This window comes from Terriglobales bacterium, assembly GCA_035561515.1.
Taxonomy (GTDB): domain Bacteria; phylum Acidobacteriota; class Terriglobia; order Terriglobales; family Acidobacteriaceae; genus DATMXP01.
The window spans coordinates 1-115,343 of the sequence record DATMXP010000022.1; the positions used below are offsets into that span (position 1 = coordinate 1).

Below are 115,343 nucleotides of genomic sequence, written 5' to 3' on the forward strand. Positions count from 1 at the left end.
TATATGGAGAATCTGTATATGAAAGCAAGGGAGTTAGACAGCGCATATATGAAAATAAAGGGCTTACCAGTTCATCAGTTCCTCAGTTCGTCGGTTTTTCGGTAAAGCAAGTCGTTAGTCCTTAGTCGTTGGTCGTCGGCAAAGACGAAAGGTGGTGAGACGGAAAATTCGTCTTCACCACCTACATTTTGAGGATAGCAATTGGGGTGGGGGCATCATGCCAAGGTTTGGAAATTTATTTTGCGAGTGTTTTCAAGATGTTGCGGGGAAAAGGACGCGGTGACCCCCTTGACAGGCTCCGGAGCGGGTAGTGCCGAGACGGGAAATGGCCACTGTTTCGGAAGAAACCCAAAGAAGACGTTCATCGAGGCCTGCGGTGAGTTGCTCGAGCAGAGTCCGTCTGACCACCGGTTTAACGTTGACGTTTGGCCGGGCCACCCGTCGCTTTGACGACTGTGGGTGGTTTCTCTGCAACAAGACACGGAAGGTCTTTCAATCGGGGAATGGAGTCGGTTTGGCCTGGTTGTGTTCGCTGGAAGTCTGTCATGCGGCCTCCAGCAGCAACGCCCAGGCACGGTTTGGGCCCCTCTGCTTCCTGTGGTGCACGGAGGTGAAAGCGCAACTTCGATTGATTGACTTCTCGATTGCTGACAGCTCTTTCATACAGCATGTAGTTAACAAGGAAGTATTTTCCTTCCGCCCTGCCGCTCATCCAGCGGTCTATACGCACTATCCAAAGGTCTGCGCGTGTGGCGAACTCCGACATCTCGCGACTCTTGGAATTCCAGACGGGATGGCGCCACTGCTTATGAAACGCGACGATTGCTCCTTCGCCGGTCAGTTGTTCCGGTTGAGATTGGGCCGCCGCGGCTACCGAAACAACCGGCACCAGGACGGCCACAAGAGCAAGAGTCAGTAATTGTCCTTTCATCATGCCCCCTATTTCCTTTTGCCAGTTGTGCTGACGACGATATTGGCTGGTGGGCTGGTGGCCCATGTTTCACCTAACTACGGCGTTTCCGTGCCCCACCTTCACGTCCCGCTGTTTGGGACGTTAAGGTGGGAGTCCACTGCTCTCCGCTCCCGGAGCGGTTGTTGTTGATCCTTCGTCTCAGACGAGTTAATCGGGGGGACAGAGAAATATCCGTTCCCGACTGCCAGTGATTTTGCTCTCACGCTCGCGTGGTGTCCATTCCGATTCGATCTCGACCGGCCCGATTCCCGAAACAGTAATGGTGGCAAGGAGGAGTCAACGTTCGAAGTCTCTCAGTGTGCACGTCGGTGGAATCCCGCATCTGCCGACTGCCGGCAGATATGGGGCACCAGGCGCGTAGGTTTGCGATCTGGTTGATGAGTTTCGCAAAGCGCAGCGGATACACTAATACGCAGGACTGACGCTCTTTGCAGAAGCTGGACAAGACGACGGTGGCGACGATGCTGGCGGGCGTGTGCACGTTCCTGAACGTGTATTCGACACAGCCGCTGCTGCCGCTGTTTCGGCAGATCTTCCACGCGTCGGAACTGGCGGTAAGCCTGACGGTAAGTGCGACGATTTTCGCGACGGCCGTGACGGCCCCGGTGATCGGAATGATTGCCGAACGGCGCGGGCGGAAGAAGGTGATTGTACCGTCGCTGTTTCTGCTGAGCGTGCCGACGGCGCTGGCGGCGACGTCGACGAGTCTGCACGCGCTGATCTTCTGGAGATTCGCGCAGGGGCTGTTCGTGCCGGGCGTGATCGCGGTAATCCTGGCTTACGTCAACGAAGAGTGGGCCGGCCGCGGCGTGGGCAAGGCGATGGCAGCATACGTGACAGGCACGGTGTTCGGCGGATTCCTGGGGCGGTTCCTCTCCGGGATGGTGGCAACACACTGGCACTGGCGCGCGACCTTCGTTGTGCTTGCCCTATTGAACTTTGCCGGCGCGCTGGCTGTACGAGCGTGGCTGCCGAAGGCGAAGAACTTCGTTCCAGCGGAAGGGCTCGGGCAGGTGCTGAACCATGCGAAGGAGCATCTGCGGAATCCGCGGCTGCTGGCAAATTTCGGCATGGGCGCGAGCGTTTTGATGGCGCTGGTGGGCTGCTTTACCTATGCGAACTTCTACCTGGCTGGCGAGCCGTTTCGTCTGAATTCGGCGCAACTGGGAAGCATCTTCTTCGTGTATCTGCTGGGATTGGTAATTACGCCGGCGTCGGGACGGTTCATGGACCACTTCGGCTTTCGCCGGACGAGCGTGCTGTATTGCGGGATGATGATCGCTGGACTGCTGCTAACGCTGGTGAGGATGCTGCCGGTGGTGGTCTTCGGGTTGGCAATTTTCTCTTCGGGCGTGTTCGTGGCACAGGCGGCGGCGACGGTGCAGACGGGCGCGATTGCGGGACGGGCGCGGTCGTCGGCCGCAGGACTGTACGTGACGTTCTACTACCTGGGAGGCACCGTTGGTGCCACAGTCACGGACTGGTTCTGGCAGTGGTGGGCGTGGCCGGGATGCGTGGCTCTGTTGGGAGCGATGGCGTTACTGAGCGTGTGGCTGGCATGGGTAAGCAGTTGGCCTCGTGAGCGGGTGGACGCGAGCGAGATTGAGTTGGTGGGCGACTGATGAGCAAGCGGGAAGTTTTGGGCGACGCAGGGGACTCGGCAGAAGTGGAAAGTGTGGTTCGTCGGAACGCCTGGCTGTCGAGTGGATATGAGGGCGTGCGATTGCCGGCTGCGGTCCTGCTCGATAACGTGCGGAGCATGTACAACGTCGGCGCATTCTTTCGCGCGGCGGACGGTGTGAACCTGGAGAAGTTGTACCTGTGCGGAATTACGGCGCATCCGCCGAAGAAGGCGATCACGAAGACAGCACTGGGCGCTGAGGAAACAGTCGCATGGGAACATGACTGGGACGCAGTGAAGACGGCAGGGCGTTTGCGCGACAGCGGATTTGAGCTCGTGGCGGTGGAAACCGGCTCGAACACGATTGATCTGTTTCAGTGGGAGCCGAGATTTCCCGTGTGCGTGATGTTCGGTCACGAAGTGGATGGACTGCGTCCTGAACTGCTGGAGATGGCCGACACGCATGTGCGCATCCCGATGTTGGGACAGAAGGGTTCCCTCAATGTGGCGACCGCAGGCGGGGTCGTGATGTACGAATTGCTGCGGAAGTACTGCGCGCTTCAGGAACGGGGTGGGTGACCAAGCCCGCAGCGAATTTCGTTTAGCCGGCCCCGGTGTCCGCAATAGGGCTGTGCGTAAGTGGCGAAGTCTTCGCGCGACAACTTTTCTGCGAGCTTTGGCACGCTGTCCCACATGGATTGTGCCTTTGCCAGATCGAGACACTCCTGCACCGGACATTCGGCGCAGCTGACAAACTCTTTGGAGAGGCAGCAGCGCCTTGCATTGCACCCCCGACTGGTGTGAAAGAGTTCGTCCTCGGGACCCAAGCAGCCACCGCATGAAATATTTGTGAAAGGTTCGTGGAGATCGAAGATCCGAGCCCAATCCCTCGCGACGCGTTTCTGGTGAGTAACTCCCCGGTTAGTGCCCTGATAGGCTGGGCAATCCGAACATACAACTCCGCAAGCTGACATCATGTAGGCCATGTCATCCTCCGGCGGTAAATCTGGTCGGAAGAATTGTATCGCTTCCGCGAGTTAACGGCGGAAGAGAAAAGCCCGCGTGGGAACTCCCAAGCGGGCCATGTAGATAGGATGCTGCTGCTACGACGAACTAAATGTCCAGGTTCTTCACGTCGAGGGCGTTCTCTTCGATGAACTTGCGACGTGCTTCGACGTCTTCGCCCATCAAGGTGGAGAAGATGCTTTCGCAAGCTTCGATATCTTCGGCCTTCACGGCGAGCAGCGTACGGCGCTCAGGGTCCATGGTGGTTTCCCAGAGCTGTCCGGAGCTCATTTCGCCCAGACCTTTGTAACGTTGGACGGTGAAGTCCTTCTTGCCTTCATTCAGAACGAAGTCGAAGAGTTCGCGCGCGGTCTGCTTCTCGACGATTTCGTCGTGCTTGCGGCGCGGCGCGGACTTCGGCGCTTTCTTCTCCGCCTTTTCGAGTGCCTCGGCCTCTTCGGCGGAAAGTTCTTCCTTGTCGGACTTCGTGTCTTCCTTGCCCTTCCACTCGATGACGAACGGCGGTTCCATGTACTGATCGATCTGCTTGAACTTCGACATCATCTGGCGGTATTCGGGCGATGAAGCCATCTCCCAGTTGATGACGTGCTCGGCGCCTTGGGAGTTGACGAAGGCCACTTCCCAGAGCTCGTGCTCTTCGTCGAAGCGCGCGTTGACGCCCTTGAACTGCTCGGGCTTCATGAGCTTGTTCAGTTCCTTCTCGAGCCGTTCAAGCTTCTTCGGCGTGGAGTTCTTGTCGCCTTCGAAGTCGGCGCGCTTGGAGAGATCGAGGCGCGGCAGCAGGTCGGCAACTCTTTCGTTGCGGACACGCTTGGAGACCTTGTCGTAGAAGCGCATGTACTCGTCGAGCGTGGTCATGAACTTCGAGAGCGTGGCGCCTTCGATTTTCGCGGCAGCATCTCCGTGTCGCACAACCATACCGTCGGCGGCGCGTTTCACCATGACGCGAACGAAGTCGCGATCGTCCTTGATGTACTGCTGCGACTTGCCTTTGCGGATCTGGTAGAGCGGCGGCTGCGCGATGTAGACGTTGTTGCGCTTGATCAACTCGCCCATATGGCGGAAGAAGAAGGTGAGCAACAGCGTGCGGATGTGGGAGCCGTCGACGTCGGCATCCGTCATGAGGATGATCTTGCCGTAACGCAGCTTGGAGGCGTCGAAGTCATCTTTACCGATTCCGGTGCCGAGCGCGGTGATCAAGGCACGAATTTCTTCGTGGCCGAGCATCTTGTCGTAACGCGCCTTCTCGACGTTCAGGATCTTTCCCTTGAGGGGAAGAATGGCCTGGAAGCGGCGATCACGGCCCTGCTTTGCGGTTCCACCTGCGGACTCACCCTCGACGAGGAAGAGTTCGCAACGGTTCGGATCGCGTTCGGAGCAGTCGGCAAGTTTGCCGGGAAGTCCGCCGCCATCAAGCGCGCCTTTGCGGCGTGTAAGATCGCGGGCCTTGCGGGCCGCTTCGCGAGCGCGGGAGGCTTCGATGGCCTTGTTGATGATCTTGCGGGCGGCCGTGGGATTCTGTTCGAAGTAGGCGCCGAGCTTTTCATTCACGAACGCCTGCACGATGCCGGCGATGTCGGAATTGAGCTTGCCCTTGGTCTGTCCTTCGAACTGAGGCTGCGGCAGTTTCACGCTGACCACGGCAACCAGGCCTTCACGGACGTCATCTCCACTGAGCGATTCGGTGTCGCTCTTGAATAGTCCAAGCTGCTTGCCGAAGTAGTTGATGGTGCGCGTGAGCGACGTGCGGAAGCCCTGCAGGTGCGTGCCGCCATCAACGGTATTGATGTTGTTGGCGAAACTGAAAACGTTCTCGGAGTAGCCGTCGTTGTACTGGAGCGCGATTTCCATGGCGACACCGTCGCGCTCGGCTTCCATGTAGATCGGCTTATCGTGCAGGACATTCTTGCCGCGGTTCAGGTGCTTGATGAATTCCGCGATGCCGCCCGTGTACTTGAATTCGTGACGCTTCGATTCGCCGGTCTTTGCGTCGGTATTGCGCTCGTCGGTGAGCGTGATGATCAGGCCCTTGTTGAGGAAGGCAAGTTCGCGCAGACGCTGCGCGAGCGTGTCGTAGTTGTATTCGGTGGCGGTGAAGATGGTTTTATCGGGCGTGAAGTGCACCTTGGTCCCGCGACGCTTGCCAGAGCTGCCGGTCTTCTTCAGCTTGGAAGTGGGCTCGCCACAAGAGTACGTCTGCTCGTAAGTGCTGCCGTCACGCCAGATTTCGAGTTCGAGTTCTTCGGAGAGCGCGTTGACGCAGCTCACGCCCACACCGTGCAGACCACCGGAGACTTTGTAGGTGGAGCTGTCGAACTTACCGCCAGCGTGAAGCACGGTCATGACGACCTGGGCGGCGGGGAGTTTCTCTCCATCGACGTCCATTTCGTCGACGGGAATGCCGCGGCCGTCGTCGATCACGGTGATGGAGTTGTCGATGTGGATGATGACGTCAATCTTCGAGGCGTAGCCGGCGAGGGCCTCGTCCACGGAGTTGTCCACGACTTCATACACGAGGTGGTGAAGACCCATTTCGCCGGTGGAGCCGATGTACATGGCGGGACGCTTGCGGACGGCTTCCATGCCGCCGAGCACTTTGATGGAGTCGGCGGTGTAATTGCCGTTGTCACCATTGTTGCCGTTCTTAGCGGCGCCGTTCTTGCCGTTAGCTTTTGCGCTCGTGTTTTCGATCTTGGTCTCTTTCGTTTCGGCGACTGCCGTCGTTCCGTTCCGGGTCTCTTTCGCGGCCATGCAACCTCAATGTCCCTTGTGCACCGAAGGGCACACAAACCTCGCGCTTGAGAACCCCTCGTAAGGCACGCTGGGGCGGCGAGGATTTCTACTTCGGATTGGGCACGCTACGGGCGTTTGAGCCGAGCTCCGGCTCCGCCTCTCGATTCACTTCAAGTGATTGAAATTACAGAGATTTAGGGTCGCCCAACCGAGTTCTATTTTAGCACAGAACAGCCCCGGAAAGCAGGGCGAAGCCGGGCAGTAAACGGCTTAGTTTCAGCGGGTTAGGAGGGCTGAAAATTGCCCTTGCAAGCGGGTCCGGGAACTGCCCTCCGGAGGCGATTGAGAGGCCTCCGGAAGGGCAGATCTTGAGCGGCGTCAGGCCTTCGCGCCGGCGGCCAACGGCGAGGTGCAATGGGCGCAACGGCGAGCGTCGATAGGAATCTCGCTGAGGCACTCCGGGCACTTCTTTGTCGTCGGATCGGCAGGCGCAGGTTCTTTCCGGGCGCGAGCAACAAGGGCGTTCACGGGCAGCACGACAAAGTAGTACACGGCTGCGGCCACGAGCAGAAACGCAATCAACGCGTTGAGGAACGATCCGTACATGAGTTTGCTGCCATTGATCTCGACGAACAGAGCTGAGAAGTCGGGCTGTTTCACGATGGCAGCGATGAACGGGGTGAGAATGTCTTTCACGAAAGAGGCGACAACTGTGCCAAACGCCGCACCGATGACGACACCAACCGCCAGGTCAACGACGTTGCCACGAAGCAGGAATTGTTTGAAGCCTTTCATGGGAACCCTCCACGGGTGCAGGGCAGAGTAACGCCGATGGCGAGGGGCGTCAATCGGGGCGGCCCATCGGGTGGCCCATTTTGGGAAAGCCCAAATCGGGACGGAACTACAAAACAGCAACTTTGGATTTCTGTCGGGTTAGAACTTTCGTGTTAATGTAACCGCCGGAGATCACCATGAAGGTCTTTTCATCGTTAATGTTACTGGTTGCTTTGGCGATGGCGCTGGGGTGTGGTACCCAAAATTGTCCGCCGCAGGTTTTGGCAGTTGAGCCTGCCACAGGGTCTGCTAATCACACCTCGATTGCGCCGGGAAACCAACTGCAGTTCACGGCGAAGTGGACCATCACAGGAAACGACCAGGGTTGCTACTATATGCAGGCGATGCCGAGCGTAACGTGGACGACCTCGGACGCTGTAAATACCACGATCAGCGCAACGGGTCTGGCGACCTGCGTCAATGCGACGAGCCAACCGGCGACCATTACGGCAACCGAGGTTAACGGTCAGAAGGCGACCGCAACGCTGACCTGCCAGTAAGGCGACCTCTTCAGCGAAGCGTGTGATCCGCGACATAACTTCCCGTCACGTAGCCGAGTGTCGCACCGATGATGATGTCGGACGGGAAGTGCTTCTTCGCCGGGTAACGCGACAGGCTCACGCCGGTCGCGAGCGCGTACGCTCCCCATTTCACCCAGGGATTATGTGGGTACCGGTGTGCGACCACGGAGGCGAAGGCGAAACTCATCGCGGAATGTCCAGAGGGAAATGAGCGGCCGCCATGCCAGAACCGGCCGGTGCTTCCTGGGTCGTATGGATACTCGCGATTAAATCCCAACTTCAGGACCTGATCCATCACACCGGCGGCAGCCATCGCTCCGAGGGCGGTGAATCCGGTTTCGGCGGCCCGCGAACGGTGACTTACGCATCCTCCGGTCCAGGTCAGCGCGCCGGCACCCAGCTCCATGGCGAGCCCGATGTTCGACCATCTTGAACTGACATCCTGAAGCGACTTCGATTGAATACGATTTGCCGCCGAAGAGTCTCCTTGGGCAATCAGGGCCCCCGTGACCGCCGCAATGGGGAGTTCCCACGCAAGATTATGTGGACGAATGGCGTTGCGAGGAATGCCGGTGAAGCCATGCCACAAGGTCTTCGTGTCGGTTGTAGCGACTTGCGTGGCGGAGCCAAAGCCGCAAGGAGCGGAGATGGGCGTTTGGGCAGACAGGTTCAGGGACGAGGTTCCGACGAGGAGGACAAAGAGATACACGCGAACAGACAGGGACATGATGGCACCCAATCGAACTGAGTCGAAGAGACGGGCTCAGAGTACAGCGGTTGGATTCAGGTGCTCGGGATGGGGCTGCCCGCCTCTGGCGTTGCTCCCCGGATGATGTGCTATTCTCCGGCACCGTGGGGATTCCATAAGTTTTCCAAAAAGAGGTCTGATGGCTCAATCTGCCGTAACTACGCCTGCTTTTCCGTCTACGACTGAATTGAACGCGGTTCCGGTGCGCCCGCGCCTGGATTCGGTGGATCTGTGGCGCGGAACGATCATGGCGTTCATGCTGCTGGACCACACGCGCGACTTCATCATGAACAACTCGATCGGCCCAACGGACATGGCGACGACCACGCCGGCGTTGTTCTTTACGCGGTGGATCACGCATTTCTGCGCGCCGGGATTCATGTTGCTGGCAGGACTGGGAGCGGCGCTGGCGATGGGCCGGGGCAAGACGCGGAGCGAGATGTCGTGGTTCCTCTTCACGCGCGGGCTGTGGATTATCGCGCTGGAATTCACGCTCGGGCGATGGGGCATCAGCTTCAACCTGACGTACTCGTTCGTATGGATGCTGGTGCTGTGGTCGCTCGGCTGCGCGATGGTGGCGATGTCGGCCATGATCTACCTGCCACGCAAAGTGCTGGCCGTGGTAACGGTGGTTGCGATCGCCGGGCACAATTTGTTCGATGGCATCAATGCTGCCGCGCTGGGAAGCTGGTCGTGGCTGTGGGTGCTGTTGCATCAACCGGGAGTTCTGAAGCCGGCAAATCCGACGATTTTCGATGGCTATCCGTGGATCCCGTGGATTTTCGTGATGTCCGCAGGCTTCCTGCTCGGTGAGTGGTACAAGGAAGCGGGTGAAACCAGGCGCCGGAAATTAATCTATGCGGGATCAGTGATGACCGCCGGGTTTGTGCTGCTGCGACTGGTGAATGGCTACGGTGATCCTTCGCATTGGCAACACCAGAGCTCGGCCATCATGACGCTGTGCTCGTTCCTGAACACGTCGAAACAGCCGCCGTCGCTGCTGTTCCTGCTGATGACGCTTGGGCCGACGCTGATCATGCTCGCGCTGCTGGAGCGTCCGCTGCCGAAGTGGACAAAGCCTCTGATCACTTTCGGTCGCGTGCCGCTGTTCTTCTACCTGCTGAACTTCCCGGTGCCACACGTGCTGTCGATCGGATTGTCGATCGTGACCGGGCAGGACTGGAAACACTTCGAAACGCCACTCGGTCCTTTCATGGAATCGCCTGCGGGATTCGGACATAGCCTGGGCATGACATACGCGGTGTGGATCACCGGATTGTTAATTCTGTATCCGCTGTGCGCGTGGTATGCGGGAGTGAAAGCGCGAAGCCGGTCGAAGTGGCTGAGTTATCTATGAACTAAATTACGAAAGCTCTTCAACCATTTCGGTGTTGCTGGACTCCTATGAAGAGGAGGATTCCAGCGGAATGTCATTCCTGCTTGAACAGGGTGCAGTCTTTCAGCGCACCATTATCGTCGTGCTCTCGTGCTCATTGGCAGTCCTGGGCGCACTTATTGTTCATCGTGTCGCGTACGGCATTGCACACCGCTTCAGCCGCCGTACTTCGAGCATTTTTGACGATTCGCTGCTGCGCCATTCCGAAAAACCTGCGCGCGCAATATTCCCACTGCTGACGCTGCTGAGCGTGTCTCCCGGATTGGGGTTATCAGATGTTGGGGCGGCGCACTTCCGGCACGCCGTGGGGTTGGGTCTGATTGCGTCCACAGGATGGCTGCTCGTTTCGTTGCTGCGGGTGTTCGAGGATGTGCTGGGTGTCCGATACCGCATAGACGTGGAGGACAACCTTCGGGCACGGCGCGTGCAGACACAGGTCTCGGTGCTGCAACGGATTGTGACGGTGGTGATCGTGATTATCACCTTGTCGGTGATGCTCATGACGTTTCCGTCGGTGCGGCAGGTGGGACAGAGCCTGTTTGCGTCGGCGGGAATTGCGGCTCTGGTGGCCGGATTGGCAGCACGCTCGACTTTTTCCAGTTTGATCGCCGGGCTGCAGATTGCGCTGACGGAGCCGATTCGCCTGGATGATGTGGTGATCGTCGAGGGTGAATGGGGCAGGGTGGAGAAGATCACGACGACGTACGTGGTGGTGAGGATTTGGGACGAGCGCAGGATGGTGGTGCCGCTGTCGAAGTTCATTGAAGAACCGTTCCAGAATTGGACGATGACGGGAGCGAACTTGCTCGGGACGGTATTTCTGTACGTGGATTACAGCGTGCCGGTGGATGCAGTGCGCGAGGAACTGCACCGGATTCTGGAGGGCAGTCCGCTGTGGGACAGAAGGGCGTGGGCGCTACAGGTCACGGATGCGACCGAACGCACACTTCAATTACGCGCGCTGATGAGCGCGGCAAACTCAGGAACCGCATTCGATTTGCGATGCCTGGTCCGCGAGAAGCTGATTGCATTTCTACAAGCGAACTATCCGGAGAGCCTGCCGCGGACGAGGGCGGAGATACAAGGCGTACTAACAGGAGCAGAAGAGGAGCGGGAGAGAAGGGCGTCGTAGGCTCAAGAAGTAAGAATGCACAAAATGCAAAAGGCCGGGTCTTCCCGGCCTTCGCTTCTTTCTTAAGCTGCCTCAGATCCTCATCGGCATCACGATGTAGCGGTACTTGAACTGGACGTCGCCGTTATCGTCGGGGCGGAGTTGGCCGGCGCTTTGGGAGTCCTTGAACTCGAACCGGACTTCTCCGCCGCTGGAAGCCTTCAGGAAGTCGAGCAAGTATTGCGAGTTGAAGCCGATGACGATCGGGTCAGCCTGGTAGGTAGTCTCGATCTGGTCTTCGGACTCGCCGGTCTCGGCCGAGGAGGACGAGATCGTCATGCTGCCTTTTTCGAGGCGAAGCTTGATGGCGCCGGAGCGTTCGTCGGCGAACTGGGCCACGCGCTGTATGGCGGAGGAGATGTCTTCGCAGCGGACGGTGACGTACTTGTTGTTGTCGCGCGGGAGGACGGCTTCGTAGTTCGGGAATTGGCCGGTCAACTGGCGCGAGGTGAGGATGCGTCCACCGACGCGGAAGAACAATGTGGACTCGTCTTTCGCAAATTCCACAAAGTCTTCTTCACTGGTGTTCAGCAGCGAGTTGAGTTCCGCCATCGCCTTCTTGGGGACAAGCGTTTTCATTTCCTGAACGTCGGGGAAAGATTCCTGAGCTTTCTCGATGTGGGCGAGACGGTGTCCGTCGGTGGCGACCATGACGATCGATTCCGGTTTCAGAACCATGAGCGCGCCATTCAGCGTGTAACGCGATTCTTCGCTGGAGATGGCGAAGATGGTCTTGGCTATCATGGTGCGAAGTACTTGGCCGGGAATCTTGATGGTGCCGCTGGTTGGGAACGTGGGCAGCGCCGGGAAGTTCGAGCGGGCCATGCCGACCATTTTGGTGTTGGAGCGTCCGCTGCGAATGTTCACCCAGTGGTTCTCGAGCAACTTGATGGTGATATCGCCATCGGGCAGCAAGCGAACGTAGTCGTAAAGTTTGCGAGCTGGGATAGTGCAGGAGCCTTCCTTCTTTACCTTTGCAGGACAGGAGGTGCGGAGACCGAGATCAAGATCGGTTGCGGTGATGGCGAGTTTGTCGCCTGCGGCTTCGAAGAGGAAGTGTGAAAGGATCGGGATGGTGGTCTTACGCTCTACAACGCCCTGTGTGGCGGTGAGTTCTTTTAGTAAGTCGAATTTAGAAACTGTGATTTCCATGACCTTCTCCCAACTCCCGGACCCTGAGATTCCCAGAAGCAGACGGCGTCCGGTGCTTATAGGAATGGCTTACTTATATATCAAATAGAAAATCAAAGAAATATAGTCCCTTATAGAAACAGTAGTAGATGGCAGAGGAAATGTGGAAAGCTGGCCCAAAATAGGCTCTGGAGCGGCTTTGAGCGTATACAGCCGACTTGGAAGACGGGGCCTCATCTGTGAGCCGGAGTGGGGGACTGGTCCGTATCGGGAAAACAGGTGCAAACCTTCCACGGCTTCCACAGCCGAATCACAATTTTCCCGGAATTGTTCACAAGCCCAATTGTGGAAAGGTGGAAAGAAATCAATAGCGATAGGGGTTGCAGGTACCTGACGGTTGTGGAAGGAGAGAAATAGGTTAGGTGTAAGCCTTAAGTCGACGCGTCTAAGTCGAACTCGGCCACTATAGGGAGATGGTCGGAGGCAAGGAGAGTGAGTTTGTTTCGGATTAACTGGGCGCGACGAAGCGTGAGCCGTTCGTCGAAATAGAAATGGTCCAGGTGAAGCAAGGGGAAGAAACCGGGATAGGTGCTGCGGCGTTGCAAGTGAAGCCGTGCGTCGACGCTGCGAAAGTGAGTGGACATGAGGCGGGTGGCGAGTCCGCGGGTCCATTCATTGAAGTCGCCGACAACGATGGCGGGATTTTTGAGCTCGGCGGATTTGAGCACGTCGGTCGAGATCAGTTGGCGTCCCTGGTGACGCCGCTCAAAGAACGACGTGCCCAGGTGGACGTTGAAGAGATGCAGCAGATGGCCTTGGCAGTCGACGTCGGCGCGAAGGCAGCCGCGGCGCTCGCGGCCGTGTCGGGTCAGGTCATAGGTTTGGCTGCGAACGACAGGTAAGCGGCTGAGGAATGCATTCCCATACGGCGCACCAAGATGCAGCCGAGCTTCGCCAAAGATGACTGAATATCCCGGAAGCAAGGATGCGAAGTATTGGGGATGGTTCAAAGTGGGATCGCCCGTCGAGCCGGCGATCACCTCTTGCAGGGCGATGATGTCGGCGTCGAGAGAGCGCAGGACATCGGCAACCCGCTCGGGGCGGAGTCTACCGTCCATTCCACGGCACTTATGGACGTTGTAACTGGCGATTCGTACGGTGCAGTTCACTGCTGACGTTCGATGACCCAACCGAAGAGTTCGGTTCCGCGTTGCCAGAACGGCCGGTGGGCCCACTCATCGTACGTGATTTGTCGGCTGTTGGAGAGATCGCGGGCGAAATCTTCCTCGAGCCGGTTCGCGAAATTGTGATCGTACACCGCCAGGTTGACTTCGTCGTTCAGTCCGAACGACCGGTTATCGAAGTTCGTGGAACCAACCACGCTCCAGACATCGTCCACGATCAGTATTTTGGCGTGGATCATGGCAGGCTGGTACTCGAATATCTGGATGCCGGCCTCGAGCAGTTTTCCGTAGGAGCGCTGGCTAGAGCTGCGGGTGACCATGTGGTCGCTGTGGTGTCCGGGGGCGATAATTTTGACCTGAACTCCACGATTTCGTGCCCGAATAAGTTCTTCCTTCATGCTCTCATCGGGGAGGAAGTAGGGCGTGGTGATGAGGATTGAGTTGTGCGCTGAAGCGATCAGCGATTGCATTAGCACGCGCGCGCGGGTGGAACCCCCGGCCGAGGGCATGGAGTTCACGATCATGGCCGTTTGGGCCTGATCGCGCTTGATGATGGGGAAGAAGGCGGGACCGGCTATCAGTTCGCCGCAGGACTCCAGCCAGTTCTCTGCGAAAGTAGCTTGCAGGTTCGGGACGACGTCGCCTTCCACACGAACCATGGTATCGCGCCAGCGGGGTTGATCCTTCTTTGTCTGCTTGTACCAGTGATCGGCGATGCCGGCGCCCCCAATGAAGCCGACCGTTCCGTCGATAACCATCAGTTCGCGGTGGGTGCGGTTGTTGTAGCGCGGCAGAGTGTTCCAACGCACCGGGTGATACCAGGCGAATTTACCGCCGGCTTTCTTTAGTTCGCCAAAGTAAGAGTCTGTGGTGCCAAGGCTTCCGAGTCCGTCGAGAACGAGCCGGACCTGCACGCCCGCACGGGCGCGTTCGGTGAGGGCGTCCACGAATCGCTTAGCGATCTCACCCTCCTGAAAGATGTAAGCCTCTATGTTGACGTTTTTCTTGGCTGATCGAATCGCAGCGAGTTCGGCTTCGTAGAACTGGTCGCCGTTCGTGAAGACATCGAGCTTATTGGAGTGGTTGAGCTTGGCGTCGGTAATAGCCTCCAGGTTCCATACGAACTGGTCGGAGGAAACCGATTCCTGTCCGGGCATGGTGATCTTGTATTTCGGACTGGGGCCGAACAAAGCGACCACGATGATGATGGCCTGTGCCAGCATGGCAAAGCAGGCTAACACCACGAAGGTGTTGGAAACGGTGAACTCGCCGAGAAGTGGCACGTTGTAGACCCGCTGCATGGTTCGTTCCCGCCTGTACCAGGCGGTGTAAGTAGATGTGATGCGAGCTTTGAAGCAAGGGTCGGATGAGCGAGTAACTCAGCAAAGAGGCAGTATCGAGCGGCAGCTTTGGATTTCGAGATCGCAAGTGCAACAGCAGTTCCATCCACCGACATCGCAGCTATCAAAGCACGTTCGTGAGGTGGGATTGAAAGTTCAAGGGGAACGTACATCTTTTGTTTATGCAGTCGCACTGCTGCTCGCATTATTTGGGTGCGGCGGGGGATCATCAAACAGCAGGAATAACCCGGGCGGGGGCACGCCTGGCAGCACTAACGCTGGTGGCACTCCGACCAGCGGCGCAAACACAGGCTCGGGTGGGAGCAATAGCGGTGGCACTGGCGGGGGAACCGGTGGCGGAACAACCAGCGCGCCGACGAACCTGGTTGCGGTGGGCAGTTGGACGGACGGGACTGTTTCGCTCATCAACACCAGTACTAACCAGGTGTCCTCGACCGTAACCGTGGGCCAGGAGATCAACGGACTTGCGTTCGCCCCAAACGGGAGTTTGCTTTACGTGAGCGACTACACCAGTCAGTCTGTGTACGTGGTCGACACGAGCACTTCCAAGGTAGTGGCAAAGATCGCAGTCCAGGATCCGGGACCGATCGCAATCACGCCAGACGGCCGGTTCGCGTATGTGACGGACACGATGCATCTGGATTCGAAAGTAACCGTCATTGATACGAGCACCAATACGGTGGCGGCGACGGTGAAAGACGTGGGGACCTCTCCGGGGGCAATCGCGATACCGAACGCAACGCGTGGCTATGCTCTCGATACCGAGTTGGGATCTGTCTACGTGCTGAACCTGACGAACAATACGGTCGCGCAAACGATCGACACGGGCTGGGGCTATTCGATCGCGACCTCGCCGGACGGAAAATTTGTGTACGTTCCGGATCAGGCCGCGCAGGCGGTGAAGATCATCGACACAAGTTCAAACACTGTCGTTGGGTCGGTCGCGACTCCAGACCCACATGGTCTCGCAGAGACCCCGGACGGAAGCCAGTTGTGGGTTACGAACACTTCGCAGGGGAGCGTAACGGTAATTTCCACGTCTTCGAATACTGTGTTGAAAACCTTCAACAGCCTGGGTTCGCAGCCATGGGATGTGGCGTTTTCGCCCGACGGCAAGTATGGCTACGTTACGAACTCTGGTTCTTCCAATGTGAGCGTAGTACGTGTCGCAGACTACACTCAGACTTCGCCGATTCAAGTGGGCGCTCAACCACATTGGATCGCGAGCGGACGATCAAAATAAAAAGGGACATCGACGGGCGAAGCAAAGGGCAGGCGCGAACGCCTGCCCTTCGCGTTCCAGGGGAGTTACTCTCCGCCGAACCGGAAGCGCATGCCGGCGCGGAAGTTCGCTTTCAGCGCCGGATACCCAGCGACTTCCTCATAACGGCGATTGAGGACGTTATCCACGTTCGCATAGAAGGTTACGAAACTATTCAGCGCGTACCAGGTCCCGACGTTCACAAGCGCGTATCCGGCCGTGTGGTCCACGGGAGGAACGGCACCAAAGAGAAAGTCGGAGTCCGGGCGGCGTCCGATGAAACTGCCGCCGATGTTGCCACCCCACCGCTTACCGAAATAGTTCAGCAGCAGCGAACCTGCATGCTTCGGGCGACGGAGCAACGGGCGCCCAGCGGCGTTGATGGGATCAAAGGCAAGTGGAGCGGAAAGAATCTGCGTGGAATTGTGAGTGTAAGAAGCGTCGAGGCGAATCGCATTGCGCCAGCGCGCGTGGAACCCGACTTCAGCGCCATGAGCCATGGTGCGGTTCAGGTTCACGTACTGGCTTTCCAGCGGAGAAAGCGAGCTTAGCGTAACCAGGTTGCGGAAACGGTTGTTGAAATAAGTGGCGCTCAGTGAATATTTTCCGGCATAGAACGACTGCTCGAAACCGGTTTCGAACGAGCGGTTCTCCTCCGGCCTGAGATTGGGGTTGGGAATGATTCCGAACGCGCCCACACCGAACGATTCTTCGAAGGTAGGTTCCTTGAAGGCTTCCGCATAGGTGAAGCGAAAGCGAGTCCCCGAGAAGATCTCGTTCCCGCGCAGTGCGAGTAAGGAAAGCGAAATGCGCGGTACCGCGCGGTTGCCGAAGCTCTCGTTATGGAGGACGCGAACCCCTGCCGTGGCAGTGAGTCGTTTCCAAACGGCTATCTGCTCGACGTATCCGGCATGGTTGCGGCGCAGGCCGTGAATCTTCGCGGCAAAACCACTGAAGTCTTCATCCACCGATCCGGTTTCGTTCTCGAAGTCATAACCGAACGTGGTGCGAAGTGAGCCGACAGGTGACCATTCTCCCTGGTAGCCGAATCCCGCGCGGTTCTGGTGGTCACGCTGGTAGAAGGGGCAGTCGAGAAAGTACGGGAAATCGCAACCGCGGTCGGCGGAGGGATCGTTGTTGTAGCGCTTCTGGTTGTGTTCGTATCCGGTGAAACGATGACGCCAGTTGGCGCTGGGGGTGATGGTTAAGTCGAGCGAGGAAAGAAAGTTGTTGTCGCGGGCGAAGCCGTCGAGGTCCGGTGGGAGAAGGGCTTGTCCGCCGTAAACCCAGGCGTTCGGAACGCCAACGCGGGCATTGTCGTGCCGAGCGCGTAGGCGGAGAGAAACTTTCGGATGAAGTGTGACGCCGATGTTTCCGCCCTGTGCAGAGAGAGAGTAGGCGTCGTTGGGGCCCTGGCCTGCGCTGTTGGTCTGCTCACCGAAGAGGTTGTAGTCGAAGCGATGGATCGCGCCTGCAAGCGAGGCGTAGCCGCGTGCGGAATCGAAGGTTCCGCCTTCGGCGCCGAAGCGAAGTTCGGGGGTGCGCGTGGTGCCTTGCGCGCTGAACACTTGTACGACGCTGGTCATGGCGTCGGAACCGTAGAGGGTACTCTGGGCTCCGCGCATGAATTCCACGCGATCGGCGCCAATCAACGAAGTGGTCCCGAAATTGAATTGTCCTCCGACTTCATTGACGGGAACACCATCGACGATCACCTTGTTAAAGCGAGATTCGCCGCCGCGCACAAAGAGTGCGGTGAGCCCGCCTCGGCGTCCGGAGGCGTTGAGCACGGCGCCGGGAAGAACCCGAAGTGAGTCGCTGAGCGCGATGGGCTGCTGGTTCTCCAGTTCGAGCGGCGTCAGAGTGCTTACATCGGCGCCGGAGACAGCGGTCTCGATCGGAACGCCGGTCGCTGTCACCTGGACCGTTTGCGATGGGCCGGCGATCTGAAGCTCAAAGGCAGCTTGGCTTGATTCGGGAACAGAGACGCTGCTGCTGGCACGCGCAAAACCGGGCGCGAGGGCTTCAATGTTGTACTTACCCTCTGGGAGATCGACGACAGTCTCTCCCTGAGTTCCGGTAACCGTCGAAATGGTCGCCGTGCGCGACGCGGCTGGAAAGATACGGACGCGGGCATTCCCCACAGGCTGGTGATCGGGACTGGCGACCTTAATGGTCACTTCATGGGCAAAGGAATGTGTCGAAAGCAGAAGTAAAAAGAAAATCAGGCGTGGACGCACGGGCGTTCCTCCTTTTCACGCGAAAGGGGTTTACGGAAGGTTCACGCCGGTCTCCTGGCTTGCGACGGCTACTCTCGAACGGCCTTCCCACGAAACGCAGTGGCCGAACGACAAAACGAAGTCGCTAACAGTTGCGCGGCAGCGCGGGTATTGCACCCGCTTCCCGAACACGCGAACCAAAGATTGGCAAAGAACAAGTTGCAGCTTTGACTGTAATCGGGCGCTGGTTTGAGTGTCAATCCAAAGAAGATGCTTTGCTTTGAACCGTTACGCGCGGGTGTTGGAGTGGGGAAGCTGCGCTTCGGCATACTCACGGACGCGGTCAAGCGCCGCCTGCATCTCTGCGTGTAGCTGCTGAGCCTGTTCGGAGCTGGTGTCCTTCGGCACATGGATGAGGCGGCCAATCCGAAGATGAGCACGCGAAAACGGCTTAGGGATAACGAAACGGTCCCACGACTTCAAGACCCAACCCTTTTCGATAGCCGTGTAAAAGGGCATGATCGGCGCCTTGGTGTTCCGGGCGAGCAGAACCGGTCCCGGCTTAGCGACATAACGGGGTCCACGGGGACCATCAATTGTGAATCCCACGCTACGGCCTTCTTCGATTTCCGTGTGCAACCCGAGGAGCGCACGGACGGCGTTGCGACTGCTGGATCCCCGAACGGCCTTATAGCCGAGCTTCTCGATGATTCGCGCGATGTATTCGCCGTCGAAACTACTGGAGGTGATCACCGAGATACCACGATTTCGATAAAACCACGTTGAGGAGAAGACAGCGCGGTGCCAAAAAACGTATATTGTTCTCTCGGGTGAGATGGTGGCCGGGCCTCCCTCTTCGATACTGGATTGCCAACGCAACGTAGGCCCAATCAAGCGCATGCTGAGATAGCCGACCCAGGTAACCAGCCAAATGGAAAAACGCTGCTTCAGGGTAAATCCCTGTGGGGCAGGCGGTTGCGGATCGACGGAGGCTGTCGTAGTGGCCACTGGGGAACATTTTACGTGAGCGGCGCGGCCCAGGTGACTTTCGGGTATGGAGTTACCTTGGTGCGTTGCGCGGTGTGGTAGGTGAAGGTTACTGTTTTGCTATGGCTGCAGAGATGAACACACTTCCAACCAGTCCATTTCCTCTGATGGACAGCAAGAACGAAGCGGATCGCCGGCGTGAGCCGCGGTTCGGAGCCGAAGGGGAGGTAGTCCTGCTTGCGAACGAAGGCGCGCATGAGAAAGAGATCCGGGCGCGGCTGATGGACTTCAGCCTGCACGGATTGCGCGTTCGCATCCCTCACGACTTACCGGAAGGTCAGCAAGTGCGTGTCTTCTTCTCGTGGGGAGAAGTTGACACACAGGTCGTTCGCACCTGTGCGGCAGGTAGCGGATACGACATCGGCCTCCAGTTGTTCTAGGTTCTCCTTTCCATCCTCCCCCGTTACACTTCTGTTGTGGCGCTGGTTTCCGTTCACAACCTGGTCAAGATCTTCGACGGGCGTACACGCGCGGTAGATGGCGTGTCACTCGACATCGAAGCCGGGGAGACACTCGGCCTTGTCGGCGAGTCGGGCTCAGGTAAGAGCACGCTCGGCAGATTGATCCTCCGGTTGATTGAGCCAACCTCCGGTTCAGTCTCGTTCGACGGAGTAGATGTGACTTCCGCCAATGCGAACGAGTTGAGAAAGCTCCGCCGCCAGATGCAGATCATTTTCCAGGACCCATTCGGTTCGCTCGATCCTCGTATGACCGTGGAACAGGTCGTATCGGAACCGTTCGTCGTTCACGAAAAGATGTCGCGTGAAGAGCGCAGGACCCGCGCGGGCGCGCTGATGAAAGCCGTGGGCCTGGACGCATCGGCGCTGCGGCGCTATCCCCATGAGTTCAGCGGAGGCCAGAGACAGCGCATCGGAATCGCTCGTGCGCTGGCATTGCGCCCGAAGTTCATCGTGGCGGACGAACCTGTATCGGCGCTGGATGTGAGCGTCGGAGCGCAGATCGTAAACCTGCTGAAGGATTTACAACGCGAGTTCGGACTGACGTATCTGTTTATTTCTCACTCGATGCCGGTAGTGAGATATCTAGCCACCCACATCGCCGTGATGTATCACGGCAAACTGGTGGAACTCGGCGATACTGAGCAGATCACGTCGGCCCCCCAGCACGACTACACCCGAACTTTGCTGAGAGCCACGCCCGAGATCGCCTGACCCCAAGCCAACAAGTCAGAGCCCTTCCATCATCACACCATCATGCGTTTCGCGGTGCTTACGGTGGTTCTGTGTTCGCTTTGGCTGATGCTGGGATGTACAGCGTGCAGCACACGCGACCGTTCGCCGGAAGAAATTCGCGAGAGAGCAGCCCAGGCTACAGAAACGGCGGCAGAAAACTCGAAGGCGATAGCACAGGGAATCAAAGAAGGCCTGCAGCGCTCAAGGATGGTGGACATCAACTCGGCCACGAAAGACGAGTTGAAGAAGCTGCCCGGTGTTACGGACGAGAAGGCGAACCGAATCATCGCCTCCCGCCCGTATGCAAACACTGATCAACTGGTGACGAAACGCGTCCTCACACAGGACGAATTCGACAAAGTCTCAGGACGCGTGACGGTAAAGAAATAGTTAGTGCTCGACGTTGAAGTAGATCTTCGTATTGGCGCGATACTGCAGCACTTTGTCGGCGTCGATTTCCATCTCGAATTCACTCACGCGCGCCCACTTGATGCCCTTCACGGTTTTAGCGGCTTCTTTTACGGCGTTTTCCGCAGCCTTGGCAAAGCTTTCCTTCGAGTAGCCGACGATTTCGATTACTTTCTGGACCATATGACTACCTCCTTGCAGCCGTTCAAGGTAGCACAGCCACTGGCAGCGCGAGAAATGACCTAAAACCCGTAGGCAGCTTTCGGAGTGACACGGGGCGGTTCCGAAGTACCCGCAAACGGAGCTACGGGCAGCGCCTGATCAAGCAGGAAGGCTTTAACCGCGGCGGAATATATCTTCGGCTGATCGTATCCGAACGCATGTCCGGCATCTGGCACGTACAGCAATATCGAATTCGGGAAAGTCGTTTTATATGAGTACGCCACGTCCCAGCGCACGTAATCGCAGCCGCCCCGCAGAATAAGCACCGGTGTGCGATTTCTCAAAAGCGCTGCGGAAATCGAATGCGGATGACGATCCATGTCAGCCGCGGTCATCGCGTTCACCCAAAATCCCATGCCCTTGATCGACTCGTCCGATGGCACGTGAGTCGGATCGCAAACCAAAAACGGCAGGCTTCGCTGCACGAACGCATCTAGCTGCGCATCCATCTCCTGGTCGGGCGCAATACGATTCGCAGCCATTGGATCGCTCTGGATCAACTTGCGTAGTCTGCGATACCGAGGATTGCCGTACAGATGCGAAAAGAACGCTTCGGCAGATTTGGTCATGGGAGCGTCGTCGTAGGTTGTTGAACGTATCTTGCCAGGCTCCAGCAGACCCGGGCCGGAGAAAATTGCCTTCGCGCAATGTTCCGGATGCAATGCCATGTAGTTTGCCGCTAGCGTCGCGCCCCATGAATCCCCGATGAGGATGAACTGCGGTGCGCCGATCTGCTGCCGTATGGCTTCGAGATCGCGAACGTGTCGATCTACCGAGTACTGGCGAGGATCGGCAAGCCTCGCCGAATGGCCGCTTCCGATTTGATCGTAAATGTACACGTCGAAACCAAGTTTCGCCAGATCGCGATAGAACCCGTCGGCTATGGCTGGATGATCCACCAGATACGCACCAGGGCCGCCATGCAGAAACACGAGTGGCGTCTGCTTTGCCGCTGATGCGGCCTTGAAATGTATGTATGCGATGCGCGACCCGGTGGGAAGATCCCAATATGCGATGCGCGACGGTGCATCGATAGCAGATGCCGCGATGCTCACAAGCAGCACAGCCGTAAGTACGCAAAGGCGCATGGCTTCTGCAGCAATATACGACCGCGAACTTGCTTCAGTTCGTTCCATTTCAGGAACAACAGCGACCGTCTTCTACCAGCCTTTGCGCTTCCGCAACTCCGTGATGTGTGCCACGTGATGCTTGCAGTGCCAGGCGTAGATGGCGAGGTTGAACTCGCAGCTGATTTCTCCGCGATCCGGATGCACCATCGTGCGCTGCCAGTCTTCCGGCTTGAACGCCTTCATCATGGCGACCCAGCGATGATGGAGAGCCTCCACCAGCTTCAACGAAACCTCCACCGGTTCCTTGCTGTCCGGCAGCTCGGCCCAGAGCTTCTCGTCGTATGGCTTGATGGTGGGCTTGTCTTCGGTGAGTGCGAGCCGGAAGCGGATGAAGCTGTTCATGTGGCTGTCGGCAAAATGATGGACCGTCTGACGCACAGTCCATCCGCCATCGCGATACGGTGTGTCGAGTTGTGTGTTGTTGAGTCTGGCCAACGCGGCACGAAGCTGCTGCGGCGCTTCGGCGATAACCTGGATCATGCCTGCGATCTGCGCTTGCGTGAAGGGGCCATCGTAATGAAACTTTCCAATCGGATAGCGCGGGTCGGAGGCGACAACGGGCGTGCTCATGCATCCATAAGAGCACAATCGCAGCTCTGTTGGAAAGATGAACCAAGGCGAGGAATTGTAGTTCTAAAGCACGTTCACTTACGCGATTCGTCGACGCTTATCGCAGTCGCCGCATTCGTTCTTGATGTGTTGCAGTTCGCGGCGAACACTTTCCTGGAACCCCCGGAAGGTCGGCCCAAGACTGGGAAACGCGTCTGAGCTGATCTGGGACCGTGCCCCTCGGTTGATCGATAACACGTTCTCTCGCGCCGGCTTCACCCGTGATTCGCGGCGTGCGTCGGCCACATCTTCCAGGGCCGAGTGCAACAGGCGCTCGTAGTCGTCCCAGTTATCGCTGTTGAGCATTGCCGGATTAAAGATCGGAAGCCGGTCGAGGTCAGAAGCGGCTAGATTGGAGCTGAAAGCGCGGTCGTGAGTCAGCGAGCGCGAGAGCCGATTGAGTGGAATCAGGACGTTCCTGTTGTGTCCAGAATCTGCGACGACGAATTGGATGGTTCCGCCCTCATGGTCAAGGACGACGTCATTAACACTTGCAATCTGCTTTCCGCTCTCACCGAAAAGACTAAAGCCCCTGATGTCCTCAGAGGAGTTGTGAAATCGATAATCGCGCAAAGTTGCAAGGTGCGACACAGTTTTGCGTATCCAGAAAGGCAGAAGCCCTCTTGTTCTGATGCCGCAGCATGAATTTCGGTTACATCAAGAGTTACGAACCGTAGATTTGCACTCAGATTGACCCTGTTTTCCCACGGCGCGTAATATCAAGGATTACCCTGCCGTACTCATTCGTCGTAATACAAAGGTCAGAATGGCTCACGAGTTACCGAAAGCGTATGAACCGGCGTCCATCGAAAAGCGCTGGGCCGATTACTGGGTCAAAGAAAACCTCTTTGCCGTGGACACACCGCCGCAAGGTGATGAGCGCAAAGTGTTTACGCTGCTCCTGCCCCCGCCCAACGTCACCGGCCGCCTCCACATGGGACACATGCTCAACCAGACGGAGATGGACATCATCATTCGCTGGCACCGCATGCTGGGCGATGTGACGTTATGGCTACCTGGCACCGATCACGCCGGTATTGCCACCCAGATGATGGTGGAACGCCAACTTGCGACAGAGGGCAAGAAACGCACCGACCTCGGCCGGGAGAAGTTCATCGAGCGGGTTTGGGAGTGGCGTGCCCATTACGGCGGCGCCATCCTCGACCAGATGAAACGGCTGGGCGCTTCGGTGGACTGGAAGCGCGAGTACTTCACCATGGACGAGAACCTTTCACGCGCCGTGCGTGAGGTGTTCGTTCGTCTCTATGAAGAAGGATTGATCTATCGCGGCAAGTACATCGTGAACTGGTGCCCGCGCTGCGTCACGGCCATCTCCGATCTTGAAGTGGTTCACGACGAAACCCCGGGAAAACTGTACGAGATCCGCTATCCGGTGAGCGGGATGGAAGACGAGTACATCACCGTCGCGACCACGCGTCCGGAGACGATGCTCGGCGATACCGCCATCGCGGTGAACCCGCGAGACGAGCGCTACAAGCATCTGCACGGCAAGATGGTCATGCTACCGCTGATGAACCGTGAGATCCCGATCATCCTCGACGAGTTGGCACAACCGGAGTTCGGAACTGGCGCGGTGAAGGTCACACCTGCGCACGATCCCAACGATTTTCAGGCTGGACTGCGTCACGACCTGCCGCAGATCAACATCATGGACGACCACGCGGTCCTGAACGAGAACGCAGGTCCGTACGCGGGCATCGACCGCCATGAAGCGCGTCATCGAGTGATTGCCGATCTCGAGAAGCAGGGCTACCTGGTCTCGATGAAGGACTACGTTGTCCCGCTCGGGAAATGCGATCGCTGCAAAACGATCGTAGAGCCTCGGCTTTCCACGCAGTGGTTCGTGGCAGTGAACAAGGAACCGGCGAACGGTGGCTTGAGCATGGCGAAGGCCGCCACCGATGTCGTGACCAGCGGCGCGATCAAGTTCACGCCGGAGAACTACAAGGCCATCTACCTGAACTGGATGGAGAACATCTACGACTGGTGCATCTCGCGCCAGTTGTGGTGGGGACATCGGATTCCGGCGTGGCACTGCGGCGAGTGTAAGGAAATTACGGTTGCCCGCGAGACGCCAACGGCCTGCCCGCACTGCAAGGGCACCAACCTTACGCAGGATCCCGATGTGCTCGACACGTGGTTCTCGTCGGCCCTGCTGCCGTTCACGACGTTGGGCTGGCCGGACAAGACGCCGGACCTGGAGAAGTTCTATCCGACGTCGCTGCTGATTACGGGCTTCGACATCCTCTTCTTCTGGGTCGCCCGCATGATCATGATGGGATGCCACTTCATGGCGCCGCCGCACCGGCCTATCGACGTCCCGAAAGGCGCAAGTGCGCTAGCGGAAGCTGCGCCGTATCGCGAGGTCTATATTCACGCGCTGGTGCGCGACGCCGAACGCCAGAAAATGTCGAAGACAAAGGGCAACGTGCTGGACCCGATCGAGGTCATCGAGAAGTACGGCACGGACGCGACGCGGTTCACTCTCGCGTCGATGGCATCGCCGGGAACGGACATTGCGTTTAATCCCGATCGCACGGAAGGCTACCGTGCGTTTGCCAACAAGATATGGAATGCCGCGCGCTTCATGTTCATGAATGTGGATCGGGCGCATCAGGCCGGCGTTTGGTCGCTAAGCGAGTTGGATCGCGATATTGCCGAGAACGGGGTTCCGGGATTTGAGGCACAATCGCTGGAAGACCGCTGGATTCTTTCGCGCTTCAACCAGGTTGCGAAGCAGGTAAATGAGTCGCTGGAGACCTACCGCTTCCACGAAGCGTCGAATGCCGTGTACTCGTTCTTCTGGGGCGAGTTCTGCGACTGGTATCTAGAGTTGATCAAGTCGCGGTTGCAGTTTGAAGGCGAGTTTGAAAAATCGGCGTCAAAGCGCGCAACTTCGAACCTCGTTGCGCTGTTTGAAGCATCGTTAAGATTGCTGTCACCCTTCATGCCGTTCATCACCGAGGAGATCTGGCACGCGGTGTACGACGGAAATCCGCCGCTGAAATCGATTGCCTTGGCGCGGTATCCACGCGTTAGCGACCGGCAGGTGGACACGCATGCCGAGACGGAGATGGCGATCCTGCAGGACCTCATCGTTGCCGTGCGAAATATCCGGGCAGAGCTGAAGATCGAGCCGCGTGCCAAGGCGCCCATTCAGATTCATGCCGATGCGGCGATGCAGAAGATTTTTGCCGAGAACGCGAATGCCATCGAGCGTCTGGCGAACGTCGAGACCTTCGAGTTCACCGAGCACTCACTGGCGAAAGAGGCCGGAGCGCGTTCGACGGCGCGCTTTGACGTGAAGGTTATCTTCGAGCGCAAGATCGATGTGGCGGTCGAACGTGAGCGGTTGGCGAAGGAACGCGAGAAGATTGAAAAAGAGATGGGCAACGCCGAGCGGCAGTTGGGGAACGAAGGTTTCCTGTCCAAGGCCCCGGCGAAGGTGGTTGAAGGACTGAAACGGCGCCTGGAAGAGTTAAAGCTGTTAAAGGAAAAGAACCAGGCAGGCTTGGACGAGTTGAACGGAAAGTAGCTGCGCCTTAAGACGCGGCCACATGGTTGACGATGGATTGGAATAGCAGACGGATCACCAGCATTCTTGAGAATGCGTTGCTGGAAGATAAGGCAACGAACGACGCGACGACGAAGGCCTGCATCGAGCCCAAACAGCTTGGGCTGGCGATCATCCGCACGAAGCAGGATTGCGTGCTGGCCGGACTGGGAGCCATCACGCGCATCTTCGAGGTGTTTGCAGCGCTGGATCGCAGCGTGGAAGGCCATCCGAATGTGATCAGCCATCCGGAAGTCTTCGACGGCGTGAAGTTGGCAAAGGGCGCGGTCGTGGCGACGATCCGGCACAATGCCCGAGTGATCCTGTCGTGCGAGCGGGTCATCCTGAACCTGCTGCAACGCCTGAGCGGAACGGCCACGACAACGAGAAGGTTCGTGGACGCGATCGCCGGAACAAAGGCGAAGATTCTTGATACGCGAAAGACAGTCGCCGGGTTGCGGGTGCTCGATAAGTATGCGGTGCGTTGCGGCGGGGGCCAGAACCACCGTTTGGATTTGTCCGACGGAATCCTGATTAAGAACAACCACATCGCGCTCGCCGGTGGAATTCGTCCCGCACTGGAGCGAGTGCTCAGGAACCGCGAGGGTCACCAGATCATCGAGATCGAAGTGCGCAGCCTGCGCGAACTCGATGAGGCGTTGGAGTTAGGTGCGGAAGCCATCCTGCTCGACAACATGGCGCCGGAGATGGTGAGGCAGGCGGTCGAACGTGTACAGGGACGCCCCAAGCGCATGCCAATGGAATGCTCCGGCGGTATTCGCCTGGAGAACGTGCGCGCGTACGCCGAGACCGGAGTGGACTTCATCTCCGTTGGCGCCCTGACGCATTCGCCCATTGCCGTGGATATGAACTTGAGGGTGGAGCCGGCCTAACCGGTTCCGTCTTTCCGCTAAGAAACGATGTCAAGGGGGTCAAGCGCTCCCTTTCCCTGTAAGTCTCTGATTCGGCGGCAAATATAAATTTCAGAATGTTGGCATGGTGCCCCTAACCAAATTGCTATTCTGAATTTGTAGATGGTTTTCGTTCTTTGTCATTCTGACCCTGAAGCTAAAACGTAACGTAGTGAAGCGGAAGGGGAAGAATCCCTGGGAGAGCTTTTGCCGACGGCCGACAACCGAAAAACGACAACCAGATACAACATCTTGTACCCACAGCTAAGTTCTTTGTTATCAAATCTGTACGATAACTGGCTGTAAAATCAGCAACTTATAAGTGCTTTTCATAGTCCGTCGTGCAAGTGCTTTGTTTTCTTAATGGGAGGGGGTAGGGGGTAGCCCCTGCGGTGAAACTCGCCAGATACGACAGCTTGTGGTCAGGGAGTGGTGGAATGGTTGTTTTTTACTTCACCGACTCGGCTTGCTCGTGCGCGTGATAGCTAGACCGGACTAGGGGTCCAGATTCCACGTGACGGAAGCCCATCTTCAACGCTTCTTCCTTCAGGAACGAGAATTCCTGCGGGGTGTAGTAGCGGATCATCGGTAACTGATTCTTTGACGGGCGCAGATACTGGCCGACGGTCAGGATGTCGACATTGCGCTCGGCCATTTGGCGGAAACAATCGAGCAACTCCGAAATCTCTTCACCCAGGCCGACCATCACGCCGGTCTTGGTGATCGTCTTCGGGTCGATCTCCTTGGCGTTTGAGAGCAGCTCCATGGAGCGCTTGAAGTTGGCGCCGGAACGCGCGGACCGGTAGAGGCGTGGCACGGTCTCGGTGTTGTGATTCAGGATGTCCGGCTTGGCTTCGAGAACGATCTCGAGGCAGTCGCGGCGTCCCTGGAAGTCTGGGATCAGAACCTCGACATGGCAACCGGGCACGCGGCGCTTGATCTCGCGAATGGTTTCCGCAAAGATTTTTGCTCCACCGATGTTGTCATCGTCGCGGTTCACACTGGTAACGACGGCATGCTTCAGTCCGAGGGTGGCGACTGCTTCTCCAACCCGGCGAGGTTCGTCCAAGTCGATGGCCTCGGGACGTCCTTTGGGAACGGCGCAGAAACCGCAACGACGGGTGCAGACGTCGCCCAGCAACATGAAGGTGGCGGTTTTGTGATTCCAGCATTCGCCGATGTTCGGACACTGGGCCGATTCACAGACGGTATGCAGGCCCAAGCCACGTGCGAGCTTCTTCAGGTCGTGGTAGTTGTCGCCCATGGGTGCGCGCACCTTCATCCACTCAGGCTTCGGGACGCGTGGTTTGGGGCCGACTTCGATCTGGATGAGATCCGTGGACATGGGTAAACGTCTATTTTACAGGATGCTCCGACCGGGGCCGGGGACTCCGTTTTTCGGAAACACTGAAACCTGAACGGAAATGCTGCGAGAGGCTGTTTTGGTGGTAACCTCGCTTTCCGCGAGGAGGTGAACCATGGCCGAACCTAACCCCTGCATTAATGTACTGGCTATCGATGGCGGTGGAATCCGGGGAATCATCCCGGCAACCATACTGGCGGAACTCGAGAAGCGCCTGGGCAAGCCCATCCACGAGATGTTCGACCTGATCGCCGGTACTTCGACGGGCGGCATTATCGCGGTCGCGATCGGCTCCGGCGCGAACACAGGCGAGCCGTATCACCCGGCCGACCTGGTGCGGTTGTACGTCGAGAACGGTCCGGAAATCTTTCGCAAAAGCTGGATCACGGACGCACGAAAATGGGTCCGGCCGAAGTACTCGCCGGACGCGCTGGAAAGAATTCTGCTGAAGTTTTTCGGCGACACTGAATTGGCGTCTGCCAGGGTGCCGCTGCTTATTGGCAGCTACGACATTGAGGGCCAGATCCCGTTCTTCTTCAAGAGCCAGCGCATTCCGAAGGATCCGAACTACAACTGGAAACTCAGGGAGGTAGCACGGGCGACGTCGGCGGCTCCAACGTTCTTCCCTCCGGTGAAACTAAGCAACGAGTACCACGAGTCGTACACGCTCGTGGATGGCGGAGTGTGCATCAACAACCCTGCGGTGGCGGCTTTCGCCGAGGCACATCACATTTATGGAGATGGCGATTATTTGATTGTGTCGATCGGGACCGGCGACCGGCAGGACAACCTCAAATTTTCCGCCGTCAAAAACTGGGGAATGATGCAGTGGGCACGCCAGATCACGTCGGTCTTCATGGACAGCGTGTCGGAAACGGCGGACCAGGAACTCTACTTTCTGCTGGGCAGGGAGAGGCAGTTCCGTTTCCAGGCAAAGCTCAAAAACTCGTCGAACGAGATGGACTGCGTTACACCGGAGAACATGCAACACCTGAAAGAAGATGCGCAGGCTTGCCTGAGCGACAACGCGAAACGGTTCGACCAGCTTTGCGAATTGTTGAAGTCGCGGCCTCGTCCGGCAACAAAGGGAAGCTTCGCTAGCGCCTAGAGCGTGTGCAGGTAGGCGACGATGGCGTCGATCTGCTGGTCGTTCAGCACGCGGTCGAAGCCGGGCATATTGGCGCGACCCATCTTGATGGTGTCTTTCACGCGGCCATCGGTGGCTGGAGTTCCGCTGGGCAGTTCGCGCCTGTTCATGATGCCCATCAGCGGAGGCGCACCGTTGGCTCCGTTCTGATGGCAGATGCCGCAGTTCTGGTCGTAGAGTTCCTTTCCGTTGAGTGAGGCGGATTGGGAAGGAACAGAAGCGTTCGGGTCAGGTTTCTGCTGCGGACGCTGCTGTATCTCACGCTGCCGCGCCTCGGCCTCTTCCGGACTATGCCCGCCCGGATTGGTGTGGCTGGTGTTGCAACCGGTAAATGCCAGAATGCAGAAGAAAGCCGGTAAAAACAGTTTGCGCATGCTCAAGCAGTCCTAACCGTCAAAGGAAATATAGAATACAGGAACCGATGGCGGTGTTACTCAAGCGAGTTTATGAAGCGGCTTCGTCGCGCGATGGGTTTCGCGTGCTCGTAGACCGATTGTGGCCTCGCGGGATGACCAAGGAAGCCGCGAAAGTGGATCTGTGGCTGAAAGATATCGCGCCTTCGGATGAGTTGCGCAAGTGGTACCACTCGCGTCCAACGCAGTGGCCAAAGTTCCGTGAGAGATATCTCGAGGAATTATCGGAACCAGCGGCGCTGGCGGCGGTTGAACAGTTGCACGCAATCGCGGCGAAGAAGAAAGCCATTACTCTGCTGTTTGGATCCAAGAATCTGGAACGGAACAACGCCGTGGTCCTGAAAGAGCTGTTGGATGGAATGAAAAAACCGCCACATTCCACGGGAGGAGCGGCGGCGGCAAAAGTGGCACGGCAGGTAAGAGCAAGATGATCCTTCGCCCCCTCGATCAGGACGGTGGTTACATCGAGAACGCGCAGACCGCGCAAGTGGCGCGCATGGCTGCGACTTTCCGCACGGACGACAATATGGTCCCCGCGTGGATGGTCGTTGCGCAGACCCAAGGCGCGAACGCGTCGCGGTACCTTCTCGTCGGGCAACCGGATCACGCACTGCTAGCCGGACAACTTGCGGCAGCGTTCGAGGCGGGTTTTCTACCCGAGATTACCGAGCAGGTATCGCAGGGGATCGCGGTTCACGACAACGGCTGGGCGCAGTTTCCATTCGAGCGGGATCTTGCGATGGAACCTCCGGTGGATGCGAATGGGCGTCCAAAAAGCTTCCTGCAAGTGACTGTGCATGATTCGCTTTCAGCGTGGAGAGAGTCGATCGAAGCGGGGCGAGAGGTGGGCCCGCTGGCCGAGTACATGGTGAGCGGCCATTTCTATCGGCTCGGGAAAGTCCGACTGCAAATGAAAGTCGATTCGCCGGAAGACACCGAGCACGTGCAACAGTTCGTCCACGAAGAAGAGAACCGGCAAAAGAAGCTCGCTTCGAAGACGTCCCTGTCGCATGAGGAGCTCGACAGGTATGTTGACCTGCTTCAGTTCTGCGACACGCTGTCGTTGTACCTATGCTGCGGGTCGACGGCGGCAACGGAATTTCCGCAGGAGTTTGGTGGACGGAAGCTGCGAATAAGGCACGAAGATGGTGTCTACGTTACTGAACCCTCCGTTTTCGGAGGCGTACCACACCGGTTCTCGATACCGGTACGAGTTTATCCATCGAATGAAGGCGAAGGACGAACCAGGATTGGGTTCCACATAAAGTAAGCAGGTTCGTCTCTGGGACTTACTTCTTTCCGCCTTCTTCCACAATCGAAGTGACGATCTTGTCGATCGTTTCCAGCGCCCGCTTGCTGGGAAGATTGTGGTTGTTCACCATGATGGCGAATGCGACTTTATCGCCACTAAGGGTCGTCGCGTAACCCGACAGTGAATTGACATGGCCGAGAGAGCCGGTCTTCGCCTGTACCCGTCCTTGTGCGGACGTGCTGCGGAAGCGTTCGGAAAGCGAGCCGTCGAGTCCGGCGACAGGAAGCGTGTCCTGGAACTTTGGTCCCCACGACTGCGTGTCGGCGTACTGGAGCAAGCGTACGAGCGCATGCGGGGTAGCGAGATTCTGGCGAGAAAGGCCCGAGCCGTCGAAGAAGATGTACTCATCGGAGTGGACGCCGGCCTGGAGCAGGAATCCGCGGACCACTTCGAGACCCGCCTGGATGGTGCCACTGGCGCCCTTCTCACGACCGAGCAGCCGGAGCATCAGTTCGGCATGAAGGTTCTGCGAGACCTTGTTGATGATCTTGAGGTCCTGCATCATCGGCTGCGATTCGTAGCTGGCCAAAACGACACGGCTGTTCGGATTCGGCGGCTTGGGACGTGAATCGTTCTCGCCGCCGCCCGCAGGCGCGACAGTCGTGATACTGAACGTGGACAGCGAGGCGAGCTCGGTGTGCTTGGTGCGATTGCCGCCGTAGACCACGACGCCGCGACGCTCAAGCAAGGAGCGGAACACCTGCGCCGCAAAGGCGGCGGGGTCTTCAATCGCGAGCGCTTCGTTGGCGCCGGTATCGTCAACGGGGATGTTGCCGAACAGCGTCAACTGATTGGATCCGGGTTCACGGGTGATGTAAATGCGGCGCGGGCCGGTGCCGGCAGGAGTCGTCATGATGCGGTTGTCGACCCGGTAGTACTCGGCGAAGGGGGCGATCTGGACGAAGGCTTTGTCGCCAGGACGATCGGCCGGATAGATGCTGACGTAGACAACGTTGTCGTTGACGGTCAGCGCGGAAACAGGCGCACCCCATTCCCATACCATGTCGTCTTGTGCCCAGCCTTCACCGTACCGCTCGAAGGCGTAATAGCTGTCGTCGCCAACGATATCGCCGTCGATAAATTTCAAGCCACGCGCGACAACCTGATCGGCGAGATCTTCCAGGACTTTGAGGGCAGGCTCTTTCCGTTCCGTGCGAAGGAAGTAAGGAATGGTCCGCCCGGAGATGTTGGGATCGCCGCGTCCCACGACGAACAGGTCGCCGTTGAGGCGTCCATAGCGATCGATGCCACCATTCGTCTCGATGGTGGTGTTGAACTTGTAATCGGGACCAATCAGCGCTAGTGCCGCGGCAGTCGTGAAGAGCTTGGTGTTGGAAGCGGGGGTGAAGAGCTTATCGGAATTGAGCGAGTAGAGGACGGTCCCCTCTTTCAGCGATACGACTTCGATACCCCAGAATCCCCGGGCGACGTCAGGCTCGGTGACCAGGCGGTCGATCTGCTGAGTAAGGATCTGGCGATTCGGTTTCGGCGGCTTGGATTTTGCGGATTCCGCAGAGACAGAAATCGACGTCAGGAGGAGGACTACTAGCGCGAGACGAATACGAGCACTGCGCATGGAAGTAGCTGAATTTTAGCATCGTTTGCAGGTGAAAGTCCGTGCTTTCGGGCAGTGTAACCTTTCGTAACAGGGGCTGTGAGGAGGGTACAATCCGGGGCATGCGACAGGTTTTCCAGTGGCAATTGGGCTCGCGGTCGTTGGAATTGGGACGGCGCACGCTAGTGATGGGCATCGTGAATGTGACGCCGGATTCGTTTTCCGACGGTGGGCAGTTTTTCGATCGCAACCTGGCAGTGGAGCACGGGTTGCGGCTGATGGAGGACGGCGCCGATATCCTGGACGTCGGGGGAGAATCGACCAGACCTGGAGCGGGCGTGCAGGGGTCTGAGCGAAAGCCGTCGGTGAGCGCCGGGGATGAGTTGGCGCGGGTCGTCCCGGTGATTGAGGAGTTGAAGCGACGGCGTCCGGAGTCGGTCATTTCGGTCGACACCTACAAGGCGGCAGTTGCAACGAAGGCAGTACAGGGCGGGGCGGAGATCGTGAATGACGTCAGCGGCTTTCTTTGGGATCAGGAGATGGCGGCTACCTGTGCGGGGCTTTCCTGCGGCGTGGTTCTGATGCATATGCGCGGACTACCGGAGACGTGGAGGTCGCTGCCGAGACTGGACGACCCGATCGGCCTGGTGCAGCGCGAACTGAAGGAAAGGGCCGATGCGGCTGTAGCTGCAGGTGTCGTGCGCGAGAGGATCGTGATTGATCCAGGGTTTGGCTTTGGCAAGAACTATGAAGAAAACTATCCGCTGCTGTCCGGTATGGATGAGCTGGCGGGATTGGGTTTGCCGATCATGGCAGGAACGTCGCGGAAGTCGTTCGTGGGACGCGCCATGGGAAGTGACGCTCCGCCGTCGGAGCGTTTGCATGGAAGCCTGGCGGCTATGGCGCTAAGCATCGTGAAGGGGGCGCACATCGTGAGGGTGCACGATGTGAAGCAGTCGGTGGAAGCGGCACGGGTGGTGGACGCGATTCTGCAAAACGAATTGGCTGCATCCAAATAATGCATGCAGCTCACGTCGGAGAACTCGCCTTTCCCGATGCGCCTCTGCTGTAGACTTTTGTATGGGACGAAACGGGGCATTCGTATATCCGATGAAAGCTTTATTTCTGGAAAACATAAGCGGCGTTGCAGCCGCGGCATTCAAGTCCAACGGTTTTGAAGTCGAAACGCTCACGGCTGCACTCGATGAGCAGGCACTCGCCGGTCGTGTGCGAGACGTAGTGGTGCTGGGCGTGCGCTCGAAGTCGCAGGTGACCGCACGCGTGCTTGAGGCTGCGCCTAACCTGCTTGCCGTCGGCGCGTTCTGCATTGGCACGGACAAGATCAGCCTCCCGGCATGTAACGAACGGGGTGTGGCCGTATTCAACGATCCGCATTCGAACAGCCGGTCCGTGGCGGAACTGGCGCTGGGCGAGATCATCATGTTGTCGAGGCGCGTGTTTGCAGCTTCGACGGAATTGCATCGGGGCAACTGGAAAAAGACGGCAGCGGGTTCACACGAAGTCCGTGGATTGACGCTGGGAATTATCGGATACGGCAAGATCGGGTCACAGCTTTCCGACTTGGCGGAAGCTCTCGGCATGAGAGTGGTGTTCACCGATGTTGCCGATGTGCTAGCCCGCGGCAATGCGAAGCGAGTGTCCCTGGAAGAATTGCTTGAGACGGCGGACATCGTGACCTTGCACGTGGACGGGCGCACGTCGAACAAGACTTACTTCGGTGCCGACAAGATCGCGATGATGAAAGAAGGCGCCAGCCTGCTGAACTTGAGTCGCGGATCGGTGGTGGACATTGAGGCGCTGGCGGCAGCGTTGAAGAGCGGGAAGCTATCCGGCGCGGCGGTTGATGTGTTTCCGCAGGAACCGGAGAACTCGCAGCCATTCAAAAGCGCGTTGCAGGAGATTCCGAACGTGATCCTGACACCGCACGTGGGTGGCTCGACGGAAGAGGCGCAGGAAAACATTGGAAGCTTCGTATCGTCGCGGCTGATCGACTATGTGCGCACCGGGAATACGACTTTAAGCGTGAACTTCCCTCACTGTCAGCTTGAGTCAGCGCCCGGCAACCACCGGCTCATGCACCTCCACACCAACATGCCGGGCATGCTGTTGCACATCAACGAGGTGCTGGCGAAGCGGGGGATCAATATCGAACGCCAGGTGCTCGATACGCGGGGTCAACTCGGGTACGCTATCTACGACATCAATCGCGAATTCGACCACGCGATCCTCGATGAGCTACGGCGCATTCCGAACACGGTTCGCGTGCGAATTTCTGAAACGGTGGAGCAGACGATGTCATCTGTTTCGGCATGAGCAATCGTCCAACCGAAAAAGAATATTCCGGGTATTACGGTAAGTACGTCGCCTACGTGCCCGAAGAAGATGTGCTTGGCGCATTGGAAGCATCCGGCAAATACACGCAGGAGTTGCTGGCGGCCTTCACAGAGCAACAGGCCGGACGGCTTCGTGGCACGACACACTGGACCTTAAAGCAAACGGTAGGCCATCTATGCGACGGTGAACGTATCTTTGCGTATCGAGCGATGCGTATCGCACGCGGTGATAAGACGCCGCTGCCGGGATTTGAACAGGACGACTACATCGCAACAGGTAATTTCAATGAACGAACCTGGCAAAACCTGCTTGCGGAGTATGCGGCCGTGCGAACCTCCACGATCGAAATGGCGAGAGGATTTACACCGGAAATGATGCAGCAGGTCGGAACGGCGAGTGACAGTACTGTAAGTGCGAGGGCGCTGCTCTACGTCATCGTTGGCCACGAACGACGCCACGTCGAGGCACTGAAGCAGCACGCGAAGTAATCACTTCCACTGGTTGGCGAAATCAGCGAGCACCTGGAAATACATGGGTCCGGCAACGAACATCACGTCGTTATGCCGGGCGCGCTCGATTGGAACGAAGCGTTTCGGTTCGTTCGCGGCGCGGAACACTTTCTCTCCATGCCAAAACGAGATCACCTCGTCATTGCGACCATGGATGATCAGCACCGGAACGTGAACTTTCCTGATGGTCCGAACGTTGTTGAACTTGTCCCATGGCAGAAGCGGAACGCGGGTAAGCACCCGGAACGCGCTGGTGAATGGCGCTTCGGCGATCAAGGCCCGTACGGGGCGATTGGCAGCGAGATGAATGGCCGGCGCGCATCCTACTGAGCGGCCCATCGCGATTACGTGATCCGGTGAAACGCCCAGTTTGCGGGTCAGGAAGTCGTAAGCGGCTTCGGCATCTTCGTAGACTGCTTTTTCGCTGGGACGCCCGGTGCTGGTGCCATACCCGCGATAATCGTAGGCAAAGACGGAGAAACCTGCTTCGCGAAAGAGTTGCATGAGAGGCAGATCGTCGCCGATGTCCTCGGCGTTCCCGTGCGAAAAGAGCAGTGTGAAGCGAGCCTTTGAGTTGGGCAGGTAGAGAGCTGAGATCCGTTCTCCACCGGAGATGATGTGCATGAAATGTCCGGGTTCCGGCAGGCGCGACAGGTTTGCGCTGAGGCCTTCGTCGGCGTAACTGGATGGCTGCGGCTGGAAGATTAGGCGGTCAGAGATCAGAGCCAGACCGACGAGGGCTGCGTAGAGCGTGCAGATCAAAACCAAGACCACAGTCAGTACCCGTTTCATTGGCGGCCATTTTGTCACGGAATGCAGACAGAGTCTGTGCTTTCCGGGACAACTCCGGAGTACTGCTAGAATGAAAAAGCGATGATCCTTCCCTTCGTTCGCGAACTCTTCGCGGACGTGGAAAACTTACCAGCTTTTTCGCGTGTTGCCACCCACCTGAAAGCGGCCACGGGGCGTATACGTGTTTCCGGGCTAACTCCCCCAGCGCAATTGCTCGTCAGCAGCCTGTTCCCGCACGCCCTGAACCGGCCCGTGATCCTGATTGTTGCGGATAACAAAACCGCCGAATTGATGCTGCCGCAGGTGCAAGCGTTCTGCGAACTATCGGGGACGGTGTCGCCGGATGCCGTGGTGCTGCTGCCGGCGTATGACGTGTTGCCGTTCGAGAACATGTCGCCGCACCCGGAGATACAGGAAGCCCGTGCCAGGGCGTTGTGGAAGGTGACTACCGGGGCGGCGCGCATCGTGATTATTCCGGCAGGCGCGGCGCTGATGAAACTGCATGCGCCGGAGTTCTACTTCGACTCGGCGCAGGTGTTTCGCCGTGGCGAGACGGTGGACGTCGACAAGTTGGTCGCACATCTGAATACGGTCGGGTACACGAAGACCGACGTAGTCGAGATGCCCGGCGAGTACGCGTTGCGCGGGGGAATCCTTGATGTGTATCCGCCGGAAGCTGACCGGCCGTTGCGCGTGGAGTTTTTCGGCGATGAGGTGGAGTCGGTAAGGAAGTTCGATCCGGGAACGCAAAGGTCATCCACCGAGGTGGATGAAGTTCAACTGTTGCCGCTCACTGATACGCCGGTTCGTGAAGACACGCTGGCGATGATCGGGGCTCGGCTTTCCGGGGAGCGACTGGGCGGGTCAGAAGAAGATATTGAAGAGGCGATCCGGTCAACAGGCGTGGCGGTCTTTCCCGGGTGGGAACTGTATTCACCGGTGGCCGGAGCGGGACAAAGTATTTTCGACCTGATGGGGAATGCGGCAGTGGTTCTGAGCGAACCGACGGCCATTAAGGCGGAACTCGATCACTGGTGGGAGAGAGTGAATGCCGCGCATGAACGCAGCGGGGTTGGGAGCCTGGTGCGTCCGGAAGACCTGTACACGCCTCCGGATGATTGGTGGAACACGCTTGGGGATATGCCAGCGGCCGACCTCGAGCAACTTGGGATTGCGTCGTTTGAGACGGAGGAAGTCGCGTTTGGCTCGCGTCCGACGACGAAGTTCCATGGCTCGATCCCGGGAGTAGTGGAGGAAGTCAGGAAGCTGACGGGCGAGAACCAACGCGTCATGTTCGCAGCGGGTAGCACCGGCGAAGTCGAGCGATTGGCGGAAGTGTTTACCGAGTACGGTGTGACGTTCCGACTGGGATCGCGAACGCCGCGTCCGGGAGAAACGTTCATCGACGATGCGGCTTACCTGGCCGGCGAAGAAGTTTCCACGATCATCGTGAAGGCATTCGTGCCAGATGGCCTGGTGCTTCCGGAAGCGCGGCTGGTGATTTTCGGAACGTACGACCTGTTCGACGAGTCAGAAGTGGCGGCGGCCCGTCCGCTGAAACAGAAGTCGAAGACGTCGGCGTTTGTCAGCGACTTCCGTGATCTCGCCATCGGCGATTACGTGGTGCACGTGGAGCACGGCATTGGCCAGTACCAGGGACTGAAGGAAATCCCTCAGGCGGATGGCTCAAAAGCTGAGTTCATGGTGCTTGAGTACGCCGAAGGGGCGCGACTCTATGTCCCGCTTACACGCCTGGACCTGGTGCAGAAGTACAGGTCGGCAGAAGGTGCGCGTCCGGTACTGAACCGGCTCGGTACCGCGCAGTGGCAAAAGACGAAAGCACGCGTGAAGAAGGCCATGCGCGACATGGCCGAGGAATTACTGAAGCTCTACGCGCAACGAAAGTTAGCACCGGGACATTCGTATCCGACGGATACCGAGTGGCAGAGGGAGTTTGAAGACGCGTTTGAGTTCAGCGAGACAGACGATCAAATCTCCGCGATTTCGGACATCAAGAACGATATGCAGGCGTCTACGCCGATGGACCGCCTGCTGTGCGGTGATGTGGGATACGGTAAGACGGAAGTGGCGATGCGAGCAGCGTTCAAGGCCGTAAGCGACAACCGGCAAGTGGCGGTGCTGGCGCCGACGACCGTCCTGGTGTTCCAGCACTTCGAGACATTCAAGCGGCGGTTCGCGCAGTTCCCTATCCGGATCGAGATGCTGTCGCGATTCCGTAGCGCGAAAGAGCAGAAGGAGATCGTCGACAAGATCGAAAATGGCAAAGTCGACATCGTGGTGGGCACGCACCGGCTGCTGTCGAAAGATGTAAAGTTCAGCGATCTGGGGTTGGTGATTGTCGACGAAGAGCAGCGATTCGGGGTTGCGCATAAAGAAAAGCTCAAGCAAATGCGCAAAGAGGTGGATGTACTGACAATGTCGGCGACACCGATTCCGCGCACGATGCATATGGCGATGGTCGGGCTGCGCGACATGAGTGTGATCGAGACACCACCGAAAGACCGAATGGCGATTCAGACGGTGGTAGCGCCGTGGGATGAGAAGGTGCTTCGCAATGCCATCGAGCACGAACTCGACCGTGGCGGCCAGGTGTATTTCATTCACAACCGAGTCGAATCGATTTACGAGATTGCCGCGAAGTTGCAGGAGCTTGTGCCGAAAGCACGCATCCTAGTTGGCCACGGTCAGATGACGGAGCGCGAGCTTGAGAAAGTGATGCTTGGGTTCATGCGGCACGAGGCGGATATTCTCGTCGCTACAACGATCGTCGAGAACGGCCTGGATATTCCGCTATGCAACACAATCATCATCAATCGGGCGGACCGGCATGGGCTATCGGAGCTATACCAACTTCGTGGACGCGTCGGCCGGTCGAATCGCCGCGCATATGCGTACTTATTGATTCCGGCGGATACGGAACTGTCGCCGATCGCACGAAGGAGATTGGCGGCGTTGAAAGAGTTCTCGGATCTAGGTGCGGGGTTCAAGATTGCGGCGCTCGATTTAGAGCTTCGCGGTGCAGGAAACCTGCTGGGTGGCGAGCAGAGCGGACATATCGATGCCATTGGATTCGAGATGTACACCTCGATGCTCGAGCGAACAGTTCGCGAGCTGAAGGGCGAAGTCGAGGCTGAAGAAGCGGAAGTGGCGCTCAACCTTGGCTTAAATATCAGGATTCCTGCCGACTACATCACGGAAGAGAACCAGCGTTTGCGGATGTACAAGCGCGTTGCTGGAGTTGAGACGGAGAAGCAACTGGAAGACGTGACGGCGGAATTGGCCGATCGTTATGGCGAGCCGCCAGCGCCAGTGCGCACATTGCTGGAATACGCGACGCTGAAGCTACTGTGCCGACGTTTGAATGTGGTGGGCATCGACCGGCACCGTGATACGGTGAGCATCAAGTTCGGTGAGAATGCTGGGATAGATCCCGAGAAATTGATGCGTTTCGTGGCTACGAAGAAGGGTGCCAACTTCTCACCACAAGGCGTGTTGAAATACACTCTGGCTGTATCGGGTGCGGAGCAGGTTTTGGGGAACCTCCGTAATCTGCTGCAGAGCCTGGCCGGGCAGCAGCAACCCGTGTCCGCAAAATAGCTGAAACCGGAATTGAAAGGCATTCAATGAAGATCGTCGTCGCGCTGGTGGCAGTGCTGTCTTTCGCCATGGCCGTATTTGCTCAAACGGAACAGAAACCTGCAGCGGATTGGGATCGCGTGGTGGATGAGTTTTTCGACACGTACTTCGAGAACAATCCGACGGCAGCTAGCTATGCCGGTCTGCATCAGTACGACACGAAACTTGAGGACTATTCCCGGGCTGGAGTGAACAAAGAGATTCGCTGGGCCAAGGACTGGCTTGCGCGTTTCGATGCGTTTGACACGTCGAAACTCAATCTTGAGCAGCGCCAGGATCACGCGCTCGTGGTCAACACGCTGAAGGGAAATCTTCTCGAACTCGAAGACATTCGTAAATGGGAACGCAGCCCGGACCGCTACTCCAGCGGCATTACACAGAGCGCGTTCCTCATCATGTCGAGAAATTTCGCTCCGGCAGATGAGCGGCTGCGATCGCTGATCGCGCGTGAGAAACAAATGCCGATAGTGTTCAAGGCGGCGCGGCAAAACCTGAAGAATCCGCCGAAGATTTACACCGAGGTGGCGCTGCAACAGGTGCCCGGCATCATCAGCTTTTTCCAGAATGACGTACCCAAGGCCTTCACCGAGGTAAAGGATCCGAAGCTTCTCGCCGAGTTCAAGAAGTCGAATGATGCGGTGATCGCAGCACTTCGCGGTTACGAGACGTTTCTGAAGAAGGATGTTCTTCCGCGTTCGAATGGCGACTTCCGCATCGGCCCCGACAAGTTCAGGAAGAAGTTGCTGTACGACGAATTTGTAGATATTCCGCTCGATCACCTGCTTGAGATTGGATATGCGGACTTACGGAAGAACCAACAGGAGTTCAAACGCGTCGCTGCTTTGGTCGATCCGAAGAAGACGCCTGAGCAGATCCTGGAGGAGTTGCAGAACGATCATCCGACGGGAGATCAACTGTTGCAGTCGTTCCGTGATGTGCTGGCTGGAATCCGAAGCTACATCGTCGAGAAGAAAATACTGACTATTCCGTCGCCGGTACCGCCGATTGTGCAGGAAACGCCTCCGTTTGCGCGCGCCTTGAGTTCGGCGTCGATGGACACGCCGGGTCCGTACGAGAAAGTCGCGAAGGAAGCCTACTTCAACGTGACCTTGCCGGAGAAAGACTGGTCGAAGGAGCGAACAGAAGACTGGCTCAGGGGATTCAATCGCGGGACCATTATCAGCACGGCGATCCACGAGGCGTATCCGGGGCATTACACGCAGTTTCTGTGGGTACCGTCTGCACCGTCGAAGATCAGAAAGTTATTGGGTGCGGGCAGCAATGCTGAGGGTTGGGCCCATTACACCGAGCAGATGATGCTCGACGAAGGCTACGGGAATAACGACCCGAAACTTCGGTTGGGCCAGATTATTGATGCCCTGCTGCGCGATGCGCGCTTTATCGTCGGCATATCGATGCACACGGGCGACATGACATTTGAACAGGCGAAGGAATTCTTCGTAAAAGAGGGATACCAGTCGAAAGGCACCGCGGAACAAGAAAGCAAGCGCGGGACGAGCGATCCTACATATCTGATCTATACGCTCGGCAAGCTGCAAATCCTGAAATTGCGTGAGGACTATCACAAGAAGATGGGCGACAAGTTCACTCTGCAAGAGTTCCACGATACATTTCTGAAGCAAGGGTTCCCGCCAGTGAAGTTCGTGCGCGAGACGATGCTGGGTGACAATAGTCCAGTTCTGTAGCTGGTTTTGGGCGGCTGCCAAATATCACCGACTGGCGGTCGACGATCTGCTAGAGTTTTTCGGCGCTGTGGTACTGTACTCGTTCCGTGCAGGTTGCGCGGACGCATCCAATTGCCTATGAAAGTTCGCAAAGCCGTTTTCCCCGCTGCCGGGCTTGGTACCCGGTTTCTTCCCGCAACGAAAGCGCAACCGAAAGAAATGCTTCCCCTGGTGGATAAGCCCATCATCCAGTATGGGGTGGAGGAGGCCATGGCGGCCGGTTGCGATCAAATCGTGATGGTTACCGGTCGCGGTAAAGTCGCCATCGAAGACCACTTCGACGTCAGCTACGAACTCGAGCACATGTTGCAGGAGCGCGGGAAAACGGATCTGCTGGCGGTCGTCCGGCAGATTTCGGACATGATTCACGTTTCCTACGTGCGGCAGAAAGAGGCGATGGGCCTTGGGCACGCGGTGCTGACCGCGCGTGAGTTGATTGGCAACGAGCCTTTCGCAGTGCTGCTGGCCGACGACGTGATCGATGCCGAAGTTCCCTGCCTGAAACAAATGATGCAGGTCTTCAATGAAACGCAGTCGTCGGTCATTGCGACGCAGGTGATCGAGGGCGAAGCGATATCCGCATACGGAGTGATCGCCGCAAAACCGGTCCACGGCAAATTTGAGGGCAAGCTGTTTGAAATTACCGATTTGGTCGAAAAGCCAAAGCTCGAAGAAGCGCCTTCGAATATGGCCATTATCGGGCGGTACATACTTACGCCACGAATCTTCGAGATGCTGCAAAATACGCCCCTGGGCCGCGGCGGCGAACTGCAGCTTACCGACGGAATGCGGCAATTGCTGAAGCACGAAAAAATCTACGGGTATGTGTTTGACGGCAAGCGTCACGACACCGGAGACAAGCTGGGCTTCCTGAAGGCGACTGTGGAGTTTGCGCTGAAGCGGCCCGACTTGAAAGACCAGTTCCGGACGTGGCTGAAAGAAATTCCCCTGTAGTGCCGGACTCACAACAGAAGAAGAGGAAATATGCGCACACTTGGAATTGCTTTGCTTATGCTCCCCCTGCTTGGAATCACGTGTATGACACAAGAGAAGAAAGATTCGAATCCTGTGCCTGGAGAGAGTGAACTTAAAACGATGACGGCGAGATTCTCGCCGACGCCAATTCGAGTGGACACTTCGAAATTGAGTGAAGGCGATAAGAAGGCGCTGGCCAAGCTGGTTCAGGCCGCCCGTCTGCTAAACCCACTGTTCATGAAGCAACTCTGGGAGAAGAATCTGGCCACGTGGGAAACGGTGAAAAGTGATGCTACGCCGCTGGGTAAGGCTCGCGCCGAGTACTACTGGATTAACAAGGGGCCGTGGTCGGCGCTTGATGAGCAGATGGCATTTATGCCCGGCGTGCCGGAACGCAAGTTGCTGGGCGCGAACTTCTATCCGGAGGACATGAGCAAGGTCGACTTCGAGACATGGGTGAAGACTTTACCGGAAGCCCAGCAGACTGAGGCTACCGGGTTTTTCACGGTTGTCCGCCGGGATGAGAAGAACAAACTGAAGTTGGTTCCCTACAGCGTGGAGTACAAGCCTGAGCTGGAACAAATCGCGGGCTTATTCAAGGAAGCTGCCGGCCTTACGACGAATGCCACTCTGAAGACGTTCCTCGAGACACGCGCGGCGGCATTCCTGTCGAACGATTACTACGAAAGCGACGTGGCATGGATGGATCTCGATGCACCGATCGATGTAACGTTCGGTCCCTACGAGACCTACAACGACGAACTTTTCAATTACAAGGCGGCCTTTGAGGCATATGTCACGCTTCGCGACGACGCTGAGACGAACAAGCTGAAGGCTTTTACGACGCACCTACAGGAGATCGAGAACAATCTCCCAATCGATCCGCGATTCCGAAATCCGAAGCTGGGCTCGACGGCAGCGATCCGCGTTGTGAACTCCGTATTCAGCGCGGGCGATGGTGACCACGGCGTCCAGACCGCAGCGTTCAACCTGCCAAATGATGAGCGGGTGGTTGCGGAGAAGGGCGCGAAGCGCGTGATGCTGAAGAACATCCAGGAAGCGAAATTCAAAAGCGTGCTGATGCCGATCGCGGATCAGATGCTGACAAAGCAAGCGCGCGCTGATGTCGCTTTCGAGCCTTTCTTTACGCACATTCTGGCGCACGAATTGGTTCATGCACTCGGACCGCAGCAGATTACGGTAGCGGGAAAGAAAACTTCTCCGCGTCAGCAACTGAAGGAACTGTACTCTTCCATCGAAGAAGCGAAAGCGGATGCGACTGGCCTGTTTGCACTGCAGTACATGATGGAGAACGCAAAGCGGTTGAAGATGGATGGCGTCTTGAAGAGCGGAGAGGTCGCGGAACGCCAGATGTATACGACGTTCCTGGCATCGACATTCCGCACCCTACGATTCGGTATCACCGAAGCGCATGGGAAAGGCATGGCCTTCCAGTTCAACTACCTCATGGACAAAGGCGGGTTCGTGCAGAATCCGGACGGCACCTTTGCGGTGGACTTCAAGAAAATCAAAGGGGCTGTGCGGGATCTTACGAACACGCTACTGATGCTTGAAGCGAACGGCGACTACGCGGCGGCGAAGAAGATGCTCGACGAGATGGTGGTGATCCGGCCAGCCACGCAGAAGGCACTCGACAAACTGAAAGGTATTCCGGTGGACATCGAACCGAGATACTTGACTGCGAACGAGATCGCTCCGGAAAACGAGACGGTAAAGGCCACAGGTCACGAAAGCCCGAAGCAGAAGTAGTTCATCCTGTAAAAAGATGCCCGGCGAGATGCCGGGCATTTTATTTTATGGATGAAGATTAACGCTTGCGACCATGAAGCTTGATGGAAGCGACTGCGCTCACAGCGACGGTAGCCACAGGGTCGGCACCACAGCACCCGGACGCTTCTCCCGCGAGAACCGAAGCCAACTTCGACCCGAAGATGACTTCGGGGATGGTCACGTCTGAAAGCCCTGCTTCATGGGCTTCGCGGACGTATTCGCCCATCGGCAACGCGCCCGAAATACATCCGACATAAGCGCTGACGTCGTTCTTGATCGTCTCCGGCAATTCGGCCAGCAACACGATGTCGCTAACGGCAAAGTGGCCTCCGGGCTTAAGAACGCGGGCAATCTCACGGAATACGGCCGGCTTGTCGGGACTGAGATTGATGACGCAGTTGCTGATCACCAAGTCCACGGTGTTGGATTCGACCGGCAACGATTCGATCTGCCCTTTCCGAAACTCGACATTGGTAGCGCCAAGATTGACGGCATTCTCACGTGCACGGGCCAGCATATCGTCGGTCATATCGACACCGATGACTTTCCCGGTAGGTCCGACTCTGCGCCAGGCGAGGAAGGCGTCGAATCCCGCACCGCTGCCGAGATCGAGAACCGTCATGCCAGGCTGAATTCCCGAGAGGGCGAGAGGATTGCCGCAGCCCAGGCCCAGGTTGGCATCACCGGCAATTCTGAGGTCTTCGGCGGTATAACCGATTGCCGCTGCAACCGAATCCTTGGATCCGCAGCCGCAACCCGATACTTCGCCTCGAGCGACTGCCCCGTACTTTTCCTGCACAGCTTCCAAAACCTGAAGTTTTTCCATAACCGTCCTTTCGGGAACTATATTCGCATTTGCGAATATAGGCAAGCCGTAGTATATTTGTCAAGGCGAATATATACGTGCCTTAAAAAATATGGGGACCGACATGGAAACGCTGCTGCGGGCGCTTAGCGAAAAGGTGCGCTTGCGGATTCTTCACCTGATCGGCGACACGGAGCTGTGCGTGTGTTTCTTCGTGGAATCCCTGCAACTGCCACAGCCCACGATCTCTCGACATCTGGGTTATTTGCGCCGCTCCAACCTGGTGTCTGCGCGGCGTGAAGGTCTGTGGATGCACTATCGCGTGCAAGTCCCCGGTGATCCACAGGTAGCCCAGGTCCTCAGGGATGTCATGAGGTGGTGTGACTCGCAGCCTGACATGCAGAAAGACCGCCAGCGGTTGACGCAAGCGTGCTGCGCGCCAGAAAAGTTTGTAAAGCTCGAAAACGTGCCACTGCCGAAGCCGGTCGGCAAGCAGTAACTGCCTGGTTGATAGGGACGCGAGACCGTTTCTATTACAATCGAAAGTTCTATGTTGCGCTTTTCCACTGCTGGGGAATCTCACGGCGAGAGCCTGGTAGCGCTGCTCTCGGGTTTGCCTGCTGGTGTGCCTGTTGACCAGGCCTTTCTCGACCGCGAACTCTGGCGTCGTCAACAGGGATACGGCCGCGGCGGTCGGATGAAGATCGAGCGGGACACGGCCCATATTGTTTCGGGCGTGCGCCACGGAAAGACAATCGGCTCTCCCATTGCGATTCTTCTGGCGAACCGGGACTGGCAGAACTGGCAGGAGATTCTTCCGATCGAGACGGGCGATCCCTCAAAGCACAAGCGTGTGGCTTCGCCACGACCTGGGCACGCAGATCTGGCTGGCGCTCTTAAGTACAACTTCACGGATGCTCGCTACATTCTGGAACGCGCCTCGGCCCGCGAATCTGCGGCACGCGTAGCGGCCGGTGGAATAGCAAAGCTGTTTCTGCGGGAACTCGGTATTGAAGTTTTGAGCCACGTGATCGCAGTCGGGAATACGACGCTGAAGCGCGAAGCAACGTGGGAAGAGATTGTTGCGCTGAACACGCGAGACGAAATCCTGCTGAATTGCGTGGATGGCGAGACCGAGCAAGCGATGAAGGCCGAAGTCGACGGAATCTATCGCACCGGCGACACGCTTGGTGGGGTATTCGAGGTTCGCGCGCATAACGTCCCGGCTGGTCTCGGCACGCACGTGAACTGGGACGAGCGCCTGGACACGTTGTTGGCCGGCGCAGTCATGTCATTGCAGGCAGTAAAGGGCGTCGAGATCGGGTATGGCATTTCGGCCGCGACTTCGCCGGGCTCGCAGGTTCACGACGAAATCACCTATGATGCGAAGAACAGCTCAGGGCAACTGACGGGCTTTCGGCGCAAATCGAACCGCGCAGGCGGACTCGAGGGCGGCGTATCGAATGGCGAAGATATCCTGGTACGCGGGTACTTGAAACCGATCTCCACATTGCGCAGGCCGCTTGAATCGGTGGACTTTGCGTCGCGCGAACCGGTAAAGGCCGCTTACGAGCGCTCGGACGTGTGCGTGGTGCCGGCAGCGGGAGTGGCGGCAGAAGCTATGGTCGCCCTGATGATCGCACGCTGTGCCGTGGAGAAATTTGGCGGCGACTCGATGACAGAAACACTGCGCAATTTCCAAGGCTACTGCCAACAGCTTCGAAACTACTGATGATCTATCCCATCGTTAAATACGGCGACCCGGTCCTGGAACAGCAGGCCGAGACGATCACTGAATTCGACACGCCCGAATTGCACAAACTGATCGAGGACATGTTCGAATCCATGTACGAAGCGCACGGGGTTGGGTTGGCAGCACCACAGATCGGCATCTCCAAGCGCATTGCCGTGATCGACGTATCCTTCAAGGAGGACCCGTCGGCGAAGCTGGTGTTGATCAACCCCGAGATCATTCATCTGGAAGGCAAGATTTCACAGTCGGAAGGCTGCCTGAGCATTCCGGACTTCCGCGAGAACGTGAGTCGGGCGAAGAAAGCAACGATCCGCGCCCAGGACGCCAAGGGCAAGTGGTACGAAAAGACCGGGGACGACCTGCTGGCCCGCGCCTTTCAACACGAAATCGATCACCTGCACGGCAAGCTTTATATCCATCGGATCAGTGGTCTGAAACGCGACCTGATGAGGCGCAAGATTCGCAAGCTCGAACGCGCCGGAGAATGGAAGTAGGCTGCTATGCGCGTGGTGTTTTGCGGCACCCCACAGTTTGCCGTGCCAAGCCTGCGTGCGTTGCTCGATAGCGGATTCGAGATCCCGCTCGTCGTGTCGCAGCCTGATCGTCCCAGCGGCCGCGGCATGCAGATCACGCCGACACCGGTGAAGGAACTGGCCTTGTCCCGCGGCGTGGAAGTAATGCAGCCGGAAAAGATCAAGAACAACCAGGAATTCCGTGCACGGCTGGAAGCGATCAGGCCGGATGCAATCGTCGTGGTTGCCTATGGCCGCATCATTCCGCAGTGGATGATCGACCTGCCGCGGTTCGGCAATATCAATGGGCATGCATCATTGCTTCCGAAGTACCGGGGAGCTGCGCCAATCCAGTGGGCGATCGCGATGGGCGAGACAGTGACCGGGGTTACGACGATGAGAATCGACGCCGGACTCGACACCGGCGATATGCTGCTTAAACGGGAGCTTCCGATCACGGCGGATGATACGGCTCTGACCATAGCTCCGAAGCTCGCGCAGATTACCGCGGAACTACTGGTGGAGACTCTGCGTGGCCTGGAAGATGGAACTGTGACCCCCACTCCGCAGGATCATTCGGAAGCGACGCTTGCGCCGATTCTGAAGAAAGAGGACGGTCAGATCGATTTCCAGCGAACCGCGACTGACATCTGGAACCGTTTGCGAGGGTTTCAGCCCTGGCCGGGCGCATACTGCACCTATCGCGGAAAGAAGCTCAGCGTAACTGCAGCGCGTTCATTACCGTCTGGAACGGCAGTTCTCGAGGCTGGAGAACTTCGGGTCGATTGCGGACAGATGCTGGTTGGTTGCGGGCAGCTAAGTACGCTGGAACTGCTGGAAGTACAACCGGAAGGCAAAAAGCGAATGTCGGCGAAAGACTTCCTGAATGGCTACAAGCCGACCAATGGCGAGAGACTCCAATGATCTCACCGGCCCGTGATGCAGCACTCGACATTCTGCTGCGAGTGGAACATCACGGGGCGTTTGCGTCGGAGTTGATTCACTCCGAACGTCTCGAAAAGCTAACCCCACAAGATCGTGGCCTTTGTATGGAACTTGTCCTGGGGGTGCTGCGCTGGCGCTCTCGCCTGGATGAAGTGCTCGCGTCGGTTTCGTCACAAAAGCTTTCCAAGCTCGACCCGGAAGTGCTGGAAGCGTTGCGGCTGGCAGCGTACCAGATCGGATTCCTCGATCGCATTCCGCCACACGCTGCGGTTAACGATAGCGTGGAACTGGCAAAACGCAAGAAGAAGCGGTCGGCGGCTCCGTTTGTCAATGCAGTGTTGCGCAAGCTCGTTTCAAAGAAGGCGGATCTGGGTGCGCAAGATGCGCCGGTTGAGAATGCGCGAGATCTGGCGCGGAAGTATGCACATCCCGACTGGATGGTGGAGCGGTGGGTGCGCCGCTACGGTTTCGAACTGGCTGAGCGCATTTGCCAACATGACCAGAGCGTTCCGACAACATCGATCCACGTGTCGGACGACTCGGCAATCGGGGAACTTTCATCGGCTGGCATCACGCTAGGACCCGGCCAGCTGATTAAGCGTTCGCGACGAGTAGTGACCGGCGATGTTACGAAAGAGCAGGCATTTCTGACGGGCCGTGTTGCCATCCAGGATGAAGCGTCGCAACTTGTTGCGATGCTGGTCGGACGAGGCGAGCGCCTGCTTGACTGCTGTGCGGCTCCCGGCGGTAAGGCGGCCATACTCGCGCAAAGGAATGTGGCGTCGCAAGTTGTAGCGACGGAGATCCATGCGCATCGGGCGGCGGCGATGGAGCGGCGACTGAAGGGGAACCCGAATATTCGGGTGATGACCGCTGACGCAACCCAGCTTTCAGCCGACATGGTGTTCGACCGTGTTCTTGCCGATGTTCCATGCTCGGGTACGGGGACGCTGGGGCGGAATCCCGAAATCAAATGGCGTATGCAATCAAGCGATCTGGACGATCTTCACGCTCGGCAAATGTCGATTCTTAGGTCGGCATTGAAGCATGTAACCAGAGGCGGCCGGGCGGTGTATTCCACCTGTTCGCTTGAGCCGGAGGAAAACGAGCGGGTAGTCGAACAGGTTTTGAGGGAAAATAGTGAGTATCAGGTGCAGGATATGGCTCTCGAGCTAAAACAGTTACGCGGCGAGGGCGAACTGCTGGATGTTCACATCCAATCCTTGTTGGATGGTCCCTTCCTGCGAGTAGTTCCGGGCGCTTTCGGGACCGACGGATTTTTTGCTGCGATGATTGCAAGAGTGAGCTGAACTCGCGTTCAGCAGAACAGGGCCGAGACAAAGCTTTCGTGTGTATAAGTTGTCACGGGTCTTCGGGAGGTGTCAGTTGTTCGTTCGAGTTACTGCACTGATTGCCACTTTATCTCTGGTGTTTATGCTCGCGGGTTGCGGCGATTTCTTCGTATCGGGAGACTCGCTGCAAACCATCACGGTAACTCCAGCTTCCACGCTGACGCCTACTGGGCAGACGATCAATCTGACGGCGAACGGCGTAACGGTCGACGGTGTTGGGAAAGACGTAACTAGTACAGCGAAATGGACGTCGTCGTCCAGCAACGTTGCGACTGTTAATGCCGGAGTCGTTACGACGGTTGCGGCAGGGACGGCAACCATCACGGCTGAAGCCGATGGCGTCGAGGGATCGGCGAAGATCACCGTCACGAACAGCGCCCTTCAATCGATCTCGATCACCCCAAATAACAGCACCGTTTTTCAGAGCCAGGGGACTGTTCAATTCAAGGCGACGGGAACTTTCGAAGACAACTCGACTGCTGATCTGACCAATAGTGTCACCTGGACCAGCGGCACAACGTCGGCGGCCACCATCAACAGTTCGGGACTCGCAACACTCGTGGGCTTCGGGACGACCAGCATTACGGCGAAGATCAACACCAGCACGGGAACGGTCACCGGAACAACAAACTTGACGGTTCAGTAGAACTACAACCTCAACAAGGCCGCAAGTACGGCTTCATCCTCTTCCGGGCTAACGGTGCGGAGGTCGAGCACGAGCCTGTCCTCGTCCACTCGCGCGACTACCGGGGGGTGGCTATGGCGCAGTTCATTGGCGAGGTGATCCGCGTTTTGTCGATCGGACGAGATCCCGAGCAATACGGTAGGGAGTGTCGATCCCGGTGCGGCGCCCCCGCCGATCACCGATTCGCCCTCGAAAAGTTGAACGCGAAGTTTCGTATTCGAGAGCCGAGCCGCGATACTCTCGGCGCGTTCGCGTATCGCGTCCGGAGAGAGACGCATCATCCGAACGGCGGGAATGGCGTTGAAGTCGCCCTTCGTATATGCGAGCAACGTGGCCTCAAGGGCGGCCAAAATCAACTTGTCCACGCGTAGCGCACGGAAGAGCGGATTGCTGCGGATCCGCGATACCAGTTCCGGTGTTCCACTGATCACGCCGGCCTGGGGGCCGCCCAGCAATTTATCGCCGCTGTAGGTAACGAGGTCGACGCCTGCGCGGATGCTGTCGCCGACACCGGGCTCATTGGCGATTCCGACTTCGCGAAGATCGAACAGCGCGCCGCTGCCGAGATCCTCCATCACAGGGATGCCATGCTTACGGCCGAGGGCCACCAATTCTTCCAGAGAAGGCTGTTCGGTGAATCCGACGATCTGGAAGTTCGACCGGTGCACGCGCATCAGCAACTTGGTTCGATCGTTGATGGCGTGCTCGTAATCGCTGATGCGAGTCCGGTTGGTGGTGCCGACTTCGCGGAGGCTTGCGTTCGATTTCGACATCACGTCCGGAACACGGAAGGAACCACCAATCTCGACCAGCTCGCCGCGTGAGACGATTACTTCTCCGCCTTCCGCGAGAGTGTTCAGGGCGATCATTACGGCAGCGGCATTATTGTTCACCACGATGCTGGAGATTCCGCGATCATCAGAGAGATAGGGCATCAACAGACGCGCAAAAAGCCGATCGACATGAACGTCGCGCTTACCCCGTTCGCCTGAATCCAGATTGAACTCGAGGTTGGAAAAGCCAGTAGCCGTTTCGGCGATGTGCTGGAGTGCTGTTTCCCCGAGCGGAGCGCGTCCGAGATTGGTATGCAGAATTACTCCCGTGGCATTGATTACCCGGCGCAGCGAATAGGCAACGGAATGTCTGACTTGCCTTTCGACCACTGCGCTCAGGTTCGACAATGCAAGGTCGACGCCGTGCGCATTCACAGCGCCGGACGCAATCGCTTCGCGAACCGAAGCCAACACCGAGCGTGCCGCTTCTGTAACGGCACTATGACCTTCGCTTTCTATAATCGCCGCGAGCTGTGGACTACGAAGCAGCTCATCGACTGAGGGTAACTTCCGGAACAGGTCTGCCTTGTCGGAAATCTGCACCCAGAGAGTATAAGAGCAATCGGCCCTATCCGTCAGAACGGCACCAGGCTTCGCTACAATACGGCTCATGCGCAAGTTTTTCCGGCTGGTGCTGATGGCGATGATCCTGGTGACCGTGGCCGTAATGTCGGCGCTCACGGCCATGCGGATTGCCATTCATGGGCGAGAAACCACTGTCCCCAACTTCGCCAAGCTCAGTACGTCTGAAGCGGAGCGCCTGGCCATGGACAACGGCCTGCAAGTTGCGATTGAAGGACAGTTTTATAGCCCGGACGTGCCTGAAGGCCGCGTGGTTTCCCAGATGCCCCCGCCCGGTTCTCGGGTTCGAAGAGGATGGCGCGTGCGGCTGGCACAAAGCCTGGGACCTCAGCGGGTTGTGATCCCGGATGTCACCGGACAGAGTCCACGAGCCGCCGAGTTGAACGTGCGGCAACGGGGCTTGGAGTTAGGAACCATAGCGCAAGTATCCCTGCCGGACATGCCAACGCAACAAATCGTAGCGCAAAGTCCCCCAGCCAACGCCCAAGGCGTTCAATCGCCCAAAGTGAGCGTTTTGATGGCTGCTGACCCTCAACCCACGGAGTACGTGATGCCGAACTTCGTCGGGCGTCCCCTGGCTGAAGCAGTCTCAAAGATCGAAGGAGCGGGTTTTAAAGTGCAGCGCGTGTATACGGAACAGGAAGTGAACCCGCTACCTACGCCGAAGGACACACCACCAGCGACTACGATCGTCATTCGGCAGAACCCGGCGCCGGGCTACAAAGTGACTGTCGCGACGCCGGTTGAAATGGAAGTTAATCGCTAATCCGCCACGGTGGAGCAGAACTCATTTAGCTCCAACGGCCGCCTCCTTCACCGAAGGAAGGCCTTGCAACCGTTTCTGAGCTAAGACGTAAGTTGCACCCGGATCCGGCTCGTACTTCTCCTTCCAATGCACACGCTTGTAGCAGGCCATCGCAGCATCCGGCTGACCGTAAATTTCAGCGATACGGCCGAATACATACCAGAGGTTATCGTCAGGTTCATCCATTCCATTGTCGTCCATGATTCCAAGAACCAACTGGCGGGCCTCACCGGCGTTTCCGTTTTCCGCATAAATCGAAGCCAGGGTGTGGACAATACCGTAGCCCTTCTGGATCGAGATCCCGCGCCGCAGGTGCTGAATGCCCTCTTCAGTGATCTTGCCCATCAGCAGTTCATTCCAGCCAAAAAGATTCATGTCTTCAGCGGTGGAATCACTGGAAGCCAGTAGCTTTCTTAGGATGTCGTTCGCCTCCTCCAGCTTTGATTGAGAAGAATACAAGTACGCAAGTTGCCGTTGCCCCACGGCATCATCCGGCACTGATGAGAGTCGGGACTGAATCGCCTTGTTCCAAGTATCCCAATCTTTAAGTTTTGCGCACGCCGCTCCCAGAAGAAGAAGAGCACTGTCGGACTTTGGGTAAGCGGCCAACAATCGAAGTGCGCTTGCGCGTAACTCGGTGAAATTGTATGAAGCGGTGTAAGCCGTAGCGAGTGAGCGCTCAAGAAACGCCTTTGTCGAATCACTCGTGGCTTTGTTTCGAGCTTCGATGAGCTGGGGTACCCACCTCTTCGAATCCTCACGTTTCCCTACGGCGCTCAGCGCTGCGGTTCGCATGGTGTTCAGATCCGCTTTGTCTCCTCGTGTCCATAACCGCGGGAACATTTCACCGGAGAGGGGATCGTCGCCACTTCCAATACTAATGTCACTGCGAGCCCAATCCAGCAGCTTGCGCGCACCCTCCGTATCACCCCGATCCAGCCGCCCAAGTGCTTCTGCGGCGAGGTCTTCCACCGCCTCCGACCCAAACGCCAGCAATCGGTACTCCCCTTGTTCCCGCACCACATAGCCAACCTGGTTCTTTGAACCCACCGCTTGCATCGTGATCCGGTATCCGGAGTTGTCATCGCCCTCCATGTGGAACTGTGCGTTGGAAAGTCCCAAGTCGATGATTGTTTCAGGTGGCAATCCCGATTTCTTCAACGTGCTCCGAGTAGCGCCCGATTCTCTCCTGGAACGAGATTTTTCGAGCAGTTCGTCGGGGGTGAGACCGCGCATTGAAAGGGCCGCAACCAGCTTGAAAATGTTCTTCCCTTCAGGATTCTTGATGGCTTCGACCATTACTTTCTGGAGCACCGAACGGGGATCGCTGTCCGGAAAGATAACCTGTTGGTAGGGCTTCGTTCGGCGAAGCAGGTCGGCCCTCTGCAATGTGCCCGCCGAGTCAGGCTGTCCTTTGCTGCCGGCAGCGAGCATCTCTGCGCATTCCGGATACTTGCGCAACCGCAACAGATAGTTGCCGGCCGTCACGAGCACGTTGCTGCGAGAGTTCTCATCGGAAGTAATCTGCATTGCCTTCTCAAGAGCAGCAGCGGTACCGGCTTGTCCAACAATCGCGACGAGCAGCATTGCTCGATGCGTTACGTCCATGCTTACATTCGCAAGTTCTTCCTGCAGTTCCTTAAAGCGGCTCGCATACATGAGGTCAAACAACAGGTTGTTCTCGTAGCTCTTCGCCGTCTTCGGTGACAACTTACCAATCTCGCGCCACTCGGCAATCGCGTCGTTCAACTGGCTGCTCGGAGAGTATTGATACCCTTCGCTGCCATGTTCATAAAGGATGGCGAGGTCCAGACGGTACTCCATTTCGTCGGGAACCAGTTCCTTAGCCTTCTTGTAAGCAGCAACTGATCCAGCGTAATCAAACCCTTTCTGCAATCGTCTGCATACCAGATCATGCTGCAGAACCCACCCCAGCATCTGGTACGCACGCGCGGAAGTTGGTTCAAGTAGCGTTGCCTCTCGCGCGTATTTACGGGCTACTTCGCAGAGACCAGCACCTAACATCGCACTGGCAAGTTGGATTTTGTGGAGCGCTTCCTTTGGATGCGTTGCGGCAACCTTCTCGAACTCTATTAGCCCCTCTCGAATCTTGCCCGAGGTCATCAGGAGGTGGCCGGCGTTCCCCAAATTAATGGTGATTGCGCTTCGTCCACGGAACTGTCGCAGTGCACTGCGGAGTGACTCGGACTCAACGGCGGTGTACCGTCCCTTTACCGTGTCGAAGCGGTAATTGGCCAGAACCGATCCATCCGCCGCTTCCGAATAAGTTGATGAGAACGTCGCTGGACCGAACTGCTCTTTTGTGTTTTCCGGCAGCGCACGTACCTTAAAGCCAATGGGTGGAACCACTCGGTAATGCCATTCGGTAATGAATGGCGTGAAAACAAAGTCGGCTTGGCGAGGCTTTTTCTCTTTGTCAGCTTTCTCTTTCTCGCTGAGCTCTTCGTCTTCTCCCCGCAAATAACTTGGGAAGCGACTAGTGATGTCCCCCGGCAATACGGCAACTACGGCATCATCCAGATCAGTGAAACCGCGGCGCCCTTTTCCTACTTCCAGCTTCAATTGGAAGGGTGTGTTCAGGTCCGCTGCTTCCGAGTATGAGTACGCTGTGAGTTTTTCGGCCAGATACGTTGAGCTTACGTAATCAGTCAAACCCTCTTTCAGGTCCTTGCTTTCCGACGCCGGGTAGTACGACCTGTAGTTCGCTTCCGCGATGCCCGACGGCAAGGACGTTTCCACGATTTTCGAGGGTCCGTACTCAGCCAAGAAGAATTCGCGTTTCTCCAGCAGCAGGTTGTCCTCAGGCTTGTTTTCGGGAATTCGCACGAGTTCGGTCGTGCCCTCACGAACGATTAGCGACAGGCGTCCCGCATCGCTCGGCGGAATAGGACCGACCTGGTATCGCGAGGCAGTTGCGTCGATCCATATGTCCGGAGTTCCCGGAACGTAAACGATTGCATGATCGAAATCCATTGCTGGCAGATGCGGCTCGTTATCCTCGCCCGGGCCGGTTGTCAGCAATGCTAGATGAGCTGGAACGCCCGCTGCACGGAGCATTGCCACCAGCAATGTCGCCTTGTCCTTGCAGTCGCCGTAACCCCGCTTCAGAGTCTCACCGGGAAACGCCGGAATCAGTGCGGCGTCGGCAAATTCGACGCCGGTGTAGCGCACATTTTTGTGCAGTAGGGCAAACAGCTTCTTGATCTTCTGTTCGCGGGAATCGGTTGTTTTTATACTTTTCCGGACCAGGGATTCGACATCCGCGAGCCGAATTTTCGCCTCAACGAGGGCGTTATAAGTGTCGGCGATCTGTTTCCAGGATGACCCAGTCGAAAAGGCCAAGTAAGGAGATGCAGGGATATCACCCGGCAAATTGTCCTCAGCTTTCTCAAGCATCTCCATTCTGCCTTGCTCGAAGCGGTATTCGACAGTTTCGTCTGTTTGTTTCTTCTCCATGGCGATGTTAGGCAGTAGCCTGGTTACATATTTCACTGGTAACGATGCTGGAGCACTGATAAGGACCACAGTGCGCTCCACTGGCCCGTAACGAGAACCGACACGCACTGTCCGACCGATCCCTCCTGCGAAAAGCGGTTCCCGATCACGGATCACGATTTCCTGTTCAACGATGGAACCAACGGAGACTGAGGGTATCGGTCCTTGGTAAAGCCGATTGTCGTCGTATACGTTGGCCTCGCTGTCATCGCTGGTAGGTGCGTCAACCAGGACTTTGGGATCCAGAACGTGCTGGGAGCCATCTGGATTGATCACCCGCACGCGAATCTCTGGTCTGTCCTGTCGCCATGGTGAGTAGTAAACAGACACGGATGACCAGTCTTCGACGGAGTCTTGAGACTCAATTCGGAAAATGCGGTGCACCTTATAAGTCAAGCGGCTTTGCGCATCGAGTTGGAACGTGTATTCAGCGAGGGATGTCGCAATCTCAGCTGATTTATCCGCCTTTACATCCGCAGCACTTTCAAGAAGCTGACGAGGAGTTGCTGAAAATCCATTGTTCTGGTTTTCGGATGCACCGCAAAGCAAGGAAAGACCAAAAGCGCAGGTGAGGATGCAAGCTATGGTTCGTGACATGAGGGGCCTTTAAAGAGCGAGTTTCTCCCAACCAGAGTGTCGAGAATTTGTGACTCTAACCCGCATTCAGGGCAGGATCAAGGCTGAGTTGCTGAAAATACGAATTTTGGTAATAACGAATGGAGTAGGTCATCTGTCACCGCGCTTTGGAAGCGGCGATGCTACCGTTTTCACATGAACAGCCATGAACGAATGGACGTCGCCATGCATCTTGGCACGCCCGACCGTGTGCCTTTCATGTGCCAGTTGGCACTGGGCCATTATTTTCTTCAATCCGGGCTGGACGCCCTCGAGATCTGGTATACGAGCGAAGGCTTTGCGGAAGCGTTAATCCGCTTGCAGCGACGCTACGGCTTCGACGGCATCCTCATCAATCTTCCGGGCCGCAATCCGCGCTGGCGCGACTACGTGACGAAGATCGAGCACAAAGATGGCGAGCGCTGGATCACGTGGAAGAACGGATGGTACACGGTGTTTCCTGACGCAGATTTGCCTCATGTTTTTCAACCTGACGGCAAGCGGTACTTTCCGCGCTTTGAAGAAGTTAATCCCGAGAAGCTGTTCTACATGGATCCGCACGACCTGCTTAGCATCACGTATCCGTACGCGTGGGGTGTTGGCAACGAAGCGGCCGTGCCAGGGAAGGACTTCTTTCCTAGTTGGCACTACGACACGATCAAGCAAGTCGTAGGAAGGGTGGGGAACGAGATATCTGTTCACGGCGAGATATTTTCGCCATTCTCGCAGTTCATGGACATGCTTGATTGCACCAAAGGGCTGCTGGCGATCCGTCGCGACCCAGCCAAAGTTGAAGCCTGCCTGGAAGCGCTGACCATGGGAGCAATCGAACTTGGGCGCGGCCAGGCGGCGGCGGGTGCGCACGCGATTCTGATTTCGTCGGCTTACGCTGGAGCTGGATTTCTTGGTCGCCCTCAGTACGAACGCTTCGTGCTTCCCTACGAACACAAAGTCGTTGCGGGGATCAAGGAGCAATTCGATCTGCCCGTCTACACCCACACCTGCGGCGCAATTGGCGACAGGCTGGACTTGATGATGCAGACGGGTACAAACGGCATCGACACACTCGATCCGCCGCCACTCGGAACCGTAGAGCTAGCCGACGCAAAACGGCAGACCGCCGGGAAGCTCTTCCTGAAAGGGAATCTCAACGCCGTGGAGTTGCTGCTTGGGACGTCGGAGCAGGCATTCGAAGCCGCGCGAGGAAGAATTCAGACCGGCGCACCCGGCGGGGGATACATCCTGAGTACGGCCTGTTCCGCTTCGCCGGCGACGCCGCCGGAGAACATCCTGAAACTGCGCGAAGCTGTGGAACAGTTCGGATATTACTGACGGATTGCGATCTCAAGAAGAGTCAGGATCGTGCGCCAATTACGTGCGGTGCTTGTCGTGTTGAGCTTGGAATCGAAGTAGGCGTTGGTGAGCTTCGATCTTGCTACCCCGTTTGGCAGCCGCAAGTAGATATCTTTTCCGCGGACAAGGAATTCGTCTCCGGGCGAACGCTGTGGATCAAGCTTCGAGAGGGCTTCCGACGTGGGTTCGTCTGCCAGGAACATCACATGAAGTTCGTTCTCGTTGGATCCCTTCTTATGAAAAGGATTGTTCCGGACGGTTGCAGCTAACTCTTCTGCGCTCCGAACGACTACAGGGCAAGCGAATCCGAATCTTTTCTCTATTGCGTTTGAGATTTGTCGCTGTAACGATTGGTTAGGGCCAGCCTTCGCACGGAATACGACGTTGCCGCTCTGGATGTATGTGCTTACGTCCGTGTATGCGGCATCGATCATCATGGCAGCGAGTTCCTTCATCGGCAACTTGTTCTTGCCACCAACGTTAATGCCGCGCAGGAATCCGATATAAGTTTCTGTTCTCGGCATGGGCTCAAAATTGTACCCGGCGGGTCACAGCCTGAGGTACCTGAAAGGGAATGAGGGTATCGGTCGCCGGCTGCATTTTCTCCCGTATAATCAATGTTTGGGGTGGAGGTACCGGGACGTTCAAAAGTCTTGCTTGCGTCGGAACTGACACTCTGCGCATCCAACTCCTGTGGATCACATGCATAAAGCCAGCTTCGTTTTTGACCGATTCGGCCTGACGGAAGCCCACGTCGAACGCTATCTGGCGGCCGCACTTTCGGCCGGTGGCGACTACGCCGATCTCTATTTCGAGTATCACACGACTTCATCCGTGAACGTCGATGAGTCCATCGTGAAGTCCGCTTCGCAGGGGATTTCGGCCGGTTGCGGGGTTCGCGTGATTTCCGGGGAGCGGACCGGGTACGCGTACACCGATGACCTGGCGCCGGAGAAAATCCTGCATGCGGCGAAGACGGCCGCGTTGATCGCGAGCGGTCCGGCCAAGCAGCCCATTGTGGATTTGAAGCAGAACACCGGGCGCAATCTTTATCCACTTGCAGTTGCACCGACCGAGGCCGAGATTGCCGACAAAGTAGCACTGGTCATGCGCGCTGACCGTGCCGCGCGTGCCTACGATTCGCGGATCAAGGAAGTTCGCGCGGGGTACGCCGACGAACTGCGGCAGATTCTTGTGATAGGTTCGGATGGCAGCTTCGCCTACGACACCCAGCCACTCGCGCGCCTGAATGTGATGTGTATTGGCCGCGACGACAAGGGCCAGTCTTCCCGAGGCAGTTCCGGAGGCGGCGGACGCGTTTCTCTCGATCACTTCAAGACGATCAGCACACCCGATCATTTCGCCGTGGAAGCGGCTCGGCAGGCGATTATTCAACTCGATGCGAAGCCCGCGCCAGCGGGCGAGATGGAAGTTGTCCTCGGTCCCGGGTGGCCGGGAATCCTCCTCCACGAAGCGATCGGCCACGGTCTTGAAGCAGATTTCAACCGCAAAGGCACATCGGCGTTCACGGGTATGGTGGGTCGTCGCGTTGCCAGTGATAAGTGCACGGTGATTGACAATGGAACGGTGCCGTCGCGCCGCGGATCATTGAACGTTGATGACGAAGGGAACCAGACCAGCGAGACGGTACTGATCGAGAACGGAATTCTGAAGGCATACCTGAGCGACAAATTGTCTTCGAAGCTGATGGGCATTCCGAACACCGGCAACGGCCGACGCGAAAGCTACGAGCACATCCCGATGCCGCGCATGACAAACACCTACATGCTCGCCGGGCAGGATGCTCCCGAGGACATCATTAAATCGGTAAGGCGAGGGCTCTACGCCGTGAACTTCGGCGGCGGGCAGGTGGACATCACCAGCGGAAAATTCGTGTTCTCGGCGTCGGAAGCTTACCTGATCGAAAACGGAAAGATTACGGCTCCAGTGAAGAACGCGACGTTGATCGGCAATGGTCCCGATGTGCTGACGCGGGTGTCGATGGTCGGCAGCGACCTGAAGCTCGATGAAGGTGTTGGCACTTGTGGTAAAGACGGGCAATCAGTTCCCGTCGGCGTTGGAATTCCTACAATCAAAGTTGACCGTATCACGGTCGGTGGTACGGGAGAGTAAGCAAGAACATGTCAGTTGATTATTTGCATCTGCCCATTGGCCCGGACGTGCCTGAGCTGGTGAATGCCGTTATCGAGATACCTGCGGGACAGGTAAACAAGTACGAATACGACAAGCAGCTCCACGTGTTCCGTCTTGATCGCTCCCTTTTTTCACCAGTCCACTATCCGGGCGACTACGGCTTTATCCCTTCGACATTGTCGAGTGACGGCGATCCGCTGGACGTGCTGGTTCTCGTCGATGAGCCCAGTTTCACCGGATGCCTGATCGAGGTTCGCCCGATCGGCCTACTCGAAATGGTTGACCAAGGTGCGAAGGACGAAAAGGTGCTTGCCGTACCGCGCCACAACCCACGTTACCGCGATGTGCACAATTACACTCAGGTGTATCCGCACGTCATGAACGAGATTTCGCACTTCTTCTCGATCTATAAGGACCTGGAAGGCAAACGTACGCAGATGCTCGGCTGGAAGGATGCGTCAGCGGCCAGGGCGGCAATCATGGACAGCAAGCGCCGTTTCGAAGAACTACCAGAGCAGCAGAAAATAGCGGCGCAGCCATAGTGGCCGACAAAAAGAAAGCAACAATGGATCTGAAGGAACTCACAACTGACGTAGTCTCCCGCGCGATGAAGGCGGGGGCCTCGGCTGCGGAAGCGGTCATCCGCGAAGGAAATGAATTTTCTACCGTCGTTCGTCTCGGCCAGGTCGAGACACTGAAGGAATCAGGCGCCAAAGTGCTGGGTGTGCGCGTGTTCATGGGGAAGCGCGCGGCGAGCACTTACACCAGCGACTTTACTCTGGCGGGTATTGAACAACTGGTCAATTCCGCGGTGTCGCTGGCGAAGGTCACCTCGGAAGACGAATTCAACGGCCTCCCAGAACAGCAACAACTCGGCAGGCTGGAAGGTGATCTCGACCTGTACCACTCGGACGTATATTCGCTCTCGACAGAAGATCGTATCGACTATGCACGCCGAGCGGAGCAGGCCGCTACCTCAGCCGACTCGCGCATTTCCAACTCCGAAGGCGGATCGTTCGATGCTGCCGACGGGCGAAAGATCTTCGCCAACTCCCTGGGATTTGTCGGCGAGTACAAGCGGTCGTACTGTTCGGTATCCGCGGTACCGGTCGCGAAAGATGAAAACGGCAATATGCAGCGTGACTTCTGGTACTCGGTTGCGCGCTCGATGAAGCTGCTCGAAAACCCGGAACAGGTAGGCAAAGTCGCAGCCGAACGCACGTTGCGCAGGCTCGGTGCCCGAAAGGCTAAAACAGCCAAGGTTCCCATCATTTTTGATCCACTCGTGGCGCGGGCACTGCTGGAGAGCATAGCCGATGCCGTGAATGGCGATTCCATCTATCGAGGCGCATCGTTCCTGGCCGGGAAACTCGGAGAGAAGATCGCCGGCGAGAATATCACCATCGTTGACGATGGCACGATCAAAGGCGGCTTTGGAACTTCCCCCTTCGACGGGGAAGGCGTTCCTACTCGACGAACGGTGGTCGTCGAAAAAGGTGAGTTGAAGTCGTACTTGCTGAACACCTATACGGCCAAGAAGCTGAAACTGGCCACAACAGGTAACGCATCTCGCGGACTCGCAGGTACCCCTGGAATCGGTGTCGGCAATTTCTTTCTGGAGCCGGGCACGAAAAACCCTAAGCAGATTCTCGCCGACGTACCCGATGGCCTCTACGTAACAGAGTTCCTCGGGTTTGGCGTCAATCTGGTCACCGGCGACTTCTCTCGTGGTGCATCAGGCATGTGGATCTCTGGCGGACAGCTTGCCTATCCGGTCGAGGAGATCACGGTTGCGGGCAACCTGAAAGACATGCTGTTCAACATTTCCGAAATCGGCAACGACCTCGAATTCCGTGGCTCTGTTGCTTGTCCCACGATCCGAATTGACGGAATGACAGTAGCGGGCGAGTAAACTCGCCCGCCATCGCAGCCATCTCCTCTTAATACGCCTATCAATCTGGCAGGGAGAAACTATGGCTACGAGTCCGCACCTTCCCGAAGAACGACCAACTCCAACCCTGGCCGAGCAGAAACGCAAAAAATCAGCTTCGCCACTGGTGCCGCTTGGCCTGTTAGCAGCAGCACTTCTGCTGGCGGCGATCCTTTACTTCATGCCGCGGACACCGAAAGCGGGTATGCCGCCGAACAACGCTGCTGTTCCGGCGCAGCCCACAGGCGACCAGGTTCAGATCTCCGGAACGCGTATTTCGGAAGCTCCCACTGGCGGGCAGCTATACATTTACGCGACAGTTCACAACGCCGGCACCACGGCCATTACGGGTCTGCTGACGAACGTGATCTTCACCGACCAGAACGGAACTTCACTGCAAGTGCAGGGTGTCGCTGAAGGCATAAAGGATGGCAAGGGTGTGAATCTCGTCGATACTCCCATTGCGCCGGGCCAGAATGGCAACATTCGTATCCCCGTGCAGCATGTGCCGCAGGGATGGAATCACCAACCGCCCGATATTCAGATCGCGCAGGTCACAGCTGCAGGCGGAAAGTAATGGTCATTTGACGGGCTTCCCACCACCGTGGACAATCACAGCATATGGGGAGCCCGTTCTCCACTCCGCAAGTTGAAGAGAAACGTTCCGTCGTTCCACTGGTAATTGGTGCCGCGATCATTCTTCTGATCATAGGCGCGGCCGTTCTTCTCAGCCGAAATCAGCCGCAGAGCTCAGGCCCCGCGACCGAAGATCCGTACTCGTCGAATATTCGCATCATGGATATCAAGCTGAGCCGGGCTGAAAACTTCGCAGGCGGCAACGTTACCTATGTCGAGGGTCAGATCGCGAACATGGGGTCGAAGACGATCACCGGCGCTACCGTGGAAGCAGTGTTCCGCAATACCTTGGGTGAAGTCGTCGACCGGCAGTCTCAGCAACTGACGCTCATCAATCAAATGCCGAATTACGTCGACTCCACCACGCTCGACAAGCACCCCCTTACACCGAACATGCAGCACGAGTTCCGGCTCACGTTCGAGCACATCTCCGCGGACTGGAACCAGGGACTACCAGAGCTCAGATTTACGCGGATCATCACGAAATAGGATTGGCGCGATATGGCTGCATGGCCCAGCCCACTGATGACCATCCGGCATCTCACAAAACCCTCAATGGACAGTAAAATCAATGAAGGATGAGATTTTTAGGAACGGCCATCATTTTTCTGTGCCTTGCTGTCAGTGCGGCTCCGCAGAACCCCAGCCATTTCGCCAACAACTTTGTAAAAGGCCTGGGATATCAGATCACTCTGCCCCCGGATCTCGTCGTTAATCTCGAAGGCAGCGAAGAGGCTGCCCACGGATTTACTCTCGATCTGTTGCGGCCAGGCGATGCTCACGACTGGGATCGCACGCCTGCGCGCTATATTGCGTTCGGTGCTCGATTCGACACCGATGAGGCCGGTTCTCTCGAGGCGGTTATTCGGCAGATGACCCGCAATATCGAGAATCTTGTCCCGCTTGAGTTGCAGGGAAGAGGTGAGCTTCGCCTGGCGGGAACGTTTCCTGCGAAGCTCGGAAATCTCCCCGCGAACCGGTTGGTGCTCGAATACCGCAATTCGGAAAAGCAACCCACACTTCGCCAGATTCTGGTGGCTTACCGTGCTCGTCCGGATGCGACCGCCATCATCTACGTCGCGATACTGAACACGACTCGGATCGACTTTCAGCAGGACTTGAAGACATTCACCAGTATTCTCTCGGGTTTCCAATTGACTTCAGTCGAATAGGAGCCGCTAGCTATGCGCCGATCGTTTGTGCTGTTGGTGCTGTTTAGCCTGATTTCTGTTTCAGGGTTTGCGGATACAAAGAAGGCCAATGAAAAGATCAGGCGTGCCGAGACGGAGTTTGCTCGCGGCAACGTCAACGGCGCTGAGAAGAACCTTCGGCAAGCGCTAGAAGAGGATCCGAATTCGATTGATGCCCATCTCGCCCTGGCGGATCTTCTGTCCCAGACCCGACGCAACTTCCAGGCGGCGCAAGAATACACGAAGGCCCTCGAACTCGACGCATCTCAAAAGAAGTTAACGGAAGCCCAGCGCCGAAGCGCCATCGACCAGCAGGCCATCAGCTATGCCCTGGGTGGCGAACTGAAAAGGGCACGCGACATTTACCTCGAAGCATTGAAGAGCGACGGCGATTACGCGATGTACAACTACAATCTCGCTTGCGTCTACGCCGAGATGAACGATCTGAACTCGGCTCTTCCCTATCTTCGGAAGTCGTGGGAGCACCGCGACACGCTACCTTCTGGAGTGAAATTCCCCGATCCGCGCAAAGACGATTCCTTCAAAGCGTTCTGGAACGATGCACGCTTCCAGAAGGCTGTCAGCGATATCGTTTTGTAGAGCAAAAAAGAGGCCGCCCGCAGGCGGCCTCGACTGTGTTCTCAGTGTTTACGGGAGGTTTAGTCTCCAGGCTCCCAGTCCGTGCGTTGCCGCGTACAGAATGCGGGAGTTTGGTACCAGGGTTATGCTTGCGACTTCCACGTTTGGCATGCCCGGTGCCGCAAGGGTCCACGTGGTGGTTCCGGCTGCCAGCGCATACACGCCGAAGTCGGTTCCCACGAACAGATCACCCGTCGCGCTATCGAAGGCCACATCGGTAAGCGGAATGTCCCCTAGGTTGTTATCCAGGTTCACCCAAGTGGCGGTGTTTGTAGCCGGGTTGAATGTGACCTGGAAGATATGGCCCGGGATCGATCCAGCGGAAGCGTTGTAGCCGTTGTAGGAAATCCACGCGCGATTCGGGTCTTTCGGATCTACGTAGATACCGCTGACGTGCCGGTTAGGGCTGCTTCCGATATCAATGCGCGTGAACGTAACCGTATTGGCCGGGTCCGCATCAGCGTTCTTGGATATGAAGACACGACCCGTTGTTGTTCCTGCCCACAATGTGGACGTGTCGCCAGCGGCGCGTTCTACCGCCGCCACCGATCCTCCGGAACGATTGCCAAGAGTGCCCGAAGTTAATGCCGGGCCGCCCAACGGCTGCCAATCACCGCAAGGACCGCTGAAGTTTCCGTAGAACTCATTGCAGCGCGCCCGGAACTCATCCAGCGTGAGGTCCCCCATGCCGGAGGTCTTCGTGCGCCAAACATGTCCCGTTCCCACGTACATCGTGCGGCTTACAGTCGGATCGGAGATGATCGGCGTGTAGAAGAGTTGCGCTTCGGTGCCATAGATTGGGTCGGCAATCCAGTTCCAATCGATGATTTCACCGCCGCTGAAGTTAACGTCTGGCGTTGCCTGATAGTAGGTGTGGAACCGGAAGCTCGGGTCGGCAACATCGAAGCCGGATTGGCCGCCGTCTCCCCACATGGTCTGATACCACTTCACCTGGTTCCCGGTTGTTTCCCAGGTTCCGTTGTCCTGCGTTCCGCCCTGAATGTTGTTGGGATTGCTCGGGTTCACGGAGAGACTCTGGAACTGCAGCGTCGTCAGTCCTTTGTTCATGCTGAACAGTTCGGTTGGCACGCGCGACAATAGCTGCTGGCAACGAGCAAGGCCGGTCGCTGAAAGTGGCCTTCCAGTGCAATTGGCTGATGCGTCCGCGAACGAACCGCTCGAACGAACGATACCGCCGTCGCTCGACTCCCAGAACTGGTATGGATTTCCCGGGTTGGTGACCAGAAAATGCTGGTCAGGGTGGAGCCCGTTCGGATGTACCGGATCGGAAGCGTCCATGGTCATATCGTTCCAGGTATGTCCGCCATCGGTTGATAGCACCACGCCACGGCCGTTCGAGACCCTTCCAGTTTCGCCGTACTGGTACGACCCGCCGATGTAAACGATGTCGGGATAACCGGTCGGGCTCGTCACCAGCGAGTCATACCAACATTGCCCGGTGCAGATGTTGTAAGCGCCGAAGCCTGGGTTCGCAGTGCTGTTGCTGGACAGCAGCGAGAAAACGGGTCCCGCACCGGCAACATCGTCCGCCCGGTAAAAGGCTGCCGCGTTGGTGCCATCATTGCCTTCCACGACGTACATCCGCGTCTTATTGTCGGGGGTCTTGTTTACGGCGAACTCCGGACGTGTCGTCGTGTTTGCCGCATTCAGGGATGTCTTGATCTGTGTCCAGGTCGTGCCTCCGTCAACAGATCGCCAGATGCCGCGCGCGTAAGACGCCGCATACAGAGTGTTGGCGTCGGTCGGATCGATGGCCACGCGGCGCACACCACGAGGGGAACACGGGGTTCCGTTGTTCGCTTCGGTGGTGTCACCCGTACATGCAGCAGCGTTTGCCGATCCATTGTGAACGAAGGTCCACGTCGAACCACCGTCGGTGGAGCGGTACAAACCCCACTTCGCAGCGCCCGGAACGAGCGAAACTCCGCCTCCCGTGGTCGAAGTCACACCACGTACTCCGCGAGTTGTGCCTACATAGATCGTATTGGGATCGCCCGGCTTAACTGCGATCGTGCCGATCGATCGGCCGTTGAATTCGGCCTTTCCCATAACACCTGACCAGGTGTCGCCACCGTCGGTGGATTTGTACAATCCAACACCTGCGGCTGAGTCAGCACTCGCGTTCGCTTCTCCGGTGCCAACCCAGATTGTATTGCCGCTCGGATCGTTGGGGTCCACGGTGATCGATCCGACCGCATTGATACCGAACGGCGTAGCGAGGTATCTCCACTGCGGCTCACCCGTAAGCGCGTTGTCGGCGCGCCAGACTCCGCCGCCGGCCGGCGTTGCCCAAAGACGGCAATTCCCCGGAACGCATGTGTTAGACACTGCCAGGGACGTGGTACGCCCTGCTGCAATGTAGAGATTCGGTACGTAAGAACCGGCGTCGCGCAGCGGCGTCAGTTGATACTGAGCGTTGCTTGGTCCAACCGAAACCCACTGGCCGGGGCGGCCCTTACCGCGCGTGAACGCACGGCCCCTGATGGCGGCTGCGGCTTCACGGGATGAGTCAATGAGCGCCAGCGGGATATCCGTGTCTGGATAAGCCCGGTTCAAGAATGCTTCTTCTTCCGGCGTGCCTGCTCCAGTGGGTGACATGCCCTGGTTCCCAGGCAGGGCTCGGTGCAGTTTCTCCAGGTGACGGGCCAATGCCTTCGGCTTCTTATCGGATTCCTCACCGCGAGCATCGTCCATCTCACGTTTGGTTTGCTTCTTTGCGACGGTATTGTTCGCAGTCTTCGAGGCTTTCGACTGCGCCTTAGATTGGTTGACCTTTACCTTCTTAGCTTGTGAACTCGAACTTTGCTTGGCGGGATTAGCGGACTTCTCTGTGGCCCACAATGAGCCCACAAGGGACAGCAGAAGGCATACTGCCACTGCCTGCAGAGACTTCATGTTTCATTCCTCCTGGAACCGGAGACGTAAAGGTTGGGATTCTTGCGACCCCACGTCGCGATATGCGAGGAAGCAAACTTACTCTCTCGGATGGCGATGTCAAGCGAAACCTACTATTTACCTCGTTGATAATGTGGTTTTGTTGAAAAGAGTGAAAAACCTTTGCGCAATGTGGGAAACAACTTTCCCTCTCCCCGGGCATCGCCTATCTGGTGCTCACCCATTTTTTACTAGTTGGTAAATGGAAGATTTAGCTCGAAAAGCCGTGGAAGACGCCTCTCCCGTTTTGGGAATTCCGCCTGAATGTGCGTCAGTTCCCCGCCTCCGCCGCTCATGATTCGGAGTACCATCTGCACCGGGGACGACGACTTTCACCCTGAGTGAAAGTGAACCCAGACGTGCATTTTGGAGCCGTTGTTATGAAACTCAGTTTCATACCTAGGGTGTCGTTGATTTGTCTGACGCTTTTCAGTTCATTCAGTTGGGCGCAAGAAGCGCAGAAGCAGGAGACCGCGCCTACGCCCGCTCAACAAGAACGCTCGCTCGTCTATAAGCCCGAAGCGCCACCGTCCCCGGAGGTCTTTACTCCCAGTGCGGCTGCACAGAGATTCAACTTCGGGAAGGTGGACCTCGAACTACTGAGGCAGGTGAACGCCTTCGATAAATACATCGAAGAGAAGGGCTGGATTTACTCGGACCCGGCAGTAACCGGATACGTTAATCGCATCGGGCGCAGTGTCGTTCCGCCCAGCGCACCGGAAAATGTGGAATGGAAGTTCTTCGTCGTTCGCGACCCGACGCCGAATGCCTTCGCGCTGCCGAACGGGTCTATCTACATTCACAGCGGACTGCTGTCACGCCTGGAAAATGAGGCCCAGCTTGCTGGTGTACTCGCTCACGAAAGCACGCATGTCTTTAACCGCCACGTCTATACCGGTTATCACGACATGCGGAAGAAGATTGTGGCTATCGAAGTGATCCAGGCCGGTGCAACGGCGGCGGGTCTGGCCGGAGCAAGCGTCGGGATTGTGAACGCGATCGGAAATCTTATTCCCCTAGCCCTGGCGGAGTCGGTTTTCGGCTATCGTCGCGAACTGGAGCACGAGTCCGATGTGTACGCGGTTCGCGTGATGAAGAATGCCGGATACGATCCGATCGAAATGTCCAAAGCTCTGGAGATGCTCAAGAAGGGGCCGGAAGTCGACCTGAGCGACGAAAACCTCTTCTGGTCCGATCACCCCAAGCTGACGGATCGGGTCGTCGATACCAAGCAAATCGCCGAGCAGATCGGTCGACCGGAAGGGGGCGGCCGAGTGGGCGCCGAGGATTTCATCGCTTCGATCAAGAGTGGAATTCGCCATGACGCCGGATTGGCGATGATGCTGGGCAAGCCGCGCACAGCCGTAGATATTGCCAAGAGACTTCTAGTTCTTGAACCGCATAACGCTGAAAACTACGTCCTGCTCGGCGATGCGTATCGCGCGCTCGGCGCCCGCACTGCCGTACCCGAAGACGACGAGACCACAAAAGACGGCAAGAAGCGCACGAGGAAGATGCTCTCGAAGTTGACCCAGGAGGAATACGAGAAGGCGTTAATGGACGCCCCTGGAGGGAAGGACAAGTGGGAGGCTAATTTACGCGAAGCGGAGAGCGCTTACGCAAAAGCCTTCGAACTTGACGCGCAAAATCCGGCAGCCTACCGGGGCCAGGCCTTTTTGTACGAACAGCAGGGCAAACCAACCGAGGCCATCGCCGACTTCCAGAAATACCTGGAACTCACCTCGGCACCTAAGGATATACGTCAAATCAAAGCGCATATCGAATCGCTCCAGAAGAGATTGGTTTCACCCCCGAGTGCAGCGACCACTACTACCACTGGAGTAGGAAAATGAAAAAGGCATTCGTACTGACATTACTTTTTACTTTTTGTCTTGGAGCAGAAGCGCAGTTTGAGCATCCGGACCTCAAGTCCGGCAAGAAGCACATCCAGAAACTCGTATTGATGCCGATCCAGGCAGAGATCTCGCGCGTCAGTATGAAGGGCCCCGAACCCATGATGGAGGAGTCCCGGAAAGCCGAGAAGGACTTGACACCTGTTGTCATGGCCTCGCTCAAGGATCTCAAATGCGAAATCAACGACACTGCGCTTGCTCCCGAAGTATTAAAGGACGATGCCGAGCTGCGCTATGTCGTTGACGATCTCCAGAAGAAGTACGATGCGACCATGGAGCCGATGATCAAGAAATCAAAAGACGTCCGTAAGGGCCGGTTCACCATGGGGGACATCGTCACCAAGCTGCCCGCCGGTGAAGGAGCCGACGCACTCGTCTTCGTACGCGCTTCTGCCCAGGTGCTGACCGGTGGCAAAAAAGCTTTCGGATGGATCGTTGGCGGCCAAGCCTTTGACGTGATGCAGATTCTGGTTGGCGTGGTGGATGCGAAGAACGGAGATGTCCTGTACTTTGCAAAGCCGGTCATGCTCAAGAACCTTGCTAAAGATCCCGCGGACGCCAAAAGCGGTATCGACAAGTCGTTTAAGAATTTCGCCAAAGCGAACAATTTGTCGGCGCCGGCACAATCCGCAGCCTCTCAACCGCCGGCAGCACAGACTCAGGGGAAGCCTTCCGAAGCTGGCAAATAAATCGTCTTGTGCATGGAAGGAAACGTATGAGACCAAAGCTCATTGTCGCGATTTTGATGGCATTTGTTGCTTGGCAAGCGTTTGCCCAAACTTCCGACGCGTCCGGGCAGGAGAAGGTCTTCGTCTTCGTACAGCGAACGCAAGGCCACATCAAGCATAGCGACGCTACCGTATTTCAAACCGTCATCGACGATCTTCTAGCAACATTGCGTGAGAAGAACGTTTCCCTTGCCGAACTGAAGGGCACCTCGAAGTTCTATTCTGATTTCCCTACGGAACTGGATAAGGTCTTTGAGATGGCGCGTGAAGCCGGAGCGACGAGCGTCCTATACGTTGTCGTGGATCGTCCGATAAGTAAGTGGCTCAAGGTAACCATGCAATGCTTTGACCTTGATCGCAAGCAGCTCTGGAAAGAAGAAGCAGCCAGTGGGGGCGGATTTTCAGGCGGCCACGGACTGGAAGTAACTACAAAGCGAATTCACGAGGATCTCGCAAGACACATCGGGCAGCCCGGACTCGCATTTTCGGCAGATCCGAGAACCACGAACGATAAGGGGAGATAAGCGATTGGCCGAGGCTCATGCCACCTAAGGCACCCCTTCAATTGACCGGCCTCCACGAATTAAAGTACCTTTCGAGCATCCGACATTGCGGGAGTACGCACTCGTGTGCCAGCCGGAAGGGACCCTTATGTCCGTTGCGAAAATTGGGCGTTACGAAATCGTCGGAGAACTCGGAAAAGGTGCCATGGGCATGGTCTATAAGGCCATGGACCCCAATATCGGACGAACCGTCGCGCTCAAAACCATGCGGGTGGACATTCATGCCGACAAGCATGACGAGATGCTGCGGCGTTTTCACAACGAAGCTCGTGCCGCCGGCGCCCTGAACCATCCCAACATCGTAACCATCTACGACGCAGGTGAAGCCGACGGTGTGTTTTACATCGCGATGGAGATTATCGAAGGGCGGTCGCTTTCGACCCTTCTGGCCGAGCGCAAGTCTCTTTCCGCACAGGAAGTGGTAGAAATCGGAACTCAGGTTTGCGCCGGTCTTCAATACGCGCATCTGAAGAAGGTCATTCATCGCGACATCAAGCCTGCGAACATCATGCTCTCGGCTGGCGGCCAGGTTAAGATCACCGACTTCGGTATAGCCAAGGCCGGAGCAAGCCTGACCCATAGCGGCGAAGTCGTTGGTACCCCGAACTACATGTCGCCCGAACAGGTGAAGGGCCGTGCGCTCGACGGGCGCAGCGACCTGTTCTCGACCGGTGTGGTCCTGTACGAAATGTTGACCGGGGAGCGTCCGTTCACCGGAGACTCCGTTACCACGATCATCTACAAGATCGTTCATGAGACTCCGATTCCTCCCCGTGAACTCGACGTCACCATTCACCCGGGCCTGAGCATGATCGTTACCAAGTGCCTGGCGAAAGATCCCGAGGATCGCTATCAAGAGGCGGTCGATCTTTCCACCGCACTGAAAAGCTACAAGATCGTTTCAGTGCCGGAACCCCGGCATGTCGCTCCTCCCCGGCCCATCACTCCGCCGACGGTGGCGACCACGCCGGTCCCAGTTTTTGGGGCGCATCATCTCGGCAATGGCCAAACGGGAACGGCGGTTCAGGTCTCTCCCGATGCGCCTACCTCGGCCATCGATATTCGCGGTGCTCAGCAACACAAGCCTCCAGCGAAGCGAATGTGGGTGGTGTTCGGCATACTCTCTGCCCTGCTAATCGTCGGCGCGAGCGCGATTCGTTCCTTCCGCTCGACACCGCCATCGGCCCCCTCGGTTCAGCAGTCCACGCCCGCGCCGCCGTCTGAAGTTCCAGCACCTCCTGTGCCGCAGATTCCTGCTGAGAAGATCCGACAGGCGCAGGAACTGGCCGCAGACATACAGCGCCAGGTCGAGCAGCAACTGTCAACATCAGAAAAGGTGCAGGTCAGCGGAATTGGGGATTTACGTATCACTTCCAATCCATCCGGCGCTCACGTATCTATCGATGGGGTGTCTCAGGAGTGGTTTGTCACACCGTTCAACGCACCCCCGATGAAGGCAGGCACACACACGCTCACCGCGAACGCACCGGGGCTGCCTGCGCAGACACGCATTGTGGAAGTTGTGCCGCGTAAGAAGACCGTTGTCGACTTCCAACTTGCTGGCGACAATGCCATCTACAACATTGCCAGCTTACCCAATGGCGCGGAAATACTAATCGACGGGGTGGCCACCGGCAGCCGAACTCCGGCCCAGATGATGATCAAGCCGGGACAGCATCGCGTCACCTTGCGCCTGGAAGGATTCGAACCGGTCGACGTTGTAACCAGTGCTGCTCCTGGTGGCGAGGTCAACTTATCGCCCCAGTTGCGCGCCCGTAACTCCGTAGATATCTCCTCCGGTTTGCAACCTGACTCGCCCGGTCTTGCCGCCTTGGCACGCCTGCGTGGGGTTCCCATCACAGGGGAGATTCCTCCAGGCCATGGCATGATCCAGGTGAGGACTCGTCCGCGCTCCGCAACGGTAACAGTGGATGGCACGGATTTGAGCTCTGCCACGCCGGCACGGCTGCCACTAAAGCCGGGAAGGTATAACGTCCTGGTGAAAAAGACCGGTTTTCGGCCAGTTTCTCGAATCGTTGAAGTGGAAGAAGGAAAAGTGGTGGAACTGGATGAGGTCCTTCTGCGCCAGCGATAGATCACTTTGCGCAGTACTTCTGGTATTGAGCGTCGATGAATCCGTCCGTCATCCCCGCGATGTAATCACATACCACACGTGCAAGGCTCTCTGTCTGCGACTTGGACTGGTAGCTTGAAGGAAGATCGTCCGGGTGCTCCATCCAGAACTCGAAGAGCTCGGCGACGACTTCCTCCGCCCGTGACTTGTCCGGCTTTAATTCGCGGCTGTAGTAAAGGTTCGCGTAGAGGAACTCTTTAACCTGGCGGCGGTGTTCATCCACTGCAGGACTGAACTGCACCAACCGCTCCGGATACCGGCGAACATCGTCCAGGCTGCAAACACCTGCGGAACGTATCCGTGCTCGAGTGTTCTCAATCAAGTCCGTCACTAGCTCGTTGAAGAAGATCTTCAGCGCCTCATTGAACTTCAGCTTTTCCATTGCATCGGGGAACCTTGCTTCCGCGATGTTGTAGAACTTTTTAAACGCCGGTACGCCATCGCAAATCAGCGGCACAGTCAGGATGTCAGACTCGTAGCCGTCATCCAGGTCCGCGGTGTTGTATCCAATCTCGTCCGTCAGGTCGATCAACTGGGCCTCCAGCGGCGGACGCTGGTCCAGTAAGTATTCGCGCAATCCCGGGTATGCTGCCGGAGCATAATCACGCGAGTGCTTGATGATACCTTCGCGAACCTCGAAAGTCAGGTTCAGTCCGCGAAATGCGGCATAGCGCAGTTCAAAGTCCTCCACGATACGCAACGCGTGCAGGTTGTGATCGAAGGACAAGCCGTGACGTTTCATGCACTCGTCCAAGGCCTTCTCTCCGGCGTGGCCGAAGGGTGGATGTCCGATGTCGTGTACCAATGCCAGAGTTTCCACCAGGTCCACGTTAAGGCCCAACTGCTCCGCGATGGTTCTCGAGATTTGCGCTACCTCGATGGTGTGCGTCAGGCGGTTGCGAAAATGATCGCTGACCTTATCGGTGAAAACCTGGGTCTTGTCCTCAAGGCGACGAAACGCACGTGCGTGGATCACACGATCGCGATCGCGCTGGAAGTCGTTGCGGTACGGGTGCGGAGTTTCGGGATGTCGGCGTCCGCGAGATTGTTCGACTCGCACCGCGTAGTCGGCGAGCATGGGTGGAGTGTAACAAATCGAAAAGACGGTATCGATGGCCGCGCACTCCTATTGCAGCAAGGAGTTACGAAAGAAATTTTGTTCATGAGTTCCAATTTGGGAACTGCCTATCCTCTTATGAATAAAAGGGTTACGCGGACGGTATTTTGCGACGGCCTACGAGTGAGCCATGTCACGTTTCAGTGTGACTTTGGTAGTTGCCCATTCTCTTCCAGGGGCGGATAATTATGATATTGAAAATGATTTTCAATTTCGAACAAGGCGACATGCAGACCCCAGAGAGAGACCGCTCCGTCCCATTGGCTGAACTGCGCGAGGGTGATCTCGCGGTTCTCGCCGGAATCGACCTCCCGCACCAAACCGCGGAACACCTGATGTGCCTAGGGTTCATTCCCGGGGTGGAGGTTACCGTAGGAAAGAGCGGGCCGGGCGGCGACCCGCGTGTGTACAACGTAGACGGTTCCAATGTCGCCCTACGTTCCGATGTGAGCGCCAACGTCACCGTAATCCCCAAGATGTACCGGACGCAGGGATGACATGGGTGCCGTAGTCGATCTTGGGATCCCCTCCCCCGCAAAATCCCGAAACAAGATTGAATCCGTTGCCATCGTTGGGCCACCCAATTCCGGCAAATCGACGCTGTTCAATCGACTGACCGGACTACGACAGAAAGTCGCGAATTTCCCGGGTGTCACCGTTGAGCATCATATCGGCTATCTCCGAACGGGCCGGGGCAAAGAGATCGCGCTGATTGATCTTCCCGGCATCTACAGCCTCACGCCAAAATCCGAAGACGAACGGGTGACCGTGGACGTGCTGCGCGGCGACATGCCCGGCACGCCGAAGCCCGACGCCATCATCCTGATCCTTGACGCCACGAATCTAAACCGGCACCTGGTACTAGCTGCACGCGTGATTGCGGTCGGCCTGCCGACGCTGGTGCTCCTCAATATGGCGGACTCGCTCAAGTCGCAGGGCGGACACATCGACGTTCTCGCTCTTGCTCGCGAACTTGGCACGCCCGTCGCGCTGGTCAGCGCCGCAAAGGGTGAAGGTCTGGAAGTGGTAGAGAACTTCCTGAAGTCCAGCACCGACTCGCCGAAGCCGGTCGAAATTCCAGTGATCAATGACGTGGCTCGGTGCCGCGAGTGGGCGTGCACCGTGGCCGACAAATCGTCGTACCGGAAGCCGCTTCCGTCGGTGTGGACCAAGCGTCTCGATTCGATTGTCCTCGACAAAAAGTGGGGACCGCTGATCTTCACCGCGGTTGTGATCGGCGTCTTTCAGTGCATATTCACGCTCGGGCAGCCACTCTCGGAGGCCCTGGGAGGACTGCTCAATTCGGCCGGCATCCTGCTTGGTTCGGTTCTTCCGGAGGGCTGGTTCAAGTCGCTACTGATCGATGGTGCTTTCAGCGGCGTTACATCTGTGCTTGTCTTCCTGCCGCAGATCCTGCTTCTTTTCCTGGTGATCGGAGTACTTGAAGATTCGGGCTATCTAGCACGCGCGGCCGTCATTACGGACCGAACCATGCGGAAGGTTGGGCTGAACGGTAAGTCGTTCATCCCGCTGCTTTCGGCGTATGCCTGTGCCGTTCCGGCGATCATGGCCACCCGCACGATCGAGGACAAACGTGATCGCATCGCCACGATTCTGATTGCGCCATTCATGACGTGCTCTGCGCGCCTGCCGGTATACACCATGATCATTGCCGCATTCATTCCTGAGCACAAGATCCTTGGTCCGGTATTCGGATCGCGTGCGGCCGCGATGCTTGGGCTATATGTGCTTGGATTCATCGCTGCCGTGATTACGGCACGCATCTTGAAGTCTTCGATCCTGAAGAGTAAGGACTCACCGTTCATCCTTGAGTTGCCACCGTATCGCTGGCCGACGTTCCAATCGCTTGGGCTGCGCTTGCTGGACCGCTCGAAAGCGTTCCTGTTGCGGGCTGGTACGGTGATCCTGCTTGTCTCGATCATTTTGTGGGGACTCACTCACCTTCCGCTGAAGAACGGACAGCCTCCGGAGATTGGCAACAGCCTGGTGGCGCAGTTTGGACACACGATTGAGCCCGCGATCCGGCCTCTTGGGTTCGATTGGAAAATCGGCGTCGGACTGGTCACTTCGATTGCCGCACGCGAGGTCATCATCTCGACGCTGGGTACACTCAACGGACTTGATCCCCAGTCGCAGGAACTCAGCCTTCAGCAGGCTCTTCAGACCCAGTTGACGCTCGGGGGAGCGGTGGCCCTGCTCATCTTCTTCGCCTTCGCTATGCAGTGTACCTCGACGCTCGCGGTCGTTCGGCGGGAGACGAACTCATGGAAGTGGCCGGCCATCCAGTTTGCGTACATGACGACGCTTGCATACACCGGAGCACTGGCGGCCAACATCCTGGTCACAAGGATATTTCTCTAAAGGCTCAGCAATAACCCTGACGACCTGCGGTCCTCGATCGCAGGTCGTTTTTTCTCTAGACCACGACCGTGGGTTACGTGTTTTCAACGAATGTTGCAGGCCGGCTTGATTCCATGAGCCCGGCCTGGACGCATTGATGTCCAGACCGGGTTTGCATTCGCTTACTTCGACTTGCGCTGTTCAGGTTCCAACGTGGCTGAGCCGGCTTCCAGCGCTGCCCGCTTTGCGTTCCGACGGGAGTTAAGTTCGATAGCTACAAGACAGGCAACTGCTATCAGAGAAAAGAAAATTACAACGATCTTCGTGAGATCCATGATTACACCTCATTCGCGATTAGCTTTTGAATTTTGTATTGCTTAGCTGTGAAAGAGGGCGAATGAGGGTGGAGCGCGCGGCACAGCCGGTGCCAGTGCGATTACAGCGCAAACGACAGAATCAGACTCCTGCTCCAGCCAGGATGAAACGTTGGACCTGAAAGCAGCAACCGCGGCCTCGGCAATCGACTCGAAGCGAAGACTCCGAACAGATTTCAGGTGAAACTGCGATGAGTCCTGCGGCCGAGCTATAGCGGACGAGGAACCCTGCGACTTCGCAACGAAGAGTAATTCGTGCGTTTGTGGGTTAGCGGTTGAATTGTTAGGAACTAGAGGAACGAACAACGAGAAGGCGAGCGTAGTCAGCAACAACACTGCTACGGTGTACCTCTTCGTGGCCAGTCCCATACCTCAATTGTACAGTTCAGGAGGTTATGGGCTGGCCCTGGAGGCTAATTATTGTGCGGGGGCGAAGTATCCCTTGCGCGCGCGAATGATCAGGTTCTTGTCGCTGCGGGCCTGAATATTGATGGAGCGATAACGTCCATCAGCGGTGAAGTCGGCCGGCTTATAGGACAGCGCGTACTGGCTGCGCAGCTCGTCCTGAATTGTCTCAAAGGCTTTTGTAACGTCATCGATCTTGTTCGGGAAGAATGCGCGCCCACCAGTTTCTTCCGCCAGTTTGCGAAGTAGTTTGTCACCGCGACTCACCGTCGGACTGTTGTTGGTGCTGATCGCGTAGATGGTGACTTCGGCGCGGCGTGCTGCATCGATGACCTGAGGGATCGTCGCACGGCTCTGGTTGTCTTCGCCATCACTGATAAGGACGATAATCCGGCGCACTGGGCGGTCGGCACGAACATTCATTAACTTTTTCGCCGCGGCCACCTGAAGCGCGTCATAAACGGCAGAGCCTCCGCTGGGCGAGAACTTCTTTACTCCGGCCGCGAGTAGCGCGGTGTTGTCGGTGAAGTCCTGAGTAAGCGACGGCGTGGAGTCAAACGCCAGAACGAATGCCTTATCCGTGTGTGGGCGAAGGACGCGGTTGAAGAAGTTAATTGCTGATTCCTGCTCGAAGGTGAACCGTTCGGTAATGGAACCGCTGACATCGAAGACAAGTCCGACGCGTAAGGGCAGGTCGGTTTCGCTACGGAAGCTGCGGAGTGCCGCCGGCGGCTTGCCGTCGTCATAGACGGCGAGGTCTTCGGGTGTGAGATTACGTTTGAAACGGCCCTTCTTGTCTGTGGCCGTGAAGATCACGTTCACTTCCTGCACGGAAGCGCGAATGGTGGGGATCTCTTCGTCGGAGCCCTGATTATCTGGCTGGACCTGCTTGCCGCCCACGTCGTTACTGCTATCGATAGATTGGGCCCACTGCGAAGGAACAAGAATTCCCAGCAGCAGGACGGCCATAAATTTCCATCCCACGGGTGATCTCCTAAGACTGAAGCGGCAAGTATTACTTTACTTAGATGCCGCTCGGGATGGGTAGGCACCAAGGGTCATGTACACGGTAAGTAACGGTAAACAAAAGGCCGGTCCCTTTCGAGACCGGCCTTCTTCTGCTTCTTAACCGGATTAAGGTGCTTCGATCAGTTCCATTTTTCCGTCCTTCTTGCGGTGGAGGACCTTGACTCGGCCCTCATTGTCACGAAAGACGAAGACGTCGCGGTCGCGGAATTCGGCTTCCTTGACGGCTTCCTCCAGCGTCATCGGACGCATGGAAACGGACTCTGTACTGGGCACGACGTGAGCTTCGGTCACGCGTGCGATGGAAGGATAGCTATGTACCACCACCGGCACGGCTGTGGCTGCGCTGGCGCCGACGGCCATGCGCATCTCCTGAGACTGCACTTCCTGGGTATGAACTTCGCTGACCCATTTCTTACGCGGCTGGCGTTTGATGTTTCTCCAACGAGTGCGGTGCTTTACCACCTGTTTCTCGATGTGCTGGAGCGCTTCGCCCACGGCGACGGTCATGTCTGAATTCGATTCCGCCGCGCCAACGACAGGGGTGACGCGGGTGGAGACGGTGATCTCCGCCTTAAAGCGGCGCTTTTCACAGGCGAGAATTACTTTGCTTTCGAAGGAGTTTCCAAGAATTCGGGTGAGCTTGTTAAGACCGTGTTCGACTTGCTTGCGGATATCAGGAGTGATTTCGTACTGTCTGCCGGTGTACTCAACGTTCATTGATCATCCCCCTAAAAATCGGCCGTGGCCAGGAGTGCCGCGTCCGCTGGGTTCACTATCACCAAATGACGTTCGCTGCCTTTGCTGGAGCCTTCCCTCCGCCTCAGGTAGCTTTGTTTACTGGCTTGCCGGTCCTGCCAGCTTGTTTCGCACCTTCCTTTCGGATTGGAGAGTCATTTTGAGGAGTGTTGCGGGAGTCTAGTCCCCGAAGCACTTCCCGTCAAATACAAATCTTAGTCCTTCACGCGACGCTGGTGAGTACTGGGAATTTTCATATCTTCCCGATACTTTGCAACCGTCCGGCGCGTGACCTGGATTCCCTGCGATTGAAGAATCCGGGTAATTTGCTCGTCAGTCAAAGGCCGAGCCGGGTCTTCTTCTTCGATCAATTTTTTGACGCGGCGCTTCAAAATCAGCAGCGAGGTATTCCCGCCTTCCGGACCCTGCACGCTCTCGCTGAAGAAATAACGCAATTCAAAGACGCCCTGAGGCGTATGCGCGTACTTGTTGGCGACCGCGCGGCTCACGGTCGAAGGATGGACACCGATCTCCTCGGCGACCTCCTTGATCATCATGGGCTTGAGATAGTCAATTCCCTGATCGAGGAATTCCTCCTGGCGCCCGATGATCGCGTAGCAGACCTTGGTGATTGTCTGCTTACGCTGCTCGATGTTCTTGATGAGCTGAATGGCGGACTTATAACGTTCCTTGACGTAGTTGCGGACGTCCTTCTCAGCCGCGTCGCGATTCATCAGCCGCTTGTAGCTGGTATTCAGCCGGAGCTGCGGAACGTCGTCGTCGTTGAGCATGACGAAGTATTCGTCGCCCTGCTTGATGAAAGCGACATCGGGCTCGATGAGCCGGGGCGCAACCACGTTGTACCGCAGGCCGGGCTTGGGATCGAGAGTACGGATGTACTCGAGTGCGGCCTGAATCGCCTCAAGCGGCCTGCCCATCGCCTTCGTAATTTCCTTGAACTGCTTCATCTGCACGTGACGCAGATGATTTCGGACGATCTCGATGGAGTCGTTCAGGATTTCTTCGGTGGTGCCGTTAACGCCGGTCTCCTCTTTCAGGTTCTTGTGATAAAGAAGCTGCGCGAGTAGGCACCCGCGAAGATCGCTGGCAGCAACGCCCACCGGATCCATCTGCCGGACACACGCGATGGCGTGACGGAGATCGGCACGTGTGAAGAAACGCTGGCCCTCTTCTTCCGGCGCCGGTTCTGGAACTGGCTCAGCTTCGGCCACAGCAATGTGTTGCTCAACGCCAATGATGGCAACGGGGTCAGCCGATTCCATCGGCACTTCGAGGTCGGATGGGCTGATGCCGAGAAGGAGTGCCTCTGCCTTCGCGGCAGATTCGCCATCGTCAATCAGTATCGGAGCTTCTTCGGACACAGCCGGAGAGGCCGTGGTGTCTTCGCGAGCGTCCGCCAACAGTTGCTCGGCCGGACTTGGCGCCCGGTAATCGACGAGCGCCTGGGTCATGAGCTCGTCTTCGGTGGCAGCGAGATAGCCGTCGTCGTTCAGGTTTCCAATGACTAGTTCTGCGGCGATTCGTTGCGGCTCGGTCAGGTGAATCGCGCCCAGTTGCCACATCAGGTGGTCGGTCAGAGTGCTGGGCTTGGAAAGAAAATTTTCGAACGAAGGCTTCTCGTAGGACTCGATCTCACTGTTGGTGCGGTAACCGGGGTCGAGATATTCCTGAAAGAATGAGCCGAAGTCGACGTGTTCAAAAGGGTCTTCTTTCCCCTTGAATACCGGGTCGGCCTCGTCGGAAGCAGGAGAAGTGGCGCGATCTCGATCTTCTTCGCGCGCAGCAACTTCGTCTAGCAGGGGAACCGAACCGTCGAATTCCTCGAGGACAGGGTTCTCAACCATCTCGGCGGTAATCATGTCCTTCAACTCAATCTTGTTCAGAGCCAGGACGGAAACCATCTGGACGAGTCCGGGCGTCAGAATCTGCTTCTGCGAAACCTTGAGATTGAGTCTGGGCTGCAGTAGTACCATTTGGCCTATTCGGATCTAGACAAGCGAGAAACTCTCGCCTAGATAGACGCGCCGGACCTCTGGGTCGTTGCCGAGTTCCTCGGGTGTTCCGGTGCGGAAAATCTTCCCTTCGTTAATGATGTAAGCACGGTTTGTGACCGATAGCGTCTCACGGACGTTATGGTCGGTGATCAAAATGCCGATCCCGCTGTTCTTGAGATCGAAGATTATCTTTTGCAGGTCGTCGACGGCGATTGGGTCAATACCCGAGAACGGCTCGTCGAGGAGAATAAAGCTCGGGGAAATGCAAAGAGCGCGTCCGATTTCAACTCTTCGCCGTTCACCACCGGACAAGGCGTATCCACGATTCTTCCGGATATGGCCCAACCCGAGCTGTTCGATCAACCGTTCCATGCGCTCCCTGCGTTCGTGCCAGGAGATCGGTTGAGCCTCCAGCACTGCCAGGATGTTTTCTTCTACCGTCAATTTTCGGAAAACTGACGGCTCCTGGGGGAGATAGCTAATCCCATAATTTCGGGCCCGTAGATACATCGGCACCGAAGTGATGTCAGCCCCGTCCAGCAGAATTCGTCCCAAATCGGGAGGCGTGAGACCCACAATCATGTAGAACGATGTGGTCTTGCCGGCGCCGTTCGGACCTAAGAGGCCGACGACCTCACCCTGAGAGACGTGTAAGCTGACGCCATTTACGACCCGACGACCCTTGTACGTTTTGCCAATTTCTTCGGTCGCCAGTGTCTGCATCTACTTGATAACTCTAGCTTTGGTGACACTCTGAGCGGATTCCCCGCCCTCAATCAGCACCCTATCATCGCGACTGAAGAAAGTCAACGAAACCCCGGTAACTTTGCCGTGTTCGGCATCAAAAATGCTAGGCGGACCGCCGGTCAGCGTAAAACTGCCGTCCTTGGCAACGTAGGTCAGGCGATTTCCCGTACCCCGCCGTGCCTGCTGCTGGATGACCACCCGCCCTTCGGCAACTACCCGGTCGAGTTCACTGGCTGATTTCTCGGTGGGAGCGGCTGTCTTGTTACGGGGTTGAAGAAACACGGTCACCTGATTCGCGGTGACTGTCCCATGAACGCTCCGCATCACCACCCCGCCCTCGAACTTGGCTTGACGCTGCGAGTCGGCGTAGGTCAGGCGCTGGCCGGTCACGTTCACCGGTGTTTGTTTTCCTTTTTCGGCCTGCTCCACAAATACCGTCGAGACCAGACGACTTGGATTTCCCTGCGCAACAACCGTCCGCTTGCCGCGATTGAATTCGATAGTGGGAGCTTCCACGATGTTCGCGCCCTGCCACAACCGCGCGCCGCCTGAGAAGCGTGCGCTTTCCTCGGAGCGCCTGGCCGTCATCGTCGTCGCCGTAACATGGATCGGGTCGGATGAAGCCAGTAAAGCGCCACTTGGTTGGGCTTCAAGTTGCGAATAGGTTGTCTTGACGGAACCCTCGGCAACCGCGTCTCCCGTCCGACGATTGATGCGCATACGGTCCGCGGTGGTGGTGGCGCCGGCATCGGTGACGCGCGGCGATCCGGTCAGTACGAACAGTTCGGTTTGCGGATCGTAGGTGGCGCGTTCGGCGAACGCTTCGGTACTGGTTTCGCCCTTCTTGGCGGCCGCTTCGATGTAATGGAAGTTGCCCTGTTGAACGATGCCGTCAAGACCACCAGCGGGATTCATCCGCAGGGTCAGGATGTCGGAAGAGGTGGTCTTGTCCGGCTGGCCCGGTGTGGATGAAACGACTCGCGCGTTCGGTGAGCCAGTGACGTTGGCAAGCCGTCCGCGCCGATCGAAGTCCGCTACGAATCGCCCAGCGGTCGCTACGGTGGTGCTGGAGTTCTTGGATGGGGTGGACGCAGTGGCGCTGGCGAGGGTGATCTGCGCCGGACCGCCGGTTTCGGCGCGACGTCGCCCTGAACCTTCCAGCGTAAATGAGACGGCATCCGAAGTGAGTGCCATCGACTGACCATCGGATTTATTGCGGGGCGGATTCTGGACGAATCGGACGTTCTCAACCGCGCGGACCCGTTGGAGGCGGCTTTGAGCGCCAAAATCCAGCAGCATGCGTCCGGCAGTACCGTGCATGGGCTGATCGCCCTCGGCGTTCATGCTGACGCCTCCGGTCAACTGCGCGGTCTTTATCTGATTGCGCGCATCGAGCACGACTTCGCCGGCCGGTGCGGTTGCATGCGTGGCATTCTTGCCCGTGGTGTTCGCGACAACACCACCTGACGCAGCCAGCCGATCGATGGAGTTGTCGTCCCGTAGAAAGACGATGAGCTGCCGGGCGGAAATATCGCCGGAGGAGCGTGTGACCCGCGCGTCCGAAAAGTTCATCCGCCGTGGCTCATTTGTGAATACCGCGTGGGAGGCGTTGAGGCGACCGCTGGGTTCGCCGGTCTGCTCAGCCATTTGGATGACTTCTATTTGCGATCTCAACGTGAGCTTCTGGGCGCGTGAGTCGTAAATGGCGCCCATGGCGGAGCCACTTGCCTGCGGAATGCGAAACTCGATTCGGTTATTCGTTTGCGCAAGTCCCGTATTCCGGTTGAACGTGAGTCCACTGGTCTTAAGGTGGATCGTGTTGCGCAATTCCTTGGGAGGAGCCTGGTCCGGCCGCGCCCCTCTGTCGGCGACTCCCTGAAGATCGATATGGACTTCTCCGCGCGCGGAGATTTCGCCCGTGGAAGGCTCATACTCGAAGTCAGAACCGTAAATCTGGTCGAAGCGGTCATTGTCGCGGCCGTAAATGACAATGTTCACCTCGTGGAGTTCAGCGCGACCGCTCTTGACCTGGACGGCTTTGGAGGCGCGGACCGTGAATATGGTGCGCCCACCTTCGGATTTCGAAAAGGAGAAGTCCGTTGTGCTCTGCTGAACGTCGATTCCGAGCTTCTCGGCTTTTCGCGTGATCGTTCTCTCGAGCATATAACGCGCAATATAGTTGCGGGCGTAGAAGCCAATCACCACCAGCAGCAGCGCTGTGATCGCGATGGCAAACCACTTTCGGAGCCGTCGAGTGTCGAGAGACATGAAGATCTAGTTTAGTTCAGCAAGGAAACTACTGTTTCGTCCAGTTGGAGCCGCCGTCAGCGGTAGACCAAGTCTCGCCCGTAGACGTGGAAACTAAGCCATGGTTCGCGTCCGTGAAGCGGATGGCTGTGATATCACCCTGGATGGTCGCGCCCGCGGAGGCCGGAGAAATCGGCGCCCATGTTTGACCGGCATCCGCGGAATGCATCAGCACACCCTTCGCTCCACCAGCCCAGATCGAATTACGGATGAACGCCACTGCGCTGAATTTCTGCTCCGGCAAAGCTCGTTCCCAAGTCAGGCCGTGATCAAACGAGCGCTGGAGGTATCCGTCGGAAGAGATGTTCCAGTTCGTGGGTGCTGCGTACCTCGTCTGGCGAGCCTTGGCGAGGCCTTGTGCCTGCCGCCCTGGTGCCGCAGCCATCGGCGCTGCGCCACCCTGGAGGTTTGGCTTGGACTTGAACTGCGCTTCGACATTCGCCTGCGCAGGAGGAGCTACGCTGTAGGCGAATGTGTCGGCTTGTGGGGCGGCTTGAGCTTGCGGTGCAATCGGAACTTCCTTCTTCTGGGCCAAAGCGTCGGCGTCGTTCCGGCTTTCTGTGCGGATATTCGCCATCGCCATGTTCATGTTCGCACCGCCGACTCGAGCAGTCTCAGGGCGTCCAACTGGCGGAGGAGGCGCGGGAACTGCTGCTGCCGTCTCAGCGGCGACCTTCGCCTGCGTCATTTCGACGTTGGCAGCCGAGAGATCTCGAGCCCTATCCACCCGTGCGGCAATCTCTTCCGATGAAGAGGGTGACTCCGCCGGCAACTTCTCATAGCGAACCTGAGGCTTCTGCAACCCGGCGACTGCGCCTTTGTCAGCCGACGCCGGTGCTCCTTCCGGCTGATTCAGGTCGGCAGCGGATGGCGCCTTCGACATCGGGATCGGAGCAGTGGGTTCGGTCTTGGCGCCCACCATCGAGTGTTGCGGCTCAACCTGTTTGCGCTGAATCGTGTTCACCGAAACAATCACCAACACCAAGGCGGCACTCGCGGCAACCGCTCCCCAGCGAAGCACAGGCCACTTCCAAAACGCCGGACGGGCTTCTGCAACCGATGCCGTCTCGGGGACAGGCGGAGCGGCAAGCGCGATCACTTCCCGGCACTCTGCACAAGTCGCCAGGTGCGCAAGCACCTGCTGACGTTCGCGGGCGGTCAGCGTCTGCTCAGAGAAGGCTGTGAGCAGGTCGGCATCTGGATGTGCCGCCCCCGCTGCCTGCATCTGCTGAAGGCCGCGACGTTCCGGATTGGAGAAGCCAGTCATGGTTGCTTTCGTTGAGTGCCCTGGTCGGAAACCTCTTACTTATGGAACGCTCAACCACCCTTTTCTTGCGCGAGCCCTTCGCGGACGCTGACGTTCAGGTCGCGTACGTCGGATTCGAGAGCTTCGTCCACCTGGCGGCGAGTCATGCCGCGCTTGAGAAGGTTCTCCCGGATCGCCTTCCGAAGAGCGTTGGTAATGCGGTCGAGCTTGCGGCTGGCGGTCGCCTCGTGGAAACCGAGCATCCTGCCGATCTCGGCCAACTTGCGCCCGTCCAGATAATACGCCGTCAAGATCACCCGTGATTCGGAATCGAGAGCGGCCAATGCCTCGGAAATGGCGGAATCTACACGCGAATCCGGGGACGAGGCGGGTACGCTCTCAGGTGCTTGGAACTGAGCACCTTCCTCCTGCTCCTCTTCAAGACTGACCAGTCTTTTCTTTGACCGGTACCGGTTGACGAACTCCTGCGCGATAACTGTGCGCAGCCACCCTTCCAGTGAACCGCGCCCGGTATACGAGCTAAGTTTCGAGACTCTCTGCCCGTCGCGCTCAGTCATGCCATACAGGTCGGCGTAGATAGAGTCGGCGAGGTCCTTGGCCTGCGACGCCTCGCGCACGATCCCGAGGGCCGTGTCGTAAAGCAGTTCACGGAACCGTGCCATGAACTGTTCCCAGGCACGCTCATTACCAGCGGCGCAGGCCCTTGCCAGGACGAGGTCTTCCACACGCAAGCTGGTAAGCAGGTCTTCGGCTTCCTTGTGCGTAGCGTCCGAGGGCAGGTACTTCTGCGCGATGGCTGACAGCCAAGAACGGAATTCATCGGCGGCGACGGAGAACGATGTGGCCCGCGAGCGGTCGTAGAGGCTGGCTGCTACTGCCGACACCGCTGCCATAACTTCAGGCCTGACCGCAGTTTGTGGAGTTCCGCTCATGCGCCTTGGTTAGGGTAACAAGATTTCCTGCAAGTCCGACAGGGTTTGACGTTCAGCTACCAGAAAGGGAAACCCGAAGGCGCCCCGGGGCGGGATGGCCGCCTCAACCAAACCGCTCCGGGGATGAATGGTGAACGTTATGAAACGGGCCCAGTGGTTTCTTGGCTTTTGCATCGTGGCGATGTTGCTGGCTTCGGCAATTTCGCTGAAACTCCAGGCGGGACAGACTCCCTCTTACCCTTCTTCTTCGTATCGAGTTCTGGTACCACTCAGCAGCGGTAATCTCCTGATCTTCCCCGTTGTCACCAAAAGCGAGATGGATACCAGCATGTTCATCACCCTCGATGAAGGTTTACGAAGCGGCGAGGTGGTGGTGACGGAGTCGGGCAGCGTACAGCCGTTGATCCGCCGCCGGCGTCCGATGCCGCGACACGATGGCGCGCAGGTAAACACGCTCATGCTGGTCAATAACTCGAAGCGTCCGCTGCTATTGCTTGCCGGAGAGATCGTGACCGGCGGGAAGCAGGACCGAGTGATCGCAAAGGACAGAATCGTGCCGGCGGAGAGCGACCCAGTCGATCTCGGAGTGTTTTGCGTTGAGCCCGGCCGCTGGACGGCGCGCACCGAGAAGTTCGGCGGATTTGCCGGGATCGCTCAGCCCAATGTTCGCGCGAATGCGATGGCGCGGAAGGACCAGCAACAGGTATGGAGTGCCGTAAACGATTCAAAGGCACGTGTTATGCAAAATGTTCCCGAAGCGGCGCCAGAGGTAGGCCGAACAAGTTCATACGCCGCTGCAATGGAGAACGAGTCGGTCCAACGCGAACTGGACAAAATCGAAGCGCCCATCAGGAAGAACTATCAGTCGCTGATGAAGGAGTTGCGTGCGAAGAATGCGGTCGGAGTGGTGGTAGCCGTGAACGGGCAGATCCTCTGGGCCGACATTTTTGCCAGCAACGAACTACTCGCAAAGTACTGGCCGAAGCTCGTGCGTTCGTATGCCGCCGAAGCGATGACTCAGGGCACTGGTGGTGGCCGTGTGACTGAGTCGGAGGCGCAGATGTTTGTGAATCGCTTGGACGGTACCCACGAGACCGCGGAAACGGAACCTGGCCTGTATCGTCATGCAGAAATTACGGGCGGCGACTATAAGGTATTCGAACTGACGTCGCTGCTGCCGAGAACGAACTTCACCGTTCACTTGGCCAAGATGAAAGAAGATCAAGTGGCCTGGAATGTGAAGCCCAGACCCATGATGCAGCGATAGTGCGGTGCCCCTCCTTGAACTGCCCGGCCGTGTGAGCCGGGCTTTTTTGCGTACCCCCACAGAGCTTCATTTTTGCTCGTCCGTATAATCGAGTTTGTCGCCGGACAAGAGGACATGAAACCTGTGGCGGTACCAGCACCGACTATCGATGAATATCTCCGCAAACGACTGATGCCGGTTGAGGGCGGGATCCCTCACATCGACGGCATCGACATGTACGGCGATTCCATCCCGGCCGGCAGTGTGGGCGGCGACCTCTTCGAATACATCAATTTTCAGCAGCGCTACAACATCGACGGACGCATCGCCGCCGCTCTGAGGCGGGCGAAGGAGTACTTGGAGCCTCTGGCGCCAGGGATGCCAATCAGGAATTCGGTCGATGAGCACGTGCAGTGGCTCAAGACCAAGGCGGATTACACTTCCGCAGTTGCCGCTGAGTATCGAAGAGCAAAGAGTTCGGAACAACTACGAGTCGCCGAAAACCTCCACGACCTCTTCACCACCGCGGGAGTGCTGTTGGTGGACGCCCAAGGGCACGGCATCATATCCGCCAAGATCGCTTCGACGGTACACGACACCTTCCACGCGTTCATGCTTTCGGACCTGGACCAGAACGGCAAAACGACACCGCAGTTGTTTGGCAATCTCAACCTGCGTCTTGCCCAATCCGTTACGGCGCGCAACGCACTCGGCCGCAGTTCCGAAGATAATGCCCGCGAGATCGCGACCATGCTCTACGGCGAAATCCGCCCCGGTGGGCAGTTCCGGTTTGTGAATTTCGGACACCCTTCGCCGCTGGTGTTCTCCGCTGAATTCGGCAAGTTTGTAGAGCTCCAGGCGGAGCATATGGTGCAGTTCCTCGCGCTCGGTCTCGGGATTCCGGATGACCATCCCGACAGGAACAAGTACTACTCCATGGGGATGAGGGCGAAGGAGATTAATTCCTCGGATGTTGCCGAAATCAAGCTGATGAGTCCTGGAGACATGCTGGTGCTATACACCGACGGCGTCTACGACGGTCTCGATATGGATGACCGGCTCCGGCTTGAGCGAGTCATGTGCGAGCACAAGGACGGATCGGCGAAAGAGATTTGCCAGGCACTCCTGCAAGAGGCGGTGAAGCACGATGAGCATCTGCGTGAGATAGGTGAAGCTGATGTCATTGATGACAAAACCGTCTTTGTCATCAAGAGAACATGATCCGCTCTTCCCTGATGTACTGAATCTATCCTGCTTCACAGATTCCCGGAAACTCGACACGAACTCCACCACTCGCAACCAGTGGCTGCCATTCTGCGCCCACCCGGTAAGTTTGCCGTCTGTACGGGTCATGAGGCAGGATAATTGTTCAGAGTGGGGTGAAGCCTATGTCCGAATTGGCAGAGAAGTCGTGTGTACCATGCCGTGGCGGTATCCCGGCCTTGAAGGGGAAAGAACTCGAGGAACTTCATGCACAAGTGCCCGACTGGGAAATCGTGAATGAACATCACCTGAAACGTGCCTTTACCTTCAAAGACTTCGTTTCCGCCCTGGTTTTTGTGAACAAGGTAGGAGAGGTTGCGGAAACCGAAGGCCACCATCCGGACATTTACCTGGCTTGGGGCAAAGCGGAGATTACCATCTGGACACACAAGGTTGATGGGCTCACCGAGAGCGACTTCATCCTCGCCGCCAAGATAGACAACGTGATTTCCTGAACAGCCATGAGCACAATCGAGAAAGTCCTTCAAAACAACGCGCAGTTCGCACTCAACTACGATCCGCAATTGATTTCACCGCGTCCGCAGATGAAGCTGGCGGTGCTCGCGTGCATGGATACGCGCATTACCCTGGCAGCACTGGGATTGAAGCCTCAGGACGCGCACTTCATCCGAAATGCCGGCGGCATCGTCACCGAAGACGCCCTTCGTTCTTTGCTGGTGTCGCACTATTTCCTCGGCACCACGGAGGTCATGGTCATCAATCACACCGACTGCGGACTCATGAAGGCCAGCGAAGACGACATGCAGAAAACCGTCGAGCGCGAGGCTGGCTTGCCGCCGAGTTCCCCGGTGCGATTCCATGCTTTTACGGATGTCGAAAGGAATGTGCGCGAACAACTCGCCAAACTCGACGAACACAGCTGGGTCACGAAAGAACTGAAAATCCGCGGATTTGTGTTCGATGTGAAGACCGGCAAACTGAAAGAAGTTTCCCGGTAAACGAAGGCAATGGCGTTATTTGACTGAATTGATATGATACGCGGTCATCGGAGGGTTTCGATGACCCTGAAGCGCGTATTTCTGGCAGGAATACTCGGCGCAGTCGCGATGTTCGCCTGGAATTCCATCGCCCACATGGCCACTCCGCTGGGCGAACTGGGTATCAGCGAGATTCCCAACGAGCATGACGTGCTGGCGTCTATGCAGTCGAACCTTGGCTCCGCGCAGGGCATGTACATGTTTCCTGGAATGGGACTCCCAAAGGGCGCGAGTCAATCCCAGAGACGAGACGCGATGACCAACTACCAGGAGCGGCTGGATAAGTATCCGTCGGGACTCCTCATCTATCACCCGGTTGGACAGAAGGCGATGACCCCCGGCCAGCTAGGAAACGAATTCGCGTTTGAACTGGTGCAGTCGTTGCTCCTCGCCTTGGTGATTTCTGTCGGAGACTTCAAAACATTCGGTTGTCGCCTGATCGCGGCCGGCGTGGTTGGAGCGATAGCAGCGGTTTCCACCAATATGTCCTACTGGAACTGGTATGGCTTCCCTACTTCGTACACGTTGGGCTATATGACCATGCAGTTCGTTGGATTCCTCGCTGCGGGGACCGTCATCGCACTTCTCTCCGGCAGGGGATCAGCAAAAGCTTCGACCGCCCGAGCCTGAGAGTGATTGTGGGACTCTTATCGCACCCGAACTGACCGGCGCCACTTTGCGTGCAGCCACACAAGGAGACCAATTGCTGAGATCTCCAGCGGGCCCGGCGTGAGCAGCAAGTGCACGATGTTCGAGAATTGAATGGTCTCGACTTGCGTGGCCCAGATTGCGCCGCCGCCGAACACGAGCAATCCGATGTTTGCTTCGGTTGCCGGGCGCTTCCAGAGTGGCTCAATGTCCACACCTTTTACGCAGCGCGGCGTTATGTAGTTGACGTTGTAACCCACGCGTTCGCGGGCCGAGCCGTACGTAATCTCGTATCCGACTCGCTCACGGGGCGGTTGCAGCTGTGTTTGGCCAGATGTTGCCATTTGGATACAACGATATCCGGAGCCGGACGGGAACTGAAGATAACCAGAGGGATAGTACGAAGGGTATGCAGCCGTCTAAAACACAAACGCGATCGCGCGGGACGATCGCCAACCAGGGTGTTACTGCTCTAAGTGATTGAATCTTTTGGGGTGGGTAGTGGGATTCGAACCCACGACAGCCGGAGCCACAGTCCGGAGTTCTACCACTGAACTATACCCACCGTTCGCCAACCATTATAGCAGGGACAATAAGAAAGCCGGTCGCGAACGACCGGCTTTTCAGGGCATTTTGGCGATCTAGGACGCCCGACCGACTCCCACGTATTGGAAGCCCATGGAGCGGAGGCGATGAGAGTCGAGCAAGTTCTTGGTGTCCACGATGATCGGACGTTTCAGCAATTTCTTGATCTTGCTGAAATCGAGCGCGCGGAACTCCGGCCATCCGGTGCCAACAACCAGCGCGTCCACGCCTTCTGCGGCTGCATAAGCATTGTCGCAGCAGTGCAGGGTTTCAATGGCTGAGCGAGCGGCATCCGTTGCGACTGGATCATAGGCCCGAACGTTGGCGCCGCGGCTGATGAGGTCACGCGCCAGCGAAAGTGCCGATGACCCGGCGATGGAGTTGGTATTTGGCTTAAACGCCAAGCCGAGAATGCCAAGTTCCTTGCCGTCGATGCTGTCGAGCATGGAGGAGATCTTGCTGATGATGCGTTCCGGCATGGACTGGTTCACCTGCCGCGCCGCACCCAAGATCTGGAGAGCGACTCCCTTGTCGGTCGCCAACTGGGCCAGCGAATCCATGTCGGCCTCTACGAATGGACCGCCAAATCCCGCGCCAGGCTGCAAGCACCGTGGGCCGATCTTCTTGTCCAGCCCAAGCGCGAGCGCCAGGTCGACTGCGTCGGCCTTTACATGCTCGCTGAGCGAGGCGATCTCGTTGATGAAAGCGATCTTCGTCGCCACGAACGCTGTCGACGCTTCGCGCACGAGTTCAGCCGTTTCGTGATTCGTCACGATGACGGGCACACCGCGCATCACGAGCGGACGATAGATCTGCTTCAAAGTCATAACGGCTTCGCTCGATAGCGTGCCGAGCAAAATGCGATCGGGCCAGTTAAAGTCTTCCACGGCACAACCGGAGGTGAAGAAGAGCGGCTGCGAAACCACCGCGTGGTGGCCATGACCCATCTTGATGAAGAGTTCCTGGATCTTCGATGCCGTGCCGACCGAAACCGGACTGCTGATGACGAAAACAGTCCGCGGCCGCGCCAGTTGCGCCAGTTTTAGTGCGAGACCATCGATCTGCGACGGATCGTCTTCGGCGAGGTATATCACCTGTGCGCGCTGCGAGGCGGACGAGAGGTCAGTGGAGTAGAGCAGGCGTCCGGATCGAACATTGCGGCGAATCACTTCGTCGAGATTCTTTTCGAAGAATGGAATGCGGCCTTGAGCGACCTCGCGGATACGCTCCGAACGCTCGTCGAAGCAGGTGACGGGCAGTCCAAAATCCGCGATGCATGCGGAGATGACGCTGCCAAGATACCCGGAACCATAAACACCGATCTGCATACTGAGGACCTCGTTGGAAGTTCGTGCGAGGTGCGATTATTCGGGGGAGGGCACCTGAACTAGCGACCTTAGTGTTTTAGCCTTACGCAGAGTTCATCCGCAACGAAGAACAAGGACATGTACGCGCGATAGTCCATGAACCTTGGCGAGTACTAGCGGGTGGGAGCGAGATGCTGGCCGAGACGGACGGGCGCGATATCGATCCAGTGGTCGCAATCTTCGCCCTGTCGGACGAAAGTCAGCTCCTGGATTTTCACTTTGCGCGGATCGTGGAAGTTCGCCCAGCGCTCGCGGGCAATACGGAGCGCGCTTGCTGCGGATTCCATGGTGTCGAGCTTCACGATGGTGAGGTGCGGCATGTAGGGCCACTGCTCGTTGTAACGTAGTGCGCCGGTGTTGAGGGCGTCGTGGAGTTCGCGAAGACGGTACGCCGCAAATGCTACGCGGATGAATACCGTGGGTGTGATCGGCATGAAGTTTTCGACGTCGCCGAGGGAAACATCGAAAGCCGAAACGGTAGGGCAGAGGCGTTCAAGGACGGAAATGGCTTCGCTTTCAGTGCCGGCTAGACGGCGGGGCGGAAGGATGGTGATATGCGCCGGGAGATGGGCGTGCGGCGGATGAAGCTCGGCCCGGAGATTCTCGACAAACTGTCCGACGGTGTTGCGGATGTAAGCGACGAGGGCGTATTGGGGCGAATCTTGCAAGGAAAGGGCAATTATACGGCGCAGGTTCGATATAATCGAGCAGTCGGGGCGTAGCGCAGCCTGGTAGCGCACCTGCCTTGGGCGCAGGGGGTCGTAGGTTCAAATCCTATCGCCCCGACCATTCAACAACTTAGCGAATTCTGGTTCCTCAAATGCACCCCTGCTTAGGAGGAATGAATGGACGCTAAGTTCGAGCAGTTTTGCAAAGAACGTCAGTACCTCGCCAACGTCAGTCCGCGCACAATCGAATGGTACAAAGAGTCATTGAAATGGCTCGGCACCCCTGATCCCACTGAAGACGATCTGAAGGCGTTCGTCATGCGCATGCGCCAGAAGGGATTGAAGGCAACCTCATGCAACAACCGCATCCGTGCGATCAATGCGTATCTGCATTGGGCCTCCGGGAACTCGAATATCAAATGCAGTCCGATGTGCAAACACCATCGAGTATCCAAATTGAAAGAGCCGCAATGCGTGTTGCCGACGTTCTCGCAGGACGACATCAAGAAGTTCATGAACTGGAAGCCGAAGACCAAGTCCCGGCAGCGCCTCCAGACGCTCGTGCTCTTGCTTGCCGATACCGGAGTCCGTCTGAACGAGGCGCTTGATCTGAAATGGGACAACGTGGACTTGGACAACCTGCTGATCACCGTCCGGGGCAAGGGCGACAAAGAGCGCAAGGTGCCGTTCTCGTTCGAGCTTCGAAGATTCCTGTTCAAGTGGAAGCAGAAGTCGGAAGGGTCGTTCCTCGCCTTCCAGACCCGCACCGGGAACAAACTCGGTAAGCGGGTGGTCTTGCGTGACGTTAAGAACCTCTGCACGAATTTGAAGATCAAGATTCCGGCGAGGACGATCCACGCATTCCGCCACTCGTTCGCTCTGAACTACCTACGGTCGGGCGGATCGGTCTTTCACCTTCAACGTGCGCTCGGTCACTCCAGCCTTGAGATGACCCGCCGCTATTCCAACCTCCAAACGTCCGACCTGCAAGCCGTCCACCAGCGAGTCTCCATGCTGGCTGCCGCGCACTAAAAGAAAAGAGGCCCGGAACCCGATCCGGGCCTCTTTCTATCTAATTCGTCGGAAATTTTGGATCAATTATTTCCCGCTACCGACAACCGCTGTGAAAACGGCTTAGATGCAGCAGACCCTCGTTTTGACCTTTATTTCCCGGCCTCTAACTTTTCCCCCTTGACCTTCATCAATCCAAGTAGCTGACCAGCAAATCACATGTTTGCGAAATTTCGTCGCTACAGGAGTCCATCAGTAGAAGCACAAAACTTGGTCTCACCCAATTTTGAGTATTACCGGGTAAGGCCAGTCCGAAGGGCGCTCTTGCCAAAGAAGCTCCAAGGACACCGGGGCGGGTTTTCGTCACTGTTTCCCGCCCCGGCTAAATCTCAAACGGTGACGAAAACAGTGATCATGGCACAAGACATTAACCTCAACGGTTGGGTAAAAGTCCGGCGCGGACTGCTCACCCACTATCAGACCGGACTCATGACGACCACTGAGTTTGTGGTCTTCCATATTCTTCTCGCCCTCGCCGACAAAGCTACCGGATCGGGCAAGATCAACGCCAGAGCCATTTGCTTCTGGTCAGACAGTCAAATCAGCGAGGATATGGCCGGGCGTGCCCTTCGCGGACTCGAAGAGAAAAACTACATCGTGCGGGAAATTGTCCCCGGCAGACGCAGTCTTTACATTTTTCACGTCCAAAAATACCTCGCAACTGCTGGTGCAGATGATGGCAAGGTGCTGACCTTCACGAAAAACGCCAAGATTGTTGAGAAATTCGCAGACATCTGCGAAGGCTTTGACGTTGAGCCTGCGGATGAGGAGTCAGCGGTGGGGTCACCTGAGGAGTCACCTGAGGAGTCAGCGGTGGGGTCAGACTATACAAGAAGGGAGAAGAGAGACGGGAAACGGAAGACCGGAGAAACCAAAAACCAAAAGGAAGGAAAGAAGGAAGGAAGGAAGGAAGACGCTCAGGCTTCGCCTTCGCTGATGTCCTCAATCAACCCCGCGATGACTCTTGAGCAAAGCTATGAGGCATTCAAGCATGAGCGTAGGGATGATCCTCTTGGCTACCGGGCATGGATCATGTCGCTGCATGACCAATGGAACACTCGCACGGGCCTCAGCTTCGATGACGACATGGACGAGGCACGCGCTGCTGATCTGTTCCTGCACAAAGGGTACGACGTGGTCTACCAAGGAATTGAACTGATCTTCGCTTGCCCGAAGACCGCAGGGGTCGTCTGGAAAGACTTCCGGTACTTCTACGAAAACTTCGACCGCACCCTGCGTAACGCTCAAGCATGGCAACGGAAGGCTCACACTGCCTACCTCACGAAGATGGGGCATGTGCCTGACCCGGTGACTGTGCCGGAACCGGAAATTGCCCCGCCTCACAACGAGATGGCTGATGAATGTCCGGGGTGTCACTACCAGAAGTATGACTGCGAGTGTGGCAATGGCTAAGAAGATCAGTTTGGAAATCATTCGGCAGCGTGGTCACAGCTACGCGCCAAAGGTCGTGGTCAGGAAGGGCAAGCCAGTTTGCTCGGAGTGTGGTGAGCCGCTTCAGCCGTTCGGCTTTGGTGGAGGCAACATGCACTGGACGTGCGGATGTGAATTGGAGGAAGAGAAATGACAGAAGACGAGATGTGGGAAACCGTTGGACATGACGTGGACGAGGTTGACTTCAACACAGAATTCACTCACAGGGAATCGTGCGGCTGCCACTACCGAGAGAAGCGTGCATCGTTGTGCGACTTACACTTCTGGTGCTACGGCGAGGATTTGATGGAACCAGAGGATCGAGCAAGGATGATGGCCCGTCTGGAAGCCGAAGGTTGGACGGAAGCGAAGCTCAATGATTATCAGAAGACATGGGAACCGCCCGATTGGTTGGTCGAATGAGACAGGAATGCTCAACCGTTGGCTGTGAGAAACCCGGCGTGGACTACATCGTTATCCACGGCTATGACCGGAAAGCTGGTGTCGTGCGGGAAATCCGGCTGTGGTGGTGCGCGGACTGCTATGACGCTCTGGAAGAAGCCAAGCGCAAGGATGCAGAGCAATGAAACTGATCCGCACCAAGGACATCGACGACGTGACGCTCGAACTTTGCAAGGCGAAGTACGACCGCAAGGATGGGTCAAAAGAGATGGCCCGTCTTTTGAACAGTATCTTACGCAGAAGGAACAAGAAACATGGCAACCGCAGCAATTAGGCAAAACACATACGAAGAGTTCCTTGCGTTCCACGCAGCGAACCCGGCTGTCTACAACTACGCCGTGAAGCTGTGCCGCGAGGAAGTCGAGAATGGTCGCAAGCATTGGTCACCCACGGCCTGCTTCAGCGTGATCCGCTTCAACCTTGGACGCATCAAGCGTCTCGGCGGCGACTACGACATCAATAACGATTTCATCCCGTACTATTCCCGGCTGATCCAGATGCAAGAGCCCGACCTCGAAGACTTCTTCGAGACGCGCACCAGCGTGGCGGACGCGGACATGGATTTCGCGGCGTGGAAGGCCCGTCGTGAGCGCGAGAAGTTGGACGATCTGAAGGAAGAGTATTTCGCCAAGGAAGCTACGCTCGAAGGTTTCGAGGAATGGGCGAAGAACCGGAACCGGAAGTAGCTACTCCAGCCGCCAATACTTCTCGAATAGTTCCCACGACACGAAGCGAGTAGATCGACCGCGCTCGGCAAAGAAACCCTCATCCTGCACATCAACGCGGATCACCGTCCATCGGCGGTTATGGCTGTCACGCACGTATTGACCTTTGACTGGACGTTGTTTGCAGATGAACTCGACAAGCTGCGCGTTCAAACGCTTCCGCTCTGCGGCAGTCTTGGCGCTCTCGATCTGCTTGCGTATACGGGCGATCTTCTTCTCGATGTTTGCGATCTTATCGTTCATAGCCATGTCGGTTGGTATTCACCATGCTGAACTCTGGAGCAGCCACTATTCCCCCTTCCGGTACTTCTCGGTCGCCTTCATCCATGCCTGTTCCTTCTCGGTGAGCGGAGCGCCTATCTCAAGTTTCTTGGCGAGCATTTCGAGATCGTTGGCGTCCATGCGGTTATCAGGTTTGGTCGATCTCACAGGAGTAGGACGCATGTCTGTGTTCCGCAGGACACGAACAACGGCAAACAGGATCGCCGGGCTAAACAACCCGATCACCAACGCCCACAACGCTGCGAGTCCATGCACGGGAAGCATGAGCGATACCAACACTCCGAGATAACCAACGCCCACGAAGTATGCAGCGAGGCTGGAAGCACGGCTCTTGCCTGCCCGGCTGCCGAGTTCGGGATACTTCTCGTTCTTGCGCTCGACCCAACGCACGACTCCCGCGAACCACACCGCAAAGACGAGAGGCCCAAATACGCCGATTGGAACCATGGCGATGCCAACGCTGGATGGATCAAGGTGGCTGGCGATCAGCAACCAGACCAGCAGCACCGGGGCGAACAGGACGCCGATGGTGACAGCGAAGAGTTGTTGCAAAAGTCGGAAAGGCGATGCGAGAAGATGAACGTCTTTGGCAATCCGCTTTAGGTCGTCAGGCTGGTGTCCGTTCATGCGGGCCAATATACAGCCGCATTTGGGGATTTGATTAGGCAGAGGCTCACTGAGGCTTGAAGCTTATGCCTCGAAAGTAACTACTCGTAACTGTGGCCAAATGGCCACGACTGCCTGAGGCATCAGCTAGAAGGGGCGCTTCTCGACCTAGACGCCATGCCGTCAGACGAAATTTCGTCTGGCTGCCCCTCAGACCGTATGAGTTAGTGCATGGCAGACGCACCACAAGACGACAAGATCGAACTCACAGGCATGGCCCGGCGAATGGCGAACCTCAAGAAGGGGCACCGTTGGCAGGCGGGGCAGTCCGGTAATCCATCCGGGATGCCTAAGGCTGTGGGGCTCATCACCCAAGCCTACAACCGCATCCTCGCCATGGAAGTACCCGACGAAATGTTGATTGATAAGTACGAGGGGCTAAAAGGCAGTGGAATCACGTTTGGTGACCTTCTGGCGCTCAGCACGAGCATGAAGGCTATTTACCTCGAACAGAAGCCAGCAACCTCTCTGGCAGCCGCTAAAGAGATTACAGACCGTACTGAGGGCAAGGTTCCAATGCGCATCGCTGGTGCGGACGGTGGGGCGTTAGAAGTAATCAATCTGTCAGACGACGAGCGTAGGCAACGATTGCTCAGACTGGCAGAGGTCGAAGTGATCGACGCAGAGTTTGAAGACTTGGCTCCTGCCGAGATGAAGGCATTACCCGAGGGCATGGATGACACTAGCGGAAACGATTGATCAACTACGCTACGAGGTTGCGATGCTGAAGGCCCAAGTCGCGGCTGTGCAGGACATGATCGGCGTGCTGAATACCAAGATCGAGACTGGCAAGGCGAGTGGTTCTCAGCCCATGGCAGGGGATCAAAAGCCTAAGGGTCGCAGGCTAAGTCGTTGATAGTTCGAGGCACGCATGCGAGGCATATGCCTTCCTGCCATAGAGGCAGGGGAGCAAACGCTTAGGCATGGGGCTTGCGAGGCATGGAGGCCGGATCGCCCGTCCTGAGATGTCTTTCGGTACCCTACCCCCGGCTCGAAACAATCGGATGGGGCCGGAGGCTGGCTGGCAGTGTCACCCTAGATAGTTTTGAAAATTTCAGAATTTCTGGCCAATTCAAGATATGGGCTCATGTTTGTCACACCGCAAGGTGCCCGTAAGGGGGCTTGAGCCGATACAGGGCGCGGTTTCTAGGAGATATTCACCGTGCCCAATCAAATCCCGATAACTAAATCTGTTTTTCATCTTCGCTCCCCTTCTGTAGGAGCACCAATATGCACATCACCCCGCAGCAACTTCAACAGATCATTCGTAGCCATAAGCCTGATGACTTCGAAGGCATGGCTCTGGAAATCAACGCTCTGCTCTCTTCCAAAGAGGACGCCGTGCTCAACGCACTCGAACAGTTTTCAGCCACGCTCACCAAGCTTTCGACGGAACTGCTCGGAAAGTAGGTATCAAGTAAATATGGACGTTCCCAACAAATTCTGTCCGACATGCGGCAGCACACTCGCACCGGAGCTTCAGCCTGAAGTCGATGGTGCCATCGATCTGTATCACGCAACGTGCGCCAATTGTCAGACCACAGCGCAATTAGTTTTTCAGAAATTTTCCAAAGTCTGGCAGGTCAAGTCACTCACCCCGGTGCCGCAGACGCATGCGGTCGTGGTGCCCTTCACCAAGTTGTCCCTGCCTGTGGGCCTCGGCATTGTCTCCGCTCGTGCGGAGTCCAGCTACTTCGTGCTCGAAGTCACTGGCGATGTCGCCGAGGACGCAGCCTTCACGCTCACGTTGGTGCCTGAGACCGATCATGCTTAAGCCGCATTCGATCATCGGGCCTGACGGCGCAGCGATCCAAGCTCCCGAGGGCGTTGTTTACGAAGGCTCCCGCTCTGAAGGCTCATTCCTCGTCCTTCGTTTCACCGACAGCCGTGGCTATTACTGCGACCGTTTCTACGACGCCTCTGGCAAAGAAGCGTTCCGGGAGACGGGCGAGATCGTCACGCCGTCATTCTGGAAACGCTTCTGGAGTTAAGCAAATGGACGAACGTTTGACTATTCAGACATGCGGATGCCTCAGGGTTCCGGTTGTGTTCGGCGAATTTCGTTGTCGCCACTGCAAGGTGAAGATTCAACCGGAATCTGTCTCTGACCCCAACAAGCATGCCGTGAACTGCAAGCAGTTTCTACGTCAGAAACAAATCTCGCTGCGTAAGCAGCTATTCAAGGAGTCATATGAAACTCATCATCGTTAACGATGGCGGCGAAGTCGCTGTCATCTCTCCCGAACAACTGCAACTGGTGCAAGTCTCTGATGGCGTGTCCATCGTGGGCATCCCTGCCGAAGAGAAGAAGATTTTCCCATTGGCACAGTTCAATGTGAACCTCACCGTTCCAGCCTCCAAGCCTGAGGCTCAGCCTGTTGCCGAAGCTCCCGTCGCTGAAGAACCCAAAACGTAATGAACACCGCACGTAAAGGTCGGGCTTTCGAGCACGAGATTCGCAAGCTCCTGCGTGCAGCAGGGTTCAGCGTGATCCGTGGCGCAGGCTCGAAGGGTGAATTGCTCGACGAGAAAGTCGATCTCGTTGCTACCAAGCTTACCCGTGACACCGAGTACACAGCATTCCTCACCGTGATCGGCGTGCAGTGCAAGGCAAAGGCCCGGAAATGAAGCACCCACATCCAGACAAGCGTCACGTCATGGTCAGCACCCGGCGCTACTTGCTCGGAGCCAAGAGGCATTGGGGCACGGCCCGGAGCCTCGTGCATTACAAGGCGCTGATCCAGACGTACTTGGAAGCCAAGCGCAGAGTGATTGAAGAGTAATGGAACTGAAGATCAATCCCGACAAACTAGATAAGTTGACGCCCGAGGAAAAGCGGGAAGTCGATCAACTCCTATTTGCGGAAGAGACGCGGCAGATGGAGCTTGATCTCTACAAATTTTTCAAAGTTGCTTGGAAAATTCTGGAGCCCAAGACTGATCTCCAAGATTCGTGGCACTACCGCTACATCTGCGAATGGTTGATGCTGGTGGCGAACGGTCAGTTCAAGGAACGCTACCCCGAAGCTGATGGCCTTATCATCAACGTCCCGCCGCGATCCCTGAAGTCCACCATCATTTCAATCATCTTCCCCGTCTGGTGCTGGATCAACGATCCCTCCAAACGATTCATCGTGGCTTCTTATGCGTTGTCCTTGTCTACGGACTTCAGCGTCAAGCGGCGTGCCCTGATCACGTCCAAATGGTTCCAGCAACGTTGGGGCCGTAAGTTCCAGTTGCGCGAAGACCAGAACGAGAAGGCGAAATTTTTCAACGATGCCACCGGGCAGATGGTGGCGGCTGGTGTTAAAGGCACACTGACGGGCGTCGGCGGCAACATCCTCGTGCTCGACGATCCGCTCAACCCTGAGCAGGCTGCGTCCGATAGCGACCGCGCCACGGCGAATCGCTGGACTGACGACACGTTTCTCACTCGTAAGGATGATCCGTCGAAGGATGTCGCCGTTCTGGTCATGCAGAGATTGCACGAGGATGACGTTACCGGGATGCTTCTCGCCAAAAAGAATAAGTGGGTTCACCTGTGCATCCCGCTCGAAGCTGAACAAGACACCGACATCGTGTTCCCGATCTCGAACAAGGCATTCGTTCGCCCCAAGGGCAACGTCCTGACGCCCAAGCGCAATACTCCCATCGTTGTTGAGGGTTTGAAGCTGTCTCCGCGCAAGTTCGCGGGGCAGTTCCAGCAGCGTCCGGCTCCCAAGGAAGGCAACATCATCAAGCGCAGTTGGATTCGCTATTGGGGTGATCCCAACGACGCCAACTCCCCGTCGCTACCGTCCGATTTCAAGCGGGGCTTGCTTTCATTCGACTGCACCTTCAAAGGTAAAAGCGACAACGACTACGTCTCCGGCTTGGCCGTGGGCGTCCGTGGAGCGGATCGCTTCTTGATCGACCGCACATATCGCCAGATGTCATTCACGCAAACGTTGCAGGCAATCACGGAAATGCGGAAGAAGCACCCATGGTGCAAAGAAATCTTGGTCGAAGACAAAGCAAACGGGCCTGCAATCATCGATACGCTGCGTTCCAAGGTGCCCGGACTCATTGCCGTCAATCCCAAGGGTGACAAGAAGGAACGTCTGGAGATCGCCAGCTACACCGTCGAATCCGGCAACTGGTATTTCCCGCATCCGTCCATCTGCCCATGGGTCGAGGAGTTCATCGAAAACCTCGTTACCTTCCCCAACGCCAAGCATGACGACGACTGCGATGCCTTCTCGCAAGTCGAAATGCGTTTGGGTAAGGGCGGCGGTGGCGCTGCCTTCCTCGCCTACTACGACAAGCTGCTCATGGGTGAACAGCCCGATCCCGATCCCACTGATGACATGCCTCTTGCGATCCCCGAAGGCAAGACCCACTTCACCGTGGAAGAAGCCAAGCGTTATGGCTTGGTGAAGTAACGGCTTAGCCCGGATTTTCCGTATGAGTGACTAGGTACCTAACATGGCATTAAACGGAAAAGATATTGATCCGGGCCTCGTAGCTCGTGTCAGCGGACAAAGCTACGCATCAAGCTCGAATCCCGCAGCGAATTGGTTTGCTCCTCTCCAGCCTCAACAGGTTGTAGCCCCCAAGGGTTCCCCGGCCCGTGCTTTCGACTACCTCACGGGCATAAACCTCGTCATCAATCCTCGTCACGATGAGGTCGTGACCTATGAGCACATGCGCTACGTGGCTGAAAACTGCCCGTTGGTGACGCTGGCAATCGAGACTCGCAAAGACCAGATCACAAAGCAAAAGTGGGACGTTCGTCTCATCAATGATGGCTCGTCCACAGCGGAACAGGTCAAAGCAAAAGCCAAAACCGATCCCCGCATTAAGAACGTTAAGGCTCTACTCAAGAAGCCGGACAAGGAACTTTCATGGGATGGCTGGCTGCACAAGTTGCTCAATGAAGTTTTGGTCACCGACTCTCCTGCGATCCAAATGCGCAAAACACTTGGCGGTGATCCCTATTCGCTGATGATCATGGATGGAACCACGATCACTCGCAAAATCGCTCTGGACGGCACGACCCCGCTCCCGCCCGAGACCGCGTATCAGCAGATCATCAAGGGCGTTCCGTACGCTGACTTCACGACAGACGAACTCGTATTTCGTCCACGCAATCCCCGTGCGCACAAGCTGTACGGATTCAGCCCGGTCGAACAGATCATTTTCATGGCGAACATCATCATGCGCCGTGACCTGATGAAGCTGAACACCTACACGGAAGGCAATCTACCGCCTGCATTGGCATCAGTTGAAGACGATTGGAGCGCCGATCAGATCGAAAATTTCCAGCAGAAGTTTGACGCTATCAACCAAGGTAACTTGGCGGCTACTCGCCGTCTCCAGTTCATTCCGAAAATCAACGCACTGCACATGCTCAAACAAGATGTGCTGAAGGATGATGCCGACGAATGGTTCGCACGCATCGTCATGTTCGCCTTCTCCCTACCTCCAACCGCTCTCACGAAAGTGATGAATCGTGCGTCGGCGGAACAGGCAGCCGAGTCCGCAGAGGATGAGGGTCTGGTTCCTTTGATGAATTGGGTTGGCGACCTCATCAACGAACTGATTCAGAAATTCTTCGGTTTCGATGACATCGAGTTCGTTTGGGTACCTGAGAAGGTTGTCGATCCCAAGGCGCAGTCAGAAATTCACAAGACTTACCTCGACGAAGGCATCCTGACACGCAACCAGATTCTTGCCCAGCTTGGCTACGATCCCATTGGGGACGATGGCGATGTCAGAACCGTAATAACTCCCAACGGCCCAGTTCCGCTGTCCGAAGTTGTGATGAGCATGGAAGACAAGCAGGAAGCCGGGCTCATGCCTACTAAGCCTGTGTCTGCGGTACCGCCTCCGGCTGCCCCGAAGACTGGTGAGCCTGATCCCGAGACCGAGCCCACGCCCAAGGATAAGCAGGACACGAAGAAATTCCGCAACGTCCTCGCCGCTCACTACAACGACATCCTCGAAGACTTGAATCCCGAATTGCGCGATCCGGTGATCGTTTCGAAGCTGCTAGAGATCGAACGCAATGGCTAAGAAGATCACCGTTTCTCCAGCCGCCACCTACCCGAAGAAGCGGAAGGCTGAGCGTGCCATGGCGAGAACGCTGAAGAAGATGTTCAAGGGGACGAAGAAGGACGCGCTCCCCGACATGGTGGAAGCATATCGCCGTGTCATGGAAGAGCATCGTGTCTCGAAAGCCATCGGCGGCGAACGTGACCACATTCTCGATGAGCTTGACCTCGATTCTTGGATCGCCGAGATTGACGCCCTCTCGGGTTCCGTCAGTGACGTTCAGGTTGAAGCTGCGAAGCGTGCGTTAACCGCTCTCAAAGTCAGCGATGACGACGATCTCTTCGACAAGGTCAGTGAGTTAGCGGTACAGGCCGCAAAGGATAGGGCCGCCGAGTTGGTCGGCATGAAATGGGACGGCGACAAGCTGGTTCCCAATCCATCAGCAGAGTGGGCGATCACCGAAGCCACCCGTGAGGGGATCAGGGACATGGTCGAGACTGCTCTCACCGATGGCCTGACTGTGGATGAGTTCGCCAAGAAGCTGATGGATTCGTACATGTTCAGCGACAGCCGGGCAGAAACCATCGCCCGTACCGAGATAGCTCGTGCTCATGTCGATGGCACCATGGAGGCTTGGAAGGCATCGGGGCTGGTGACGGGTAAGCGTTGGCTTACAGGCTCAGAACATGACGATGGTTCTGATTGCGACTGTGCTGATAACGAAGATGACGGCGTAATCGACCTCGATGATGCCTTTAGTTCCGGTGACGATGCCCCGCCTGCGCACCCGAATTGCGTTTGCGTGCTCGTGACATCCCTGTTGGATTCCGCAGAAGAGTAGCTGATCACCGTATGAGGTAGTAGGTACCTCAAATGGTCGAGCAGCTTTTTATTCCTATTCGCAAAGTAGACGCAGAGCAGCGTCTCGTGTACGGCGTTCTCGCCGCCGAAACCCCTGATCTTTCCGGGGAAATCCTCGATTACGAATCTTCCAAGGCGGCTTTTCAGGAGTGGTCGGAAGGCATCTCCAAGGTGACCGATGGCAAGTCGAAGGGCAACCTGCGTGTCATGCACAACCCGAAGGTCGCCGGGAAGTTTACGCAGCTTGAATTTAACGATGACGCCAAGCAGGTCGAAGTTGTTGCCAAGATCGAAGCTGATGACGAATGGAAGCTGGTGGAGACTGGCTGCTATACAGGCTTCTCGATTGGAGCCAAGGCAGCATGGCGAAAGAAAGATGAGGCTAACCCGAAGCTAGTTCGTTATGCAGTAGGCAAGATGATCGAAGGCTCCATCGTCGATCTGCCGTGTATTCCCACAGCCACCTTCGAGTACATCAAGGCTGGCGTCCCTGAAATCCGCAAGTTCACCGCTTCTGAGAATTCCAACTCTTCTGTCAGCAAGCCGTATGAAGTAACTGTAATGCCTGACTTCAAGACACAGTTCAAGTCCGTCCTGCCTCTGCTCGAAAAGATCGGCACGGCAGACCGCATGGTTGGCTTCACACAGAAGACGGCCCAGTCGGCGGGTATCCGCAAATCCCTGTGGGACGTTAGCGATCTCGCTTGTTGCCTGATGACGATCAATTGGATTCGCCAGAACCTCAAGTTCGAAGCGGAGATTGAAGGCGACGGTAGCGCCGTACCCGAACAATTGCGCACTTGGCTGGATGAAGGCTCAGAGATTTTACAAGCTTTGGTCGCGGAAGAGACTGCCGAACTTACGGCTGATGCCCCGAGCCAAGCAGAAGGAATGATGACCATGGCTGCTGAACCTGAAGTAACCAAGACCGACGTAAAGCCTGAAGAGGCGACCAACAAGGCTGCTGAACCTGAAGTTGAAAAGACCGAACAGGTAGAAGCGCCAGCCCAGACCGACGTTGAGAAATCCGTCGAGGCTCTGGTGCAGAAAAAGTTTAACGAAGCTGTGAGTGGGCTGAAGACCGAGATGGATGAGCAGAAGGCCGCTCTTACCTCCCTCGTGGATTCGGTGAAGACCATCGCAGATGCCCTGACTGTGCTCAAGGCGACCCCGGCTCCCGTGAAAGGTGTCATCACCGTCACCAAGGCTGAGGACAACGGAGCACCAAAGGCAGAAGCACCGAAGGACGCCGCAAGCGCCTTCAAGATGGCCCTCGCTCCCGAGAAGGCAATGCCAGTCATTGGCTAGTGCCTCCCCGGACAGTGGGTAAACAAAGCGGCTCGTAGCAGTACAAACCAAAACTCACAGCGCACTCAGTCGCTACACAACTGAGTTTTTAGGGATTCATATATGTCCAATCTTACTGAACAGACTGCCGAAATTAAGAAGGCACTCGATGTACAGAAGGCGTCGTGGTCTCAGTCCACGGGCCTCGTCCAGTACAACCTCGAAGCCCCGGCAAAGTTTCTCGTTCCCGTACTGACCCCGCTCCGTAACATCACGCCTCGCGTGAAGACGCAGGGCGGCACTCAGGCGAACTGGAAAGCCATCACCGCAATCAACCTCAACAACGTAGCCGCTGGTATCTCGGAAGGCAGCCGTAACGCTGAAATCGTTCCGCAGGTCGCCAACTACTCCGCAGCCTTCGTTGGCTTCGGTCAGGACAACAGCTTCACGTTTGAAGCTGAGTTCGCAGCGGAAGGCTTCGATGATGTGCGTGCTCGTAGCAGCGAAAACCTGCTTAAGAGCGTCATGATCGAAGAAGAGAAGCTGATGATCTCCGGTCACGGCACCTTTGGTCTCGGCGTCACGCCGCAACCGACACTCACTCTGGCTACTGGTGGCACGCTGGCGCTTAGCTCGACCAACGTCTACTGCGTGGCGCTGACCGCTGACGGTCTCGCTCGTACGACCATCGCGGCTGGATGCCCCGGCCAGATTTCGCGCACCAACGCTGACGGTTCTGTTGACCTGTTCGGCGGCGGCAATGCTCAGGTATCGGCTGCTGGCACGATCACCCCGACTTCCGGCAACCAGAAGATCGTTGCCAAGGTCGCTGCGGTTCCGGGCGCTGCTGCATATGTGTGGTACCTCGGTGGTTCCGCTTCGACGGCTGCTATCACCAAGATCACCACGGTCAACACCTACACCTTCGACGGCAGCGAGTCTGCTGGATCGCAGAAGGCAAACGACGCCAAGGTTGCGGCTGACTACTCGGCCAACTCTTTGGTGTTCGACGGTCTGATCGCTCAAGCTGCGAAGTCTGGCAGCAACGCCTACGTCAAGTCGCTCGACGGCGCATCTCTCACCAGTGATGGTGCGGGTGGCATCGTTGAGTTCGATGCGGCTCTTCAGGATCGTTGGGACAACTACCGTTTGACTCCGGACACCATTTGGGTGAACTCGGCTCAGGCGAAGGCGATCAAGAAGCTCGTGGTTGGCAACGGCGGTGCTCCGCTCGTTCGTCTGAACATGGACGCTAACGGTGGAGTTAACGGCCTGACGGCTGGTGCGGTTGTCGCATCCTACCTCAACCCGTTTGGTCTCGGCTCGGGCGAAGAGATTCCGATCAAGATTCACCCGTATCTGCCTGCTGGCACGATTCTGATGACCTCGAAGAGCATTCCGTATCCGCTCTCGAACGTCGCCGACGTGTTCCGTATGTTGCTGCGTCGTGACTACTACTTCATCCAGTACCCGCTGCGTACTCGCAAGTACGAGTTCGGTATCTACGCTGACGGCGTGTTGCAGCATTACTTCCCACCGTCGATGGTGCTGATCCAGAACGTGGCTTAATAACCCCTGATACACAGGGCATCACGACCCGGTGATGGTGGTGGCAAACCTGCCATCCCGTCACCGGGTTTTTACTTTTGCGGCAAGGACACGCATGCCTACCAACACCCCTTACCTTAATTTGACGAAGCCTGACAGAGGAGCGACCAATTGGGATGCTCAGATCAACGGCGACCTCGATACGCTGGATAGCAAAGCGCAGGCCGTAGATACCGCTCTCGCAGCAAAAGAGGACAAGTCGAGCAAGGGTGTTGCGAACGGCTATGCCCCGCTTGGCCCTGATGGAAAGGTGCCGAGTGTAAACCTCCCGGTAATTTCTTCGCCCGTCACATCAGTCGCCGGAAAGACGGGGGCGGTCACGCTCGTTGAGGCGGACATCGCCAATCTTCCGGCCGATCTTGCATCCAAGGCGGATGCCTCCAGTCTCGCAACGGTAGCGACCAGTGGTTCGTATCTCGATCTCACTAACAAACCTACGATTCCGGCTGCACAGGTGAATTCCGATTGGAATGCCAGCAGTGGTGTTACACAAATCCTGAACAAGCCCGTGTTGGCAACTGTGGCCACGAGCGGGTCATACACCGACCTCAGCAACAAACCCACGATCCCGGATGCGGTTACGTTCAAGACGAACAGCGTCACCAACGGCAGCCAGACCCTTCTGAATCTGAAGGCCGGGGCAAACATCACGCTAGCGGACGATGGCAGTGGTGGGATCACGGTTACTTCGTCGGCGGTCGCTGGCGGTACGACATGGGGATCGATCACAGGCACGCTCAGTGATCAGACCGACTTGCAGACGGCATTGAACGGCAAAGCACCGCTCTACGCCAACCTGACCACAAAGACCACGTCCTACACAACGGCCACAACAGACGGCGTGGTACTGGCGAACTCGGCTTCTGCTCTCACGATTACGCTTCAGGCGACCGGGATCAGCAGCGGCAAGATTTATCGGGTGAAGAACACCAACACCGGAGTCGTGACGGTTGCAACCACCAGCGGAACGATTGATGGTCAGTCCACTATTCAGTTGCCGTTGCAGTACCAGTCTGTCGATCTCGCCTTCGACGGCACAAATTTTTCGATCTTATAAAGAGGTAAGAGATGAGTTTCAACCCGTACAACCAAGGGCAGTACAAAACGACGCCGCCAACACTCACTGACGGTCAGATTAGCCCGGTGATGTTGGACACCAACGGCAATCAGAAGGTCACCATAGTCGGCACTCCGGCTGTCACTGCCACCGTCTCGGGCACAGTATCGATCTCAAATTTCCCCTCGACTCAGGCGGTGACTGGAACCTTCTGGCAGGCTACGCAGCCAGTGTCGAGCACACAACTACCCGCCGCACTCGACGGATCAGGCTTCCTCAAGGTTCACGAACAGGGAACGGCGAACGTCAGTATTCAAAACGCTTCCATCGCTGTCACAGGCACATTCTGGCAAGCGACTCAACCCGTCAGTCTGTCTTCGCTTCCCGCGCTGGTTGCGGGTTCAGCCATCGTTGGCAAGTTCGGCATTGATCAAACGACGCCGGGTACGACCAACAAGGTCAGCATTGGCACCGATGGTCACGTGACCGTCGATAACGCCTCGATTGCTGTAACGGGAACGTTTTGGCAAGCCACGCAGCCAGTCAGCGGCACCGTGTCTCTAAGCGCAGGCACCGCCGTGAAGGTCACGGACGGAACGAACTTCATGCCTACTGGAGACAGTTCAGCGCGTTCGATCCACACGACAGTCGATAACGCTTCCATCGCGGTCACTGGAACTTTCTGGCAAGCAACGCAGCCTGTCAGTTTGGCTTCCTTGCCATCTCTTGCATCCGGCAACAACAACATCGGCGATGTGAACATCGTCCCGGCGACTTCGGGTGGATTCTCGATCTACAGCGGTTCAATTGGTGCAACCAAGACTCAGGTGAAGGCGAGTGCAGGGCAGTTGTTTGGCTGGCACATCTTCAACAGCAACGCAACCACGGTCTACGTGCAAATTTACGACGTAGCAAACGCTTCAATCACCGTGGGCACTACGACGCCAACGATGTCGATTGGTCTTCCGGCTGGTTCAGCCGCGAACGTCATGACGGATACGGGCACTCAGTTCAGCACGGCGATCAACTTCGCATGCACATTAACCCGCACGGGAAGTGGCGCACCAGCCAGCACGGTTGATGTGAACTTCTTCTACGCATAAGGACAGACGATGGCGATTACATTAGTGCAGTGGCGGGATAACGTATCCAGTTCCCCAGCCAGCCTCGCTTACTCAAGCAATAACACGGCTGGAAACATGTTGATCGTGTGGTTGTCCTCCTCGCGTACTGTTAGCGACACAGCCGGAAATACGTGGAGCGGACTTCTCACAGGAGGGGGCGGTAATAATGGCAACTGGTACTGCGCCCCAAACTGTAAGGCTGGCCCAAACACCATCAATTTGAGCGGTGCTGCTAACCTCGCTATTTTTGAATTCACTGAATTGGACTCTTTCGATGTTGGTGGGACTGGATTTTCGACCACTCCACGATCAACTTGGTCTGGCAACTCAATAACAACCACACACGCCACCGAATTGATCATCGGACATTTCATTCAGAATAGCGGTGGTGTAAGCAATCCCGCCATCAATTCCCCATTCACCGGACTGAGCCCAAGCGAGGGAGGAGCCTTCGCGCAAACGTACCTCTGGTACTACGAGACCGTAAGTTCCATACAGACCGGATTGCAGGCTTCCGGAACTAGCTTTTCAACGCCGGGTGCCACGTACACATGGTCTCTTTTCAGTTTCTACAAAGGTGCCTCTGCTCCGACTCTGCGTCTCCTCGGCGCGACGGGGTGCGGCACATAAAGACGATCCGTCTAAGTCATTGAAATCAACAGGAATTCCACTGGCCAACGGAGGCCGTTGCAAGGTACGCTTGCAATTGGAGCGATGCCAAAAAGCGATTTGCCGTTCGGGAGCGAATTCTCTCCCTCGAATATCGACCTGAAGACCGTGCTGGAGTTCGCGGCCAAACACGGCGGCGACAACAAGGCGTTCGAAAACGCCGTCCATGACGCATTTTTCAGCGAAAAGAAGTTTCCCAATACAAGCGAATACAACCGTCGCAAACGGGCGAACAATACCAATCTCGGGCTGCGTGCATATCGCATCGTCGATGACAACGCCACCCTGACCGAGTTTGGCAAGACGCTCCATGAACTGCGCGACAAGCCGAAGGAACTCCACGACGCTCTTGCAAAGCACATCCTCTTGAACCTCCACGGCACTACCCTCGTCCAAACGATTCAGGATATGCAAGCGTCCGGCGAGGACGTGAACCTTAACAGCTTGCGTGAATGGCTGGATGAACGCGGAGTTCATTTCCCTCGTGGCGGCAAGCACGCAAGCATGATGAAGCTGTGGCTGGAGAGAGCAGGTATCTTCTCTCACTCCGGATGGCGGATCAACGAAGCGCGGCTGCAAGAAGTTCGTGGCATCGGCACACTGGAACTTGAGGCACTTGCCAAGCTCAATCCCGGTCAGCGGTTCTTTCTCCGCACGATGCTCAATCTCGGTACGACTGGAAAGACATCTGCCAGCGAAGTCGAGAAACTCGCAACGGCGACCTACGGCTTCAAATACAACGAAAAGGGTTTGGCGAAGGACATCCTGTATCCGCTCGAAAAAGCCGGATACATCACGGTCGAGAAGACCAGTCGAGCGAAGTCTCCGATTGTGCAGCCGACCGAGAAGCTGCTCAAAGAGATTTTCGAACCGCTACTTCAGCAACTCGAAAAGCAGACGACCGAAGACTTGCGTCCGCTGCTGCGAAAGCCACTCGCAGAAATCGTCAAGGAACTGTCGTCCGAAGACAAACACATCAAGGGACTGGCGCTTGAGACGCTTGCGTTCAAGCTGATGCGGTTCATCGATCTGGATTATGTGATGACTCGCCTGCGTGGGGCAGCGACGGGCGGGGCGGAAGTGGATGTGATATTCGAGTCGGGTCGATTGGTGTTTTCTCGCTGGCAGGTTCAGTGCAAAAACACCGGAACGGTCTCGCTCGACGATGTTGCCAAAGAGGTTGGGCTCACGCATTTCTTGAAGAGCAACGTGATTGTGATTGTGAGCACGGGAGATATTGGTAGCGAGGCACGACGCTACGCGAACAAGATCATGCGCGACTCAAACCTCGCAATAGTAATGATTGACCGAGGCGATATTGAGGGTATTATTGGGTCACCAGTTCACATTCTCGATGTGCTGAACCGTGAGGCCAAGCACGCCATGAAACTCAAGGTGTTGGAACTGTAGTAAAGCTGCCTATGCCTGTGAGCAAATTGCCCGTTAGCCTCAGCACCAGCCGTGGAAAGATCGTTCACGGGGACTCGCAACAATTCTGCACGAACGAACTCAAAGAAAAATCCGTTAACCTCATCATGACGAGCCCACCGTTCGGCTTGGTGAGGAAGAAAACCTACGGCAATGCGGACTCGTATCTCTATCTCGATTGGTTCCGTCCCTTTGCTACGGCGTTCAAGCGGGTTCTGAAGGACAACGGAAGCCTCGTTATCGACATCGGCGGTGCATGGATTTCGGGACAGCCGACTCGCAGCCTCTACCACTTCAAGCTTCTGATCATGTTGTGCGAGGAGTTCGGCTTCCATCTTGCACAGGAGTTTTTCTGGTGGAATCCAGCGAAGCTGCCGACTCCGGCAGAATGGGTCACCGTTCGGAGAATCCGAGTCAAAGACGCATTCAACTGTATTTGGTGGCTCTCCCCGACACCGTGGCCGAAAGCAGACAATCGTCGTGTGTTGCAGCCGTACAGCGACAGCATGAAGGGGTTGCTGAAGAACGGCTATAAAGCAAAGCTGCGTCCGTCAGGTCATGACATCAGTACAAAATTCAGCATCAATAACGGCGCATCGATTCCGCCGAACCTGATCGCCGTCGCCAACACCGAGAGCAACGGCTATTACTTGCGCTACTGCAAAGAGAACAACATCAAGCCGCATGACGCCCGTTATCCATCTGCGGTACCTGAATACTTCATTCGGATGTTGACCGATCCCGGCGATTTGGTGGTTGATCCGTTTGCGGGAAGCTGCGTTACGGGCGAAGTCGCGGAGCGTCTCAAGCGCAAGTGGGTATGCGTTGAACTCGAACAGAATTTCATCAAGGGTGCAAGGGGTCGCTTCGTAAATCCGAAGACCGAGAAGGTCGCTCAATCTCCGCTATTCGAGGTTGAAAAGAAGGATGGCGACTACTACAAGGTTCCCCGTCCGGGACTTTTGTGGAACGGATACCATGGTGAACCGCTCTCCGAAGATGGTGGCAAGAAACGAAAAATTTCCAAGAAAAAAGCTGACGCAAGCGCCAAAGCTACTGCCAACCTCTAAGCCGAAGCCCCTCTTCTAATGCGACCGGATCGGGACGATCTTGTGCCCGATCTGGAAGCACAATCTCTTCTCGCAGGTTCTCCTCGAAGCTGTCCCAACCACCGTGTCGATCAACTCTGCGCAGTCGGCGAAGAGCGGCAGCGTTCGTGTCCACGCTGTAGTCTGGTCTGATCCCGATCAACGCTCGGTCATACGCCTCATGGTGAATAGAGCAGAGCGCCACACCGTTTGCAGTCCGATTCGTTCCTCCAGCGGGAACTGGAATGATGTGAGCGGCTTCGACCAACTCCAGTTGAACTTCGCACACCGCACACGCATAGTCGTAAACAGTAAGGATGCGCGTCCTGAAGTTTTCTTGCCCGACTCGTTCGACGACTCTGCGAACTGCCTCACGACGACCGTGTCCGGCGACGTGATCCAAATCAACTTGAGCGCCACGTGCGGCTTCCGTTAGCACCGCCGACTCTTCTACATCTCCGGCGAACTCGTGCAGTGTTGCTTGTTGCTCAACGTAGTCCATGAATGCTTCAGGGGAGAAAGCAACAGCTATTTCCCCTCGTCCGCCTGTGGCTCTGCGGTAGATGCCAAAGCCGCCTCGTCCTGCGTCACGGATTGCTTCTTGTCGAATCTGAACGCTTGGGGAATGTCCCCACGCTCGTGGCCGACGTTGGACATCGAAGCCTGCGAACATCCTCGTCGGCTCATGCCACCCAAGCAGTAACGTCTGAAAATCCTGACCCAGTAGCAGCGGTGGATCGACGCCCGTCAGTTGGATTCTGAGTTCCCCTGCTGGACGGACGCCCCTTGGGCCTCCCGGCGTGAGTCGCCAGATGTATAGGAGCAGTCGGCGGATAGCTGAACCACGGAAAGCACGAATGCGTACCGGATGATCGTCATTCTCGAAGATCATCCGCCAGCCACAGTCGTAGATCGCATCTCGGACCCGATCTACAAGCAACCGTTTTTCCGCAGAAAGTGGCACGAATGCATGGTCACACATGCCACCGCTCAAGGCCAGACTTTTCCTGTTGCCTAAGTTTGGCCGCCAAAAGCCGTATGAGTAACTAGATGCTCGGATACGGACAAAACCAATTCGGCCTCGCCCCTTATGGCGACCCGTCGTTAATCCCTTTTGATCAACGCGGTGGTGTGAGCATGACGGAGATCCTCTCAGGCACCGTCAGTTCCACCCGTGAAATCACCGCAGCAGCGGGGGTGCGCCAAAGCACGTCCGGCTCGGCTGGCACGAAGGAAGGGATGAGCACCACAAGCGTTAGAACCACGGGGAGTCTGGACTAATGGCAACCACAAATTCAACAGTCGCAATCATCAAACCGAAGAACGATCAGTATGTCCAAGTGACGGGCCTTTCTATTGGCGGCAATCCCGTCACTGGCGCGACTGTCACGGTCACGCTCGTGGACGAGCGCGGAGCCATTGTCTCGGGCATCGAAAGCCTTCCTGTAACCGATATTTCAGGGCAGCCGGGCAATTATCAAGGCGTCGTGCTGTCGAGCTTCACCACTCCTCCCGGCGATTACGTTCTTCAGGTAACGGCGGTATCTGTTGATGGGGCTCATTACTACACAGAACAAGCGGCTCGTGTTCCATATTTCACGGCGAATGCCGTTGTTCCAGCCGACAACCTGACGACGGTTGCACGGCTGAAGGCTTGGTACAACATTCCGGCCGATCACAGCGATAAGGATTTGCTGTACCTGCGGCTGATCAGCAACTTCACGGCTTACGCCAAGAACGAATGTAATCGAACAGCGTTTCTCAGCCAGCCATATACGCAAAAGTTCAATGGTACTGGCAATTTCATGCTGTGTCCGAGGTTTGCTTTTCCAACCTCACCGATCACTGCGGTGACCAGTTTGACAGTGAACGGCACCACCATTCCTGCCGCACTCGACGACAAGCATTGCGGCTATGTCTTTGACGACTCCACCGTCTACCTGCGTGGCTACTGCTTCGACCGAGGCATCCAGAACGTCAGCTTGACCTACACGGCAGGCTTG

The 115,343-nt window shown here is 56.9% G+C and carries 109 protein-coding genes, 2 tRNA genes and 1 riboswitch (1 of these 112 running past the window's edge); of the genes, 74 read left to right on the plus strand and 37 right to left on the minus strand.

All coding sequences use genetic code 11. From position 1 onward, the window contains the following. Positions 1-412: 412 nt before the first annotated feature. Positions 413-997, minus strand: a complete 585-nt coding sequence (locus VN577_09520) for a hypothetical protein (GenBank protein ID HWR15057.1) — start codon at positions 995-997, stop codon at positions 413-415. 404 nt (positions 998-1,401) lie between these two features. Here VN577_09520 and VN577_09525 point away from each other — a divergent pair, with 404 nt between their 5' ends. Next, positions 1,402-2,595 carry an MFS transporter gene (locus VN577_09525; protein HWR15058.1) on the plus strand — a complete coding sequence of 398 codons (1,194 nt, stop codon included), beginning with the start codon at positions 1,402-1,404 and terminating at the stop codon, positions 2,593-2,595. Then, positions 2,595-3,173 carry a TrmH family RNA methyltransferase gene (locus VN577_09530; protein HWR15059.1) on the plus strand — a complete coding sequence of 193 codons (579 nt, stop codon included), beginning with the start codon at positions 2,595-2,597 and terminating at the stop codon, positions 3,171-3,173. The genes VN577_09525 and VN577_09530 overlap by 1 nt, the downstream gene beginning before the upstream one ends. A 534-nt stretch (positions 3,174-3,707) precedes the next feature. Here VN577_09530 and gyrB read toward each other — a convergent pair. After that, complete coding sequence (gene gyrB, locus VN577_09535; protein ID HWR15060.1) at positions 3,708-6,371, minus strand: DNA topoisomerase (ATP-hydrolyzing) subunit B; 2,664 nt, start codon at positions 6,369-6,371, stop codon at positions 3,708-3,710. A gap of 360 nt (positions 6,372-6,731) precedes the next feature. Further along, complete coding sequence (gene mscL / locus VN577_09540) at positions 6,732-7,148, minus strand: large conductance mechanosensitive channel protein MscL (GenBank protein ID HWR15061.1); 417 nt, start codon at positions 7,146-7,148, stop codon at positions 6,732-6,734. 176 nt (positions 7,149-7,324) lie between these two features. Between mscL and VN577_09545 the strand changes: the two genes are divergently transcribed. After that, entirely contained in the window at positions 7,325-7,687 is a 363-nt protein-coding gene (locus VN577_09545; GenBank protein ID HWR15062.1) for an Ig-like domain-containing protein, read from the plus strand. 10 nt (positions 7,688-7,697) lie between these two features. Here VN577_09545 and VN577_09550 read toward each other — a convergent pair whose 3' ends face one another. After that, complete coding sequence (locus VN577_09550) at positions 7,698-8,435, minus strand: phosphatase PAP2 family protein (protein HWR15063.1); 738 nt, start codon at positions 8,433-8,435, stop codon at positions 7,698-7,700. A gap of 160 nt (positions 8,436-8,595) precedes the next feature. Here VN577_09550 and VN577_09555 point away from each other — a divergent pair, with 160 nt between their 5' ends. Continuing rightward, on the plus strand, positions 8,596-9,813 hold the full coding sequence (locus VN577_09555) for a heparan-alpha-glucosaminide N-acetyltransferase domain-containing protein (GenBank protein HWR15064.1): 1,218 nt from the start codon (positions 8,596-8,598) through the stop codon (positions 9,811-9,813). Positions 9,814-9,883: 70 nt separating this feature from the next. After that, positions 9,884-10,984, plus strand: a complete 1,101-nt coding sequence (locus VN577_09560; protein HWR15065.1) for a mechanosensitive ion channel domain-containing protein — start codon at positions 9,884-9,886, stop codon at positions 10,982-10,984. Positions 10,985-11,056: 72 nt separating this feature from the next. Here the strand turns inward: VN577_09560 and dnaN are convergent, their stop codons facing one another. The 3 genes from dnaN to cls form a co-directional block, all read right to left on the minus strand. Beyond that, positions 11,057-12,175, minus strand: a complete 1,119-nt coding sequence (gene dnaN / locus VN577_09565; GenBank protein HWR15066.1) for a DNA polymerase III subunit beta — start codon at positions 12,173-12,175, stop codon at positions 11,057-11,059. Between the two features lie 410 nt (positions 12,176-12,585). Next, entirely contained in the window at positions 12,586-13,389 is an 804-nt protein-coding gene (locus VN577_09570) for an endonuclease/exonuclease/phosphatase family protein (GenBank protein HWR15067.1), read from the minus strand. Beyond that, a complete protein-coding gene (gene cls / locus VN577_09575; GenBank protein ID HWR15068.1) occupies positions 13,320-14,639 on the minus strand; it encodes a cardiolipin synthase in 1,320 nt (439 codons plus the stop codon). Before cls ends, VN577_09570 begins: the two co-directional genes overlap by 70 nt. A gap of 40 nt (positions 14,640-14,679) precedes the next feature. Between cls and VN577_09580 the strand changes: the two genes are divergently transcribed. Next, positions 14,680-15,942, plus strand: a complete 1,263-nt coding sequence (locus VN577_09580; protein ID HWR15069.1) for a hypothetical protein — start codon at positions 14,680-14,682, stop codon at positions 15,940-15,942. Between the two features lie 65 nt (positions 15,943-16,007). Here VN577_09580 and VN577_09585 read toward each other — a convergent pair whose 3' ends face one another. After that, positions 16,008-18,200 carry a TonB-dependent receptor gene (locus tag VN577_09585; GenBank protein ID HWR15070.1) on the minus strand — a complete coding sequence of 731 codons (2,193 nt, stop codon included), beginning with the start codon at positions 18,198-18,200 and terminating at the stop codon, positions 16,008-16,010. A 26-nt stretch (positions 18,201-18,226) separates the two neighbouring features. After that, positions 18,227-18,390, minus strand: a riboswitch (cobalamin riboswitch). Between the two features lie 77 nt (positions 18,391-18,467). Then, on the minus strand, positions 18,468-19,187 hold the full coding sequence (locus VN577_09590; GenBank protein HWR15071.1) for a lysophospholipid acyltransferase family protein: 720 nt from the start codon (positions 19,185-19,187) through the stop codon (positions 18,468-18,470). A 113-nt stretch (positions 19,188-19,300) separates the two neighbouring features. Between VN577_09590 and VN577_09595 the strand changes: the two genes are divergently transcribed. The 3 genes from VN577_09595 to VN577_09605 are packed head-to-tail and all read left to right on the plus strand — an operon-like array spanning position 19,301 to position 20,809. Beyond that, a complete protein-coding gene (locus VN577_09595) occupies positions 19,301-19,606 on the plus strand; it encodes a PilZ domain-containing protein (GenBank protein HWR15072.1) in 306 nt (101 codons plus the stop codon). A gap of 36 nt (positions 19,607-19,642) precedes the next feature. Then, a complete protein-coding gene (locus VN577_09600) occupies positions 19,643-20,398 on the plus strand; it encodes an ATP-binding cassette domain-containing protein (GenBank protein HWR15073.1) in 756 nt (251 codons plus the stop codon). Between the two features lie 42 nt (positions 20,399-20,440). Then, positions 20,441-20,809, plus strand: a complete 369-nt coding sequence (locus VN577_09605; protein HWR15074.1) for a helix-hairpin-helix domain-containing protein — start codon at positions 20,441-20,443, stop codon at positions 20,807-20,809. Here VN577_09605 and VN577_09610 read toward each other — a convergent pair whose 3' ends face one another. The 4 genes from VN577_09610 to VN577_09625 form a co-directional block, all read right to left on the minus strand. Next, positions 20,810-21,010: a dodecin family protein gene (locus VN577_09610; GenBank protein ID HWR15075.1), complete on the minus strand. Its 201-nt coding sequence runs from the start codon at positions 21,008-21,010 to the stop codon at positions 20,810-20,812. Positions 21,011-21,069: 59 nt separating this feature from the next. Then, the gene (locus VN577_09615; protein HWR15076.1) at positions 21,070-22,185 is read right to left on the minus strand and encodes an alpha/beta hydrolase; all 1,116 of its coding nucleotides are present in this window, start codon (positions 22,183-22,185) and stop codon (positions 21,070-21,072) included. Positions 22,186-22,209: 24 nt separating this feature from the next. After that, a complete protein-coding gene (gene bstA, locus VN577_09620) occupies positions 22,210-22,749 on the minus strand; it encodes a bacillithiol transferase BstA (protein ID HWR15077.1) in 540 nt (179 codons plus the stop codon). A gap of 78 nt (positions 22,750-22,827) precedes the next feature. Beyond that, positions 22,828-23,379, minus strand: coding sequence for a PRC-barrel domain-containing protein (locus VN577_09625; GenBank protein HWR15078.1), 552 nt, complete (start codon positions 23,377-23,379; stop codon positions 22,828-22,830). Between the two features lie 175 nt (positions 23,380-23,554). On the opposite strand from VN577_09625, the gene VN577_09630 reads away from it, so the two are divergent. Together VN577_09630 and nadC are read left to right on the plus strand one after the other, a co-directional pair. Continuing rightward, positions 23,555-26,344, plus strand: coding sequence for a valine--tRNA ligase (locus tag VN577_09630; protein ID HWR15079.1), 2,790 nt, complete (start codon positions 23,555-23,557; stop codon positions 26,342-26,344). 32 nt (positions 26,345-26,376) lie between these two features. Next, positions 26,377-27,255 (plus strand): carboxylating nicotinate-nucleotide diphosphorylase, encoded by an 879-nt coding sequence (gene nadC / locus VN577_09635; GenBank protein ID HWR15080.1) that lies wholly within the window; start codon positions 26,377-26,379, stop codon positions 27,253-27,255. Positions 27,256-27,721: 466 nt separating this feature from the next. On the opposite strand, the gene lipA is transcribed toward nadC, so the two are convergent. Further along, complete coding sequence (lipA, locus tag VN577_09640) at positions 27,722-28,618, minus strand: lipoyl synthase (GenBank protein HWR15081.1); 897 nt, start codon at positions 28,616-28,618, stop codon at positions 27,722-27,724. Between the two features lie 133 nt (positions 28,619-28,751). Between lipA and VN577_09645 the strand changes: the two genes are divergently transcribed. Continuing rightward, positions 28,752-29,744: a CBASS cGAMP-activated phospholipase gene (locus VN577_09645; GenBank protein HWR15082.1), complete on the plus strand. Its 993-nt coding sequence runs from the start codon at positions 28,752-28,754 to the stop codon at positions 29,742-29,744. On the opposite strand, the gene VN577_09650 is transcribed toward VN577_09645, so the two are convergent. Then, entirely contained in the window at positions 29,741-30,157 is a 417-nt protein-coding gene (locus VN577_09650; GenBank protein HWR15083.1) for a cytochrome c, read from the minus strand. The genes VN577_09645 and VN577_09650 overlap by 4 nt on opposite strands. A 47-nt stretch (positions 30,158-30,204) precedes the next feature. Here VN577_09650 and VN577_09655 point away from each other — a divergent pair, with 47 nt between their 5' ends. Together VN577_09655 and VN577_09660 are read left to right on the plus strand one after the other, a co-directional pair. Further along, on the plus strand, positions 30,205-30,627 hold the full coding sequence (locus VN577_09655; GenBank protein HWR15084.1) for a DUF488 family protein: 423 nt from the start codon (positions 30,205-30,207) through the stop codon (positions 30,625-30,627). Then, the gene (locus VN577_09660) at positions 30,624-31,466 is read left to right on the plus strand and encodes a DUF3891 family protein (protein HWR15085.1); all 843 of its coding nucleotides are present in this window, start codon (positions 30,624-30,626) and stop codon (positions 31,464-31,466) included. The genes VN577_09655 and VN577_09660 overlap by 4 nt, the downstream gene beginning before the upstream one ends. Before the next feature lie 19 nt (positions 31,467-31,485). Here the strand turns inward: VN577_09660 and dacB are convergent, their stop codons facing one another. Next, positions 31,486-33,084, minus strand: coding sequence for a D-alanyl-D-alanine carboxypeptidase/D-alanyl-D-alanine-endopeptidase (gene dacB, locus VN577_09665; GenBank protein ID HWR15086.1), 1,599 nt, complete (start codon positions 33,082-33,084; stop codon positions 31,486-31,488). A 101-nt stretch (positions 33,085-33,185) separates the two neighbouring features. Here dacB and folP point away from each other — a divergent pair, with 101 nt between their 5' ends. The 3 genes from folP (at position 33,186) to VN577_09680 (ending at position 35,906) form a co-directional block, all read left to right on the plus strand. Continuing rightward, on the plus strand, positions 33,186-34,082 hold the full coding sequence (gene folP / locus VN577_09670; GenBank protein ID HWR15087.1) for a dihydropteroate synthase: 897 nt from the start codon (positions 33,186-33,188) through the stop codon (positions 34,080-34,082). Positions 34,083-34,173: 91 nt separating this feature from the next. After that, on the plus strand, positions 34,174-35,397 hold the full coding sequence (serA, locus tag VN577_09675) for a phosphoglycerate dehydrogenase (protein HWR15088.1): 1,224 nt from the start codon (positions 34,174-34,176) through the stop codon (positions 35,395-35,397). Further along, on the plus strand, positions 35,394-35,906 hold the full coding sequence (locus VN577_09680) for a DinB family protein (GenBank protein ID HWR15089.1): 513 nt from the start codon (positions 35,394-35,396) through the stop codon (positions 35,904-35,906). Before serA ends, VN577_09680 begins: the two co-directional genes overlap by 4 nt. Here VN577_09680 and VN577_09685 read toward each other — a convergent pair whose 3' ends face one another. Further along, complete coding sequence (locus VN577_09685; protein ID HWR15090.1) at positions 35,907-36,719, minus strand: alpha/beta hydrolase; 813 nt, start codon at positions 36,717-36,719, stop codon at positions 35,907-35,909. It abuts the gene before it with no gap. A gap of 81 nt (positions 36,720-36,800) precedes the next feature. Here VN577_09685 and mfd point away from each other — a divergent pair, with 81 nt between their 5' ends. From mfd to VN577_09705, 4 genes are all read left to right on the plus strand, one after another. Then, positions 36,801-40,337, plus strand: coding sequence for a transcription-repair coupling factor (gene mfd / locus VN577_09690; GenBank protein ID HWR15091.1), 3,537 nt, complete (start codon positions 36,801-36,803; stop codon positions 40,335-40,337). Positions 40,338-40,363: 26 nt separating this feature from the next. Continuing rightward, complete coding sequence (locus VN577_09695) at positions 40,364-42,082, plus strand: DUF885 domain-containing protein (GenBank protein ID HWR15092.1); 1,719 nt, start codon at positions 40,364-40,366, stop codon at positions 42,080-42,082. A gap of 117 nt (positions 42,083-42,199) precedes the next feature. Next, the gene (galU, locus tag VN577_09700) at positions 42,200-43,075 is read left to right on the plus strand and encodes a UTP--glucose-1-phosphate uridylyltransferase GalU (GenBank protein HWR15093.1); all 876 of its coding nucleotides are present in this window, start codon (positions 42,200-42,202) and stop codon (positions 43,073-43,075) included. 30 nt (positions 43,076-43,105) lie between these two features. Beyond that, positions 43,106-44,866 (plus strand): hypothetical protein, encoded by a 1,761-nt coding sequence (locus VN577_09705; GenBank protein ID HWR15094.1) that lies wholly within the window; start codon positions 43,106-43,108, stop codon positions 44,864-44,866. Positions 44,867-44,924: 58 nt separating this feature from the next. Here VN577_09705 and arsM read toward each other — a convergent pair whose 3' ends face one another. Then, a complete protein-coding gene (gene arsM, locus VN577_09710) occupies positions 44,925-45,713 on the minus strand; it encodes an arsenite methyltransferase (protein HWR15095.1) in 789 nt (262 codons plus the stop codon). Between the two features lie 103 nt (positions 45,714-45,816). On the opposite strand from arsM, the gene VN577_09715 reads away from it, so the two are divergent. The 6 genes from VN577_09715 to VN577_09740 all read left to right on the plus strand — a co-directional run bounded on the left by VN577_09715 (position 45,817) and on the right by VN577_09740 (position 50,900). Then, positions 45,817-46,191, plus strand: coding sequence for a metalloregulator ArsR/SmtB family transcription factor (locus VN577_09715; protein ID HWR15096.1), 375 nt, complete (start codon positions 45,817-45,819; stop codon positions 46,189-46,191). A gap of 51 nt (positions 46,192-46,242) precedes the next feature. Further along, positions 46,243-47,424, plus strand: coding sequence for a chorismate synthase (gene aroC, locus VN577_09720; GenBank protein HWR15097.1), 1,182 nt, complete (start codon positions 46,243-46,245; stop codon positions 47,422-47,424). After that, positions 47,424-47,939: a peptide deformylase gene (def, locus tag VN577_09725; protein HWR15098.1), complete on the plus strand. Its 516-nt coding sequence runs from the start codon at positions 47,424-47,426 to the stop codon at positions 47,937-47,939. Before aroC ends, def begins: the two co-directional genes overlap by 1 nt. A gap of 6 nt (positions 47,940-47,945) precedes the next feature. Beyond that, positions 47,946-48,881: a methionyl-tRNA formyltransferase gene (gene fmt / locus VN577_09730; protein ID HWR15099.1), complete on the plus strand. Its 936-nt coding sequence runs from the start codon at positions 47,946-47,948 to the stop codon at positions 48,879-48,881. Next, on the plus strand, positions 48,878-50,212 hold the full coding sequence (gene rsmB, locus VN577_09735; protein ID HWR15100.1) for a 16S rRNA (cytosine(967)-C(5))-methyltransferase RsmB: 1,335 nt from the start codon (positions 48,878-48,880) through the stop codon (positions 50,210-50,212). The genes fmt and rsmB overlap by 4 nt, the downstream gene beginning before the upstream one ends. A gap of 76 nt (positions 50,213-50,288) precedes the next feature. Next, positions 50,289-50,900, plus strand: coding sequence for an Ig-like domain-containing protein (locus VN577_09740; protein ID HWR15101.1), 612 nt, complete (start codon positions 50,289-50,291; stop codon positions 50,898-50,900). A gap of 2 nt (positions 50,901-50,902) precedes the next feature. Here VN577_09740 and selA read toward each other — a convergent pair whose 3' ends face one another. Next, positions 50,903-52,384: an L-seryl-tRNA(Sec) selenium transferase gene (selA, locus tag VN577_09745; protein ID HWR15102.1), complete on the minus strand. Its 1,482-nt coding sequence runs from the start codon at positions 52,382-52,384 to the stop codon at positions 50,903-50,905. Here selA and VN577_09750 point away from each other — a divergent pair. After that, on the plus strand, positions 52,383-53,120 hold the full coding sequence (locus VN577_09750; protein ID HWR15103.1) for a PASTA domain-containing protein: 738 nt from the start codon (positions 52,383-52,385) through the stop codon (positions 53,118-53,120). The genes selA and VN577_09750 overlap by 2 nt on opposite strands. Before the next feature lie 21 nt (positions 53,121-53,141). Here VN577_09750 and VN577_09755 read toward each other — a convergent pair whose 3' ends face one another. Then, positions 53,142-57,272, minus strand: coding sequence for a DUF3857 domain-containing protein (locus VN577_09755; GenBank protein ID HWR15104.1), 4,131 nt, complete (start codon positions 57,270-57,272; stop codon positions 53,142-53,144). Positions 57,273-57,446: 174 nt separating this feature from the next. On the opposite strand from VN577_09755, the gene VN577_09760 reads away from it, so the two are divergent. After that, the gene (locus VN577_09760; GenBank protein HWR15105.1) at positions 57,447-58,622 is read left to right on the plus strand and encodes a uroporphyrinogen decarboxylase family protein; all 1,176 of its coding nucleotides are present in this window, start codon (positions 57,447-57,449) and stop codon (positions 58,620-58,622) included. Here the strand turns inward: VN577_09760 and VN577_09765 are convergent. After that, positions 58,616-59,167 carry a DUF1697 domain-containing protein gene (locus VN577_09765; protein HWR15106.1) on the minus strand — a complete coding sequence of 184 codons (552 nt, stop codon included), beginning with the start codon at positions 59,165-59,167 and terminating at the stop codon, positions 58,616-58,618. The two genes, VN577_09760 and VN577_09765, sit on opposite strands and share 7 nt — an antisense overlap. A gap of 178 nt (positions 59,168-59,345) precedes the next feature. On the opposite strand from VN577_09765, the gene tldD reads away from it, so the two are divergent. The 7 genes from tldD (at position 59,346) to VN577_09800 (ending at position 65,153) form a co-directional block, all read left to right on the plus strand. Continuing rightward, positions 59,346-60,776, plus strand: coding sequence for a metalloprotease TldD (gene tldD / locus VN577_09770; GenBank protein ID HWR15107.1), 1,431 nt, complete (start codon positions 59,346-59,348; stop codon positions 60,774-60,776). Positions 60,777-60,784: 8 nt separating this feature from the next. Then, positions 60,785-61,339 carry an inorganic diphosphatase gene (locus VN577_09775; protein ID HWR15108.1) on the plus strand — a complete coding sequence of 185 codons (555 nt, stop codon included), beginning with the start codon at positions 60,785-60,787 and terminating at the stop codon, positions 61,337-61,339. Positions 61,340-61,362: 23 nt separating this feature from the next. Continuing rightward, positions 61,363-62,709 (plus strand): TldD/PmbA family protein, encoded by a 1,347-nt coding sequence (locus VN577_09780; protein HWR15109.1) that lies wholly within the window; start codon positions 61,363-61,365, stop codon positions 62,707-62,709. Positions 62,710-62,770: 61 nt separating this feature from the next. Continuing rightward, positions 62,771-63,304: a hypothetical protein gene (locus VN577_09785; protein ID HWR15110.1), complete on the plus strand. Its 534-nt coding sequence runs from the start codon at positions 62,771-62,773 to the stop codon at positions 63,302-63,304. Positions 63,305-63,348: 44 nt separating this feature from the next. After that, positions 63,349-63,852: a DUF2393 family protein gene (locus VN577_09790; protein HWR15111.1), complete on the plus strand. Its 504-nt coding sequence runs from the start codon at positions 63,349-63,351 to the stop codon at positions 63,850-63,852. 89 nt (positions 63,853-63,941) lie between these two features. Next, a complete protein-coding gene (locus VN577_09795) occupies positions 63,942-64,535 on the plus strand; it encodes a hypothetical protein (GenBank protein ID HWR15112.1) in 594 nt (197 codons plus the stop codon). Between the two features lie 12 nt (positions 64,536-64,547). Then, the gene (locus tag VN577_09800) at positions 64,548-65,153 is read left to right on the plus strand and encodes a tetratricopeptide repeat protein (GenBank protein HWR15113.1); all 606 of its coding nucleotides are present in this window, start codon (positions 64,548-64,550) and stop codon (positions 65,151-65,153) included. A gap of 48 nt (positions 65,154-65,201) precedes the next feature. On the opposite strand, the gene VN577_09805 is transcribed toward VN577_09800, so the two are convergent. Continuing rightward, a complete protein-coding gene (locus tag VN577_09805) occupies positions 65,202-68,108 on the minus strand; it encodes a hypothetical protein (GenBank protein HWR15114.1) in 2,907 nt (968 codons plus the stop codon). 419 nt (positions 68,109-68,527) lie between these two features. Here VN577_09805 and VN577_09810 point away from each other — a divergent pair, with 419 nt between their 5' ends. From VN577_09810 to VN577_09825, 4 genes are all read left to right on the plus strand, one after another. Further along, complete coding sequence (locus tag VN577_09810; GenBank protein ID HWR15115.1) at positions 68,528-70,000, plus strand: M48 family metalloprotease; 1,473 nt, start codon at positions 68,528-68,530, stop codon at positions 69,998-70,000. Next, positions 69,997-70,749 (plus strand): hypothetical protein, encoded by a 753-nt coding sequence (locus VN577_09815; protein ID HWR15116.1) that lies wholly within the window; start codon positions 69,997-69,999, stop codon positions 70,747-70,749. The genes VN577_09810 and VN577_09815 overlap by 4 nt, the downstream gene beginning before the upstream one ends. Positions 70,750-70,775: 26 nt before the next feature. After that, complete coding sequence (locus tag VN577_09820) at positions 70,776-71,312, plus strand: hypothetical protein (protein ID HWR15117.1); 537 nt, start codon at positions 70,776-70,778, stop codon at positions 71,310-71,312. 127 nt (positions 71,313-71,439) lie between these two features. Beyond that, complete coding sequence (locus VN577_09825) at positions 71,440-73,446, plus strand: protein kinase (GenBank protein HWR15118.1); 2,007 nt, start codon at positions 71,440-71,442, stop codon at positions 73,444-73,446. 1 nt (position 73,447) lies between these two features. Here the strand turns inward: VN577_09825 and VN577_09830 are convergent, their stop codons facing one another. Continuing rightward, positions 73,448-74,563 (minus strand): deoxyguanosinetriphosphate triphosphohydrolase, encoded by a 1,116-nt coding sequence (locus VN577_09830; protein ID HWR15119.1) that lies wholly within the window; start codon positions 74,561-74,563, stop codon positions 73,448-73,450. 239 nt (positions 74,564-74,802) lie between these two features. On the opposite strand from VN577_09830, the gene VN577_09835 reads away from it, so the two are divergent. Continuing rightward, positions 74,803-75,099 (plus strand): FeoA family protein, encoded by a 297-nt coding sequence (locus VN577_09835; protein HWR15120.1) that lies wholly within the window; start codon positions 74,803-74,805, stop codon positions 75,097-75,099. 1 nt (position 75,100) lies between these two features. After that, on the plus strand, positions 75,101-76,984 hold the full coding sequence (gene feoB, locus VN577_09840) for a ferrous iron transport protein B (GenBank protein ID HWR15121.1): 1,884 nt from the start codon (positions 75,101-75,103) through the stop codon (positions 76,982-76,984). A gap of 770 nt (positions 76,985-77,754) precedes the next feature. Here feoB and VN577_09845 read toward each other — a convergent pair. The 7 genes from VN577_09845 to VN577_09875 form a co-directional block, all read right to left on the minus strand. After that, a complete protein-coding gene (locus VN577_09845; protein HWR15122.1) occupies positions 77,755-78,726 on the minus strand; it encodes a VWA domain-containing protein in 972 nt (323 codons plus the stop codon). A 150-nt stretch (positions 78,727-78,876) separates the two neighbouring features. Beyond that, entirely contained in the window at positions 78,877-79,488 is a 612-nt protein-coding gene (raiA, locus tag VN577_09850; protein ID HWR15123.1) for a ribosome-associated translation inhibitor RaiA, read from the minus strand. Between the two features lie 233 nt (positions 79,489-79,721). Next, the gene (rpoN, locus tag VN577_09855) at positions 79,722-81,500 is read right to left on the minus strand and encodes an RNA polymerase factor sigma-54 (protein ID HWR15124.1); all 1,779 of its coding nucleotides are present in this window, start codon (positions 81,498-81,500) and stop codon (positions 79,722-79,724) included. 15 nt (positions 81,501-81,515) lie between these two features. Further along, a complete protein-coding gene (gene lptB, locus VN577_09860) occupies positions 81,516-82,244 on the minus strand; it encodes an LPS export ABC transporter ATP-binding protein (GenBank protein ID HWR15125.1) in 729 nt (242 codons plus the stop codon). Beyond that, complete coding sequence (locus VN577_09865) at positions 82,245-84,536, minus strand: LptA/OstA family protein (protein ID HWR15126.1); 2,292 nt, start codon at positions 84,534-84,536, stop codon at positions 82,245-82,247. It lies immediately after the preceding gene. A 28-nt stretch (positions 84,537-84,564) separates the two neighbouring features. Next, entirely contained in the window at positions 84,565-85,842 is a 1,278-nt protein-coding gene (locus tag VN577_09870) for a YCF48-related protein (GenBank protein ID HWR15127.1), read from the minus strand. Positions 85,843-85,892: 50 nt separating this feature from the next. After that, complete coding sequence (locus VN577_09875; GenBank protein HWR15128.1) at positions 85,893-86,774, minus strand: sigma-70 family RNA polymerase sigma factor; 882 nt, start codon at positions 86,772-86,774, stop codon at positions 85,893-85,895. 139 nt (positions 86,775-86,913) lie between these two features. Between VN577_09875 and VN577_09880 the strand changes: the two genes are divergently transcribed. From VN577_09880 to VN577_09900, 5 genes are all read left to right on the plus strand, one after another. Next, complete coding sequence (locus tag VN577_09880; protein HWR15129.1) at positions 86,914-88,041, plus strand: DUF6569 family protein; 1,128 nt, start codon at positions 86,914-86,916, stop codon at positions 88,039-88,041. 72 nt (positions 88,042-88,113) lie between these two features. Then, positions 88,114-89,241: a PP2C family protein-serine/threonine phosphatase gene (locus tag VN577_09885; GenBank protein ID HWR15130.1), complete on the plus strand. Its 1,128-nt coding sequence runs from the start codon at positions 88,114-88,116 to the stop codon at positions 89,239-89,241. A gap of 167 nt (positions 89,242-89,408) precedes the next feature. Further along, positions 89,409-89,738, plus strand: coding sequence for a 4a-hydroxytetrahydrobiopterin dehydratase (locus VN577_09890; GenBank protein ID HWR15131.1), 330 nt, complete (start codon positions 89,409-89,411; stop codon positions 89,736-89,738). A gap of 6 nt (positions 89,739-89,744) precedes the next feature. Beyond that, positions 89,745-90,242 (plus strand): carbonic anhydrase, encoded by a 498-nt coding sequence (locus tag VN577_09895; protein HWR15132.1) that lies wholly within the window; start codon positions 89,745-89,747, stop codon positions 90,240-90,242. A 60-nt stretch (positions 90,243-90,302) separates the two neighbouring features. Next, a complete protein-coding gene (locus VN577_09900; GenBank protein ID HWR15133.1) occupies positions 90,303-90,911 on the plus strand; it encodes a hypothetical protein in 609 nt (202 codons plus the stop codon). Positions 90,912-90,928: 17 nt separating this feature from the next. Here the strand turns inward: VN577_09900 and VN577_09905 are convergent, their stop codons facing one another. The 4 genes from VN577_09905 to VN577_09920 all read right to left on the minus strand — a co-directional run bounded on the left by VN577_09905 (position 90,929) and on the right by VN577_09920 (position 93,549). Beyond that, positions 90,929-91,273, minus strand: a complete 345-nt coding sequence (locus tag VN577_09905; GenBank protein HWR15134.1) for a hypothetical protein — start codon at positions 91,271-91,273, stop codon at positions 90,929-90,931. A 146-nt stretch (positions 91,274-91,419) separates the two neighbouring features. Next, positions 91,420-91,494: transfer RNA gene (locus VN577_09910), tRNA-His, on the minus strand. Positions 91,495-91,570: 76 nt separating this feature from the next. Further along, positions 91,571-92,842, minus strand: coding sequence for a nucleotide sugar dehydrogenase (locus tag VN577_09915; GenBank protein HWR15135.1), 1,272 nt, complete (start codon positions 92,840-92,842; stop codon positions 91,571-91,573). A gap of 152 nt (positions 92,843-92,994) precedes the next feature. Then, positions 92,995-93,549: a 2'-5' RNA ligase family protein gene (locus tag VN577_09920; GenBank protein ID HWR15136.1), complete on the minus strand. Its 555-nt coding sequence runs from the start codon at positions 93,547-93,549 to the stop codon at positions 92,995-92,997. 44 nt (positions 93,550-93,593) lie between these two features. Here VN577_09920 and VN577_09925 point away from each other — a divergent pair. The 8 genes from VN577_09925 to VN577_09960 all read left to right on the plus strand — a co-directional run bounded on the left by VN577_09925 (position 93,594) and on the right by VN577_09960 (position 97,199). Further along, a tRNA-Pro gene (locus VN577_09925) sits at positions 93,594-93,670 on the plus strand. A 56-nt stretch (positions 93,671-93,726) separates the two neighbouring features. Next, entirely contained in the window at positions 93,727-94,581 is an 855-nt protein-coding gene (locus tag VN577_09930; GenBank protein HWR15137.1) for a tyrosine-type recombinase/integrase, read from the plus strand. 393 nt (positions 94,582-94,974) lie between these two features. After that, positions 94,975-96,033, plus strand: a complete 1,059-nt coding sequence (locus VN577_09935; GenBank protein HWR15138.1) for a hypothetical protein — start codon at positions 94,975-94,977, stop codon at positions 96,031-96,033. After that, the gene (locus tag VN577_09940; GenBank protein HWR15139.1) at positions 96,026-96,205 is read left to right on the plus strand and encodes a hypothetical protein; all 180 of its coding nucleotides are present in this window, start codon (positions 96,026-96,028) and stop codon (positions 96,203-96,205) included. Before VN577_09935 ends, VN577_09940 begins: the two co-directional genes overlap by 8 nt. Beyond that, positions 96,202-96,474, plus strand: a complete 273-nt coding sequence (locus VN577_09945; GenBank protein ID HWR15140.1) for a hypothetical protein — start codon at positions 96,202-96,204, stop codon at positions 96,472-96,474. Before VN577_09940 ends, VN577_09945 begins: the two co-directional genes overlap by 4 nt. A 38-nt stretch (positions 96,475-96,512) precedes the next feature. Further along, positions 96,513-96,638 (plus strand): hypothetical protein, encoded by a 126-nt coding sequence (locus tag VN577_09950; GenBank protein HWR15141.1) that lies wholly within the window; start codon positions 96,513-96,515, stop codon positions 96,636-96,638. Then, complete coding sequence (locus tag VN577_09955) at positions 96,635-96,787, plus strand: hypothetical protein (protein HWR15142.1); 153 nt, start codon at positions 96,635-96,637, stop codon at positions 96,785-96,787. Before VN577_09950 ends, VN577_09955 begins: the two co-directional genes overlap by 4 nt. Continuing rightward, positions 96,768-97,199, plus strand: coding sequence for a hypothetical protein (locus tag VN577_09960; GenBank protein ID HWR15143.1), 432 nt, complete (start codon positions 96,768-96,770; stop codon positions 97,197-97,199). The genes VN577_09955 and VN577_09960 overlap by 20 nt, the downstream gene beginning before the upstream one ends. Here the strand turns inward: VN577_09960 and VN577_09965 are convergent, their stop codons facing one another. Then, positions 97,200-97,487 carry a hypothetical protein gene (locus tag VN577_09965; GenBank protein HWR15144.1) on the minus strand — a complete coding sequence of 96 codons (288 nt, stop codon included), beginning with the start codon at positions 97,485-97,487 and terminating at the stop codon, positions 97,200-97,202. It abuts the gene before it with no gap. 39 nt (positions 97,488-97,526) lie between these two features. Continuing rightward, positions 97,527-98,156 carry a hypothetical protein gene (locus VN577_09970; protein ID HWR15145.1) on the minus strand — a complete coding sequence of 210 codons (630 nt, stop codon included), beginning with the start codon at positions 98,154-98,156 and terminating at the stop codon, positions 97,527-97,529. 201 nt (positions 98,157-98,357) lie between these two features. On the opposite strand from VN577_09970, the gene VN577_09975 reads away from it, so the two are divergent. The 17 genes from VN577_09975 (at position 98,358) to VN577_10055 (ending at position 113,322) form a co-directional block, all read left to right on the plus strand. Next, positions 98,358-98,885, plus strand: a complete 528-nt coding sequence (locus VN577_09975) for a hypothetical protein (protein HWR15146.1) — start codon at positions 98,358-98,360, stop codon at positions 98,883-98,885. Then, entirely contained in the window at positions 98,863-99,042 is a 180-nt protein-coding gene (locus VN577_09980) for a hypothetical protein (protein HWR15147.1), read from the plus strand. Before VN577_09975 ends, VN577_09980 begins: the two co-directional genes overlap by 23 nt. 374 nt (positions 99,043-99,416) lie before the next feature. Next, positions 99,417-99,596, plus strand: coding sequence for a hypothetical protein (locus tag VN577_09985; protein HWR15148.1), 180 nt, complete (start codon positions 99,417-99,419; stop codon positions 99,594-99,596). Positions 99,597-99,609: 13 nt separating this feature from the next. Continuing rightward, the gene (locus VN577_09990) at positions 99,610-99,960 is read left to right on the plus strand and encodes a zinc ribbon domain-containing protein (protein HWR15149.1); all 351 of its coding nucleotides are present in this window, start codon (positions 99,610-99,612) and stop codon (positions 99,958-99,960) included. Continuing rightward, the gene (locus VN577_09995; GenBank protein HWR15150.1) at positions 99,953-100,177 is read left to right on the plus strand and encodes a hypothetical protein; all 225 of its coding nucleotides are present in this window, start codon (positions 99,953-99,955) and stop codon (positions 100,175-100,177) included. Before VN577_09990 ends, VN577_09995 begins: the two co-directional genes overlap by 8 nt. A 200-nt stretch (positions 100,178-100,377) precedes the next feature. Then, a complete protein-coding gene (locus VN577_10000) occupies positions 100,378-100,602 on the plus strand; it encodes a hypothetical protein (GenBank protein ID HWR15151.1) in 225 nt (74 codons plus the stop codon). Further along, the gene (locus tag VN577_10005) at positions 100,602-100,814 is read left to right on the plus strand and encodes a restriction endonuclease (protein ID HWR15152.1); all 213 of its coding nucleotides are present in this window, start codon (positions 100,602-100,604) and stop codon (positions 100,812-100,814) included. The genes VN577_10000 and VN577_10005 overlap by 1 nt, the downstream gene beginning before the upstream one ends. Then, positions 100,811-100,969 carry a hypothetical protein gene (locus tag VN577_10010; protein ID HWR15153.1) on the plus strand — a complete coding sequence of 53 codons (159 nt, stop codon included), beginning with the start codon at positions 100,811-100,813 and terminating at the stop codon, positions 100,967-100,969. Before VN577_10005 ends, VN577_10010 begins: the two co-directional genes overlap by 4 nt. Beyond that, a complete protein-coding gene (terL, locus tag VN577_10015; protein ID HWR15154.1) occupies positions 100,969-102,606 on the plus strand; it encodes a phage terminase large subunit in 1,638 nt (545 codons plus the stop codon). The genes VN577_10010 and terL overlap by 1 nt, the downstream gene beginning before the upstream one ends. 43 nt (positions 102,607-102,649) lie before the next feature. Continuing rightward, positions 102,650-104,239, plus strand: a complete 1,590-nt coding sequence (locus VN577_10020) for a phage portal protein (GenBank protein HWR15155.1) — start codon at positions 102,650-102,652, stop codon at positions 104,237-104,239. Next, on the plus strand, positions 104,232-105,059 hold the full coding sequence (locus VN577_10025; protein HWR15156.1) for a phage minor head protein: 828 nt from the start codon (positions 104,232-104,234) through the stop codon (positions 105,057-105,059). The genes VN577_10020 and VN577_10025 overlap by 8 nt, the downstream gene beginning before the upstream one ends. Before the next feature lie 32 nt (positions 105,060-105,091). After that, a complete protein-coding gene (locus tag VN577_10030; protein HWR15157.1) occupies positions 105,092-106,387 on the plus strand; it encodes an XkdF-like putative serine protease domain-containing protein in 1,296 nt (431 codons plus the stop codon). A 102-nt stretch (positions 106,388-106,489) separates the two neighbouring features. Further along, positions 106,490-107,935 (plus strand): hypothetical protein, encoded by a 1,446-nt coding sequence (locus VN577_10035; protein ID HWR15158.1) that lies wholly within the window; start codon positions 106,490-106,492, stop codon positions 107,933-107,935. Between the two features lie 94 nt (positions 107,936-108,029). Continuing rightward, on the plus strand, positions 108,030-109,031 hold the full coding sequence (locus VN577_10040) for a hypothetical protein (protein ID HWR15159.1): 1,002 nt from the start codon (positions 108,030-108,032) through the stop codon (positions 109,029-109,031). A gap of 11 nt (positions 109,032-109,042) precedes the next feature. Further along, positions 109,043-110,134 carry a hypothetical protein gene (locus VN577_10045; protein HWR15160.1) on the plus strand — a complete coding sequence of 364 codons (1,092 nt, stop codon included), beginning with the start codon at positions 109,043-109,045 and terminating at the stop codon, positions 110,132-110,134. Positions 110,135-110,869: 735 nt separating this feature from the next. Beyond that, positions 110,870-112,234, plus strand: coding sequence for a restriction endonuclease (locus VN577_10050; GenBank protein HWR15161.1), 1,365 nt, complete (start codon positions 110,870-110,872; stop codon positions 112,232-112,234). Positions 112,235-112,245: 11 nt separating this feature from the next. After that, positions 112,246-113,322: a site-specific DNA-methyltransferase gene (locus VN577_10055; GenBank protein ID HWR15162.1), complete on the plus strand. Its 1,077-nt coding sequence runs from the start codon at positions 112,246-112,248 to the stop codon at positions 113,320-113,322. On the opposite strand, the gene VN577_10060 is transcribed toward VN577_10055, so the two are convergent. Continuing rightward, on the minus strand, positions 113,306-114,280 hold the full coding sequence (locus tag VN577_10060; protein HWR15163.1) for an HNH endonuclease: 975 nt from the start codon (positions 114,278-114,280) through the stop codon (positions 113,306-113,308). The two genes, VN577_10055 and VN577_10060, sit on opposite strands and share 17 nt — an antisense overlap. A gap of 110 nt (positions 114,281-114,390) precedes the next feature. On the opposite strand from VN577_10060, the gene VN577_10065 reads away from it, so the two are divergent. Together VN577_10065 and VN577_10070 are read left to right on the plus strand one after the other, a co-directional pair. Next, complete coding sequence (locus VN577_10065; GenBank protein HWR15164.1) at positions 114,391-114,621, plus strand: hypothetical protein; 231 nt, start codon at positions 114,391-114,393, stop codon at positions 114,619-114,621. After that, on the plus strand, positions 114,621-115,343 hold the 5' portion of the coding sequence (locus tag VN577_10070) for a hypothetical protein (GenBank protein ID HWR15165.1). 180 nt of this gene lie beyond the right edge of the window; only the first 723 of its 903 coding nucleotides appear in the window; it begins with the start codon at positions 114,621-114,623; its stop codon lies beyond the right edge, outside the window. Before VN577_10065 ends, VN577_10070 begins: the two co-directional genes overlap by 1 nt.

Excerpts from the sequence above, each read along its gene's own strand:
- VN577_09520 (HWR15057.1), bottom strand. The coding sequence starts at position 997 with ATGGGCCACCAGCCCACCAGCCAATATCGTCGTCAGCACAACTGGCAA.
- VN577_09530 (HWR15059.1), top strand. The coding sequence starts at position 2,595 with ATGAGCAAGCGGGAAGTTTTGGGCGACGCAGGGGACTCGGCAGAAGTG.
- gyrB (HWR15060.1), bottom strand. The coding sequence starts at position 6,371 with ATGGCCGCGAAAGAGACCCGGAACGGAACGACGGCAGTCGCCGAAACG.
- mscL (HWR15061.1), bottom strand. The coding sequence starts at position 7,148 with ATGAAAGGCTTCAAACAATTCCTGCTTCGTGGCAACGTCGTTGACCTG.
- VN577_09545 (HWR15062.1), top strand. The coding sequence starts at position 7,325 with ATGAAGGTCTTTTCATCGTTAATGTTACTGGTTGCTTTGGCGATGGCG.
- VN577_09550 (HWR15063.1), bottom strand. The coding sequence starts at position 8,435 with ATGTCCCTGTCTGTTCGCGTGTATCTCTTTGTCCTCCTCGTCGGAACC.
- VN577_09555 (HWR15064.1), top strand. The coding sequence starts at position 8,596 with ATGGCTCAATCTGCCGTAACTACGCCTGCTTTTCCGTCTACGACTGAA.
- VN577_09560 (HWR15065.1), top strand. The coding sequence starts at position 9,884 with ATGTCATTCCTGCTTGAACAGGGTGCAGTCTTTCAGCGCACCATTATC.
- dnaN (HWR15066.1), bottom strand. The coding sequence starts at position 12,175 with ATGGAAATCACAGTTTCTAAATTCGACTTACTAAAAGAACTCACCGCC.
- cls (HWR15068.1), bottom strand. The coding sequence starts at position 14,639 with ATGCAGCGGGTCTACAACGTGCCACTTCTCGGCGAGTTCACCGTTTCC.
- VN577_09580 (HWR15069.1), top strand. The coding sequence starts at position 14,680 with ATGCGAGCTTTGAAGCAAGGGTCGGATGAGCGAGTAACTCAGCAAAGA.
- VN577_09595 (HWR15072.1), top strand. The coding sequence starts at position 19,301 with ATGAACACACTTCCAACCAGTCCATTTCCTCTGATGGACAGCAAGAAC.
- VN577_09605 (HWR15074.1), top strand. The coding sequence starts at position 20,441 with ATGCGTTTCGCGGTGCTTACGGTGGTTCTGTGTTCGCTTTGGCTGATG.
- VN577_09610 (HWR15075.1), bottom strand. The coding sequence starts at position 21,010 with ATGGTCCAGAAAGTAATCGAAATCGTCGGCTACTCGAAGGAAAGCTTT.
- VN577_09615 (HWR15076.1), bottom strand. The coding sequence starts at position 22,185 with ATGGAACGAACTGAAGCAAGTTCGCGGTCGTATATTGCTGCAGAAGCC.
- bstA (HWR15077.1), bottom strand. The coding sequence starts at position 22,749 with ATGAGCACGCCCGTTGTCGCCTCCGACCCGCGCTATCCGATTGGAAAG.
- VN577_09630 (HWR15079.1), top strand. The coding sequence starts at position 23,555 with ATGGCTCACGAGTTACCGAAAGCGTATGAACCGGCGTCCATCGAAAAG.
- nadC (HWR15080.1), top strand. The coding sequence starts at position 26,377 with ATGGATTGGAATAGCAGACGGATCACCAGCATTCTTGAGAATGCGTTG.
- lipA (HWR15081.1), bottom strand. The coding sequence starts at position 28,618 with ATGTCCACGGATCTCATCCAGATCGAAGTCGGCCCCAAACCACGCGTC.
- VN577_09645 (HWR15082.1), top strand. The coding sequence starts at position 28,752 with ATGGCCGAACCTAACCCCTGCATTAATGTACTGGCTATCGATGGCGGT.
- VN577_09650 (HWR15083.1), bottom strand. The coding sequence starts at position 30,157 with ATGCGCAAACTGTTTTTACCGGCTTTCTTCTGCATTCTGGCATTTACC.
- VN577_09655 (HWR15084.1), top strand. The coding sequence starts at position 30,205 with ATGGCGGTGTTACTCAAGCGAGTTTATGAAGCGGCTTCGTCGCGCGAT.
- VN577_09660 (HWR15085.1), top strand. The coding sequence starts at position 30,624 with ATGATCCTTCGCCCCCTCGATCAGGACGGTGGTTACATCGAGAACGCG.
- dacB (HWR15086.1), bottom strand. The coding sequence starts at position 33,084 with ATGCGCAGTGCTCGTATTCGTCTCGCGCTAGTAGTCCTCCTCCTGACG.
- folP (HWR15087.1), top strand. The coding sequence starts at position 33,186 with ATGCGACAGGTTTTCCAGTGGCAATTGGGCTCGCGGTCGTTGGAATTG.
- serA (HWR15088.1), top strand. The coding sequence starts at position 34,174 with ATGAAAGCTTTATTTCTGGAAAACATAAGCGGCGTTGCAGCCGCGGCA.
- VN577_09680 (HWR15089.1), top strand. The coding sequence starts at position 35,394 with ATGAGCAATCGTCCAACCGAAAAAGAATATTCCGGGTATTACGGTAAG.
- VN577_09685 (HWR15090.1), bottom strand. The coding sequence starts at position 36,719 with ATGAAACGGGTACTGACTGTGGTCTTGGTTTTGATCTGCACGCTCTAC.
- mfd (HWR15091.1), top strand. The coding sequence starts at position 36,801 with ATGATCCTTCCCTTCGTTCGCGAACTCTTCGCGGACGTGGAAAACTTA.
- VN577_09695 (HWR15092.1), top strand. The coding sequence starts at position 40,364 with ATGAAGATCGTCGTCGCGCTGGTGGCAGTGCTGTCTTTCGCCATGGCC.
- galU (HWR15093.1), top strand. The coding sequence starts at position 42,200 with ATGAAAGTTCGCAAAGCCGTTTTCCCCGCTGCCGGGCTTGGTACCCGG.
- VN577_09705 (HWR15094.1), top strand. The coding sequence starts at position 43,106 with ATGCGCACACTTGGAATTGCTTTGCTTATGCTCCCCCTGCTTGGAATC.
- arsM (HWR15095.1), bottom strand. The coding sequence starts at position 45,713 with ATGGAAAAACTTCAGGTTTTGGAAGCTGTGCAGGAAAAGTACGGGGCA.
- VN577_09715 (HWR15096.1), top strand. The coding sequence starts at position 45,817 with ATGGAAACGCTGCTGCGGGCGCTTAGCGAAAAGGTGCGCTTGCGGATT.
- aroC (HWR15097.1), top strand. The coding sequence starts at position 46,243 with ATGTTGCGCTTTTCCACTGCTGGGGAATCTCACGGCGAGAGCCTGGTA.
- def (HWR15098.1), top strand. The coding sequence starts at position 47,424 with ATGATCTATCCCATCGTTAAATACGGCGACCCGGTCCTGGAACAGCAG.
- fmt (HWR15099.1), top strand. The coding sequence starts at position 47,946 with ATGCGCGTGGTGTTTTGCGGCACCCCACAGTTTGCCGTGCCAAGCCTG.
- rsmB (HWR15100.1), top strand. The coding sequence starts at position 48,878 with ATGATCTCACCGGCCCGTGATGCAGCACTCGACATTCTGCTGCGAGTG.
- VN577_09750 (HWR15103.1), top strand. The coding sequence starts at position 52,383 with ATGCGCAAGTTTTTCCGGCTGGTGCTGATGGCGATGATCCTGGTGACC.
- selA (HWR15102.1), bottom strand. The coding sequence starts at position 52,384 with ATGAGCCGTATTGTAGCGAAGCCTGGTGCCGTTCTGACGGATAGGGCC.
- VN577_09755 (HWR15104.1), bottom strand. The coding sequence starts at position 57,272 with ATGTCACGAACCATAGCTTGCATCCTCACCTGCGCTTTTGGTCTTTCC.
- VN577_09760 (HWR15105.1), top strand. The coding sequence starts at position 57,447 with ATGAACAGCCATGAACGAATGGACGTCGCCATGCATCTTGGCACGCCC.
- VN577_09765 (HWR15106.1), bottom strand. The coding sequence starts at position 59,167 with ATGCCGAGAACAGAAACTTATATCGGATTCCTGCGCGGCATTAACGTT.
- tldD (HWR15107.1), top strand. The coding sequence starts at position 59,346 with ATGCATAAAGCCAGCTTCGTTTTTGACCGATTCGGCCTGACGGAAGCC.
- VN577_09775 (HWR15108.1), top strand. The coding sequence starts at position 60,785 with ATGTCAGTTGATTATTTGCATCTGCCCATTGGCCCGGACGTGCCTGAG.
- VN577_09780 (HWR15109.1), top strand. The coding sequence starts at position 61,363 with ATGGATCTGAAGGAACTCACAACTGACGTAGTCTCCCGCGCGATGAAG.
- VN577_09785 (HWR15110.1), top strand. The coding sequence starts at position 62,771 with ATGGCTACGAGTCCGCACCTTCCCGAAGAACGACCAACTCCAACCCTG.
- VN577_09790 (HWR15111.1), top strand. The coding sequence starts at position 63,349 with ATGGGGAGCCCGTTCTCCACTCCGCAAGTTGAAGAGAAACGTTCCGTC.
- VN577_09795 (HWR15112.1), top strand. The coding sequence starts at position 63,942 with ATGAGATTTTTAGGAACGGCCATCATTTTTCTGTGCCTTGCTGTCAGT.
- VN577_09800 (HWR15113.1), top strand. The coding sequence starts at position 64,548 with ATGCGCCGATCGTTTGTGCTGTTGGTGCTGTTTAGCCTGATTTCTGTT.
- VN577_09805 (HWR15114.1), bottom strand. The coding sequence starts at position 68,108 with ATGAAGTCTCTGCAGGCAGTGGCAGTATGCCTTCTGCTGTCCCTTGTG.
- VN577_09810 (HWR15115.1), top strand. The coding sequence starts at position 68,528 with ATGAAACTCAGTTTCATACCTAGGGTGTCGTTGATTTGTCTGACGCTT.
- VN577_09815 (HWR15116.1), top strand. The coding sequence starts at position 69,997 with ATGAAAAAGGCATTCGTACTGACATTACTTTTTACTTTTTGTCTTGGA.
- VN577_09820 (HWR15117.1), top strand. The coding sequence starts at position 70,776 with ATGAGACCAAAGCTCATTGTCGCGATTTTGATGGCATTTGTTGCTTGG.
- VN577_09825 (HWR15118.1), top strand. The coding sequence starts at position 71,440 with ATGTCCGTTGCGAAAATTGGGCGTTACGAAATCGTCGGAGAACTCGGA.
- VN577_09830 (HWR15119.1), bottom strand. The coding sequence starts at position 74,563 with ATGCTCGCCGACTACGCGGTGCGAGTCGAACAATCTCGCGGACGCCGA.
- VN577_09835 (HWR15120.1), top strand. The coding sequence starts at position 74,803 with ATGATTTTCAATTTCGAACAAGGCGACATGCAGACCCCAGAGAGAGAC.
- feoB (HWR15121.1), top strand. The coding sequence starts at position 75,101 with ATGGGTGCCGTAGTCGATCTTGGGATCCCCTCCCCCGCAAAATCCCGA.
- raiA (HWR15123.1), bottom strand. The coding sequence starts at position 79,488 with ATGAACGTTGAGTACACCGGCAGACAGTACGAAATCACTCCTGATATC.
- rpoN (HWR15124.1), bottom strand. The coding sequence starts at position 81,500 with ATGGTACTACTGCAGCCCAGACTCAATCTCAAGGTTTCGCAGAAGCAG.
- lptB (HWR15125.1), bottom strand. The coding sequence starts at position 82,244 with ATGCAGACACTGGCGACCGAAGAAATTGGCAAAACGTACAAGGGTCGT.
- VN577_09865 (HWR15126.1), bottom strand. The coding sequence starts at position 84,536 with ATGTCTCTCGACACTCGACGGCTCCGAAAGTGGTTTGCCATCGCGATC.
- VN577_09870 (HWR15127.1), bottom strand. The coding sequence starts at position 85,842 with ATGACTGGCTTCTCCAATCCGGAACGTCGCGGCCTTCAGCAGATGCAG.
- VN577_09875 (HWR15128.1), bottom strand. The coding sequence starts at position 86,774 with ATGAGCGGAACTCCACAAACTGCGGTCAGGCCTGAAGTTATGGCAGCG.
- VN577_09880 (HWR15129.1), top strand. The coding sequence starts at position 86,914 with ATGAAACGGGCCCAGTGGTTTCTTGGCTTTTGCATCGTGGCGATGTTG.
- VN577_09890 (HWR15131.1), top strand. The coding sequence starts at position 89,409 with ATGTCCGAATTGGCAGAGAAGTCGTGTGTACCATGCCGTGGCGGTATC.
- VN577_09895 (HWR15132.1), top strand. The coding sequence starts at position 89,745 with ATGAGCACAATCGAGAAAGTCCTTCAAAACAACGCGCAGTTCGCACTC.
- VN577_09900 (HWR15133.1), top strand. The coding sequence starts at position 90,303 with ATGACCCTGAAGCGCGTATTTCTGGCAGGAATACTCGGCGCAGTCGCG.
- VN577_09905 (HWR15134.1), bottom strand. The coding sequence starts at position 91,273 with ATGGCAACATCTGGCCAAACACAGCTGCAACCGCCCCGTGAGCGAGTC.
- VN577_09915 (HWR15135.1), bottom strand. The coding sequence starts at position 92,842 with ATGCAGATCGGTGTTTATGGTTCCGGGTATCTTGGCAGCGTCATCTCC.
- VN577_09930 (HWR15137.1), top strand. The coding sequence starts at position 93,727 with ATGGACGCTAAGTTCGAGCAGTTTTGCAAAGAACGTCAGTACCTCGCC.
- VN577_09935 (HWR15138.1), top strand. The coding sequence starts at position 94,975 with ATGGCACAAGACATTAACCTCAACGGTTGGGTAAAAGTCCGGCGCGGA.
- VN577_09940 (HWR15139.1), top strand. The coding sequence starts at position 96,026 with ATGGCTAAGAAGATCAGTTTGGAAATCATTCGGCAGCGTGGTCACAGC.
- VN577_09945 (HWR15140.1), top strand. The coding sequence starts at position 96,202 with ATGACAGAAGACGAGATGTGGGAAACCGTTGGACATGACGTGGACGAG.
- VN577_09955 (HWR15142.1), top strand. The coding sequence starts at position 96,635 with ATGAAACTGATCCGCACCAAGGACATCGACGACGTGACGCTCGAACTT.
- VN577_09960 (HWR15143.1), top strand. The coding sequence starts at position 96,768 with ATGGCAACCGCAGCAATTAGGCAAAACACATACGAAGAGTTCCTTGCG.
- VN577_09965 (HWR15144.1), bottom strand. The coding sequence starts at position 97,487 with ATGGCTATGAACGATAAGATCGCAAACATCGAGAAGAAGATCGCCCGT.
- VN577_09975 (HWR15146.1), top strand. The coding sequence starts at position 98,358 with ATGGCAGACGCACCACAAGACGACAAGATCGAACTCACAGGCATGGCC.
- VN577_09980 (HWR15147.1), top strand. The coding sequence starts at position 98,863 with ATGACACTAGCGGAAACGATTGATCAACTACGCTACGAGGTTGCGATG.
- VN577_09985 (HWR15148.1), top strand. The coding sequence starts at position 99,417 with ATGCACATCACCCCGCAGCAACTTCAACAGATCATTCGTAGCCATAAG.
- VN577_09990 (HWR15149.1), top strand. The coding sequence starts at position 99,610 with ATGGACGTTCCCAACAAATTCTGTCCGACATGCGGCAGCACACTCGCA.
- VN577_09995 (HWR15150.1), top strand. The coding sequence starts at position 99,953 with ATGCTTAAGCCGCATTCGATCATCGGGCCTGACGGCGCAGCGATCCAA.
- VN577_10000 (HWR15151.1), top strand. The coding sequence starts at position 100,378 with ATGAAACTCATCATCGTTAACGATGGCGGCGAAGTCGCTGTCATCTCT.
- VN577_10005 (HWR15152.1), top strand. The coding sequence starts at position 100,602 with ATGAACACCGCACGTAAAGGTCGGGCTTTCGAGCACGAGATTCGCAAG.
- VN577_10010 (HWR15153.1), top strand. The coding sequence starts at position 100,811 with ATGAAGCACCCACATCCAGACAAGCGTCACGTCATGGTCAGCACCCGG.
- terL (HWR15154.1), top strand. The coding sequence starts at position 100,969 with ATGGAACTGAAGATCAATCCCGACAAACTAGATAAGTTGACGCCCGAG.
- VN577_10020 (HWR15155.1), top strand. The coding sequence starts at position 102,650 with ATGGCATTAAACGGAAAAGATATTGATCCGGGCCTCGTAGCTCGTGTC.
- VN577_10025 (HWR15156.1), top strand. The coding sequence starts at position 104,232 with ATGGCTAAGAAGATCACCGTTTCTCCAGCCGCCACCTACCCGAAGAAG.
- VN577_10030 (HWR15157.1), top strand. The coding sequence starts at position 105,092 with ATGGTCGAGCAGCTTTTTATTCCTATTCGCAAAGTAGACGCAGAGCAG.
- VN577_10035 (HWR15158.1), top strand. The coding sequence starts at position 106,490 with ATGTCCAATCTTACTGAACAGACTGCCGAAATTAAGAAGGCACTCGAT.
- VN577_10040 (HWR15159.1), top strand. The coding sequence starts at position 108,030 with ATGCCTACCAACACCCCTTACCTTAATTTGACGAAGCCTGACAGAGGA.
- VN577_10045 (HWR15160.1), top strand. The coding sequence starts at position 109,043 with ATGAGTTTCAACCCGTACAACCAAGGGCAGTACAAAACGACGCCGCCA.
- VN577_10050 (HWR15161.1), top strand. The coding sequence starts at position 110,870 with ATGCCAAAAAGCGATTTGCCGTTCGGGAGCGAATTCTCTCCCTCGAAT.
- VN577_10055 (HWR15162.1), top strand. The coding sequence starts at position 112,246 with ATGCCTGTGAGCAAATTGCCCGTTAGCCTCAGCACCAGCCGTGGAAAG.
- VN577_10065 (HWR15164.1), top strand. The coding sequence starts at position 114,391 with ATGCTCGGATACGGACAAAACCAATTCGGCCTCGCCCCTTATGGCGAC.